Genomic DNA, 115,343 nt, shown 5'->3' on the forward strand with positions numbered 1-115,343 from the left:
TTTGATATTCTGCTTGAGTAATATAACCCAGTTGTAACATACGACCCAAAATCCAGTTACGTCGTTCGAGTGCACGTTCCGGATTAACCACTGGGTTGTATTTAGATGGTGCTTTTGGCAAACCAGCGATCATTGCCATTTGGGCAACGCTCAGTTCATTAATACTTTTGTTGTAATAAATCTTGGCTGCTGCCGCGATACCATACGCATTTTTGCCTAAGAAGATTTTATTCACATAGAGACTGAGAATTTCTTCTTTAGATAAATTCTGCTCAATTTTTCGAGCCAAAAAGATCTCGGTTATTTTACGTTTTAGGGTTCTTTCTGGACTCAAATAATAGTTCTTTGCAACTTGCATGGTGATCGTTGAACCACCAGTTTGCACATCTGAACCTGTCACACTTTCACTTAAAGCACGACCTAAGCCTTTAAAACTGATCCCGCTATGTTCAAAGAAAGAAGAGTCTTCTGCTGCTAAAAATGCATGGATAAAAGCAGGAGGAATTTGTTTGTATTCAACTGGAATAGAAAGCTTACCACCGTACTCGGCAATCAGTTGATTGTCTGAAGTATAGACCTGAAGCGGTTTTAAAAGCGGAGCTTTCTTTAGTGAACTCATTTCTGGAAGCGATGGGGCGATATAGAGATACATGCCATAAAAGCCCATCGGAAGTGAGACTAAGATAATAATAATGATCAAAAAAATTGGACGCACGAAGCCCAAACTGGATAGCTTTTTCATGATAAGTAAGCTTTAATAAGATCGAATACAAACTAATTGTGGTCAGTATAGCCTTTAGACATGCGGATTGTTAGATGAGATATTGTATCCGTGTAAAAAATAAAGACCGAGATTATTGGTTTGTAATTTTTTTTGGGGATAAAAAAATAATAGGACAATAGTGTGCTCAGGTTATATCGTAAACCGAATAAGGGGTTAATGGGCGTCGATATTAGTTCGACTTCTGTTAAGTTGTTAGAGCTCTCTGTTAAGAACGGTAAATATTGGGTGGAAAGTTATGCTTTGACGCCTTTACCTGAGAACAGTGTAGTTGAAAAAAATATCTTAAATCCAGAAGCAGTTGCAGAAGCTTTGGAACGGGCGATGAATTTAGCAAATCCCCAAACCAGTAATGCTGCAATTGCTGTTCCGACATCGACGGTCATTCATAAGACCATCGAAATGGATGCAGATATGAACGATGATGAACGTGAAGTTCAGATTCGATTAGATGCGGAGCAATATATACCGTTCCCTTTGGATGAGGTGAGCCTTGATTTTGAGGTTTTACCAGATCGACTGCCAAATCCAAATCGTGTGAATGTACTTTTAGTCGCAACGCGCACAGAAAATGTTGAAACACGCGTAGAAGTACTGGAACTGGTAGATTTAACGCCTAAACTTGCTGATGTCGAGAGTTATGCTGTCGAGCGTGCTTTTAGTGTGTTTGCTGATAGCTTACCCATGGGTGCAAATACTATTGGTATTTTAGACATTGGCCATACCATGACCACATTATCGGTTATGCAAAATGGCAAAATCGTTTATACCCGTGAACAAGTCTTCGGTGGTAAACAGCTTACTCTCGAAATTCAAAGCCGTTATGGTTTGTCATTAGAAGAGGCGGGACGGGCTAAGAAAGAACGTTCTTTACCAGATGATTATGACATCGAAATCTTAGAGCCATTTTTAGATGCTGTAATGCAGCAAGCGGCTAGATCGCTACAATTTTTCTTTTCTTCATCTCAATTCAACGAAATTGACCATATTTTGCTAGCAGGCGGGAATGCCAATATTCCAGGGCTAGCTAAATTGTTGCAACAAAAACTTGGTTACCGAGTCACTATTGCCAACCCGTTTTTACAAATGGGTTTTTCTCCTCAAGTCGACATTCAAAAAATTGAAAACGATGCCTCATCACTAATGGTGGCATGTGGCTTGGCTTTAAGGAGTTTTGATTAATGGCAACAATTAATTTACTTCCTTGGCGTGATGGGCTTAGGGAGCAGCGTAAAAAACAATTTATTATTTTATGTTTTGGGGTCGTTGTTTTGGGGATAACCACTGTATTTTCCGGGTGGTTTTATTTGAATCAAAAATTAGATGATCAAGAACAAGCGAATCAGCTCATCATCAGTACAAACCAAAATCTAGATCAACAACTTAAAACCTTAAATGGTTTGCAAGAACAGCGTGATGCCATTATTGAGCGTATGAAACTCATTCAGGGTTTGCAAAGTCAGCGTCCAGTCGTCGTGCGTTTGGTAGATGAATTGGTGCGCGTGACTCCGGCAGCCATGTATTTGACTAAATTCAGTCGAACTGGAGATAAATTTACCATTGAAGGTAAAGCAGAAAGTCCAAATACAGTTGCAGAGTTATTACGTAATCTTGAAGCATCCCCATGGTATCGCAATGCTTTTATGAACTCTTTCTTGGCGACTGAAGAGAAAAAAGATAAGGCTGTGAGTTCTTTGCTTCCCCGAGTGGAAGATAGCTACGGCAGTTTTGTCGTTACTGTTGATTTAGGGGAAATGGGAGTGATAGCAACAGATGATACTGCCAACGCATCTGTAAGTACGGATAAGGAGGTAGCAAAATGAGTCTTGATGAACTTCATGAGCTGTCTTTAGAACAAGCTCCATCTAAGAAAAAAAAGATTACCTTAGAAAAATTTCTTCAGCAATTTAACACACTCGATATGAACAGTTATGGTAGCTGGCCATTATCTGTGAAAATTACCTGCTGGATTTTTATTTTCTTTGCTGTATTGGCCTTGGGATACTTTGTTGCTATTCAGCCAAAGCTCCAAGCAATTGATAATGCTCAGGCACAAGAAAGTAATTTATTAAATGAGTTTCGAGAAAAAGATTCAAAATTACGTAACTTGCAGCAATATCAGCTTCAACTTCAAGAGATGCAAGCGAACTTTAATCAGCAGTTAGAACAATTGCCAAAGGAGACCGAAATTCCAAGTTTAGTTGAAGATATTAACTTAACAGGGGTGAATTCTGGTCTGAAGTTTAAAAATATCCGTTTAGAAGATGAAGTGAAGCAGGAAATTTTTATTGAACAGCCAATTACGATTGAGGCAACAGGCGATTATCACGCTTTTGGTGCTTTTGTCAGCAGTATTGCCGCATTACCGCGTATTGTAACCATGCACGATTTTGTCGTTGAAGCTGCTCCTGTTAAAGATAGTAAATCAGATATTCCTGTGCTTAATTACGCTATTAAAGCAAAAACTTATCGCTATATGGGCGCAAGTGAAAGCCAAAATAATAATGATCCACAAGGGATAGGTGGTGAGAACCAAGCCAACACCTCCGATAGCCATAATGTAAATATTCCTTCTATCAAGAAGTCAAAGCGAAAGTAGGAGGATAATTAATGAAACTAAAGAAAATTTTACTTTCTCTGGGGATGGGCTTGGTTTTAGTTGGATGCGACTCAAGAATCGACGCCGTAAATCAGCAAATGGCTGATATACGTAATCAGCCACCGCAAGCTATAGAACCTGCACCTGTTTTTACACCTGTGCCCCAGTTTAATTATGCAGCCCATCAGTTAAAGAGTCCTTTTTTACCAAGCTCACTTGCGGCTGAACTCAAAATTATGGCTGGAAAACAGGTATATCCGAATTTCTCCCGCGCACCTCAGCCCCTCGAAAGCTATGCATTAGAATCCTTAAATATGAAAGGAAGTATGCGTAACAACCGCGGGCAAGTCATGGCGCTTATCCAAACACCTGACCACCAGATTGAGCGTGTACAGGTGGGGAACTATATCGGAATGAATCAAGGCCGGATTACCCATATTGGTCCGACTCAGATTGATCTGGTGGAAATTGTTCCTGACGGACGAGAAGGCTATGTGGAGAGACCAAGAACCTTAGTGTTAATTGGACCTGCACCCTAAAATTTAGGGAATAACAAAGAAAAAGTATTTTTAAAGATTATTTAATTGGGGATGGTTAGACAATGAATCACGTATTCAGTCAGTTTTCTATGGGGGCTGTAGCGGTTGCAATTATGCAGGTTGCATCTGCACAGGTCAGCATGACCAACATAGCACCGACGCAAATAGCGGGTCAGGGTACGGAAATTCGAGTGATGTTTAATGGTTTGCCGCCGCAACCACAAGCATATCAACTTGAAAATCCTTCACGCTTAATTTTAGATTTTAATAAAGCACAGCAGAATCTTACACAGACAAAAGTAGCGATTGGAACTAATGAGGCGAGCTCGGTCGATGTAAGCTCTGATGATCAGCGTTCACGTTTAACAGTAAATTTAAATGAGGCAGGTGCTTTTACTACTCGTATTGAAGGCAATACTTTTATTTTAAAAATTAATTCAGCTCAAGCTGTAGCGAAGCCCGTACCAACAAGTGTTGTGCAACCCCAAGGTGTTTCAAATATTGGTTTCCAGCGCGGTAGTCAAGGTGAAGGCCTTATTGTTATTGACTTGCTGGGAAGTAATACCCCTGTTGATGTTCAACAACAAGGGAGTAAGGTCGTGGTGAGAACGTTAGGCTCTAAAATTCCTACACACTTAGCTAAACGCTTAAATGTAAATGATTTTGCTACGCCTGTTTCGACAATTGAATCTTATAACGAAAAAGGCAATGGCGTTATTACGATTCAATCTACTGGTAGCTATGAATATATGGCTTATCAGGCAGAAAATAAATTGACCATCAGCCTAAAACGTCCGCAGGACAAAAATGTAACCTCTTTATATAAGACACCTAATTACTCTGGTAATAAGCTTTCTCTCGATTTTCAAGATATTGAAGTTCGTCGTGTTTTACAGTTACTGGCTGATTTTACTGGTATTAATATGGTTGCGGCTGACAGCGTTCAAGGTAATATTACTTTGCGTTTAAAAGATGTTCCATGGGATCAAGCACTTGATATTATTTTAAAAACTAAAAATTTAGATAAACGCAGAAATGGAAATGTAATTTGGATTGCTCCAGTTACAGAATTGATTAAGGCCGAAGAAGAAGAGGCAAAAGCTGTTGCACAGAGTGTGAAATTAGCGCCATTGCAAACTGAGTATATTCAACTGAAATATGCACGAGCTCAAGATATTATGAGCTTAGTTACCAAAGGCTCAAACAATAGTAATGGTTTGCAGAGTACTTCTGGTGGGGGTACTTCAACCTCAACCAATTTAAATACTGGTGTTGATAGTTTAGGTAATAATGTAGGAAGTTTGTTGAGTCCACGTGGAACAATTACCCAAGATGACCGTACCAATACCTTAATTATTAATGATACGGCTCAGTCGATTGATCAAATTCGTAAAATGATTGATCTTTTGGATGTACAAGTTAAACAGGTTATGGTTGAGGCACGTATTGTAAGAGCCTCTACTTCTTTTACTAAAGAACTCGGTGTTAAATGGGGCATATTATCGCAAGGGATTACCAATAATAATAATTTGTTAGTGGGCGGTAGTGAAACAACCTTGTGGAATTTACGAGAACCTAAAAAAGATGAAACCACAGGTGGTTATAAATATACGATTGAACGCCCAGACAATTTAAATGTCGATTTAGGGGTAACTAATCCAGCTGGAAGTATTGCCTTTGGTTTGATTAGTATGTCGGATTTTATGCTTGATCTCGAACTTTCTGCACTACAAGCTGATGGCTATGGTGAGGTGATTTCCACCCCTAAAGTGATGACCGCAGATAAACAACCTGCAAAAGTTGCAACAGGTCAACAGGTTCCATATCAAACCACGACGAATTCTGCTGCGGGCGCTACAGCAAGTACATCATTTAAAGATGCGCTTTTAAGTTTGGATGTTACTCCGAGCATTACACCTGATGGCAAAATTCAAATGAAATTGGATATTTCAAAGGATTCTGTGGCTGGCGCGGCTCCTAATGGTGAGTTAATTCTAAATAAGAATCAGATTAATACTAATGTGCTCGTCAATAATGGTGAGACTGTTATTTTAGGAGGAGTATTTGAGCAGACGACTTCTAACTCACAAACCAAGGTTCCTTTCTTTGGAGACATTCCCGTCGTTGGACGTTTATTTAGAAAAGATGTGAAATCTGATGATAAGCAAGAGTTACTGATTTTCGTTACGCCACGAATTGTTAATGACACTTTGGTGAGAAATCATTAATATATTTTTTAATGAAAGCAATTGAAATAGGTGGCGCCTTGCCAAGCAAAGCGTTTGAAACCCTGCCAAATATTTATTTGGTAGGGCCCATGGGGGCAGGAAAAACAACCGTTGGACGTCATTTAGCCGAACTATTAGGGCGTGAATTTTTAGATAGTGATCATGAAATTGAACGCAAAACAGGCGCCACTATTCCCTGGATTTTTGAGAAAGAAGGGGAAATTGGATTTCGTACTCGTGAAACCGTAGTCATAAATGAGTTGACTTCCCGTAAGGCCTTAGTATTAGCGACAGGAGGAGGGGCGATTACTCAAGCACCCAATCGCGAATTTCTAAAGCAACGTGGTATAGTTGTTTATCTGTACACCCCTGTAGAACTACAATTACAACGAACTTATCGCGATAAAAACAGACCGTTATTACAAGTTGAAAATCCTGAACAAAAATTACGAGATTTGTTAAAAATACGTGACCCTTTATATCGTGAAGTTGCTCATTACACGATTGAAACCAATCAGGGCGCTGCTCGTGATCTTGCTCAAAAGATTCTGCAACTTATTTTGTCCAACCCGCTAAAATAGCCAAACTTACTTGTGGTTTTATAAACTCATGCAAACTTTACATGTTGAATTAGGCGAACGCCGTTATCCTATTTTTATTGGCAGTCAACTTGATCCTAAGCAGTTGCTTGAGCCTTATCTTCATGGTCAACAGGTTATGATCGTGAGTAACGAAACGGTTGCTCCTTTATATTTATCTCACTATCAAGAAGCTTTAAAAAGTTTGGGTAAAACTGTAGCGACTTGTATTTTGCCTGATGGTGAAAAATATAAAGATATTCAGCATTTAAATTTGATTTTTGATGCATTACTTGAAGCTGGCTTTAATCGTGATTGTACGGTTTTAGCTTTAGGCGGTGGTGTTATTGGTGATATGGCTGGCTTTGCATCGGCATGTTTCCAGCGCGGTGTTTATTTTGTTCAGGTTCCAACTACGCTCCTTTCACAAGTAGATTCAAGTGTAGGCGGTAAAACTGGTATTAACCACCCACTCGGTAAAAATATGCTAGGTGCATTTCAGCAACCTCAAGTCGTTTTAGCTGATATGGCACAACTCAATACTTTACCTGATCGAGAGTTATCGGCTGGATTATCGGAAGTCATTAAATATGCTTTATTAGGCGACGCTGATTTTCTCGTTTGGTTAGAGCAGAATATGGATGGGTTGATTGGACGGGATGCTGAGCTTTTAGCGGAAGCTGTTTATCGTTCATGTGCTCATAAAGCGCGTATTGTGGCTAATGATGAAAAAGAGCAAGGCGAACGAGCTTTACTCAACTTGGGGCATACTTTCGGCCATGCAATTGAATCTTACTTGGGTTATGGCACTTGGTTACATGGTGAAGCAGTAGCAACAGGTATGGTAATGGCCGCTGATTTATCACAACGCTTAGGTTGGATTTCAAGCGATGATGTAGAGCGTACAAAAAAAATTATTCAACGCGCTAATTTGCCGATATCATGTCCAAAAATTCCATTGGATGAATTCCTTGGATATATGGCTCATGATAAAAAAGTCCTCAATGGTCAATTACGCTTAGTGTTGTTAAAGCAACTTGGTCAAGCAGTAATTACCAAAGACTTTGATGTCGAACTCATGAAACAAGCTATTTTGGCGAATCAACACGGATAATAAATTAAGGTAACACATGACTGTATCACGTACACTTTGGCAGAATGTTCAACAATATATCTGGTTGGTGGGTGGTATCGTCTGCTTGTTTCTGGCCTTTATTTTCTGGGTCATGACCGATAGTAAGAAGCTAGTTGAAGTTGAAAAAGCAGCTGATGCAGATGCACCTGTGCAAATTCAGCCTGAAAAAGTAGCAACAACTGCTAATTTAGGGGCTTTAGCTGATGAAGTTAGGCCTCTTGATTTAACGACTCGTACGGTTGCTTCTGGTCAACATGAGGCAGAGTTCCGCGGTACAAAATTTATTAATGAAAATAAGAAACAATGGACGCTTGAGCTTTTCCGTGCGTCTGATGAAGATATTATTAAAAACTTTTTAAAAAATCGTCCAGAGCGCAATAAATTTATCTACTTCCGTTTAAGTGGAGATAAGCAATCTGAACAATATGTATTGACGTATGGCGTATTTAAACGTTCTGAAGATGCTATTCAACAATTAACTCAACTGAATCTTGATTTGCCTGAGTCAGTTAAACCTCATCCCCAACAATTCTCGACCTATGCACCCTTAGTTAATGATTTGGGAGCGGATGAAATGAAAGGTGGAATGAGCCAAACTTATGAAGTGCGATTACGTCCAGCTGCCTTGCCTAAAATTGATGAGTCATTACTCATAGGGTCTGGCGTAGGCGGAACCGTGAATACACAACCTAAAGTAGCTTCTCCAACAACAAACTCTACAACTCGAACAACAATTATTCGTCGAGATGCTGAGGGAAATGTAGTGGATGTGCATCAGTCTAATTCTGGTGCAGCTGATGCGGCTAAAAAGGCTCAACAAAATCGCACGACTGAAGCTTCTACAAAAAATGCAACAAATGAGGGCACACGAGGCAATTAATCATAAGGTTGAATTGCTCTATTGTGGTGCAAAAAATAAAAAACGTATATATATTTTGATCAACAGTGGTGCATATTTGGTCATTTATTAAAATGATAATCTGAATAAAACCTATCTATTTTTAACAAATATAAACACTTAACCTCTAAAAATTATATTGGCATAGTTTTTGCTTTATTCTTGTGCTTATTAATGTGCTGCAAACTATTTTGGCGCTCTAAAGAGTGAATTCTATGCAGAGTCGTGGGGTCGGACTGCTTTAAAAGAGTGCGAAATAAGTCAAAACATTTTTCTAGCAAAAACCAGTGTACGTAAAAATGGAACAGCGTATATTGGCTTATCAGCCCAAAATTTTTTTTTGCGAAACATTGAGCTAACTATCGTCCGTAGGCAATATCGCAGAAATAAGTTGTTTGTTTGACGCTCGAAAGAGCCTTATTGAAAGAAGGGTACGCTATGCACATGCCATCGCCTAATACTGTAGCTCCCGCTCAAGGTTTATATCAGCCTGATGAGTTTAAGGATAACTGTGGTTTTGGACTGATCGCCCATATGAAGGGTGAATCAAGTCATCATCTTGTGGAAACCGCGATTCACAGTTTAAGTTGCATGACGCACCGTGGTGGTATTGCCGCAGATGGCAAGACGGGAGATGGTTGCGGCTTACTATTGGCGATGCCAAAGCAATTTTTCCGTGATGAAGCAAAAAAACTGAGTGATATTACACTGAGTGAAATTTTTGCTGTGGGTACTGTATTTTTAAATACTGATCCAGCATTAGCGCAACATTCTAAAAATATTTTAACGAAAGAAATCGAGTCAGATGGCTTACGTGTACTGGCTTGGCGTGTTGTCCCTACAAATAACGATGCACTAGGTGAAATTGCACTTCAATCGCTTCCTGCTTTTGAACAGGTCATTGTGAACTGTCCAATGGGTGTGAATGAAGTTGAATTTAACCGTAAATTATTCTTGGCACGTCGTCGTGCAGAACAACAATTACAAAATGATCCGTCATTCTATGTGACTACACTTTGTTCGACAGTAATTAGCTATAAAGGCTTGATGATGCCAGCTGCAATTGCTGAGTTCTATACAGACTTAGCAGATGAGCGTTTAAAATCACATATCGTGGTATTCCACCAACGCTTCTCTACCAATACATTACCGCGTTGGCCTTTGGCTCAGCCATTCCGTTATCTTGCTCATAATGGTGAAATCAACACAATTACAGCAAACCGTAACTGGGCGTTGGCGCGTACTCCTAAATTTGAAAATCCATTATTACCAGGCCTCACAGAGCTTGACCCAATCGTTAACCGTACGGGTTCAGACTCATCAAGCTTAGATAATATGCTTGAGATCTTGGTGGGTGGTGGTATGGATTTATTCCGTGCCTTACGTATGCTCGTGCCACCAGCTTGGCAAAATGTAGAAACTCTAGATGCAGATTTACGTGCTTTCTATGAGTTCAACTCTAAGCATATGGAAGCTTGGGATGGTCCAGCTGGTCTTGTTATTCAAGATGGTCGTCATGCGATTTGTATGCTTGACCGTAATGGCTTACGTCCTGCACGTTGGGTGATTACCAAAAATGATTACATTACCTTGGCATCTGAGATTGGTGTTTGGGGATATGAGCCTGAAGATGTTATTTCTAAAGGTCGCGTAGGCCCTGGCCAAATTTTAGTAGTTGATACCCTAACAGGTAAAGTACTTGATACTAAAGATGTTAGTACGCATTTGAAAAACATGCGTCCGTACCGTGAATGGTTGCGTGACCATGCAATTCGTTTAAAAGCAAATCCAGAACTTGAAGAACAATTAGTTGATAAAGGTTTAACTGGTGATGCTTTAAAAGCAGCTCAAAAAATGTTTATGGTGACATTTGAAGAGCGCGATCAATTGTTGCGTCCAATTGCTGAAAGTGGACAAGAAGCTGTAGGTTCTATGGGTGATGATACGCCAATGGCTGTATTGTCTCGTCAAGTACGCCACGTGACAGATTATTTCCGTCAACAGTTTGCTCAAGTAACAAACCCGCCAATTGACCCACTACGTGAGTCAATTGTAATGTCGCTCGAAACCTGTTTAGGTCGTGAGCAGAATGTATTTGAGCAAGGTCCTGAGCATGCTGATCGTATCATCATCTCTAGCCCTGTATTGTCAAATTCAAAAATGCAGCAAATCCGTAGCATTGAGCGTCCGGGTTACGAAGCAGTTGATATCAACTTAAACTATGCTGAAGAAGAAGGTTTGCAAGCTGCGATTACTCGTATCTGTGAAGAAGCGGCGCAAGCAGTTCGTGACGGCAAAACTTTAATTGTTTTAACAGATAAAAATATCCGCCAAGGTTTATTACCTGCAAACGCAGCACTTGCAACAGGTGCGGTACATCATTACCTCATCAAAACTGGTTTACGTACTGATGCGAACATCATGGTTGAAACTGGTTTTGCACGTGATCCGCACCAATTTGCGGTATTACTTGGTTTTGGTGCAACCGCAGTTTACCCATACCTTGCATATGACGTGATCAATGATTTGATTGCTAAAGGTGAACTTTTAGGTGATCCAATTCATGCGCAAGCAAACTTCCGTAAAGGTATTGAGAAAGGCCTATTAAAAGTTCTTTCAAAAATGGGTATCTCTACCGTTGCGTCTTACCGCGGTGGTCAGCTTTTTGAAGCAGTAGGTTTGTCATCTGAAGTTGTTGATCAATGTTTCTTGGGCGTTCCAAGCCGTATTCAGGGCGCAACATTTGCTGACCTTGAAAAAGATCAGAAAAAATTAGCAGCAACAGCTTGGTCAAATCGTAAGCCAATTGATCAGGGTGGTTTGCTTAAATTCGTATTTGATAAAGAGTACCATGCGTTCAACCCAGATGTGATTAATGCATTACACAAAGCTGTTCGCTCTGGTAAATACGCAGACTTTAAAGAATATGCTGAGCTGGTGAATAACCGTCCAGTAGCGACAATCCGTGACTTATTTAAGTTAAAAACAACGAATTCAATTCCTGTTGAGCAAGTTGAATCAGTTGAAGATATCTTGCCTCGCTTTGACTCGGCAGGCATGTCTTTAGGCGCTCTTTCTCCAGAAGCACATGAAGCAATTGCAATCGCGATGAACACGATCGGTGGCCGTTCAAACTCTGGTGAAGGCGGTGAAGATCCTGTTCGTTACGGAACAATTCGTAACTCGAAAATCAAACAGATCGCATCTGGCCGTTTTGGTGTAACTCCTGCATACCTAACTTCTGCTGAAGTATTGCAAATTAAAGTTGCTCAAGGTGCAAAACCAGGTGAGGGTGGACAGTTACCAGGTGGTAAAGTAAATGGCTTAATCGCGCGTTTACGTTACTCGGTACCAGGTGTAACGCTAATTTCACCTCCGCCACACCACGACATTTACTCAATTGAAGATTTGTCTCAGTTAATTTTTGACTTGAAACAAGTTAACCCGAAAGCAATGGTATCTGTGAAATTGGTATCTGAACCGGGTGTGGGAACAATTGCAGCAGGTGTTGCTAAGGCATATGCGGACTTCATTACCATTTCTGGTTATGACGGTGGTACGGCGGCATCTCCACTTTCTTCAATTCACCATGCGGGTTCTCCATGGGAATTGGGTCTTAGTGAGGCGCATCAAGCACTTCGTGTAAACGACTTGCGCGGAAAAGTACGTGTACAAACTGATGGTGGTTTAAAAACTGGTCTTGATGTGATCAAGGCAGCAATTTTAGGTGCGGAAAGTTTCGGCTTTGGTTCAACACCAATGATCGCTTTAGGTTGTAAATACCTCCGTATCTGTCACTTAAACAACTGTGCAACTGGTGTTGCAACTCAACAAGATCATTTACGTCAAGAACACTACATTGGCGAGCCAGAAATGCTCATCAACTTCTTCCACTTTATTGCGGAAGAAACGCGTGAATGGTTGGCTGCTTTAGGTGTTTCTTCGTTGAAAGACTTAATTGGTCGTGTTGATTTACTTGAAGTATTACCGGGCGAAACTGAAAAGCATGCTCACCTTGATTTAAGTGCGTTATTAACTTCACATCCTTCTGCTGAAGGTAAAGCGCAATACTGTCAAGTAGAAGGTAATGCACCATTTGATAAAGGCGTTTTAGCTGAGAAAATGGTTGCTGAAATACTTCCTGCAATTGAATCAAGTGCAGGTGGTCAGTTCAACTTCAAGGTCGTGAACTGTGACCGTTCGATCGGTGCTCGTGTATCAGGTGAAATTGCTCGTCGCTATGGCAACTTGGGTATGGAAGCACATCCGGTTGTAATGAACTTAACTGGTACGGCTGGTCAGTCTCTTGGGGTTTGGAATGCTGGTGGTTTACATATCCGTCTTGAGGGTGATGCAAACGACTACGTAGGTAAAGGTATGGCTGGTGGTCGTATTTCGATTTTCCCACCACAAGGTTCGCCTTTCCAAACACAAAATACGGCAATTATTGGTAATACCTGTTTGTATGGCGCAACTGGCGGTAAGCTTTTTGCAGCAGGTACAGCGGGTGAGCGTTTTGCAGTTCGTAACTCTGGTGCATTTGCTGTAATCGAAGGTGCCGGTGATCACTGTTGTGAATATATGACAGGTGGTGTTGTGACTGTACTTGGTAAAGTAGGCCATAACTTTGGTGCGGGCATGACTGGTGGTTTTGCTTATGTACTTGACCTTGATAATGACTTCGTAGATTACTACAACCACGAGTTGATTGATTTAAATCGTATTTCAACAGAATCTATGGAAGATCATAAAGAGTTCTTGTTGCGTATTATCGATGAGCACATTAAAGAAACTGGTAGTGCTTGGGCTTATAAAATCCGCAATGAGTTCGATTTCTACAGCCGTAAATTCTGGCTTGTGAAACCAAAAGCTGCTAATTTGCAAACGCTTTTGAAAACAACACAAGCTGACCCACAATAATTCCACGACTGCAAAGACATAGGCAGGTGCGGGCAACAAGGAAATCCGCGCCTACCCACGGAGAGAGACATGGCAGAACGCCTAAATAATGACTTTCAATTTCTGGATGTACCTCGTCAAGATCCAGAGAAAAAAGATATTACTGTCCGCAAAGCAGAATTTGTGGAAATTTATAAACCTTTTACATCGGAAACTGTCACTAATCAGACACACCGTTGTTTAGGCTGTGGTAACCCTTATTGTGAATGGAAATGTCCTGTACATAACTACATTCCAAACTGGTTAAAACTCATCGCTGAAGGCCAAATTTTCCAAGCTGCTGAGCTTTGTCATCAAACGAATACGCTACCTGAAGTATGTGGTCGTGTATGCCCACAAGACCGTTTATGCGAAGGTGCTTGTACCTTAAATGATGGTTTTGGCGCAGTGACGATCGGTAATGCTGAAAAATATATCAACGATACAGCCTTTGCTTTGGGCTGGCGTCCAGATATGTCAGGCGTAAAATGGACTGACAAAAAAGTTGCAATTATTGGTGCTGGTCCTGCTGGTTTAGGCTGTGCAGATATTCTAGCTCGCGGCGGTGTTAAACCAGTTGTATTCGATAAGCGTCCTGAAATTGGTGGCTTACTTACATTCGGTATTCCAGAATTTAAAATGGAAAAAGATGTAATGAAACGCCGTCGTGAAATTTTCACAGGTATGGGCATCGAATTCCGTTTAAATACGGAAATTGGTAAAGACATCACGATTGATGAATTACTTGCTGAATATGATGCTGTATTCATGGGTATGGGTACTTACACCTACATGAAGGGTGGTTTCCCAGGTGAAGATCTTGATGGTGTTTATGATGCACTTGATTTCTTGATCTCCAACGTGAACCGTTGCCAAGGTTGGGAAAAAGATCCAAGTGAATACATCAGCTTGGATGGTAAAAAAGTTATTGTTCTAGGTGGTGGTGATACCGCTATGGACTGTAACCGTACGTCTTTACGTCAAGGTGCTCACGATGTAACTTGTGCATACCGCCGTGATGAAAGCAATATGCCAGGCTCTGCACGTGAAGTAAAAAATGCCTATGAAGAGGGTGTAAAATTCCTATTCAATCGTCAACCGATCGAGATTGTTGGTGAAAATGGTAAAGTGACCGGCGTAAAAGTGGTAACGACACAAATGGGTGAACCAGATAGTCGCGGTCGTCGTAGCCCTGAGCCAATCCCTGGTTCTGAAGAAGTATTACCAGCTGATGCGGTTTTACTTGCTTTCGGTTTCCGTCCAAGTCCAGCGGACTGGTTTGGTAATGCGAATATTAATCTTGATGGTTCAGGCCGTGTTGTGGCAGCTGAAAAACAAGAGTTTAAATTCCAGACATCAAACCCGAAAATCTTTGCGGGTGGTGATATGGTGCGTGGTTCAGACTTGGTTGTTACTGCAATCTGGGAAGGCCGCCAAGCTGCTGAAGGCATTTTGGACTACCTTGGTGTTTAATAAGGCCATTTGTTAAAAGACTAAAAAAAGCCTACTTAAAAGTAGGCTTTTTTTATTATCTACCATTAATCAGTTTGATGTTTTTGGCAAATACAATAAGCTTTTTCGCCCTTTTTAGCTTTTTAGGCTCGCGACATACTTGAAACTTCCTTTTTCAATACAATAGGTGTTGAATATGAACATCGCAGGTATGACGGCAGAAAAATCATATTTAAATCGTCGAAAAGCGTTGGGTATTACAGTACGTCGTCTTGAGTTTAATCCGAAAGCGATTAAACGGCACTATTTTGCAAAATCGCCCCTCATGTCTCATTTTTTAACTGCACTCTCGTCAACGTTTCCGGTAGGAGAGCAATTTTTCGTAAATAGCGTACGTAATGTTCGCGATAAAGTTTCAGACTCTCAACTACAAGCACAAATTGCGGCTTTTATTGGACAAGAGGCCATGCATTCCAAAGCACATGGCGAGTTTAATGAAGCTTGGCGACGTGATGATTATAATCTGGACAGTTTTCAAAATTGGCTAAATCAGCGCGATAAATATTTAAGAACAATTTCACCTAAGCTGCAATTGGCATTGACCTGTGCGTTTGAGCATTTCACTGCTTTACTTGGGGGATATATATTGCAGCATCCAGAGCTATTAAGAACGCTAGATGAAGATGCGCTAAAACTTTGGGTATGGCATGCGATTGAAGAAATTGAACACCGTTCGGTTGCATTTGATGTCTATCAACATGTATATGGTGATGATCGTATCCGACGTTTATTGATGCGTAGTGTCACTACAGGATTTGCGAGTCTCGCTTTTTATGGGACAACGCGTTTATTTTGGCAAGATAAATGGAACAGCTTACCTAAAATTGGAGGTAATCTATTTGGATTGTATTTGTTAATGAAGATGCTTGTTCAGTTAATGCCAGAATACTTTGCATATTACAAAAAAGACTTTCATCCGAATCAAAAAGATTATGGCAGGATGGTTAATTACTGGAAAAGCTCTTTAGCAGAAGAATATCAAATGGCAAGTTTTGAACAAGAAAAAGATCAGCGATTGAGCTAGTAAATAACCGGATCTAAAATCCGGTTTTTTAAAATCAATAAAATAAAAGCAACACAATAATGCCAAAATCATCATACAATCAGGCAAAGAGGTTAAAAATATAAAGAAAAACTTGAGGATAATGTGACGATGAAAACATTGAAACAATTTGCGATTGCAACAACACTTGCCAGTACCTTGCTGTTTTCGGGATGTGGCTATAACACTCTACAAGTAAAAGATGAGGCTGTAACAGCAGCTTGGTCTGAAGTACAAAACCAATATCAACGTCGTTCAGATTTGGTACCAAACCTGGTCAATGTAGTAAAAGGCTATGCTAAACATGAAGAGCAAGTACTCACCGAAGTAACCCAAGCGCGTTCTAATGTTGCGGGTTTAAAAGTTGATAAAGAAGTTTTAGAAGACCCAGCTTTACTTGAAAAATATCAACAGGCTCAAAGTCAATTAACAGGGGCATTATCTCGACTCATTGCCGTTTCGGAAAATTACCCAGATTTGAAAGCTAATACCCAATTCCAAGAATTACAAGTTCAACTTGAGGGTACAGAAAACCGCATTGCAGTTGCACGTAATCGTTATATTACAACGGTACAAGACTATAACTCATATGTGCGTCAATTCCCGCAGGCAGTAACTGCAAAAGTAATTGGTATGCATCCAAAAGCCAATTTCTCTGCAGAAGCATCTGCTCAACAGGCTCCAAAAGTTTCTTTTGATTAATTTTATAAATCAAAGGAGTGCCGTATGAGAAATACTCTATTGCTTCAATCAAAGCAAATTAAGGTCTTTATTTCGACCTTAATTTTGCTCTGTTGTGGTGTTCTTTTTCAGAATACGGCATGGAGTGAAAGTAATATTGCAACTGCTACGGATGAGACTGATACAGTAGTTGCTGGCAAAATTATACAAAAGCAACAAGCTCAAGCTTCTTCAACTAAATTAGAGGGGCAAGCTGCTTCAAGTGCTGCCCCGCAAGTCCAAGTTGCTAACGATATGGCTGATGGTGAATCAATACGTGGTTTGCCAACTTTAAATCAGCCAGTAATTGATCAAGCTAATATTTTAAGTGAGACTGAGAAGCAACAGCTCGATCAAAAAATTCTAAGTTTATATCAACAAGGCAAAGCACAGATTGGTATTGTGATTGTTCCTACTACTGGCCAAGAAGATATCTTTGATTATGCATTACGCATTGGTGAAAAGTGGCAATTGGGATCATCTAAACGTGACAATGGATTACTCATTGCAGTTGCTGTAAATGATCGCCGTATGCAAATTTTAACCGGCTATGGTTTAGAAGGTGTATTGCCTGACATTGTGGCAAGTCGGATTATTCGAAACCAAATTACACCTTATTTTAAACAAGCCCAATATGCGCAAGGTTTAAATGCAGGACTGGATGAAATTGGTAGAATTTTAAATCTTGACCCAGAAGTAGCTCAGCAAGCTGCTCAAGATTTGAAAGAGCGCCAACATCAAGCTGCTGAAGAACAACAAGCCAAACAGACAACGCTGACAATGGCTTTATTTATTCTGGTTGCTGGAATTGTGGGGTCATTTATTGTCGGTCGTCCACTTAGTGCCTCTACAGCAGGTGTTGCTGCTGCGGTAGCAGGTTTCGTAAATGGGGCAGGGCTAGTGACCAGCTTATTACTTGGTTTTGGTATTTTCTTTTTACTCATTACTTCAATTGCCCAACTTATTTTACAGGCCATTTTAAGTGGTTCTGGTGGGGGCGGTCACGGAGGTGGCTTCGGTGGAGGTGGTGGAGGCTATGGCGGCGGCGGAGGTCGTTTTGGCGGTGGAGGTGCTTCAGGCTCATGGTAACAACATCAGAAACAACACAAATTATTACTCAACCAAAAATTGAGGAATCAGTAGAACCTAGCCTAAAACGTTGGTTCAAGCACTTTTGTTACTTGCCAGCCAGCAGCCGTTTTTTTTCAAAACAAGATAAGCAAGCTATTGCCGATGCTGTGCAGCAAGCAGAACATGGGCATATTGGGGAAATACAGGTTGTAATTGAAGGTCATATTCCATGCTCACAAGCCTACAGACAAAATACTCGATTAAGAGCACAGCAGTTATTTGCAGAACTAGGCGTTTGGGATACCGCCTTAAATAGTGGCGTATTGTTATACCTAAATTTATGTGAGCGAACAGTAGAAATTATATTTGACCGTGGTATTAGAAATGCGACCAATGATCAGGTCTGGCAGCAGATTTGTGAAGTAATAGTACAAAAGCTGAAGCAAAAGCAATACCAACAAGCTGTGGTAATGGGCGTACAACAAATTGGAGAGGTGATGTCACGGTTTTATGACGAAAACATGCCTGATCAATCCAATGAATTAGGAAATGCTCCGATTATTCTGAATTAAACTGCCTTGTAACCTTCTTATATTAGCTAATTTTCTTAATTTTACTTTCAAAGGTGACTGACAAAAAGTGTCACCTTTTTTTCTATTTTTAATGAGATTTTTATCACAATAAAGAATTAAAAAATTGAAATAAGTGATGAGCTGTTTTTTATTAGTGAGCTATTGCTAATAAAGTTTGAATGACAATTTTTGTCAATTACTTACAGCGATTATAAGTCTAATACTAATTAAATCTAATGTAACTACTTGTTTTTAAATATTAATAAAAGTTGGCATGGTTGCTGCAATATATTTGATAGCTGAAAAGCTTATATAAAAACATACATACAATCTTTGGGGAAAAGGCTATGAATGCACAAAAAGGTTTTACATTAATTGAACTCATGATCGTGGTTGCCATCATTGGTATTTTGGCTGCAATTGCGATTCCTGCTTATCAAAACTACATTGCTAAGTCACAAGTTAATGCTGGATATTCTGAAATTAGTGCGGTGAAAACGGGCTATGAAGATGCAGTAAATGAGGGTAAAATTCCAGCAGCATTAGGTGATGTTGGCTTTACTGCAGCAAATTCAAATGCATGCAGTAGTTACGGTGTTACTGCATTTACAGCAACAAATGGTGCCGTAACGGATGCAATTACTTGTACTCTTCAAGGTAATCCTAAGATTTCTGGTAAAATTTTATCTTTAAGTCGTACTGCAGATGGTGGTTGGAGTTGTTCAACTGATATTCCTACAACAGATGATAAATTTATCCCTAAAGGTTGTACGGGTGGTGGTACTCCAGCAGCGGGCACTATTACTACATTATAATTAGTAAAGATAATACTATAAAAAATGCACCTTATTTAAGGTGCATTTTTTATCTCAATTTAAATTTATCTTCTTTAATAAATATAGAATTGGGACAATAGATATAGAATTAAGACGAACTTGTCTAAATATTGTCAAAGTAATCTTTTCTTATTTGCATGTATAATTCTCTCAAATTTTGATCTTCAACCTATCGTTATGCAAGTATTCTTCCTATTCCTCGCTGCAATCCTGTTGGGCTTTGCATGGTTGTCGCCATTTCATTATAGCCCTTGGGTGATGTTTTCAAGTGAAGTGAGTACATTCGGGGCTGGGTTATGCGTACTAGCCGTCCTAATTCAACAAAACATTAAAATTCCTAGAGCACAACTCTTATTGTTGCCATTTACCTTAATTCCGCTAGTACAGTGGGGCTTTGGTCTTGTTTTTGATTTGAGTACGGCCTTACTAAGTTCATTTTACTTGCTAGGTTTTTGGTTTATGGTCTTGGCAGGTTACAACCTATCTTTAGATCAGCAAAAGAGAGATCAAATTTTTTCTGGCTTTAGTTTATTAACAATTATTGTATCAATTGCGACCTGTTTTATTTCAATCTGCCAGTGGTTAAATATAGAGTCACATTTTGTCCATATGCTTCACCTGATTGGTAATCGTCCTTACGGAAATTTTGGTCAGCCCAACAATATGGCAACATTCCTAATTATTGGGTTATTAGGATGTTTATACTTATATGAAAAGAATAAGGTGACAGTTTGGGTACTCCTACCTTCAGCACTCATTATTCTGTTTACGATCGCCTTAAGCCAGTCACGCACTTCATGGATCGTTTTTCCATTCTTATTCATCTACTGGGTAGTTAAACAATTTAAAAAACAAAAAAGATTTGGTTTTATTCAAGGTTTCTTGTGGTGTATTGGTTTTTTCATAATGGCTGGCATAGTTCTGCCGTTTGCTACTAGTTTAATTGAAGCATGGGCAAGTACTGATGTAACTCAGGCAAGTAGTTTGGTTGAAAGAGCAAGTTCAGGGTATTTGCGTTTTAATATCTGGTCACAAATGTTGCTTGCTGTACAGCAGCACCCTTGGTTGGGTTATGGTTGGAATCAAACCAGTGTGGCACAAATGACGGTTTATCATGCTTTCCCAACTGGAGAGTGGACGACTAGTGCTCATAATGTGCTGCTCGATTTAATTATCTGGAATGGTATTCCATTGGGTACTGTAATCATTACCTATTTTGCTTGCTGGTTTATTTGGTTAAACCAACAAGCTAAAAATACCATCTCAATTATTGCGATTATGATGGTATGTACAGTACTTATTCATGCCATGCTAGAGTTTCCACAGCGCTACGCTTATTTCTTGCTTACCTGTGGATTCCTACTGGGTATTGTACAAGCTCAGACTCCTGTGCTTAAAGGAATTGTCCTCAGTAAACATCTTCTTCGTTTGTCATGTGTTGTGAGTTTGCTGCTTATTATTGCGATTTTACGTGATTACAATGTCTACGTTCTAAATAGTAATTTGCTTTTTAATAATAAGCGTCCAAACGCTGAATTTATGGGAAGCGGTAAAATTTTTGTTTTAACGCAGTTTGAGCAGCGTTTAAAGTGGATTGAACTTAATCCCCAAAATGCTTTATCTGAAGCTGATTTGGTTGAATGGGCAAATTTTGTAAAGAATAAGCCTACCCCATATAACTTACGTAAATACGCAAAATTGCTTGCTTATAATGGAAAAGTAGAGCAGGCACAGCAGCAGATATTTATTTTACAGCATCTCTATAGACAGAAAATAACGCTATCGGAATTACTAAAAGAAAAGTAATAAAAAAATCCCCTTAAGTATAAGGGGATTTTTTTATGAGAAATTACATTTGGCTCTGGATATAGTTTTCAATACCTACGCTGCCAATAAGATCAATTTGAGTATCTAGCCAATCCCAATATTCTTCTTCTTTTTCTAAAATTTCCTGAACAAGGTCACGAGTGACATAGTCTTGTTCTGTTTCAGCTAAAGCAACCGCTTTTTGAATTGCTTCTATATTTTCTTTTACTTTACGGATATCACACTGGAGAACTTCTTCTGTGTGTTGACCAATATAAAGTTTACCTAAATGTTGAAGGTTAGGTAGACCTTCTAAAAATAAAATACGTTCAATAATTTTATCAGCATGTTTCATTTGACGAATTGATTCTTTATATTCAGCAGAACCAAGCTGCTCAATTCCCCAGTCATTAAACATGCGTGAATGCAAAAAGTATTGATTAATTGCAGTTAAATGATGATACAGCACTTGATTGAGCTGATTAATGACATCACGATTGCCTTTCATTGTAGCTACTCCAAAACAATTTCTGCCTCAAACTTAATCAAGGCAATCTATAAATCCATTTTAGTGAACAATCATGGAGATGGCGAGTAATTTATGGAACAGCAAATGAAAATCGCAATCAAAAACAACACAATATTAGAAAGAAGGTTTTTATGCCAAAAAAAACCGCTTGAATGAGGAACTATGAACGTTCCGCAAAAAGCGGTGGAGGAGTCAATAAATTTTGTTAAATATTCATTTTTATTATGCAGCTACAGAAATACGAGCAGCGATTTCTGCTAATTCTTCGCTAATGATAGCGCGAGCTTCTGGTGCACAGCGTCCACAGCATGTACCAAGATCAAGCAAGTCGCGAATTTCACGATAGCTTTCAGCGCCATTTTCGATAGCGTCTTTAATATCCTGATCAGTAATGCCACGACACAAGCAAACGTACATGGGAGTGATCCCCAAATATAAATGCGATAATTGATATTATTGATAATTATTATCGTTTGTCAATGAAATTCATTTAAAATCTCATTTATACTTATGGGGATTTTGAATAAAAAAAGACCACCTAAGCGGAAATCTAAAAATAATTTAGATTTTTATGCCAAGGTGGCTCATATTTTAAAAATTAAATAGTGAAATTTAGATATTTTAATTTTTATATCTTATTGATTAATAATTACAATTCCGTCCATTTCCACTAATGCACCTTTTGGCAAGCTTGCTACTCCAAGCGCTGCACGTGCAGGGTAGGGTTGAGCAAAATATTCACCCATAATTTGGTTGACGAGTTGGAAATTTGATAGATCAGTTAAAAAAATATTGAGCTTAGCAATATCTGCAAGTGATCCACCAGCAGCTTCACAAACTGCTTTTAAATTATCAAATACACGGCGAATTTGAGCTTCAATACCTTCTACAAGTTCCATACTGTATGGGTCTAAACCAATTTGCCCTGAAAGATATAGCGTATTGTCTACTAAAATAGCTTGAGAATAGGTGCCGATAGCAGCAGGGGCATTTTCAGTATGAATGACTTGGCGGGACATTTGGTTCTCCTTGATTAAATCTATTTCCATCATAATCGATGATAGCTTTGGACAAAAGTACCATCGATTTAATTGATTAAGTGAATTTGGAAAGTTTGATTTTGTTAAGGAAACATAAATCTAGTCAATCATCTCTAGAGAAACTTAGCTTACTTTTGAAATTTCCATTTGTGGCGTAGGAGCATCTAAACGTTCAATACGTGGGAAACCATAGTGCATGCGTAAATCACGGATGACTTTTGCAATGTGCTTACGGTTATTCACTACAATATTCACAAAAGTTCTCTGCTCATTTGAGTGAACCATCTCTACACCAGCGTTGTTTTTACGACATTGATAAATCAGGTCTGATACCTGTTCATCATTCATCGCCATATAAATAGCAAGGTAGGCTGTAAAACGGACATCATCTACATCATCTGCTTTCCATTGAAGCGGCATAATATTTTCAGGGTGTAGATGTTGTTCATGTAGTAAGTTATGACAGCGAATCCGATGCACAATTAATCCACGACGTGTTAAGTGTCCTTGAATTGGATCGCCTAAAATTGGATTGCAGCAGTGTGCATATTTAACGTCGACACCTTCAGTGCTTTGAATAAGTCGATCTGAGTTTTCCACTTGTGGGTGTTTGTCATGGGCAAACAGGTGATTTGCTACAAGTTGAGGTAATAAATCGCCTACTGCAATTTGTTCAAACAATGTATTTTTATTATCGATATGACGCCATTGCAACAGATCTAGCCAATCAGCGTCAGAAAGATCATTGATTGAACGATTAAAGAGTTTCAGTGCACGAGAAAGGGCTTGTGCACCAACTAGACGTTGTTCTTCGATATCTTGATCTTTAAGCACATGTTGTAATGCACGACGAGCTTTCTGCGTATTAATAAAACTTAGCCAGTCGGGGTTTGGTGTTGCCAAAACATCCGTAATAATCTCGATAACCTGACCGCTAACTAATGGGGTAGAAAGTGGTTTAATCTCACCATCGACTTTTGCGCCAACGGCATGGTTACCTAAAAATAAACTTGCTGAATAAGCAAAATCAACTACGGTAGCGCCTTGTGGCAGCTCATGCAGTTGACCATGTGGCGTATATACCCAGATTTTTTCTTGGTGTAGGTAATCGAGTAAATCATTGAAAGTTGTTTTAGCACATTCGCCATCAATCAATGTATTTAAGTTCTGCATTGAGGCTTGAATGGCAGAACGGCAAGTTTGCGGCGCATTTTCGCCTAACACGACCCCAAAACGAGCAGCTTTACGCATCAGCTCGGTTTGAATGGTAAGAGAGAGCGTCGTTTTTTCGCCTTTAAGCTTAATCAGTAAAGATTGGTTCCCGCCAGGTAATGGGCGACGAATATGGTCTTGATACTGGATAACCTGAAAGTTTTCTCTTAATGCTTCGACTAAGCGGTCACAGTCGGCAATAGACTGTAAAACGATTTCAAAAGCATGACTATGGGTAAGCTCTTGGAGATCCATCTCGTTTTTAACGAAATGGCGTAATAATTCGATATTGTTATTTTTCTTTTTAATACGGCCTTGAATATGATAATTATGCAGAAGTTCAGCGAGGTTTTGTTCCCAAATACTTTGATATTTACAACGTTCTGGCTTTGTTTGAAGCAGTGCATTTTGAACGTTATCAAACATATCTAGATCAAGGTTTTGATAACAGAGATTCTCTAGATTATCGCCCATTTCATTCATGCCGACTAATCTTGCCATCGGTACAAATATATCAAAAGTTTCTTGAGCAATACGGGCACGTTTATCTGGACGTAGAGCACCTAGAGTTGTCATATTATGATAGCGATCTGCTAATTTAATAATGATGACACGTGGATCTTGTAAGGTTGCTTGCAAGATTTTTCGGAATGAAGCTGCCTTGTTATATTCTTTATCGCTTGATTGGCTAAGTTTGGTTACACCATCGACTAGCTCGGCAACGGTTAGACCAAATTTCTCAATAATATCTTCTTTTGTATATTGAGTATCTTCAATAACATCATGCAAAAGTGCTGCCATTAAAGTTTCAGCATCTAAACGCATGTTTGCAAGAATGCAGCTTACCGCAATCGGATGCAAAATATAGGGTTCGCCACTTTTACGTGTAATGCCAGTGTGCGCTAGATCGGCAAAATCGCAGGCAGCAAGCACTTTTTCGACTTCGCTTACCGATAAGTAAGGGTCGATAATTAATTTGAGCTGTTGCTTGGCTTGGCTGACCTCTTCGCCTGGCATAAATCACCCTTTTTCCTATTGCTGAAAAACTAAATCTATCTGCTTCTTAATGAAAAGCATATTGCGGAACTTGTCAATTTTTTCATTTGAAAAAGTGTATTTTTTTTTCAATGAAAATAATTGCTTTTCCCAATATGTTTGAATATGGCGCAAAGCCAAATAAAAAACCATCGCAAAAAAACGATGGTTTTTTTATGAAACAGAGTGAATTAGAAAGAAAAACCTTCTAAATTCAAGCTGTTTGTAGAAAGGGCAAGATCAAGACTAGAAGTTTGGTAATCTTGCTCACGTTGTTTAAGAATTTCTTTCGTAACGTGCCCTGCCGCGATTTCGCGCAAAGAAACTACAGTCGGTTTGTCGTTATCCCATTCTACAGTTGGCTCCATGCCTTGACGTGCCAATTGACGAGCACGTTTACTTGCAACGAGCACAAGCTCAAAACGGTTGTCTACATGATCTAAACAATCTTCAACGGTGACGCGTGCCATAAAAGTTCTCGTTTTGGAATGGTGAATTTGAACAGACTAAATAGTATAAAAGGCTTTCGATCTAGACTCAAGTTATTCCTGTTTTGGTTGAGGAGTAATCAAGTCTTGGATTAATATTTGATGACGTTTTGCTTGCTGAGATAGCACTAAACGGTTCGCTGTAATCACAGCTTCAAGCTCATGTAAGGCTTTATTAAAATCATCATTTATAATGATGTAATCAAAGTTCGTGTAGTGCTGCATATCTTCTACTGCACAGCTTAAACGATGCTCAATGACTTCAACTGAGTCAGTGCCGCGATTAGATAAACGCTGACGCAGATCAAATTGAGTTGGAGGCAAAATAAATATTTGCTTTGATTCAGGGAAAAGCTTGCGGACTTGTTCTGCACCTTGCCAATCAATTTCAAGTAAGACATCGTGTCCTTGAGCTAACTGTTGTTTTACCGTAGCTTGAGAAGTGCCATAGTAGTTACCAAATACTTCGGCGTATTCGATAAAGCCATCATGGTTGACTTGGTCTAGAAATTCATCTTTTGTAGTGAAGTGATAGTGAACACCATCTAACTCACCGGGACGTTGACCTCGGGTTGTATGCGAGACTGAAACATGTAAATTGCTCACACGGTCAAGCAGGGCTTTTACCAAAGATGTTTTGCCCGTTCCTGATGCAGCAGAAACGACAAACAATAGACCCGACATGATATTTTTCCTGATATGATAAAATATCTTCGCTATTGTAGTGTACCGTGCGTTTAAACTGAATAGTTTTAATTGCAAATATTCAAGAGAAATTCCCCTGTTTTATTAATTTTGAGGCTGTTATGGAAATTGTGTTAGCTAATCCGCGTGGTTTTTGTGCCGGTGTTGATCGAGCCATAGCAATCGTCAATCGGGCTTTGGAATGTTTCAACCCTCCCATTTATGTACGTCATGAAGTTGTACACAATAAATTTGTGGTTGATGACTTACGTCAGAGAGGGGCAGTTTTTGTTGATGAACTAGATCAGGTTCCAGATGACTCAATTGTAATTTTTAGTGCGCACGGTGTTTCAAAAGCAGTTCAACAGGAAGCTGAACGCCGAGGTTTAAAAGTTTTCGATGCAACTTGTCCTTTAGTGACTAAAGTTCATATTGAAGTGACTAAATATGCGCGTGAAGGTACTGAAGCTATTTTAATTGGTCATGAAGGGCACCCGGAAGTCGAAGGCACAATGGGGCAATATGACAAATTAAAAGGCGGTGATATTTATCTGGTTGAAGATGAAGCTGATGTTGCTGCGCTCACCGTACGACATCCAGAAAAATTAGCATTTGTTACGCAAACGACCTTATCTATTGATGACACAGCTAAGGTTATTGATGCTTTGCGTGCTAAATTTCCACATATTCAGGGTCCACGTAAAGATGACATTTGCTACGCTACTCAAAACAGACAAGATGCTGTACGTGATTTAGCTGAGAAGTGTGATGTGGTATTAGTTGTAGGTTCACCTAACTCATCAAATTCAAATCGATTACGTGAGCTTGCAGAACGTATGGGTAAAGCTGCTTACCTTGTAGATAATGCTGATCAGTTAGAGCAGTCATGGTTCAATGAGACTTGCAAGATCGGTGTGACCGCTGGTGCTTCTGCGCCAGAAATCTTGATTAAACAAGTCATTCAACGTTTACAAGATTGGGGTGCTCAAGCACCGAAAGAGTTAGAGGGGCGTGAAGAGAATATTACTTTTAGCCTTCCTAAAGAATTACGCATTCATGTGACTCAAGCGTAAAGTGTGACTTATTTAACATACTGATTTTAAAATAGTTAAACAGATAATTGTTGATATGACAGTTATCTGTTTTTTTATACCCTTTATCTGCTTTGTATTTGTTTTGTAAGCATGAGGCGTAAAATTTAATTAATAAATAAAAAATTTTTAAGTTTATTTGGGGGTCTGGGGATGAGGGGAATTATTCCGCAAGACGGGTTCACCTTGGTTGAACTTATGGTGACGATTGCGGTCATGGCTATGATCGCGATGATGGCCGCGCCATCTATGTCGAATTTATTAGAAAGCAAACGACTAGATGAAAATCAACGAGACCTAATCAATACTTTGTCAGAATCAAAGAGCCAAGCAATACTTGGTCGACAAGATGTATCCATTAATCTGAATTCAACAGCTTCAAATACACCGACTTCTTTTAATTGGAAAGCTGCTTCCAATAGCACTCTTGAGCTTAAAAATATCGCTGCTAATGGTACACAGAGCTCATCAACAGCGACGACTTTAACTTTTAATGCAAATGGAGTGGTAACTAATATTACTCAAGATACGCTTTTATCTATTTGTAATTCAAAAATAAATAAAAAGAAAATTCTTATTTTAACGAAGCTTGGCACATTAATTTTTAAAGCTGAGGAGACATGTTAATGCGGGGCTCTAAGCAAAAAACTCAAGCTGGGGTTGGTTTATTAGAAGTATTGGTCGCCTTAATTTTACTTGCGATAGGAATTTTAGGATATGTCGCTTTGCAAATTCGGGCTATGGATGCTTCTTCAGAAGCATTAAGTAAATCTCAAGCCATGATGATTATGAGAGGGTTAGCAGAAAATATTCGCGTAAATAATTCTCAAGCTAGTCAATATCCTGCATTTGTTCGTAGTTATAGCAATTATTCATCTACTACCGCAGCTCCGACTTCCTGTTTCAATTCAGCTTGTACACCTTCTCAACTTGCCCAATTTGATGCATATCAAGCAGCAAGAAATGCTGATCAACTTGGCATGAAAATCACAATGACAAATTGTCCTGGAGTTACAACCACAATGGCCCAGCAGAGGCAGTGTTTGTTTGTTTTTTGGGGGAAAACCTCTCCGGTAATTACAACAAATGGGGGAAGTACTAGCGCGGATGTGTCGAGCTGTATGAGTACAGATGGTGTATATGCCAATAATTCAAATTGTTTGATGATGGAGGCATATTAATGGCTCACTCATTTGTATCGTGGAAACAACGAGGCTTTACATTAATTGAGCTTATGGTTGCATTGGCTTTAGGCCTAATTTTAGTAGCTGCAGCAACTCAATTATTTATTGGTGGACTTTTATCCAGCCGTCTACAAAAAGCAAATGCCGAAATACAAGATAGCGGTATTTTTGGTTTGGAATATATTGCCCGTGATATACGCCTTCTAAATTATGGAAATGTAACCAACCCAATATTAACTGATATGACGCCTTGGGGCGGCGTTGTGCTAACTGGTTCAACAGCAACTAATAATAACACTGTTAATTTTGTCCCTAATGTCGGAGCAAATACTTATATTGCTGACACATTATTGAGCCGTGGTGCAGGTGATACGGTAAGTACAGTGAGCAATCACTGGAAAGGTCTTACAAATATACAGAATAGTTCAAATGCAGCTGTGCAAAGTGATCAATTGACGATTCAATTTATTGCGCCTACGAATATGACTAATTGTGAAGGTGTGAATGTTCTTGCAGGAGATTTAATAGTAGAGCGTTATTTTTTACGACTGGATAGCAATGGTACCTCCCAGCAAGATTATGCACTTGCATGTGATGCAAATACTCCCTCTAATGTCGCCACAGCTCAACCGACCACGATTGCCGGGTTGGGCGACGCTGGTCAAATTGTATTGCCGCGTATTGATCATTTTCATGTGCTGTTTGGTGCAAAAAATGCGGCTGGCAATTTTGCTTATTATACCATTCCCCAATATCGGACTGCTGCACAGGCTGCCCGAGATGCCACATCATCTGTGATGCCGCCACGAATTCTTTCAATACAAATATCTGTATTAGCGCGCTCTACTAATAATGCTCAAAACAAAGCAATAGATCCGGCGCAGTCTTTTTTTATGTTAGATCAGACCGTGCATGCTTCTGATAATACAACTCGATTCTTACGCCGTACTTATAACGTAACAATTGCTCTACGCAATGCGATGGGGGAAAGTCTGTGACCCATTTAACTCATAAAGGTAGATCTAAAGAAAAAGGGGCAACCCTTATTGTTGTGCTTATTATTTTATTGCTTGTAATTTCTGTAGGTGTTTTAGCCATAAGAGTGGCTATTGTTTCTTTAAAAGTTGCTACCAATAGCCAAGTTAGCCAATTAAATTTTCAGTCATCTGACACGCCTTTAGAACTCATTGTGCAGATGAATCCTACCACTCTAACTAATATTACTAATGTGATTGGGGCGGCGCTCAAAGAGCATGAAAGTAATCCGGGTGCGGAATACAACTTTTGTTATAAGCCTGTTTCTACAGCAACAAATTTTGCTCAGACCAGAGGCGCAAGTTTACTTCGAGCAGGAAGCGCTAATAATGCAGTCGTTGAAGATGGCGGCGTAGCGGGTTTCTGTGATTTAACAAGTGACTATGGAAGTAATCGCCAAGCAGTGGTTACTCAAGTTGCTGTAAGTATTCCAACAGATGCTGCTAGTGATATTCCAGGTTCAAATTTACCGCGAGGAACAAATACTTCGGAAGGTACACAACTTCCTAAAAGCATGCTATCTACGCAACGTATTCGAGTGATTACAACAGCTTTTTTACCAGCCTATGCATCTACCTCTATCGAAACTTTACAAAGAGATTGCTTAAGCACGAGTTCGGCAAAAATTAGCGACAATTTTGATACCGCTTTAACAGCTAAACAAACATTGGCTGAGTGTTTAGCAAATCATAACGTGCCTTTTAGTACTCAAGTTCAAGAATTTAACTATACCAATAAGCTCACTCAAATTACGGCACCGGGTTCATAATGGGGAATATCGTGAAACTAAAATTGAAGAATTTTAAGCCAAATAATTTATGGTATGCCATCTGTTCGAGTTCGGTTGCTTTTACATGGTTGATGACAAGCTCTGTGGTGCAGGCAAGTGATTTACAAATTTATGCTTCACCTACAGCGGGTAAAAAAACCATTGTGATGATGTTGGATACATCAGGAAGTATGACCAACAATAGTTACGGTGAAAACCGTTTGGCCCTGCTTAAAAATGGTATGAATGCTTTTTTAGCCAGCAATAATCCTGTTTTAAATGATACTCGTGTGGGCTTGGGGAATTTCTCTGCCAATGGTGATAGCCGAAGTGGACAAATTTTGGTGGCTGCTGCTCCTTTAGGAGATGCAAGTACTTTAAATACGGTAGGTTCTCAGCGTTATAAATTAAAACAGGCCGTTGCAAATTTAACAGCTGGTGGGTCAACGCCCTCAGCACATGCTTATGCAGAAGCTGCTGCTTATTTAATGGGTACAACGACCTATTCAGAGGTGAATTATGCTATTCGAAAAGATAGCTATATAAAGCGTGTGCGAAAATCTGATAATAGAACGGAATATTCATATTGTACCAGTTATCGCGATTCACAAATTGATACGGCAAATCTATGGCAACCATGCCGCTCTAGTAACTATTGGAGTAACTGGTCAACCTCTAATCCGGGTGTGGATACGGCAACTGCTTATGATACTTCATCGGATTGGACCTATTCTTATACTTATTACTACACTACTTTTAACTATGCGATAGCAAATGCAGATAGTGGCATTCCAAAATCAAAAACAAATGATACGACGAGCAATCCAAATATTGTTGTAGATAGAAATGCTTCTAACTTAAATGCCATTTACCAATCTCCTTTGCCTGCGGTGGCCAATCGTCAAAGCTGTGATGGGCAGGGTATTTACTTTTTATCAGATGGTGAGCCGAACAATACAACAAATACACGTTCGGCAAGTGTCATGTCGACTGCTTTAGGTAGTACTTTTGGAGCTGATTTTAATTGTTCTGGAGGTTTATCGAACACTACAGCAGACTCTGGTTGGGTCTGTATGGGGGAGTTTGCAAAACGACTATTTGATAAAACAAAGAATCCTGCCAGAGTTTCTATTCAAACAGCATTTGTGGGTTTTGGTAGTGACTTTTCTAGTTTAAGTTCTTCTGATGTAAAAAATGCCTGTCGTTTGAGTTCGAGAACCCAATCTGATCGTAAAAGTGATGATAATTGTTCGCCGAATCAGACCACAAATGCGGTCGCTGCACCTGGTTATGGAAATGGAGGTTTTTACCCTACCCAAAGTGCGCAAGGTGTAACAGATAGCGTTATCGCATTTATTAATAACTTAGATAAAGTTCCTTTAGAACCCTTAACTACAGGTGCTATCTCAGTTCCTTATGATGCACTGAATCCTAAAAATTTACAGGAATATGGTTACTTACGTGCTTTTGAGCCAAATCCGGCTAACACCTACTTAACATGGCGAGGAAATTTAAAGAAATACCATGTTGTTTTATCGGGAACAAATGCTGGTGCTTTTGAAGCTAATACTGGTGGGTTGGTTTACAACGCAACTGGGGCTTTTAGAACGGGTACAAAAGATTATTGGAATAGCTCTACTTATAATGATGGAGGTAAAGTCTTTTTTGGTGGGGCTTATTCGAAGGTGCCTTTACCAATTGCTGGACAAAATGAAACACGTGATGAAGAAGGAAATATCACAAAATATTATTACGCAGTACAAACTAAAATCCGCAACTTATTTACTGATGTTTCCGCTGTTGCAGCGGATGGTAGCTTAACGAAGCTATCAACTTCTGGAACTAATTTGCTAAAAATTCCAGCTGCTCCACCAGAAGGAACTAATTCTTTTGATAGTGTGGCTAATACAGCAAGTTATGTTTTAGGAAAATTTAATGCATCAACTGGACAAGATATTTTAAAAGCTTTCCCGATTAGCTTGAAGTTAAAAATATTAAATTATCTAGGTTATTCAACTGATATTAGCGCTACGTCTTTACCTTCGTCATTAGTTACATCGAATGAACCATATTTATCGATGGGCGGTAGTATTCATTCTTTACCGGTACAGCTTACCTATAATGGAACATTAGATGAAAATGGGAATTTAACATCTGCGCGTGAACAATCTATTCTCTATGGAACGATGGAAGGTGGTCTGCATATTGTGGATGCTTCAACTGGTATAGAACAAATGGCTTTCGTTCCTGCCGATATTTTAAATGATCCAGTCGCTTCAAAAGCTTTAGTTGTTGGTCAAAGTGATGCTACAGCACCTGCACACGGTATGGATGGAGCTTGGGTATCTGACCCTGCATATAGTATTACTACAACAGGAAGTGGTAGCTCAGCAGTATCAAAAGTGACTGCAAAGCAAATGAATATTTATGGTGGCATGCGAATGGGGGGCAGCAGTTATTATGGCTTAAATGTCTTAAATCCTGCTTCACCTAAGCTCCTCTTTAGAGTAGGTGCAGACCAAACTGATTATAGTCGTATGGGGCAGAGTTGGTCTAAACCTGTACTTGCGAATATACGTTATAACGGGGTGATTAAACGGGTCATGATTGTTGGTGGTGGCTACGACCAATGTTATGAAAACCCGAATATTACCTTGAGCAACTCTTGCTTTACGAATGGAAAAGCAAAAGGAAACGCTGTCTATATTATTGATGCTAAAACTGGGGAACGCTTATGGTGGACTAGTGATACAGGCTCTAGTGTAGATAACTCTAATATGAAGCATAGTATTGTGAGTCGTATTAGTACCTTAGATCGAGATGCTGATGGTTTAGTAGACCATTTATATTTTGGCGATTTAGGTGGACAAGTTTTCCGTATCGATCTTAATAATAACCAGACCAAAACAAATTCGACTTATAGCAGTTTCGGGGTTCGAGTTGTTCGATTAGCCAATTTGGCAACGAATGATGCTACTTATGATAGCTCGAACGACTATACAGCTGGGAATGCGCCGCGTTTTTATGAACCGCCAACAGTGACAATTCACGATTATGGAATCCGCACTTTTATTACTGTAGGTATTGCTTCAGGTGACCGTAGTACACCTTTAGATGTTTATCCGCTTACAGGCCGTGAGGGGATGTCACCAAGCACAGCATTAAGCGGAAGACCTGTAAACAACATCTATGGAATTATCGACAAAGATTTTATTAAAAAGAATTTAATGTCTTTAACGGATAGCCAGCTTGAAACGAAAGATATTACTCGATCAACGCTTCGAAAAAATCCACAAATTTTACGATCTGGAGAAACACGAGTAGCACAGATTTTCTTTCCGAATACGGGGACGGGACAAAATGGTTGGTATCGCTCACTTTCTAGTATGAGCGATGGTACCGAAAAAGCTAATAATAGTTTCCGTATTAAAGGAGGTCTCAAAGCTTTTGAAGAGCCTATGGCAATTACAGGGACTTTAATTGTGCCTGTTTATGACCCACAGGGAACAGGTATTGTAGCGGCAGACCCATGTTTACCACGTGTAGTTGGTGAAACTGACCAGCAGACGTTCTGTTTACCATTTGGCGCGTGCCTTAATTCTGATGGGTCAATCGATCAAAATAAAGAGAATGGAAGTGGATTTAAAACACAAACTGGTACTAATTGCCCAGTAGGAGCCTCTGAATGTAATAAAAACGTTATTGGCTCAGGTATCCGTGGCATAGCATTCGTTCCAAAAAGAGACGAGCCTCCAGTGACTAATAGTTGTGGGAAATTACAACTGTCTGGAAACGAGAGTGGAACGGGCGAGTGGCAGTGTACAAGTCACTTAGTTCCTGCGCGTTGGTATGAGCGTTATCGCTAAGGGATGACTGATGAATAAATATTATATTCTGCGGTTTAATCAGGGAGTTACCTTCATTGAGCTCATGGTTGTCATCGTGATTGTCGCTATTTTTGCTTCGATTGCTATCCCTTCATATCAAAGTTATAGCCGTAGAGCGACGGCTTCTGCTGCTAAAGGTGAAATTCTAAAATTGGCAGAACAGTTGGAACGGCATAAATCCAAGAACTTTACCTATAGAGGATTTACTACGACATCTGTAACCTTACCACGAGGCGGTTATACGATTGAAATTAGTGATGATACGACGGCAGGAAATTTATTGACGAATGGTGCAGCGAATGGGCAGACATGGGTCATTAAAGCGACAACTACAGATTCAAGAAACTTTAATTTTATTGCTAAAAATTCAGGTTTGCGTTGCCAAAGTTTAACAGCTACCGCTGTTGATAATGATTGTGGTGGAACAGTCACTTGCAATGTATGTGAAACAAATAGTGAGAATTGGCAATGAAGAATGGTTTTACCTTAATAGAGCTCATGATTGTAGTCGCAATAATTGCAATTTTAGCAGCTATAGCTACACCTTCGTATTTGCAGTATTTACGCAAAGGACATCGTACAGCTGTTCAATCTGAAATGATGAATATTGCCCAAACATTAGAAGCAGAAAAAGTAGTTCACAATCGTTATCCATCGAATGCGACGATTACATCGATTTATGGTTCTAGTGTAAGTCCTCAACAAGGCCAAGCCTTATATAACTTGGCTTTTGCTAGTATAACTGATTCAAGTTGGGTGTTAACGGCTACGCCTATTGCTACTAGTTCACAAGCTGGTGATGGGATCATTTGTCTTAATGATCAAGGGCAAAAATTTTGGGCAAAAGGTGCAACTGTTTGTGCGTTATCTGCTGCATCAAATTGGCTAGAGTAATTTTAAATTCAAAACTGCGGATAACTCAAAAAATAATCTTTCTTTCAGGGCGAAAATCACGTAGAATGTCGCCCTCTATGAAAGGGGTTTGAAGTGTTGCCGATGGTCGGTGCAGGGATAATCCGTAAGAATTATAAGGCTTTTATCATGGTTGTTATTCGTTTAGCACGTGGCGGCGCAAAAAAACGTCCATTCTATCAAATCGTTGTGACTGACAGCCGCAATGCACGTGATGGTCGTTTCATCGAGCGTATCGGTTTCTTTAACCCGACTGCACAAGGTCAAGCAGAAAAACTTCGTTTAGATGCAGACCGTTTTGCTCACTGGGTTTCTCAAGGTGCTCAACCTTCTGAACGTGTTGCTTCTTTAGCTGCTCAAGCTAAAAAAGCTACTGCATAATTTTTGTAGTAGGTAGCCCATGACATCAACACAGAATGTTCCCGAAGATCGTATTCAGATTGGACAGTTACGTTCAGCTTATGGATTGAATGGGTGGCTCTGGGTGTATTCAAATACAGAACCCATGAGCAACATGTTTGACTACCTGCCTTGGTACATTGAGACCAAGGCTGGTTGGCAAACAATAGATGTAAAACGTTGGAAACCCCATGGCAAAGGCCTAGTTGTCGCGTTGAAAGGTGTGAGTGATCGCACTGGAGCGGAAAGCTTGGTTGGCGCTAATATCTGGATTGCTAAGTCTCAACTGCCAAAAGCAGATGTAGATGAGTACTACTGGTCGGATTTGAAGGGCTTAACAGTGTTAGGTCTTGATGAGGAAGAACAGGAAGTAAACTTAGGAAAAATTCATGAGTTGTTTGAAACTGGAGCCAATGATGTGATGGTGGTACATGCTACCCCAGACAGCATTGATTCAGAAGAGCGCATGATTCCTTGGCACAAAGATGTAGTACAACGTGTTGATCTTGAAGCTGGTCGTATTTACGTCAATTGGGGCGTAGATTATTAATCCTTTTAGGATTAATACAGCAGGAAAATAGAGGAGTCTGTAATGTTTTTTGCAGTCATTACGCTTTTTCCTGAAATGTTTGAAGCGATTACAGCCTACGGCATCAGCGGACGTGCGGCAAAACGAGATATTGTACAAGTCACTTGTATTAATCCTCGTGATTTTGCTGAGGGAAACTACAGAAGAGTGGATGAACGTCCATTTGGTGGTGGCCCCGGTATGGTGATGATGGCTGAGCCTTTGGCGAAAGCAATTGCACATGCTAAACAGCTTGCCTCACAAGCAGGACATGTTCATGTCCCTGTGGTGTATATGTCCCCACAAGGCAAAACCTTAAATGAAAAGGCAGTACAGCAGTTTGTCGATTATGACGGCTTAATCGTACTGTGTGGACGTTATGAGGGAGTAGATGAACGTTTGATCCAGCATTATGTTGATCAAGAATGGTCAATTGGTGATTATGTTTTATCTGGTGGTGAACTGCCCGCTATGGTGTTACTTGACAGTATTATTCGCCGTTTGCCGAATGTAATGTCAGATGAACAATCAGCAGTACAAGATTCTTTTGTTGATGGTCTTTTAGATTGTCCACAATATACAAAGCCTGACCATTTTGAAGGGCTGGATGTGCCAGAGGTATTAAAATCTGGACATCATGGCAATATTGAAAAATGGCGTTTTTTGCAGCGATATCAACGAACTCTAGAGCGCCGACCGGAGTTGGCTGAAAAGGTTGAGTTGACTAAGCAGCAAAAGAAATGGCTAAAAGATATGCAAGAGAATGGCGGTAATTCTTAATCGTTATTCTCAAGAACGAAAGTTCTGCAATCAGACGAGAAGCAATGCTTCGAGTTAAAACATAATTCTATTTAATGAATAGTTTTATGTATATTTAAAGGCTCTTTATAGACATATTGTCGTAAAGGGAAAGATAAACGGGTTGATATGCGCTTTAGCCTCTATCCCCAGCGGAACCTCAGACCTCTTCTGACTCCGCACATATTGGAGATTCCCACAATGAGTGGTAAACATCCTTTAGTTCAAGCTGTTGAAAATGCACAGTTAAAATCTGATATCCCTGCTTTTGCTCCTGGTGACACTGTCATCGTTCAAGTAAAAGTAAAAGAGGGTGATCGTGAACGTCTTCAAGCATTTGAAGGTGTTGTAATCGCTAAGAAAAACCGTGGTTTGAACTCTGCGTTCACAGTACGTAAAATTTCTAGCGGTGTTGGTGTTGAGCGTGTATTCCAAACTCACTCACCAGTTGTTGCTAAAATCGAAGTGAAACGTCGTGGTGACGTTCGTCGTGCTAAACTTTACTACCTTCGTGACTTGTCTGGTAAAGCTGCACGTATTCGTGAAAAATTACCAGCTCGTAAAGCGTAAGCTTATAGCGAGTAAAAAAATGCGCCTTTTGGCGCATTTTTTGTTTAAAAACTATAATCCTTGAAGCTTTAAACGGTTTGCGTGTTGACGGTAAACCGAGACAGGATCGGAAGCAAAAATAGAACGTACCCCAAGTACTTGGTTCACTTCATCTAAATGATTCCAGTTGTAATCATCACGAATTGTTTTACCAAATTTGGCACTGCATCGGGAAACAAGTCCATCATTATCACCAAATGGATCGACTACTAAACCACTGCCAGTAAGCGCAATATCAAATGGGTCTAATGGGTTGGTGAGAGCTTTATTTCCTGAGAAAGAATACATATAGATACCTTTCTCTTGATATGCTCCTTCACCACAAGAAGTGCTCGGTATACCCATTGGGAACTGAGCATTAAATTTTGCAGAACCTTGCGTAGATAAGCTATGAGCTCCGGCTAAAGAATCGTGCGGATAGCTTGTCGGATCTAGGCCTCCTGCCCAAGTAATGGCTGCTGAAAACCAGTTTACTAACGTTGTCAGTCCAGATAGAGGAGTACCCTCAACGTTCAGGATGACATCTGCCATTGGTGAGCCCTTATGAGGTGCACCAATTGTGGTGAGTGAGGCAACTTTTTCTGGCATGATACCGGCCACATAGCGAATTGTCGGGCCCCCATGGCTATGACCGATTAAGTTGACTTTAGGTTTACCGGTAATGGCAATAATTTCTTCTACTTGTTGGGCAAGTTGTTCTCCACGCACTTCTGTTGAGTTAAAAGGGGACACTCTGGTTGCCCAGACATTTCCTCCATTACGTGCCAGATCAGGAAGAATTTGGTACCAGTAATCGAGACCAAGAGTATCTGTTCCAACTCGGTTAAAACCTGCCATACCATGGTTAAAAACCAATGGATATTTGGTTTGTGCGTAAGATGAATAAACGAACGAGTTTTTAACTTGTTCAGCATTTGTGGCATGGGCCGCCGAAATACTCAGTCCTGAGAGCATTGCAGCGCAAAAAAACATTAACTTCCTTTTCATTTTTTACTCACTATTTTTATTTTGTATGAAAAGCAGCTTCTTACTGCTAGTGAATGTTTAGCCTATTCCTAAAAGAAAAGGCTTAATAATTAAATGGCAGTTCACCTCCCTGATCATGGACCGTCTCAAAAGTTCGAAGTCTTAATTGTTCTTGTGATGAGTTAAATTGTTGTTGGCGTAATTGTTGTATGGCTTGATTTTTAGCACTATCACTCATATTACTTTTAATAATTTCATCTCGTCCACTCAAGTAACTTGTGACTCTCTGCTGCCAAGCACTACGCTGTGTATCTAAAGTTTCTAGCCTTTGAGTTGCTTCAGCTCCGACGAGTGCTGTACGCATTTGTCTAAGTTCTTCTGCAGAACCATGACGAGCTCTAATTTGTTTGGTCAGTGTATGTAAATCATCAAGTTTAGAGAGTTCTTGCAGGTTCTGTTGCCAGTCTTCTGGTAGTTGTTCAAAGCGTTCTTTGAGTTTTTGTGCCTTTTCAATTTCGCTTAAAGACGAGTCCTCAAGTATTTGCATACGATCAAGCGTATAGTTCTGATAGATATCTTCGGTTGAGAAAAGTCCTTCAATTTCTGTGACGGAAAAGAAACGTTTTCTTAAATCTTGAATTGAATTAAAAATCTTTTGAAAATAATTTTTATCTTGTTGTTTTGATGGAGGTGTTTGGATTTGAGCCAGTTGTTCGCGATATTTTAAGTAACGGCCCCATAAATCTATAATCTGTGAGCGAGCGGGCTCAGAATATTGTCCTTGAATAAATTTCCCAAAGTGATTTTTGATTTGCTCTAAATCATTTTCTCCATATTGGGTAATAAAATACTCAAAGCAGTCGCGTGTTTGACTATTCACGACCAAATGCTGGGAACTATCAATTTTTAACTGACAGTTCACTTCGGTATCTTGCTGACTTTTACTATGGTAAGCATCTGCATTTAACGTTGAATTTAAAGAGGTTTGTGGCGTAGACGCTAAGCTTTTAGCTTCATCCTGATTTAGTTGAGTTGATGTATTTTTTGAATCAGGACTTAACCAATATACACATGCAATGAGGCTCAAAATAAAAAATCCGAGCACGCACCACAATACCTTCTTCTGCATTCCTTGCATAAAGATATCTTCCTTAAGTTTTAATTTGTTGTTTTTTTACTCGATCATTAATGTGCCACAAAATAAGTGAAAAGGCACCTAAATATTGTGAAAATATCTTGCCGAATTTGCTAACATGTCGGCACTTTTTTCTAGCTTTGTGTTCCAGTAAAAATGACGACAAAAAATCAAAAAATTTCTCGTCGCCATATCAGTGGTGTATTTCTATTAAATAAACCATTAGGCTTAAGTTCAAATGCGGCTTTGCAAAAAGTGCGTTGGTTATATCGCGCCCAAAAAGCAGGTCATACTGGAGCTTTAGACCCATTGGCAACAGGTTTGCTCCCGATTTGTTTGGGAGAAGCGACCAAGTTTTCACATTATTTGCTGGACTCCACAAAGCGCTATCAAACCACTGTTCGATTAGGGCAGACCACAACAACAGGTGATGTGGAAGGGGATATTTTACAAGAACGTTCTGTCCCTGTTCTTAACCAAGAGTTTATTGAACAAACCTTAGAGAAATTTAGAGGTGATATTCAACAAGTTCCGCCCATGTATTCGGCTTTGAAAAAAGAAGGCAAACCCTTATATGAGCTTGCCCGAAAAGGTATTGAGATTGAGCGTGAAGCTCGCCCAGTTACAATTTATGCTTTAGAGCTCTTAGAATTTACCGAAAATACGATTACTCTGGATGTAACCTGCTCTAAAGGGACATATATCCGTGTACTCGGTGAAGATATTGGTGAGGCTCTTGGCTGTGGTGGGCATTTAACGATGCTAAACCGGACTCAAACAGGACATTTTGAGCTTATTCCGAGTTATACCATTGAATATCTGGAAAGCTTAACAGAAGAGCAAAGAGAAGCTTTGCTACTTCCAGTTTATGCTCCAGTTGACCATTTCCTAAAAATTCAAGTTCCAGAAGGACGTGAAAAATATTTTTGCAACGGTTTAGAAAGCAATATTGAGCATTCTGCAGAAGCAGAAGTTTTGGTGTTTTCGGGTGAGCGCTGTTTAGGCTTAGCTGAGATTACCGATAAAAAACGGTTGGTACCTAAGCGTATCTTAAATTTGTAGTAGATGTAGAGTATAGAGCATGGGCATGGAATGGGATGTTATCCTTAGTTTGATCTTTTTTGCGTTTACTGCGGGAGCAATTGATGCTGCTGTAGGCGGCGGCGGACTCATCCAGATTCCCGGTATCATGAGTACTTTTCCGAACATGCAGACTGCAACGGTTATTGGTACAAATAAATTATCTTCAATCTTTGGTACTGCATCTGCAGCTTATACTTTTGCAAAAAGAGTAAAGTTGCAATGGAAGCTTTTAGCCGTTATTGCCATTTGTGCATTGATTAGTTCTTTTGCTGGTGCGGCTTGTTTGTCACTTATTCCCCAATCGGTATTACGTCCTTTTGTGTTTGTAATGTTGATTGTAATAGCCATCTATACCTTAATTAAAAAGAACTTTGGTCAAGTTCATACAGAGCAAAAAATTACCAACAAAATGTTAATTTTGGCTGCTATTGGTAGTTTGGCGATTGGTTTTTATGACGGAATTTTTGGGCCGGGTACCGGTAGCTTTTTTATCTTTTTCTTTATCCGTTTTTTACAAGTTGATTTTTTACATGCCTCAGCTTTGTCAAAAATTGGTAATTTTATGACGAACTTGGCTGCATTGAGTTTCTTCATTCCAACTGGTCACGCTATTTTGCATATTGGTTTGATGATGGCGGTAGCTAATGTGCTTGGTTCTATTGTTGGGGTGCGTACTGCGCTTAAATACGGTAGTGGTTTTGTCCGTATTATCTTTTTAATTTTAGTCAGTATTCTAATTTGCCGTTTGGGCTATCAAATGTTTGTTACAGGCTAAATAAGATAAAAAAGTATGAGCTGATCTTAAAGAGAAGTTCATACTTTTTATGTATCCTTCCTCATTGAAAATATAAAAATCATTACAGAAACTTACTAGAAAGAAAACTGTGTAAAAAATAGTCTCATTTTAAGCTACTTAAATAATATAAATTTCAACGTATGATAAACCTTGAAATAAAAAAGATTTTTTAGCTAAAAATGAGGAAGAGAATGAATATTTTCGAAGCATTAAGAGAAAGCCATGAAAATCAACGAAACCTTTCTGAGCAATTAATCCAGACACATGGTTTAACCGAAGAACGAAAAGAATTATTTGATGCATTAAAAAATGAACTTTATGCCCATTCAGTTGCCGAAGACCGTTATCTCTATATTCCTTTAATGTTTGATGATGTGGGTTTAGATATTACGCGACATGCTTTATCCGAACATCATGAAATGGATGAGTTGGTTGAACAGCTTGAAAAAACCGATATGAGTAGCCCTAGCTGGTTAGCAACCGCCAAACAGTTGAGTGAAAAAGTCCATCACCATTTAAAAGAAGAAGAGCATAAGTTTTTCCAGCAAGCTGGAAAAATTCTGAAAGATAGTGAAAAAGAAACGCTGGGTAATAAATATTTAAAGGAATATAAAAAGTATAAAAAGCAGCAGTAGAGCAAACCTACGCAGCTTTTCTAGTACTTCTTAAAGTAACCCCAATCGAGGCCAGCATTACACAAGCCAAAGCCACCCATTGCAGCGTGCTGATTTCTTCGTGAAGTAATAAGAAACCCGTTAATGCTGCCAATGCTGGTGCTAAACTTGTTAGAGTACCGTAAGTTAATTTATTGAGTTGTTTGAGAGCCATTAAGTCGAGCGCATAGGGAATAGCAGTCGCTAAAACCGCAATAAGTAATGCTTTACCCCAGTACTGGGTCTCAAGTAATGCAGGAGCATTATGCCAGATCCCAATTGGTAGTAATGCAAGTGCAGATACGCCAATTCCAATTGTTAATGCATGCATCCCTATATTTTGAGTCACAACTTTATGGCCGAAATAAATATAGAAGGCCCAGCAAAGCCCTGCTCCTAGGGCGCAAGCTGCACCTACATACGAGAAATTGTGTTGAACTGGGTTTTGCCAAGGTACCATAAGTGCGATGCCTAACATGGCAAGCGCTACCCAAATGTAGTCACTCTTTTGTTTAATAGAAAGAAGCGCAAGGCCTAATGGACCAATAAACTCTAAGCCAACAGCAATACCTTGGGGTAATTTTCCGAGCGAAGTATAAAATAGGATATTCATTAACCCTAAAGATGCGCAGTACATCAACAAATCACGCCATTTTAAGTAGGGTAAGCGAGACCAGATTTTCCATGAACGAAACATGACGGCAACAATAACTGCTGCAAAACAGAGTCTTAAAATTGTGACAGTGAGCGGGTCTAATGTAGCAATAAGCTGCTTGGCAAATGAAGCGCTGATTTGATAAGAAACCATCGACAAAATCATATACAGCACAGCAATAATTGGAAGATTTTGCATGGAAAAACCTTAGCGCTTCATTTGATATTTAAAAAATAATAGGAGTCAATTATAACGAATACTGAGTTTTAACTGGCAAAGATCATTAAATTAACTTGCCGCTTTTTCACGTTCTTGGCGAGCTTTTTGGGTGGTTATGGTACAACCAACAGAAGCGGTAATAATGGTTGCAAGGGCTAGCCATTGGTTCCATAACAGATATTCGCCTAAAAAGATAAAACCAGATAGCGCTGCAACTGCGGGTTCTAGGCTCATCAATGTTCCAAAGCTTAAAGGCGTCAAATTGCGCAGCGCCAACATTTCTAATGAGAACGGAAGTGCACTGGCTAAAATGGCTAAACCGATAAAATAAAAAAGATAGGGAAGTTCTATCACTTGCCCAATTGAACCTGAGAACAGAGTAATGGGTAATAAGATACATGCACCCACACTCATTCCTAAACATACTGTGTGGTTACCTGAAATACCTGAAGGTTTTTGCCCAGCAATAATATAAAGCGCCCAACAAGCGCCTGCGCTAACAGCAAATAAGACCCCAATCCAATCTAGACTATGGGCCTGATTGAAAGGGAAAAGTAAAATCAGCCCAATAATTGCGAAGCTCACCCAAACAAAATCATATTTTTGGCGTGCGTGGTATAACGCCACACTTAAAGGACCAATAAACTCAAAAGCAACCGCAATTCCAATCGGTAAGCGTTCGATCGATAGATAAAACAGTGCGTTCATTCCTGCAAGCGCAAATCCATAAGCCAAGATAGCTTTCCAGCGAACCTGACTAAAATTAATTCGCCAAATTTGGAAAATAATGGCAAGAATAATTGCACCTAGGCATAAGCGCATTGCAGAGACAGTGAGCACAGGAAAGTCCTGAAACAGAATTTTTGCTAAAGATGCACTGCTTTGTACGCTTAACATAGCGAGAATGAGAAAGCCCAAAGCATGCAGCTGAGATTTCTGGTTCGAACTGGACATTTTATTATTTGATCGATTGGTATACTTTTCACATGATAATGTAAATGCCCATAAAAAAGCCACAGACATTGCTGTGGCTTTTAAATTTACAGTTCGTATTAGAACAATACGCGCACGCGAATTGTACCTTCAACTTCATGCAACATATCTAAAGCTTCGTGAGAAGCAGAAGCGTCAACGTCCATGACGAGGTAACCGATGTCGCCTTTAGTCATAAGTGACTGACCAGAAATGTTGATGCCTTGTTCAGCAAACAAGTTGTTGATTTTAGACAATACGCCCGGTACGTTTTTGTGGATGTGCAATAAACGGTGTTGGCCAGCTGTCAATGGTAATGCGATTTCTGGGAAGTTAACCGCAGAAAGTGTCATACCTTTATCAGAGTAAGCAACAAATTTCTCTGCAACTTCTAAACCGATGTTTGCTTGCGCTTCCATGGTTGAACCACCAACGTGAGGAGTTAAAATCACGTTGTCTAAGCCGCGAAGTGGAGACTGGAATTCTTCACCGTTTGCTTTTGGCTCTTTCGGGAATACGTCAACCGCTGCACCAGCAATATGACCAGATTTGATTGCATCAGCTAAATCTTCAATCACTACACATGTACCACGTGCAGCATTTAAGAAAATTGAGCCTTCTTTCATTTTCGCAAATTGTTCTTTAGTGAAGAAGTTGCGTGTAGATGGAACATCTGGCACATGTAAAGTCACAACATCTGCAGTTGCTAAAAGCTCATCTAAAGAACCAACTTGGCGAGCATTACCCATCGGTAATTTAGTTACTGCATCATAATAAATGACATGCATACCCATGCTTTCAGCAAGAACTGAAAGTTGAGAACCGATGGAACCGTAACCCACAATACCTAAAGTTTTGCCACGAGTTTCAAAAGAACCGACAGCAGACTTGTCCCAACCACCACGATGACAAGCCGCCGATTTTTCAGGAACACGGCGAAGAAGAAGAATCGTTTGGGCAAGTACAAGCTCTGCAACCGAACGCGTATTTGAATACGGTGCGTTAAATACAGGAATACCACGTGCCATTGCTGCTTTAAGATCAACTTGGTTTGTTCCGATACAGAAACAACCTACTGCGATCAATTTATTTGCAGCTTCGAAAACTTCTTCAGTCAATTGGGTACGCGAACGAATACCAATAAAGTGAGCATCTTTAATTGCTTCTTTAAGCGCTTCGCCTTCAAGAGCAGTTTTACGATAGTCAATATTGGTGTAACCCGCAGCGTTTAAAGTATCGACTGCGTTTTGGTGAACGCCTTCTAACAAAAGGAAACGGATTTTATCTTTAGGTAGTGAAAGATGTTGGCTCATTACGGCTCCGCTACAAAGGCCAAATTTGGTGGCGGTATAATAACATACTGGGCAGCGCTATAGATATTTCGTTTATACCATCGCCTTATGGCAATTTTATCTATGTCTAATCACTTCTGTTTATGGCTTGTCGAGCATTTAAAAATATGCTTTGGTTGTTATTTAAATGCGATTTTTCTCTGAAAGCCCCATAGAAAGTATTTATTTACGTTAAACATGTTTTGTAGTGACAGTATCTCTATTCTGAACTTTATCGCTTGCGCGGATACATGTAGAATATAGGAGTTCCTTGAACATTATGGCTTTGCTCAAGTGAGAACCTTGAGAAATATGAGGTCATAGTCCCACCACAGTTTACTTCTTGCTAGGTCTGCAAACGATGAATGCTCCAGTCGCTTTAACACCTGAGTTACTCACCCAATTAACAGCAATCGTCGGTGAAAACCGTATTAAAACCGATGCTGATAGTCTCGAAAACTGGGGTAAAGATCATACCAAGCATTTTAATCCGAACCCATCGGTCATCGTTTTTCCATCAACGACTGAACAAGTTCAGGCAGTTGTAAAGCTTGCGAACCAATTTAATATCGCGATTACACCGTCAGGTGGTCGTACTGGTCTCTCTGCTGGTGCGGTAGCAACCAATGGGGAAATTGTCATTAGCATGGACAAAATGAACCAAATTCTTGAGTTCTTTCCGGCAGATCGTATGGTTCGAGTGCAAGCTGGCGTTGTGACTGAGCAATTGCAGAATTATGCAGAAGAACAAGGCATGTATTATCCAGTGGACTTTGCGTCAGCAGGTTCTAGCCAGATTGGCGGTAATATCGGTACTAATGCCGGTGGTATTAAAGTTATTAAATATGGCATGACACGTAACTGGGTGCTTGGCTTAACCGTAGTGACTGGTAAAGGCGATATTCTACGTTTAAACAAAGGCATGGTTAAAAATGCAACTGGTTATGCATTACAGCATTTGTTTATTGGTGGGGAAGGTACATTAGGTTTAGTGACTGAAGCAGAAATTAAACTTGAGCGTCAACCACAAAACTTACAAGTTTTAGTTTTAGGTGTTCCTGACTTTGATGCAGTAATGCCTGTACTACATGCGTTCCAAAAAGATATCGATTTAACGGCATTTGAGTTCTTTGGTGAACTTGCAATGCAAAAAGTTTTAAATAATGGTCATGTACAACGTCCATTCGAAACTGAATGCCCGTTCTATGTATTGCTTGAGTTTGAAGCACCATACGAGCCGATTATCGATAAAGCAATGGAGATTTTCGAGCATTGCATGGAGCAAGGTTGGGTACTTGATGGTGTAATGAGCCAGAGCCTTGACCAAGTAGAAAGTTTATGGCGTTTACGTGAAGATATTTCTGAATCAATTGCGCCGTTTATTCCATACAAAAATGATATTTCAGTGTTAATTACTCACGTGCCAGCATTTATTCGTGAGATTGATGCAATTGTTCAAGAAAACTATCCAGACTTTGAAATTTGCTGGTTTGGTCATATCGGTGACGGTAACTTGCACTTAAATATTTTAAAACCTGAAAACTTAACCAAAGATGAGTTCTTTGCGAAGTGTCAGGTGGTGAATAAATATGTGTTTGATACCGTGAAAAAATACGATGGTTCAATCTCTGCTGAACATGGTGTAGGCATGACGAAAAAGCCGTATTTGGAATACTCGCGTTCGCCTGAAGAAATTGAATATATGAAGGCATTGAAAAAAGTATTTGACCCAAATGGTTTGATGAATCCAGGTAAATTATTTGATCTTTAAGTTAGATCTATTTTGTAGAGCTACATAGTTTCTACAGAGTAACCGACAAAGCCATAGCATCATAAAGCTATGGCTTTTGTTTTTTGGTGATAAAAATGCAACGTTTATTTTTAATTTCAGCGCTTTGTGCGGGACTTTTTACTGGCTGTGCGACCACCAGTAAATTAATTCCTTTTGTGGCTTCTGAAACCCCAATGCAACAAGTACTTAAAGCTCAACCAGAGATCGTAAAAGAGCATAACAATACCTCAGTTCAGCAAGTATTTAACCGTGTAGAATCTCCAACAGTTTCCCGTATTACCGTGATTCAAACTGGTTTAATGGATGATTCTGTTTCTGCAATCCGAACAGAATATTCATTTAAATTGATTGATGAAAAGTGGCAATTACAAAATAAACAAAAGAGCTATCAATGCGCGAGAGGGAAAGGCTCTAGAGGCTTTCAAACGCAGCTTTGTTCTTAAAAATAAAAAAGACGATAAATATATCGTCTTTTTTTATGGTCTAAATAAATTATACGCCGCTTTCTAAAATTTTAATTTTGACATCAACAACATCATCTTTAACTGCTGCGTGATGTGCTTGCATATGCGGAGTAGCTAAATGTGCTTCAAGGTGAGCCACACTTTCCCATTTTTCCAACATGACAATTGTGTCAGGTTCTTGAGTCTGGAAGCTCGCATTTGACTTGTGATCAACTAAAGGTTCATAACCATGGCAACCATCTTCTGCTAAAACAGTGGGAATGATTTTTTGAAAGGCATCCAATACATTCTGGCGATGTTGTCCGCCCGATTGAGTACGAATTTCCGCAATAATGGTTAGCATGGATTTCTCCTTATTAGGCTGCTGCAAATACAGTATTTAAGTGTGCTTTATATTCTTCAATATAACTATCAACGTCAGGCATTTTAATCACGTCGTTTACAATAAAGGTAGGTAATGTAGTCATGCCTAAGAATTGATTGGCCTTATGAAATGGTAAATAAACGCCGTCTACCCCTATGCCATGGAAGAACTGATCTGCATCGTCAAATGCTTCCATCGGTGCATTCCAGGTGAGTGATAGCATATATTTTTTGTCATGGATTAAACCACCTGAACCATATTTTTTTGAGGCATCAGCACGGCTACGACCATCACTTGCATAAAGGGAACCATGGCCTGTGGTAAACACATCATCAATATATTTTTTGACTGTCCAAGGTGCACCCATCCACCAGCCTGGCATTTGATAGATAACGACATCTGCCCACAAGTATTTTTCAACTTCACTTTCAGCATCATAATTGCTGTCTGCACGGGTGACTTGAACTTCGTGTCCGAGTTCCGTGAGATGTGTAGTTGCGAGGGTGGTTAATGTGTCATTTAATTCACCGTTTGAATGGGCAAATTGTTTAGCGCCATTAATCACTAAAATCTTACTCATGGAGGTTGCTCTCATTAAATTCCTGTATTTGAGACATACTCTATGGGATTTACTGTTGTAGAAAAATGCATGAATTGGAAAAATATTATTGATTAAAAATCAATAATTACTAAGTTTTTTCTTTTTAAAAACTTCCTATCACTTTAATATTAATCATTTTATGGATGTTTACAAAGTTCAAAGGAAAAAACAGCTTATTCGTTTTAGCATTAATTTTGAGTAAATAGAGGGGGAAGGATAATGAAAAAAAATTGTTTGTTGATTATTTTCAGCTTAAGCATATTAACGGCTTGTGCTCCGCCTCAAAATTCTTCGACTCAACTTGCTGATAGTCCGATACAGGCTGTATTACTTGATCAACCAGATCTTTTAAATGATGCAAGCAATTTAGATATTTCACAGCAAATGAATGCTGCAGATGATCCTTCCAATGCGCAAGTTACTATTTTACAAACAGAGCCTAGTCCAGATGCTATCTCGAAAACACGTACTGAATATTTATTAAAGCGAGATCAGCAAGTTTGGAAAATTGTGAATAAAAAGCAAAGCTATCAATGTACAAAAGGGGAGGAAACCACAGACTTTCAAGTTAATCCTTGTCCTTAATGTTTAATTTTTTATCGAATATGTGGATAACTTTGATTTTGTACACAACAGAAATTTTTAGTTTTTTAGGGCAAAAACTGAAATTTGAATTTGTTGAAATTGCATGATTGCTGATCAATTTAAAAAATGCTATTGTTGCGCTCGGCAATTGTGCCGATTGGTAAAAATTACCGAATCTCACGTCATACATTTTTTCTCGTTTTAGACACCTTGTGAATACGGTGTTTCACATTCTAAACATGCACTCTCACGGCATATAACAACTTAACTAAAGATTGATTGACCATACATGTCATCGTCATGACTACATCTTATTTTTTAGATAGTCATAGAGACATATGGCCGCTATTTTGAAGTGTACAACTCATGAAAAATATTCAAACGACAACGTTGAACCGTACAACGTTGATGTTTCCTTTAGCCTTAGTGCTATTTGAATTTGCGGTTTATATCGGTAATGACTTGATTCAGCCAGCCATGTTGGCAATTACTGAAGATTTTGGGGTGAGTGCAACTTGGGCACCCTCTTCAATGTCATTTTATTTATTAGGCGGCGCTACAGTTGCATGGTTGCTTGGGCCTTTGTCGGACCGGCTCGGACGTAAAAAAGTACTATTAGCAGGAGTTTTATTCTTTGCTCTATGCTGTTTTTTAATTTTACTGACGACGCAAATCGAGCAATTTCTAGCTTTAAGATTTTTGCAGGGAATTGGCTTAACCGTAATTTCAGCCGTTGGTTATGCGGCCATTCAAGAGAGTTTTGCTGAGCGTGATGCGATTAAAGTCATGGCACTCATGGCGAATATCTCATTACTTGCACCCTTGCTCGGACCTGTACTTGGAGCTTTTTTAATTGATTATGTGTCTTGGCATTGGGGCTTTGTCGCCATTGCTGTATTGGCATTACTCAGTTGGATCGGTTTGAAAAAACAGATGCCAAGCCAGCAAGCGAGTGTAACTAAGCAACCCTTTAGTTATCTTTTTGATGACTTTAAGAAGGTGTTTACCAACCGTCGTTTTTTGGGTCTAAGCCTTGCATTGCCCTTAGTGGGGATGCCTTTAATGCTATGGATTGCTTTATCACCCATCATTTTAGTTGATGAGTTGAAGCTTACTAGTGTGCAATATGGTTTAGCTCAATTCCCCGTATTTTTTGGCTTGATTGTTGGCAACATCGTCTTAATTAAAATTATTGACCGTTTGGCTTTAGGTAGAACGGTCATGATGGGTTTGCCCATTATGCTGTTGGGTACACTCATTTTAATCTTAGGCGTGGTATGGCAAACCTATCTCATACCTTGTTTGCTTACAGGTATGACTCTGATTTGTTTTGGTGAAGGGATTAGTTTCTCAGTCTTATATCGTTTTGCACTCATGTCATCTGAAGTATCAAAAGGAACGGTTGCTGCAGCAGTTTCGATGTTGCTGATGATGAGTTTCTTTGCAATGATTGAGCTAGTACGTTACCTCTATACACAATTTCATTTATGGGCTTTTGCATTATCTGCATTTACCTTTATTGCTCTTTGGTTTAGCCAACCGCGAATTGCTTTAAAGCAGGAAATGCAAGAAAGAAAGCTCGAAGGAAATGATTAAATTAAAAATACCGGAATCAATATTCCGGTATTTTTTTGTTTTAGGTCATTTCTTGTTCTAAAAGCTTGCCTTTAAGCGTTAATAGTTCAGGCAAGGTTTCTAACAATAAAGTGATTTGTTTCAAGACTAATATATATTTTTCGGAAAGGTGTTCATGTGCAGTTATGCTTTGAATTTCTTGTAAGGTTTGTTCAATAAGCTTCGGGTTGGGAAGTGACTGCTCAAGAACACTCTGGCTTATAATTTGCTGGCAGCGTAACAATAATTGCAAAATCTGCTCATCATCAATTTTTTGACGCTGACTTCCTAACGCTGCTACGTAACTCAGTTGGCTGTGGCTATAAACCAGATAACGAAAAGCATAATGGATGAGTTGAGGGTTAGGGTTCGGTTCGGCACTTAAACTCGAGATCATATTTGATAGCTCGATTTGAGCATTATGCGCAGCACGACGAATTCGGCGGTACTCTATATCCTGATTTTTTCCATATTGATATTGTTCAACAATCACATTGAAATAATCTAAGGTGGCTTTGCTACTTTTCTTAATATTGTTTGGAATATTACGGAAGTTCCAGTCGGGCCAAATAAAGTTTACGGCAAGCCATGCAATCAAACAGCCTAATAAGGTATCGATTAGGCGAGGTAAAATAATGCTGTAACCTGCACCTTTTAAGTTGAAAATGAGCAATACCATTAAGGTTGCCATCAGTGTTGCTAGGGCATATTTCTTCTGGCGTAAGTAGAAAAAGCTAACTCCACAAATAATGGTAAGAATGAGCTGGCCTTCAATACTGGGAACAAAATATAAAATTGGTATACCTAATAAAACACCGAGTAGGGTGCCAATAGTTCTTAGTTTAAGACGGCTTTTAGTCGCAAAATAAGTAATCTGACAGACAAATAAGCTAGTGAGCAAAATCCAATAACCATGTTGCGCAAAGGGTAATAACGAAATCGCGTAACCTGCTGCGAAAACAACAGCAATTCGTATGGCATGTCTAAATAGGGCTGACTGCGGCGTAAGTTGCTGCCGAAGTTTTAAGATAAGATCTGAAAATCCTTGGATATCATCATCAAGTAAATTTAAGTGTTCTTGTCTGGTGTGTGTACTATTTTCAGGGACGGGTTGTGCATATTGTAGTTGTTCAAACTGTTCATGCATTCCTTTTAAGTTATCAAAAATAAGTTTTAAATTTTTAACTTCAAAATTTTGCGGATGTTGTTGTATCCAGTCTTTTAAAGAACTTTCCAAATGTCCCAATACGGTCTGACTTTCTTGCGAAGGCTGAAATGGCTGATTATATAAAATACATTGAGCTAATTTTTGGCATGCTTGTGCTTGTAGTCGCAGGTTTTTTTGGAAACGGAAAATAAGATCACTGCGGCTAAAATTCTGTTGAATATGTTCGTAATGTAAATAATTTGAAGTCGCTTGTTCGTGAATATCACGGGCGAAAAAATACAGGTTTAGCCAATAGATACTTCTATTACTCACCCTCGAAGCTTTCAATCGAGTAAGTAGGGAACTGCGGATTTGATTCAGGCTTTGGGCAACTTGCGTATTTTGTAAGGATAGTTCATATAAAAGCTGTTCTACATTCTCTTTATTGTCAGGATCAAACAAACGTGCTTTAGCTTGCAGTAGTGCAGAAATTTCTTGAAAGATTTGTGAGAGTTTGTCTTGTAAGGGAAGGGTAGGTTTAATAATAAAAAATAAAATAGAAGTTAAACCGTACCAGAGAGCACCATAAACAAAATAGGTGGGTTGTTGATACCAATGCACATATTCGCCTACCCCGAACATGCTATAAATGGAGAGCAAAATTGTGCCAAACGAAATTGTGGCATAACGTTGTCCTAAGGCCCCTAGTAAAATAAAAAAAGCACTTGAGATTGAGAGATATAAAATAAAGAAAACTTTGTAGGGAGCTAAAAAGCCAAGGATACTGCTGACTGTAAAAAAGAGCAGGCAGACATAGGCCAAGTTACGTAATCGAATACTTAAACGATCATCAAAGTCTGTTAAAGCTGCTGCAATTGCGCCTAAAGTGACTGGAACAATTAGCTCGTTATGTCCTAACCAAAGTAAACCTAAAGTTGTGCCTGTGAGTACAATCAAAATTTGCAGGCAATAAATTAAAATAGAGTTTGTCTTAAAACTATTAAATAATTGGGTCAGATAATTCACGGCTTTTGTTCTAACTTAGAGAATACGTGAGAAAGCAGTACGGAACTTTAAATCTTTATTACTTCAAAAATATTATTCTTTTTATCTACAAAAGTCAGTCAATTTTTAAGATTTTATTAGGCTGAAACCAAGTTGTAATGATTAAAAAATTAGCAAAATTGTGGATATCTTTTTAGATACCCACAATTTAAAAAAGACATCAATTATTTAATCACACCACACGCAATTCGTGCTCCGCCACCGCCAAGAGGTTGAGGTGAGTCTGAGTAATTGTCGCCACCCGCGTGGATCATAATAGCTCGACCTTGAATGTCAGCAAGTTTTAATCGAGGTGCGATCACAGCTGTTGTTGCAACACCTGTATTATCAACTACTAAAACAGGTAGATCACCGAGATGGCCTGTGGTTGGTGTACCATGGTGAGGTGCTTGGTTCGGGTTATAGTGACTACCCGCAGCTAAAGCCGCACCAGGTTTTCCATCTTTTACAGCAGGTGCACAAGAACCATTTTCATGAATATGGAAACCACGAGTACCGCTTGGTAAGTCAGCAAGGGCTGGGGTAATAATTAAACCTTTATCGCTATCTTGGAAGCTAACCGTACCAATTTTTTTACCAATACCGTTAGCGGTTACTTCATTTACATCAACCACTTTTTTTGTATGCATTGTGGTTAATGCTTGAGCTGTGTCAGAAACAGTTTTTGTGACCGAACTACAGCCAACCGTAAAAAGAGCCGTAAGCGCGCAGACCGCACCAATTTTATTAAACATCTGCATAATTGGATGTCCTTATAAATATGTATGATTGTTTGATTCAAACAAACGCAGGTTTAACCTACAAGTTAATTTAAATAGTTAATTTGTATCTAGAAACATTTTTAAATTAAATAGCGATGTCACTCTTTATCAGTTGAAGATTCATGATCAGAATCATAAATCATAGTGGTTTTTGGCATAGGTTCTGGTTCAATCGTTTCATGTAACCATTCACGCCAAATTGCTAGCAAAATAGCCAAAATGACAGGGCCAATAAATAGACCTACCAATCCAAAACTCGCAATACCACCTAATACACCGAACATAATTAATAAGAATGGAATTTTGGTAGCACCAGAAATCACCAGTGGACGAATAACATTATCTGAACTGCTGACAATGACTACACCCCAAACAACCACGCCGATTGCTTCCATGGTTTGACCTTGAGAGAACAACCATAAGCCAACGCCTAAATAAGAAATTGGCGTACCAAATGGAATTAGAGCCAATAAGAAAGTAGCAATAGTGAGTACCATAGGGTTTGGTACACCTGCTACAAAGTAACTTAAACCAGCTAAAACAGCTTGAGCAATTGCAGTTAAACCCACGCCATACACGACTGCACGAGTTGTCTCAGAAATCGTATCAAGATAATGATGAATACGAGGGCCAATCACCATTTCTAAAGCTTTACTCACCTGAGATAAAATCAGTTGTCCATCACGATAGAAGAAAAATAGGCTAAATACCGCAAAGCCGAGTTTGACAACATTTTTACTAATTTCACCGAGCAACACACGACCATAACTTAAATGGCTTTGTACCCAAGCTGCGATATTTTGAATCGTGCTATTAGGATCATTATTTAATTCATTGAGTGTGCGAGAGATTTCTTTTCCTATAAAAGGAAGATTCCGAATAAAATCAGGAACACTTAAATGGCCTGAAAAAACCTGACGTTGTAAGTCAAAATATAAATTGCGACCTTCATGCTGCAAAATAAAAATAGCGCATGTAAAAGGAACGCCCACAACCAAAATGACCAGACTGATCATGAGTGTTGCATTTAAAGTATTACGGCTTTCTCCAAAAAAACGTTGAATTCTTAAATAAATAGGCCAAGTCATATAAGCAATGATGGCAGCCCAAAGTACAGGAACAATAAAGTATTTTAGGATATTAAATCCTAAAAAAATTAAAATAAAAAACAGCCCAAACAATAAAACGCGCTGTAAATTAGGAGCGTATGGATGCACGAACAATATTTCTCTAATTTTCTACATAGAATAAAGTCATATTAACTGAAAAATAACCTGAGGCAAATTTTAAGGCCTTAATGTAAAGAACCTTATACATTCAGTTTCCGTGCTTAAATTTCTTTAAAACCACTCAGCTTTATCTTCAATTAATTTATTTAGAACTGGTTGCCATTGATTTTGGATACTAATAAAGTTTTTTTGTGGCTTGTCGAAAATGCTTAAACCCTGCATTGCCAAGCTGCCATACGCACTGCGTTCCGCAATCCAGGCAACAGGTTCTTGTTCAATTTTTTCAAAAAACTGTTGAATATCTTTTGAACTGGCACTGTTAGGTTTTACTCGATTTGCAAGCAGTAAAATCTGTACTTTGCCTTTACGAATACGTTTGATGTCTTGTAAATGCTTTAAAAAACGACGCGTGCTGTCTATATCAAAAAAGGAAGGCTGAAGTGGAGTAATAATGGCATGAGCTTCACTAATAAGTTGTTCAGCATGCTCACCTGAAAGTGCACCAGGCGCATCAATAATTAAATAATCCAGATTTTTGGGTGCATCACCAATTGATTTTTCATGACGCCAGTCAAGGCTTTGAATTTTTGCTACCGTATTGGGGCGCTGTTTTAACCACTGTAAAGCCGATTTTTGATTATCTGAATCTGCTAATGCTACTTTATATCCTTTTTGTGCCAATGCTGTTGCCAACGTAATGGCCGTCATGGTTTTTCCGCATCCGCCCTTTTGATTTGCAATAAGTATCGTTTTCATAAATCCAGTTATTTTCAGCAGCACATTTGTTTATGTTTTATACCTTAGCATCTTTTTGTGTGAAGGAGATGACCGCATTTGACAAAAGTTTAAGCTGTTTCGTTATTTTAGATATGATTAGATCTGTAATCTTAATTCGCACTTTTTAAGGAAAGTTTATGTCTGTATGGCTTGCCATGCTTATTGGTGCTGGAATTGGCATCATTATCACTACTCTTATTTTATCAAACACTCGCAATGGACGAATTAAGGCTGAATATGAGCAATATATTGCTGAACTTGAACTAGAGCATCAACAAGCTCTCACACAAGCACAAAAGAGAAGTGTAAATACAAGCCGTGCAGTGTTGAAAGGAAAAATGGCAGAACAATTTGCCCCGGTTTTACCTGAATTTCAATATTTACCCAGCGATGCAAAATTCATGGGCGATCCCGTGGACTACATTATTTTTGATGGATATACCGATTTTCGAGATGGTGATGGGACAGCAGAAGACATTAATATTATTCTACTCGATGTAAAAAGCGGTGGGGCTAGGCTCACGAAGGGGCAACAGGCAATTGCACAAGCGGTCCAACAAGGTAGAGTTCGTTTTGAAACTTTGAGAATAGATTTTGAAGATTAATAAGCTGTTTAATTCAGCACAAAAAAAGACGAAATTGATCTGTATTGTTACTAAATTTCGGTATTTTTTTCATCGCTTAAAGCTATTATAAATTGAAGATCTATTCACTTTGATCTAGCAATATTTGAGGTGTAACGCGATGAAAAAACAACGTTTGGTGATGGGCTTTTTAGCTGCTATTGGCATGAGTTCAGCATTTGCATCGACCTCAAGTGAATATAATATTGCCAATGGTTTGAGTCCCATAGAAAAAGATCAATCTATTTCTGTATTACAACCTTTTCAAGGAAATTTCAGAATATTGGGCTCAAAAGTTTATCAAAATGATGAACAAGCTAAGTTTTCTCCTATCGACTATGCAGTAAGTTGGGGATTGTTTGCACAGCCTGAAATTGCACGTCATATTTCAGTGAAACAATATGACCGTTATTTAAACTGGAAAATTCCTAAATTACCTGTTCCAGCAGAGCAGGCCATGCAAATGGTGTCTAACATGCACATCATTCCTGCGAACCCGAAAATTGCAGAGCAGATTAAACACGTTAAACGTGGTGATCTGGTCTATCTTAAAGGTGACCTTGTCGAAATTAAGGATAAAAATTTAGTCTGGAAATCATCGCTTACGCCAACCGACACAGGCGATGGAGCATGCGAATTATTCCGCGTTCAGGCAATTCATTGGGTTGAAAAACAAAATATATAATTTGAAAAAAGCCTTCATATTCATGAAGGCTTTTTATAAGAAATTTAATATTTATTTCTGCTGCGATGCTTTCCAATATTTCAATTGATTTTGCGCTTGTAAATAGTCAGCAAGATCGTTGATCTGTTCATCTTTATTGGCTTGCTTATCACTCAAATGTTTTTCTTGGTTTTCCCAATATTGATAAAATAAACCCTGAATGTAACGGCCTTGCTCAGTTTTTAAATCTAAATCTTTTAACATGGTCAGAGAAGAGCGGACATTATCAAGAGTACGTTGTTGCTCAAATTCTGTAGTCAGAGTTCCAGCTTCATGCATTTTTGCTAATTCGCTTTCCATCTCGTCACTCATTTCTGTAAAGCGACGGTCATAATCTTCTAATAGCGCAATATCGTGTGCGTCATCAGCAGTGGCAGGGAATGTCTTAACAGGTCTTTCATTTAGTTTTTCTAAAACCTGATCGGTAGACGAGGTGGCAGAAGGTTGCTCCGTCTTAGCAGGCTCATCCGCTTTTTTACAGGCAGTAAGAAATAGGCCAGAGCAAAGCAAAGATATTAATATGATTTGAGGTGTTTTCTTCTTCATAACTTTCAACCAAACCTATTCACTAATTATTTAACGGCTAACGTACTTTTCTGAAAGTGATATGCATACGTAACATATGGAAAATCAATCTGATCTTGAGGACCTAATCCCGTAAAATCATAAACAATTTTTTCAAACTGTGCTTTGAGTTGTAACTGATCTTTTTCAGTCATTGCAGCAATAAAACTCGTAGAGAGTAAACGTTTACTTACGACTTGTTCGACAGGACCATGTTGTGACTGTGTAAAAGTTTGTAGACTATCAAATACGAATAAATCTTGTTGTTCAAACACACGTTTCCACTTTTCACTATGGTAACGCGGCGTGTCTCCTTCAAGTGGGAGTAAAAAATCAGCTAAGGCTTTTACCCAGTCCGTACGTTCGTCACGTTGATTCCAAACGAGTCCTAAATGTCCTTGCGGTTTTAAGACCCTATACATTTCTGTTAAGGTATCAAGGTTATCAAACCAGTGAAAAGATTGCGCACAAATAATGGCATCAATTATATGGTCTGCTACAGGAATTGAATTGCTAAAAGCCTGTAATGTTTTGATATCAGGATAAACTTGTTGGAGCTGCTGTAACATCTCGCCAATTGGCTCAACTGCAATAACATCTGCATGTGTTTGTTTTAAGTAGGGTAAGAATTTGCCAGTACCCGATCCAAGATCAATAACAGTAGAGTTTTCCTGTATTTGTAGGCAATTTTGCAGCCAACTTACTATTTCTGCGGGATAATTGGGTCTAACTTGCTGATATAGTTCAGCAGCTGAACTGAAGCCTTTTTGAGCGGCAGGATGTAAGGATTGTGTCATATTTTGCGCTTTTTAATCTGACTGGCATCTATAAAATAAGATACTCCGCAATCATAAATTGGCAAAACACCTATTTTGTTTCATTTTTGACGTTGTATGTGGGAGTAAATTTTCTTTCGGTGTGAGCATGGATAAGCAAATTATTTTTGAAGACGAACACATTAGAGCCATTTTTTTACCAGGCGATTCTAATACATTGGTTCTCTCTTTTGGCGATTTGATTACCCGAGCGAGTGGCTTATCTATCAATGCTGAAAAGTCCCTAATTAAATACCAATATAATGTTATTGGGGTAATGCCAAAACAAAAATCATGGTTTCCTCAAGCGAGCATGATTGAGCTGGCAAAAGCGATTTCGCCTATTTTAGAAGACTTTAAAAATATTGTGGGTTATGGCGGTTCAATGGGCGGCTATGCAGCAATTAAATATTCTAATTTATTGAATATGAACCGTGTGATTGCATTTGTGCCTCAATATTCAATTGATCCTGAGCAGGTTGAAGATCGACGCTATGCTGAGTTTTTTGATGCTGTGGCAAATAAAGACATGCAAATCCAGTCGCAAGATGTGGATGCAGCGCGTGAATACGTAATTGTTTATGATCCATATTTCTCGGTTGACCGTGAACATTATTTAAAAATAAAAGAGTTGTTACCAAACTTACATACGATTCATTTGCCATTTACTGGTCATGAAGCATTGTCTGTATTGGCAAGTTCAAGCTTATTGCATGATTTTATTGAACATGAATTTGATGAAATCTATTTTTATCAGCAGGTTCGTAAGGTCAAAAAGCAAAGTAAATTTTACTTCCGTAATGTACTTGCGCATGTTCTTACCCATCATGACGAAATGTTGTTAAAAATATTGCGTCAGAACGATTTTCAGCTCGATGAACGTTATTTTGATAACCCACTTAAACAGGCTATTACACGTAGCCTGATAAAGAGTAAGCAAGCAACGGAGCTAGACTTTCAAAAGTTGGGTATTAAAATACAGCGAATTCAGGAAGCTGCAAATTATAAAGAAGGTTTGCAGACCAGCTTTGGTTCAGTTCTGGTATACAACCTCATTAATTCAAAGTTTGAAAACTATGCGGTAGATACTCTGCTGGTGAATAAATCTTATTTGGTTCCAATTGTGGCTGAACACACAGGTGTAGTGCATATTGAATTAAATAATGAAATTTATTTGTTAGCTATGAATGATCGTAAGATCATTAAATTGTTCAAGAGTGAAGAGCCTTTAACGTCGGATATGAGCCCATTTGTAGTCAAAAAATATTCTGACTCTTTTTCAATTAGCTATAAGCAACTAAATTTGTCTTGTGATGAACAAGGGTTGTGTGAATATACAGAAGGTTCAATCCAGCCTACAGAACAATTGACTCCGATTAGCTATTAAAAAGTTATAGCGCTTAAATAAAGCTCAAACCTGAAAGTTTGAGCTTTATTTTTTGCTTAAAAAAAATTTTTTTATAAACTTATTTGTATATTATTTTAAAGCTCATTATTTAAATAAATAGTGGGTTTATTATGTACATATTCTCTGTATTAAAAGCAGCCATGACCAGCCATGTATATAAATATTATATTTGAAAATAAATGGGTTTTTAATATATATAAAATTTGGAAATAATATAAGGTTAATTAAAATACAGTTATAACTATAAAAAATCTTAAATAATTGTTTTTAAAGATTATTTGTTTTTAATGCAAGGGGCTTGGATAAAATAAGTCCACTCCTTAAAGATAATTGCATATTTATTTTTTTCTCCTAAAATGATTTTTTACTAAATTGTCGTTACAGTTTTTTATATGCAATCATTAAATTATCGGAATAATGATGCATCGCAACATGGAAGTTCTGCACCTTTGAAACGAGCAATGAGTACTCGACATTTGGTGATGATCTCCCTTGGCGGTGCCATAGGTACAGGTCTTTTTTTAGGGTCTGGTGATGTAATTTCCCAAGCAGGCCCAATTGGCGCAATTATTTCTTATTTTTTGGGCGGTTTAATTGCCTATACCGTGATGTTATGTCTTGGTGAGCTGGCGGTCCATGTGCCCGAATCGGGTTCTTTTGGGGAATACGCTCGTCGTTATATCGGTCCGGGTACGGGCTATATGATTACTTGGCTCTATTGGTTAACTTGGACTGCAACTTTAGGAACTGAGTTTACCGCTGCGGCTTTACTGGTTCAGGAGTGGTTTCCTTCTACCTCAGTATGGGCTTGGACTCTTTTTTTTGGTGCCTTAGTTTTTTTCCTTAATATTAGTTCAACTCGATTATTTGCCGAGTCTGAATTTTGGTTAGCACTCGTCAAAGTTATCACCATCATCTGTTTCATTGGGCTTGGGTTACTGGCAATTTTTGGTTTTATTCCTTATCACGGACATGAAACGGCGCCATTGTTTAGCAACTTGACGGCTCACGGTTGGTTTCCAAATGGTCTCTTCCCAATTTTTGCCACCATGCTTATTGTTAACTTTGCTTTTTCCGGTACAGAATTAATTGGAGTAGCGGCTGGGGAGGCGGAAAATCCAGCACAGACAGTTCCTAAAGCAATTAATGCAGCAATTTGGCGATTACTGATTTTCTTTGTGGGTACGATTGTAGTAATTAGTTCATTACTACCGTATCAACTCGCAGGACTTAGCGCGAATGAAGTAAGTAATAGCCCCTTTGTGACAGTATTTAATTATATTGGGATTCCCTACGCAGAAGACATTATTCGCTTTGTAATTATTACGGCTTTACTATCTGCTGCAAATTCTGGTTTGTTTGCTGCTTCACGTATGATGTGGTCACTGTCAGCAAAAAATCAATTACCAAAAATATTTTCTAAATTAACTCCCTCAGGAACACCTATTGTTGCCATTACTGTAACTATGTTTGGTGCAATTCCTGGATTACTTTCAGAACAATTTGCACCAGAAACAATTTTTAAGAATTTATTGGGTGTTGCAGCTTTTACAATGGTTGTGGTTTGGATTGCGATTTGTGTTTCACAATTTAACTTCCGTAGACAATGGTATAAGTCAGGTAAAACAGCAAAAGATTTACGTTTCGCCGCACCTCTTTTCCCTCTTACTCCAATTGTAGGTGGGCTGTTCTGTATCGTTACCTGTATAAGTATGGTGTTTGATCCATCCATGCAAGTTGGTTTTATCTGTTGCATTATTTTTATTCTTCTATGTTATCTAAGTTATTTCGTTTTTTATCGAAACAAAGATGAAGTGCGGAGCTAAGCTTATATGCACACAGAAATGTAGTTTTAGGGCCCCTATATGGGGCCTTTTTTATGGCTGAGAAGAAACTTTGAAAGTAAAATTTATATATTTTTTTTAAAAATGTTTTTTTAATTTTAATCATAGAAACAAATATTGTTTTATGAAATTACCATTTATCGGATTCTTATTAATATTTATTTATTATAACTCATTGATTAAGTCTATGTTTCATCTGATTATTTAATAATGAGAAATTTAGGGTTTTATAGATTATGAATTGGAAATGGACTTAATATAGATTTAATGTAGAGAATACATAATTTTTTGATGAGTTTTTATAGATGTCTGATTTTTAAGTTGTTGTTATTTATAATTTAAATTCGGGTCATTTTTTTTATTTATGGATATTTGTTTTCTATAAAAAAAAATTATCAAAGTTAAGGTTTTTTTAATATTTGTTGTTTTTTTATTATAAGGAGCAGTGTGAATTGATTATTTTTTCTCTGCTTATTTATTTTAAAATGTTCTAAATGAGTGTGCTCTATGCTATATTTATTAGAGGATTTTATAGCTATGTTTCGGCTTAATTTTAAGCAGTATCTGTAGAGATAATTAATCTGTAGCATTATTGAACAATGTTTATTTCTAAAAAGACTAATGGAGGGATCTATCGATTAGTCAAAATAATTTTTATGGACACATGGTTTTTCGATAAATCATCGTTCTTTTTAACTCCCAAACGGTTATGTCATTTCTTTTGTACTTATATTTCAGCCGACTGGATTAAGTGGGTTGTGGTTAAACTTTGCTTTTATAAAGATAGCTTTATAAACAGTAAGTTAAACGAAAGAAAGCTTGTAAAAGATATCGATATATAAAAGTAGATCATACTTTTAGTATCAACAAATGGAATTTAAAAAATCTGATGCTTTAGAAGGGCAAAAGATTTAGTAAATAAACTAAAGCATTGTTATTTCAAGGCTTTGGTTGCTGAATAATAAAGACTGCAGATTTATCAATTCTGAGTCTATGAAGGTATATAGGAAAAAAGATGTCAGATCTTTCATACGTAAACGAACACAGCGATGCATGGCAAACTTACTTGGCACAAATTGACCGTGTTGCTCCGTACTTAGACCACTTAGCTGAGTTTATCGACACTTTAAAACGTCCAAAACGTGCACTTATTGTAGACGTGCCAATTGTAATGGATGACGGTTCTATTCAGCACTTTGAAGGCTACCGTGTACAACACAACTTGTCTCGTGGTCCTGGTAAAGGTGGTGTTCGTTACCATCCGAATGTTGATTTGAACGAAGTTATGGCGTTGTCTGCATGGATGACAATTAAAACTGCTGTTTTGAACTTGCCATTTGGCGGTGCAAAAGGTGGTATTCGTGTTGATCCACGTAAATTGTCTAATCGTGAATTAGAGCGTTTAACTCGTCGTTATACGACTGAAATTGGTCACATTATTGGGCCTCAAAAAGATATCCCTGCTCCAGACGTTGGTACAAATGCCAATATCATGGGTTGGATGATGGACACTTATTCTACAAGCCAAGGTTACACAGTAACAGGTGTTGTAACTGGTAAACCAGTTCACTTAGGTGGTTCTTTAGGTCGTGTAAAAGCGACTGGTCGTGGCGTATTTGTTACAGGTCGTGAAGTAGCTGCAAAAATCAATTTACCAATCGAAGGTGCGAAAATCGCTATTCAAGGTTTTGGTAACGTAGGTAGTGAAGCAGCTTTCTTATTTGTTGAATCAAAAGCGAAAGTTACACACGTTCAAGACCATACTGGCACAATTTTCAATGCTGATGGTATTGATCTTGAAGCATTACGTGATCACGTAAATGCAAACCAAGGTGTTGGTGGCTTTGCTGGTGCTCAATCAATTGCTGACGAAGATTTCTGGACAGCTGAGGTTGACATTATTGTTCCTGCTGCATTGGAAGGCCAAATCACTGTTGAACGTGCTCAAAAACTTAAAGCTAAGTTGATTTTAGAAGGTGCAAACGGCCCGACTTATCCTAAAGCTGAAGACATTTTAGTTGAGCGTGGCATTGTTGTCGTTCCTGACGTTGTATGTAACGCCGGCGGTGTAACTGTAAGTTACTTCGAATGGGTTCAAGACATGGCGAGCTACTTCTGGACTGAAGAAGAAATCAATGAGCGTTTAGACAAATTGATGGTTCAAGCTATGGACGACGTTTGGAATACAGCAAACAGCAACGCTTGTACTTTACGTACAGCAGCTTACATCTTGGCATGTGAGCGTATCTTAAAAGCTCGTAAAGAGCGCGGTATTTTCCCAGGCTAATCTGCGGAAATTACTTTAGAAAAAGTGGTTTGAGCAAATATAAAGGATGTTATAGGGTTTATTTGCTCACTCCCTTTTTCTCAATGATTCAAATTTAAGTGTTATCGAATATATTAAATAAATACTGAGGTAAGCATGGAACAGCCAATTTCTGTAACTCGAAGCAACTTTAACGACTGGATGGTTCCAGTTTTTGCACCGGCAAATTTCATTCCGGTACGTGGTGAAGGTTCACGTATTTGGGATCAAGAAAATAAAGAATATATCGATTTTGCAGGCGGGATTGCAGTAAACGCATTAGGTCATGCGCATCCAGTGGCAGTAAATGCTTTAACAGAACAAGCAACAAAAATTTGGCACGTTGGTAACGGTTATACCAATGAACCTGTTCTACGCCTTGCAAAACAACTCACCGAAAACACTTTTGCAGATAAAGTATTCTTCTGTAACTCAGGTGCAGAAGCGAACGAGGCTGCATTAAAATTGGCTCGTAAAGTTGGTTTAGACAGTGGTGTAGCTGGCAAAAGTGGCATCGTTGCATTTAACAATGCGTTCCACGGCCGTACTTTATTTACTGTTTCAGCAGGTGGGCAGCCAAAATATTCACAAGATTTTGCACCACTTCCAAATGGTATCAACCATGTTGCCTTTAATGATTTAGAAGCTGCAAAAGCAGTGATCAATGAGCAAACATGTGCTGTTATTGTTGAGCCAATCCAAGGTGAAGGCGGCGTTATTCCTGCTGACATTGAATTTTTAAAAGGTTTACGCGCGCTGTGTGATGAGTTCGGTGCTTTACTGATTTTTGATGAAGTACAAACGGGTGTTGGCCGTACCGGTGCACTCTATGCCTACATGAACTCTGGTGTTATTCCAGATGTGTTAACCACTGCAAAAGCATTGGGCGGCGGTTTCCCAGTCGGTGCAATGTTAACAACTGATAAGTTTGCCCCACATTTTTCAGTAGGTACACATGGCACGACTTATGGTGGTAACCCGCTAGCAAGTGCGGTTGCAGGTGCAGTATTTGAATTTATTAATACGCCTGAAGTACTTGAAGGTGTAAAGCACCGCCATCAATATTTCCTTGACGCATTAAATAAATTAAATGCTGAGCATCAGATTTTTGAAGAAATTCGTGGCCAAGGTTTACTGATTGGTTGTGAATTAAAAGCTGAATATGCAGGGAAAGCTAAAGATATTACGACTTGGGCGGGTGAAGAAGGTTTACTTGCTTTAATTGCAGGCCCGAATGTAGTTCGTTTTACACCGTCTCTGATTATTCCTGAACAAGATATTGATGAAGGGATTGCTCGTTTAAAAAGAGCATTGGCAAAGTTGGCTAAATAAGAAAAAGGAAAGCTAGCCATGATGATCGTCCGTCATGCCGAGTTTCGAGACCTTGAAGATATTTATAAATTAGCGGGTAAGTCGGGTGTAGGCCTGACTTCCTTGCCACAAAATATGGATACACTTTCGGCTCGAATTTCACGTACTCGCAATACTTTAAATGGCAATGTCCATAAAAGTGAACAAGGCTATCTGTTTGTTCTTGAAGATACAGAAGCACAACGTGTTATTGGATTAAGTGCAATTGAAGTCGCTGTAGGGCTCATTGAACCTTGGTACAACTTTCATGTTGGTACTCAGGTGCACGCTTCAAAAGCATTAAATGTTTATAAGTCACTACCTACTTTATTTTTAAGTAATGACAGAACAGGTAGTAGCGAACTCTGTACATTATTTTTAGATCCAGAGCGTCGTGAAAATCAAAACGGTAAATTCTTATCGAAAATCCGTTTTATGTTTATTGCTGCCTTTAAACAATATTTCGAGAAAAAATTAATTGCTGAAATGCGTGGTTTCTCAGACGAAAATGGATGTTCTCCATTTTGGGACGCGATTGGTCACCATTTCTTTAATATGGATTTCTCAACAGCAGACTATTTGAGTGGAATCGGGCAAAAAGTATTTATTGCAGAGCTTATGCCACGTTTTCCGGTCTATGTAGATCTCTTGCCAAAAGATGCGCAAGAGGTGATTGGAAAAATGCATCCACAAACATTGCCTGCTTATCATGTGCTTGAGTCGGAAGGCTTACGTTATCAAGGATATGTCGATATTTTTGATGCGGGTCCAACGATTGAAGCCAATATTGATGAGTTGCGTGCAGTAAAAGAAAGTCAATTATTAAACGTCAAAATTACAAGTGAAGCTACGGTCGGTAAGACCCAATATCTCATTGCTAATGATAATTATCATGACTATAAGGCAATGTTGTTGAAGCTTGATCTTGTTGATAACACTATAAATTTAACGCATGAACAAGCTGAAAAACTCGGTGTACAAGAAGGTCACGTTGTTCGTGTGTTATCACTAAATCCAATGGAAGTATCCTGATGTCAAACTCTTTATTTATTAATGGTGTATGGTTACAAGGCAACGGCACAACATTTGAAAAGACAAATCCAGTTGATAACCAAACTGTATGGTCAGGTGCTGAAGCAACTGCTGCTGATGTAGAGCAAGCGTGTCAGGCAGCGCGTACTGCATTTCCAGCATGGGCACGTTTACCACTTGCAGAGCGTGTAGCAATTGTTGAAAAATTTGCGGCTTTGCTTGAAGAAAATAAAAAGCATTTAGCAGAAGTCATTAGCCAAGAAACCAGCAAGCCATTTTGGGAAACCTTAACTGAAGTTCAGTCAATGATTGGTAAAGTTGCGATTTCAATTCGTGCTTATCATCAGCGTACAGGTGAAAGCTCAACTGAAATGGCCGATGGTGTAGCCTCTTTACGTCACCGTCCGCATGGTGTGCTTGCAGTTTTCGGGCCATATAACTTCCCGGGCCATTTACCAAATGGGCATATTGTTCCTGCCTTGCTTGCTGGTAACACAGTTGTATTTAAACCAAGTGAATTAACGCCTTGGACTGCTGAAGAAACTGTAAAACTTTGGCAGCAAGCTGGCCTGCCAAATGGTGTGATGAACTTAGTTCAAGGTGGTCGTACCACGGGCGAAGCATTAGCTGCTTCACATGAAATTGATGGTTTATTGTTTACCGGTAGTGCAAACACTGGTTATCACTTGCATAAGCAAATGGCAGGTGCACCCGAAAAAATTCTTGCGCTTGAAATGGGCGGCAATAATGCATTGATTATTGATGAAATTGTTGATGTCGATGCAGTAGTGAATCTTGCTATTCAATCTGCTTTTGTTTCGGCAGGTCAGCGTTGTACATGTGCACGTCGCATCTTGGTGAAAAATGGTGCTGAAGGTGATGCATTTATTCAACGTTTTGTTGAAGTTGCTAAAAACCTAAAAGTTGGTCGTTGGAATGATGAACAACAACCATTTATGGGCGGCGTTATCTCGTCGGTTGCTGCAACAAACATGATGAATGCTCAACAAAAGTTACTTGAACTTGGTGCAAAAAGTTTATTACCAATGACGCGTCCACAACAAGACAGCTCATTACTCACTCCGGGTATTGTTGATGTTACAGGTGTGAAAGATATTCCGGATGAAGAATATTTTGGTCCGCTTACGACAATTCAACGTTATGACAACTTTGAAGAAGCATTAAAAATTGCTAACGCAACTCGTTTTGGCTTGTCGGTTGGTTTGGTTTCTCCAAAGCGTGAACTGTTTGATGACTTACTCATTGAAGCGCGTGCAGGTATTGTGAATTGGAATAAGCCATTAACTGGTGCTTCAAGTGCTGCACCATTTGGTGGTGTAGGGGCTTCAGGTAATCACCGCGCGAGTGCTTTTTACGCTGCTGACTATTGTGCTTGGCCGATGGCATCACTTGAAAGTGACAGCTTAACCTTGCCAGAAAAATTATCTCCAGGGATTGTGTTGCCTTAAACACTAGGGAAAGAAAAAAATGAAAGGATATGAAGTAAATTTCGATGGTTTAGTGGGGCCAACGCATCACTATGCGGGTTTGTCTTTTGGTAATGAAGCATCGACGAAAAACCGTAATAATACCTCGAATCCAAAATTAGCAGCTAAACAAGGTCTGCTAAAGATGAAAGCCTTAGCTGACATGGGAATGAAACAAGGTGTGCTTGTCCCGCATGAGCGCCCACATGTTCCAATGTTACGTCGTTTAGGTTTTACGGGAGATGACATTAGTGTTATTGCTCAAGCAATGCGTCATTCACCAGAACTATTATCATCTTTAAGCTCAGCTTCACCGATGTGGACTGCAAATGCAGCAACTGTTTCACCTTCGGCAGATAGCCAAGACGAACGCGTGCATTTTACCGCAGCAAATCTGAACAATAAGTTTCACCGTTCAATTGAAGCCGAAACTACAAGCCAAGTTTTACAAGCGATCTTTAAAAATGAACGTCACTTTGTTCATCATGAAGCTTTGCCACAAGTGGCTTTATTTGGTGATGAAGGAGCAGCAAATCACAATCGTTTAGGTGGTGATTATGCTAAGCGCGGTGTTCAAGTTTTTGTTTATGGCCAGCAACATTTAAATAATGGCTTACCGGGACCAAAACGCTATCCAGCTCGTCAGACACGTGAGGCAAGCGAAGCAATTGCACGTTTGCACCGTTTGGATGATGCACATACAGTTTTTGTTCAGCAAAATCCGGATGTAATTGATCAGGGTGTATTCCATAACGATGTGATCGCGGTAAGTAACCAACAGGTTTTATTCCATCATCAACATGCATTCTTAAATCAAGATCAGGCTTTTGCTGAAATTCGTCAAAAAATGGCAAGCATCGGTGAAGATTTTATCTCGATCGAAGTTCCTGAAAACCGTGTTACGGTTGACGATGCTGTAGCGACCTATTTATTTAATAGCCAGATTTTGACTCGTCCAGATGGTGGAATGACTATTGTTGTACCCGAAGAGTCTCGTCAAAATGCAGCAGTGTGGGGCTATTTGAACGATATGATTCAAATGGGTACACCCATTGATGCTATTCAGGTATATGACTTACGTGAAAGTATGCGTAATGGTGGTGGTCCGGCTTGCTTACGTTTACGTGTAGCTTTAAACGAAACTGAGTTAAATGCTGTAAATCCAAAAGTACTAATGAATGATCAATTGTTTGGCACACTCAATCAATGGGTAGATAAACATTATCGTGATCGTTTAGCACAAGAAGATTTAGCTGATCCGCATTTGTTAATGGAAAGCCGTATGGCGCTCGACGAACTGACCAAAATTTTAGGTTTGGGTTCGGTTTATCCTTTCCAAAAATAGTGAGGAGGTGGCATGCAGGATTTTCTAGCATTAACCTTACAAGGTGAGCAGCCTAAAACCCGCGAAGGAAAACAAGATAATTTTTCTTGGCGTTGGTTGGGTGAAGGACTTCTTGAATGTACGCCAAACGCACAGTACGACAAAGCCGTCGTACTGTCAGCTGGAGTACATGGTAATGAAACAGCACCAATTGAATTGTTATCTCATCTTTGCACAGATTTATTTGCAGGACGTTTAAACCTTGCTGTGAGGTTGCTGTTTGTATTGGGTAACCCCTATGCAATGCGTCAAGGCAAACGCTATGTGCATGATGATGTAAATCGAATGTTTTGTGGTGGATATAAAAATCTACCCGTGACTGAAGAATCAAAGCGTGCTGAGGTTTTAGAGCAAGTTGTCACGACTTTCTTTCAGGAAAGCTCAAGTGAGGCTAAACGCTATCACTATGATTTACACACTGCAATTCGTGCTTCTTTATTGCCTACTTTTGCTTTATTTCCATATCAAGCGCATGCTTATGATGCAGGTTTGAAAGCGAGCCTTGAAGCAGCTGATTTAGATGCTTTGGTTTATCACAATGCGGTCGGTAAAACATTTACACATTTTACCAGTGAAAATTTTAAAGCTGCGAGTGCAACTTTAGAGTTAGGCAAGGCCTTGCCATTTGGACAAAATGACCTGAGTCAGTTTGCTGCAATTGACGAAGTCATTCGTAATGTAGTTTCTGAACAAGCATTACCACCACGCAATAAAACAAAAATTCGGGTCTTTAATGTATCGGATTCTTTAATTAAAAAAGATGAAGATTTTCAGATGAATTTATCGGCTGAGGCCCCAAATTTTTCAACTTTTACCAAGGGTGAAATCATTGCGACTCAGCCTTCTGGTAATTATGTGGTTGAGCAAGATCAGGTCTGGATTTTATTTCCAAATCCAAATGTGAAGCTTGGTTTACGTGCGGGTTTAGTTTTAACTGAAATAAACTGAATCATTGATTTTAGAGAAATAAAAAAGGGCAATTAATTGCCCTTTTTTTATTTGTAAGAAATTAGTTAGTACCGAAAAGGCCTTTAATCCAAGATTTCTTTTCAGCTTTTTGAGTAGAAGTTTCAGCACCAGCATTTACATTTGCGTTTGCATTAATTCCAACAGGAGCAACGTTTACGCCAACATTTACACCAGTTTGAGCATTAACAGCATGTGCTGGTTGAGCTGCATTTAACTGTGCTTGAGCATCAGCTTTAGTGTCAGCTACAAATTCTTTTTGGTCAGCTTGGTTTTGAGCTACACGAGTTTTTACTGCATCTACGTGCGCTTGGGCATTAGCTTGTTTTTCAGCAGTAAATTCTTTTTGGTCAGCTTGTTTTTCTGCAACTTTAGTTTTTACCGCATCAACACGTGCTTTAGTATCAGCTTTAGCTTCAACTGCTAGATTTTTAGTACCGTTTACAGCTTTAGTTGCTACATCTTTAGTACCTGTTACTGCCTCGGTAGCAAAATGCTTAGTACCATTTGCAGCTTTAGTCGCTACATTTTTAGTACCTGTTGCAGCTTCGGTAGCAAAGTTTTTAGTACCTGTCGCAGCTTCAGTAGCTAAGTGTTTTGTCCCATTTGCAGCTTTAGAAGAAAGTTCAGTCACTTTTCCTGTTGTTTTTTTAGTTGCTTTAACCGTAGTGTCAGCAGCGACATGACCTGCATGCTTTGCTGTGCTGCCTACAGTGTGTGCAGTATTTTTGACTGTATTGGCTACGCCACTAACAAGACCACCCGGTTGTACATTTACTTGAGCAGAAGCACCTGCATTAACGCCCGCACTTTGTGCAAAAATAGAGGCAGAAGCAAGAACACTTGCAGTAACGATAGCTGTTTTCATCATTTTCATTGCGATATCCTTCAAAGAATATACCCTTTAGTGAGGTATTTCATAAACGCAATCGCATCATAGCTAAGGAAATAGGAGCTTGGGAACTCACTTCATCAAAACGTTACAACAGTGTTACATTGAGTAAACAGACTAGGGATAAATTGTGAAGATTAATAAAAATTAATAATAAAGTGAAAAAGAACATTTATTTTTTAGTTATTCTAATTAAGCTGGTCCTATTTCCCTCTTACAGCTTTTTAACTCCCATCTCCTAAATTTTTTATCATTATTCATAAGCTATTTGCCTATATCTCTAGATGTGATGTAGTTCTCATTATTTATTAGAGGAAACGGCATACTAATTGCTTATTATGAGAATAGGGTGCTTTTTAGCACTTTTTTGAACCATATTCTGCCAGAAATATAAATGTACAGGGCAGAACTGTATTTTTGCTTATTCGGGAAAAGGTAATTTAGCTTTTCTCATGTTTATATATTCCATGAAGTGTAAATTTCACATGAAATATATCTAAAGAAATAGCACTTTATTTCGAATAATCAAAAATAAAAATAGATGTCTATAAACAAAAAAACAGAGATCTTAAAGATGAAAATTATTGCTTCCCTTCTTGTATTAGTCGGCTTAATCGCCTTTGTTTTCTACTTTAAACCCACAAGCGGTGCAGCTGATGTGTTCAATTCTGCTTTACATGAGTCGAATTCACCACAGCCAAATACATCGTCTTTTCTTTCAAAACTTAAGGAGCCTACCCAACCTAAAAATCTATCTCAACATTCAACTCATTCTCAATCGGTATCAGTTAATACCGTTCCTTTATATGACACGAAAAGTGATCTTTCTATTCAACCGATTGATCCAGAAAAAGATCCAGCAAATGAAATAAAAGCGAAATAAGCAAATTGTTAGTTGAAAAACTACGGAGAAAAATAATGCAAAGTAAAACGTTATTTCTATTAGGTCTATGTACGATTTTAAGTACAACAGCATCCGCTCTTCCTTTAGAGTCTAAAGGTGCTAAGCAGCGATTAAATCAAGCAGCAAAACAAAAAGTATTTCAGGGCAAAATCGATTTGGATGCCTTAGTCAATAATGATTCGAATGATTTAATTGTTGAATACGATATTCCTTCGACGAGTGTACTTTCTGGTCTAGAACGGCGAAGTTATATTGCTACAAATAAAAAGAATATTCAGGCAAGGTTTAACCGTGCTGGTGGTGTTCAAGTACTTCGGGACTACAATAATTTACCTTTAGCTTTTTATCGGATTAGTAATCGGGAGGCTTTAGTCACTTTATTGAATGATCCGAATGTTAAAGCGGTTTATCCGAACCGTATTAACCGTACTGCGACTAATGAAAGTTTACCTTTGATTAATCAACCACAGGCAAACACCAATGGCTTCACCGGTGAGGGTTCTAGTGTGGCAGTGATTGATACAGGGGTGAATTATCTACATTCAGATTTTGGGTGTACGGCAGTGAACACACCATCCAATACTTGTCGAGTTGTTTATTCATTTGATAGTGCACCAGATGATGGCACTTTAGATGATGATGGGCATGGGAGTAATGTTTCAGGTATTGTATCTAAGGTTGCCACCAAGACCAAAATTATAGGCATTGATGTTTTTAGAAAGGTTAGATCCCAAGGTAAATGGGTAAGCACAGCTTATGATAGTGATATTCTCGCGGGGATTAACTGGGCTGTAAATAATGCACAAACCTACAATATTAAAGCAGTTAATTTAAGCCTTGGTGTACCGGGTGTTAAATATACCTCGGAGTGTAGCGATAGCAGTTATGGAACGGCATTTGCCAATGCACGAGCTGTTGGTGTGGTTCCGGTTGTAGCTTCAGGTAATGATGCATTTTCAGATGGAATTTCATCTCCTGCCTGTGTTGCTGGTGCCGTAAGAGTGGGGGCTGTTTATGATAGTAATATTGGTGGTGTGTCATGGGGGAATCCGGTGAAATGTTCTGACCCGACAACAGCAGCAGACAAAGTGGCGTGCTTTAGTAATGGCGGTAGCCTTGTGACTTTGTTGGCACCGGGAGCAATGATTACGGCAGGTGGTTACACCATGGGTGGTACATCTCAAGCGACACCGCATGTAGCAGGAGCGATTGCTTTATTACGAGCGAATAGTGTGAGTCCAGCAGAAAGTATTGATCAAACCATTAGCCGTTTAAAAACGACAGGTAAGCCAATTACTGACTCAAGAACGGGCTTGGTTTTCCCGCGTATTGATTTACTGGCAGCAACAAATGGTTTAACCATTAATTAAATCGCTTATTTATAAATTTAAATTAAGTCCAAGAAATTTTTAAATAGCTATAACCCGTTGCGAAGGGCAGCTTTTGCAACGGGCTTTTTTTGAAAAAGTTAATGACACTTTGCTAAATTTGCAGGATTAAAGTTGCTTTGGAGCTTTTTGAAATTATTCTGAATTTCTGGATCTTGAATGTTAAAAGTGGTTGAGCTTTTGGTTGTAGAGTTTGTTGCCTGATTTAATATACCTGATTCATCAGGGTATTGTTGAGTGAACGATGTAGCTGAAATTAGGCCTTTATCATTAAATACCCAGTGTTCAGTCACATGTCCACCACCTAAATATCCCGTAAACTCAATCATGCAAGCTTGCTTATCTTGTTTAATAAGTTTAGCTACATTACCTGTCGTTGAGGGATAGGCTTCAATATTCGTATCTTGCTCTAAAACTTGTGCCTGAGAATAAGGAGAGATAGGTGCTGAAGTTGCACATGCAGTTAATGCCAAGCAGCATAGGGTGGAAAAGAGAAGTTTGTGACTATTCATAAGGCAGATTCCTAGCTTTTTATAGTGGATGATCATTAGTTCTAGATGAATATATGTATTTATAAAAGCGCGAATTTATCGCGCTGTCCAAGCAAATTAGTTAGTTGTTGTGCTTGATTTGCTTAACTCGCCTTGCTCTATCGGAATATTTTCACCGTTTCGACTACTGGTAATATTTTGCTTCGCCTGATCTATTTTTGTTTCGGTAAAAGCTTTTGCGGTATCTGCTTTTTGCTGAACGACCTCTGCTTTTTCAGCCGTAAACTCTTTGGTGTTTTTCCACTTTTCACTAATTTTATTTGAAGTTTTTTCAGAAGCTCCTTGAATAGAGTCTCCTAAATTTTGTATGCCTTTTCCTGTTTTATACAGTAATACACGACCTAAGCTTGGGTTGTCACCATAAGGTTGTGTTTTAGGTGTTGTTTCAACAACTTGTTGTGGCTGTGTTGTTTCTGCAAATAAGGTTGATGAAGCCAATATAGAACTTGCAACGCATAATACTTGTAAGATTTTCATATGGATCAATCTCCCCAACCAGAATCAAAAGATGAAGAGGTGATCTTACTGTTAAAAATAAAGCTTGTACTGCAATGAGATAAAACCCATACGATTTGATTACGATAAATCATCATTTAATAGCAGTAAAACAATGAGACTAATGGCTCACAAACAAAATTCAGACTTAATTAATTCTATAAACATATCTCGAGCTTTATGGTTACTCACATTTTTGTGCCAGAAAAAGTGATTTTGCATAAAGGAAAGATATTCAAACTTATAACTTTGAATATGGGCTAAATTTTTATATTGCTCATAAATGCTCTTGGGCACCAAAGCCACCCCTGAGCCTGCACTAACACAACCAATAATGGTGGCATAACTGGTAATGCTAGTGATGGGAAGAGAAATATTCTTAAGTTTAAGCCATTCTTCGAGAGCTGCGCGGTAAGGGCAGCCTTCAGTCCACATAAAGATTTCTTTGCCAATTAGGTCTTCTTGGCAATTAATTTCACCCAAAGAGTGAGATGCAATTAAGACCATGTCTTCTTGGTAAATGCTGAGTTTATTAAGCATTGGAAAATCAATATTACCCGCCACAATCGCACCATCAAGTTTATGCTGAGAAATATCGAGTAATAGCTGTTTCCATGTGCCAGTAATAATTTGAATGGAAACTTCTGGAAAACGTTGATGGTATTTCGCTAGCAAATTAGGCAGGCGAGTTGTAGCAGAAGATTCAATAGCGCCAATTTTTAATGGGCCAGAAGGAGGAGCATCTGGATGAATGCTTCGTTTTGCTTCATCACACAGCGCTAAAATTTTATGGCAATAATTAAGAAAGATTTCTCCAGATGGGGTCAGTTTTAAACTTTTCCCTTCTCGGTAAAACAACGGTGCACCCAGTTCTTCTTCGAGTTGTTTAATCCGTGTTGTGATGTTGGATGGTACGCAATGCAGTTGCATTGATGCCTTAGCCATTGTTCCGCATTCAACCACAGTTTGGAACATTTTTAACTGAGCGATATCCATGTTTTATCATTCACTTTTAATGAATATTTAGCTCAATATAAGTTAATTTTATTCAACTATCCATGCGCATATGATGAAAGTGTTCCATTCCACTAGTGCAGATTTAACATGGCAATTTCTCTTGCTGCCGAAACCCAGCCTCCAGCTTTTAAGCTCTATTTATGCATTGCTGTGACCGTTTTTTGTTGGGGCTATTCACCTATTGGTGTACATAGTGCCTTGCATTCATATACACCGCAGCATATTGCCTTGCTCCGTTTTTTGATTGCATCGTTTTTTTTACTACTTTTGGTCATGAAAAAAGGCATTCAGCCTTTAAATTGGAAGGATGTTCCTGCTCTTGCTGTATTAGGATTTTTCTCTGTAACGCTACATCATTTGCTCATAAATACAGGGCAGCAATATGTGACTGCGGTTGCATCCAGCATCTTAAGCCAATCTATTCCTTTATTTACTTTTATTATTTCAGTTTTAGTTTTTAAAGAAAAAATCAGTTTTAAACAGTGGTTATGTATTTTATTGGGACTTGGCGGCGCCGTGTTAGTGGTCAGTGGAGATCATGGTTTTGGTGTACCGAGTCCTTATAGTTTGTTGATTGTTTTAGCCGCAATTGCGTGGGGTCTGTACTTTAATTTATATAAAAAATTTGCCTTAAATTATGATGCATTGAGCATGATGTGCTACATCATCTGGTTCGGGACTATTCCTTTACTATTTTATAGTGCTCATTTGCCTAGTGAAATTTTACATGCTACTTGGCAAGCCAATATGTCGGTTGTCCTATTGGGTATTTTTCCAAGTGCGATGGCTTATGTACTGTGGGGATATGTACTTAAAAATATGCCGTTAACGATTGCATCGAATTTTTTATATTGCTCACCGATTGTCGCAATGAGCTTGGCAGTTGTTTTCTTAAATGAAAAACCATCAATGATGGTGTTACTAGGTGGGGTAATTATTGTGGGAAGTTTGGTGTGGATGAATTGGGGGAATAGGCGTACTATCGAATAAGCTATAGATCATTAAACTATCTGTAGACTAATGTGTCTTGCGTTATTTGCTTTAAGAGAATGAGATGATTGTTGTTACCTTGACCTATAAAAAACCATTAGCCGAAGTTGATGCTGTACTCAAAGAGCATATTGCATTTTTAGATCATTACTATGAGCAAAAGAAGTTTCTGGCATCAGGGCGTCGAGAAAATAGAGTAGGTGGGGTGATTTTAGTTTTAAGCTCTTCGATTCAAGAAGCTGAAGAAATCATGAAAAATGATCCCTTTTATATTCATGATGTGGCTGATTATGATTTTATGTGGTTTGAGCCATCGAAAAGTTTAGAAGAAATTAAAGCATTTGTTTAATTCAAATAATAAAGGGATCTATAAAAGATCCCTTTATTATTTTATATGTAATCTTCATTCGAGTAGATATCCGTCTGTTCCAGAACAATATCTAAAGCTCTATGGAGCATTTTATGTATTTTTATTGAAGTAGCTCTTTTAGCTTCTCCTATTGTGATATTTGGTTGATCTATATAGGACCATATAAAGGTTTCTAAACTGCTAATTTTAATTCCAATAGTACCAGTTTTATATAATGCTACGAGGAGCTGAGAAATTATCTCACTTTCCTTTATTGTAGATTTTGGCTCCATAATTTTTTTGCAGATTTCAATACAACTATCTGTTTCATTATATTCATATAAAGTGAGTATGACCTCTTGTAAAGATTCTCCCGCTAAAGTTGAACGTGAAATATTAGCTGTTTTGCCTCTAAGTATTTCAATTATATCTAAGAAAGATGGATAAATCTGAGACCATTCTTCAGAAAGTGAATTTAAGCGTTTACTTGAATATATGGCTTCAGCGGCGAGGAGGGCGCGCCATGAAATTTTATTATCGGAAGATTTTTGGAAACAAGTATTTACGAATTGCAGTATATCCCTTGGTCTGCGTAAAGTACGTTCGATTAGAAAGTCAAAGGCTAATTGGCCACCCTTCTTTCGAGGGGACGGAAATAAATCATCAAATGTAATATTCCCATTTGTGTATTGGAATTTAAATACTTGATTAATTCTTTTTTCAACTAGATTCCTCAAGTCGAAAGGTTGCCATAATATATCCAATATATATGACTCATATTTTTCTTCTTGAAATCCTGAGTCTCGAGTTTTATCAAAAACTAATTGTAGTAAATCTTTTCTTAAAGCTATAACAATTTTTATTTGTGCTAGTTTTCTGAATGACTTAATTTCCTCAATAAGTGCTCGGATGAACCTACATCTAGTTGATGTGTTTGCCCAGTCTTCATCAAGCTGATCAATTATTAAGTAAAATTTCTTTTGTGGGTCATTAAAGGCTGATTCATTTAAAGTATCTAATATATGATTTAAATTGGCTAGTTGAGAACCATCTATAACTTGATTGGCTTTTCTTTTTATATCTGTAATCTGTTCTTCAGAATATCTAGAAAGACCTTCGGCTCCAGCCTTGATAATTTGGCTATTCGCTCCTAAAGAGGCCTTTGTCTCACTTTCTAATTTGCTAGTGATTTGTTTAAGCTGTTCATCTGTTTCTAACCAAAATTTATCTCCCCATTGCTGAAAGTATTCATATGCTTTTTTTTCATTATTATCTTTAAACCAATCTAAAAAATTCCTAAAAATTGAACTTTGAGATGAGAAACTATTATTGAAATCATATCTTAATTTTAATAACTCAAGAATAATAATATGTCTCCATAACATTCTATAAAATAGATCTAATTTTATATCTAAATTTTCAAAAAAATTAATAATATCAGAGTGTTCTAAGAATTTTATGGAGATATCGTGAGGGTCTAAGCGCTTACATTTAGAAACTGACTTTTCTAATTTGTATAGTAAGGCACTTTTCCCTGAACCTGTTCTCCCTAGAATGATCGATTTAGGATTTTTAACATCGATTAATTGTTCAAGATAGCCATTATCTATAAAACAAGAATCTAGTAGTTTGCTATCAGCTTCTGCATCAAGCTCACCTATTCTTAAATCTTTTGCAAATGTAATATTTTTTGTCATTTTAGCTATTTAGTAATAAACCCCACTAAATATATAGCGGGGTTTATTTTAAAGATCAAGTATTATAAATACTTAACTATGCAATACACTTACATCAGCAAACTGGTTATGCAACTGAGCTAATAAATAAAAAATAGTTAACTTTTAATAGTAATCTATATCTTTTACTTTTTCCAACGTATTGCTAATTGTATTAAGTTAATTAATGCAGTGGGCTGTTCTTTTTGGATATCTTCAATATACTTCTCAAAATAGATAAAAGTATTAATAAGTTGACTTCTCATCATCTGTTTTAGAAGAAATTCATCAAATTCATTATTTCTTATACCAATAGAAATATATTCATAAAAGTTAAGTACATATCTAAGATCTAATTTCTCTTGAGTATTCAAATTATCAAATTCAGTAAGACAGTCTTTGTTATTTTGAGTTTTCTTTAATCTTTCAACCGCTTTTGTAATGCTATCGAATTTTTCAGTATAGCTATCTGATAATCTAGAATTCATTAATGCTTGAATCGAATGACTTTTTATAGTGGATATAAATTGGAACCTACCAGCATATAGCCATCCAGTCACAGCAAAAATTACTCCTAAAAAAGTTATAAATTTATCATCAAATAAAAGAGAACTTTTTGCAATTTTTAAACCAAGAAACTTGATTTCAAAAAAGAAGGAATTCCATGTAAAAAAAAGGAGAATTGTTATTAAGGTAAAAGCTATCATTTGATCTAAATGGTAATAACTTTTTGGGCGTACAAAAAAGGTTCTATCTTGAAATAAGTAAAAAGCAAGCCAAACCAGAAAATAAGGTATAACAAGTAAAATAGAATGTAGTATTAAAAATTTCATATTATATATATTTAAAAACCCCACTAAACTTATAGCGGGGTTTATTTAAAATATCAAGAATTATAAGTGCTTAGCCTTGCAACACACTCACATCAGCCACAGCAGTAAACAAGTTACGTAACTGAGCCAATAAACGTAAACGGTTTGCTTTCAGGTCAGCGTCATCTGCCATAACCATTACACCATCAAAGAATGCATCAATCGGCGCACGAAGTGCTGCAAGCTTAGAAAGGGCAGCAGTGTAGTCTTTTGCTGCAAGTAATGGTTCAACCACAGGTGTCACTGCTTGAAGCTCAGCAAATAATGCTTTTTCAGCATCTTCAACCAAGTTCGCTTCAACTACAGAGCCTTCTGGTGCAGCTTCTTTTGCAAGAATGTTAGCAACACGTTTGTTTGCAGCCGCAAGTGCAGCCGCTTCAGGTAATGTGCGGAAGTGGTTTACTGCATTTACGCGCTTGTCAAAATCAAGTGGAGACTTTGGTGCAAGTGCTTGAACAGCCTGAAGTACGTCAACAGCAACACCTTGGTCTTCATACTTAGCGCGGTAACGACCTTCCAAGAATGCAACAGCATCAGCGCGAGTTTTGTCATGATCTTTAACAATGTCGCCATAACCTTGAAGTGCAAGATTCACTAACTCTTCAATCGTTACATCTAATTCATTTTCAATGATTAAGCGTAAGATACCAATTGCTGAACGGCGAAGAGCAAACGGGTCTTTAGAACCTGTAGGCGCTTGTCCAATACCGAAAATACCAACTAGGGTATCTAAACGGTCAGCAAGGGCAATCGTTGTACCTGTTTTGGTTTTTGGTAAAACATCACCAGCAAATTTTGGTAAATATTGCTCACCTAAAGCTTCTGAAACTTCAGTATTCTCGCCTTCAATACGCGCATAGTAAGTACCCGCAATACCTTGAAGTTCTGGGAATTCACCCACAAGTTCAGAGGTTAAGTCGCATTTAGCAAGTAATGCAGCTTTTTCAGCATCGGCTGGGTTTGCACCAGTGATTGGAGACAATGCAACTGCAAGTTTTGCAATACGTGTTGATTTGTCCCAAAGCGTACCGAGTTGTGCTTGGAATACCATGTTTGCTAGTTTTTCTTTACGAGATGCAAGCGGTTGCTTTTGATCTTGCAAGAAGAAGAACTCAGCATCTGACAAACGAGGGCGAACAACTTTTTCGTTACCTTCAATAATTTGAGTCGGATCTTTAGACTCAATGTTTGAAACAGTAATGAAGTAAGGCTGTAATTTACCTTCCGCGTTGATCAAACAGAAATACTTCTGGTTGTCTTGCATTGTTGTAATAAGAGCTTCTTGAGGAACAGCAAGGAAGCGCTCTTCAAAGTTTGCACGTAAAGCCACAGGCCATTCAACGAGGCTTGTTACTTCGTCAAGTAAGTCAGCTGGAACAATTGCAGTTGCGTTCACTTCATCAGCTAACTTTTTCACTTGTTCTTGAATGGTTGCTTGACGCTTTTCAAAGTTAGCAACGACGTAAGCTTTTTCTAAAGCGGCTAAGTAGTCATTTGCATGCGCTAACGTCACAGCTTCAGGTGCATGGAAGCGGTGACCATAAGTCACATTGCCAGCTTTATGATCTTGAATAGTCGAATCAATAATTTGGTCATCTTTGAGTAAAAGAACCCATTTAACTGGACGTACAAACTCGGTGCGGCTTGCAGCAGAACGCATACGCTTAGCAATTGGTAAATTGTCTAATGCTGTTTGTAAAATCTGTGGAAGTAAAGCGTCAAGGCTTTGACCTTTTACCTCTTTTAAATAGCAAACTTTTTCAACTTTACCTGCTTGGAAAGTAGAAAGCTGATCAACTGTAATCCCTTGACCACGCATAAAGCCTTCAAGTGCTTTAGTCGGTTTACCTTCTGCATCATAAGCCGCTTGAACAGCAGGGCCGTCAAAACGCTTTTGTGTGTCCGCTTGAGCAGCATCGATATCTACAATTTTAAGTGCTAAACGACGTGGTGCTGCATAAGCTTCAATAGATGCAAAATTTAAACCTGCATCTTTTAAACCTTTTTCAGTTTCTGCCTGTAAAGCATCACGTAAAGTTTTTAAGCTTTTTGGTGGAAGCTCTTCACAGCCAAGTTCGAATAAAACAGTATGTTTGCTCATTAGTTTTTCTCCGCCTTTGCTGCTTCACTTTCAGCTTGTGCTTTTAACTGTGCCAATACTTCATCACGTAAATGTGGTTCTGCCATTGGGAAGCCAAGTTCTGCACGCGCTTGTACATAACTTTGTGCAATAGCACGCGCTAAAGTACGTACACGTAAAATGTAGCGTTGACGCTCAGTCACAGAAATTGCGCCACGTGCATCAAGCAAGTTAAAGGTATGAGACGCTTTAACCACTTGCTCATAAGCAGGAAGAGAAAGTTTTGCTTCAATTAAACGGTTTGCTTCTGATTCGTAAAAATCAAAGAGTTCAAATAGTTTTTCAACTGGAGCGTATTCAAAGTTGTAAGTCGATTGCTCAACTTCATTTTGATGGAATACGTCGCCGTAAGTTACCGTACCGAATTGGCCTTTTGTCCACACAAGGTCATAAACCGAGTCAACACCTTGAAGGTACATGGCAAGACGTTCTAAACCGTAAGTGATTTCACCTGTTACTGGGTAACATTCAACACCACCGACTTGCTGGAAGTAAGTGAACTGAGTTACTTCCATACCGTTAAGCCAAACTTCCCAACCTAAGCCCCACGCACCTAGCGTCGGAGATTCCCAGTTGTCTTCTACGAAACGAATGTCGTGAGTAAGCGTATCAATCCCGATTGCTTTTAAAGAATCAAGATAAAGCTGTTGGATGTTGTCTGGGTTTGGCTTAAGTACCACTTGGAATTGGTAGTAATGTTGCAAACGGTTCGGGTTTTCACCATAGCGGCCATCTTTTGGACGACGTGAAGGTTGAACGTATGCAGCATTCCAAGTTTCAGGCCCTAAAGCGCGTAAGAATGTTGCGGTGTGGAATGTTCCAGCGCCCATTTCCATGTCGTACGGTTGTAGTACGACGCAGCCTTGTTCGGCCCAATAGTTTTGTAGGGCAAGAATTAAACCCTGAAATGTATCAATATGCGATATAGCACGACTCATGGTGCATCCACTGGAATCAAACAAAAATTGTGGTTAAGTATAAGGATTTTGGTGGTGAGTGGCAAAGGCTAGTTGGGGAATTACGTCCCGTTTTTTAAATGCTGTTTGAGATCTGCTCTGAGTAGTAATATCCAATAGATGACAGCATAGATCAACGAAAATGGACCTAATACATAGAAGAATTCAATCACAAAGAATTCAAACTGTTCTAGTGGTGCGAATATCAACATAAGTAAGGTTGGAATGACGTACGTAAGAAACAGCGCGCTTAGAATGACGGTAAAAAAATTAATACGATGATACCTATGTAATTTAAGTTGAACAAAAATGACAGGAAAAAATACGAAGATGTAGTAGATAATGAGTAAGAATCCAATAAATAATCCGAATTGAAAGATGAAGTTAAAATCAGGCAGTTCAAATCTAATAATGTTGGGGTAAAACATAAAAATAAGAAAAAAGACATAAATAGTGATGGAAGCATAGAGAGGTGTAGTCAATGACAAACATCTCCAAATTTGATCTTCATTTACATTTAAATTACGAATGAGAAGTTTAAAAAAAGAAAAAATGGGATTCAGCATTGGTGTTGTACCCATACAAAAAAGCGAACCTCTTTTTATATCACAGCTTATCTGCTCAATTGCGATATTCCGTTTTATTTTTCGGGGATTGTCACGTCATCTCATGACGCTGAGCGTACTTCACTGGATTAAATTTAAGAATGCAAAATGATATTTTTTAAACGATGCCATAAATGAGTCGTTTGATATGTCTGATCGCATTCGAGAAAAACTACAGATTCTTGCTGATGCTGCTAAATATGATGTGTCTTGTTCATCAAGTGGCAGTGACCGTAAAAATAAAGATAAAGGTCTAGGGGATGCCAGTCATTCGGGTATTTGCCATAGCTATACCGAAGATGGCCGCTGTGTATCTCTCTTAAAAATTCTATTTAGTAATGTGTGTATTTTTGATTGCGCCTATTGCGTTTCACGTCGTTCTAACGACGTCCAGCGTGCGGCATTTACGGTGCAAGAGGTCGTAGACTTAACCATTAATTTTTATCGCCGTAATTATATTGAAGGCTTGTTTTTAAGCTCAGGCATTTTTAAATCGGCCGATCATACGATGGAACGCATGCTTCAAGTGGTGAAGAAGTTACGTCTTGAAGAAAATTTTAATGGCTATATTCATTTAAAAACTATTCCAGGGGCATCGCCTGAACTGATTCATGAAGCAGGTTTATATGCTGACCGGATGAGTATTAATTTAGAGATGCCAACCGAGGTAGGGCTAAAAACTTTTGCACCAGAAAAATCACATGAGGAAGTGCAAAAAGATTTAGGTTTGGTCCGTGACCGACTCATTCAGCTTAAAGATGAACGCCAAATCATTAAGCATGTACCGAAATATGTACCCGCAGGGCAAACTACTCAAATGGTAGTGGGAGCACATCAAGAGTCAGACCAAGATGTCTTGTTTATGGCAGACAAGCACTATAAAGAATTTAAACTTAAACGCGTCTATTTCTCGGGTTATATCCCAATTAATACTGAAAATAATTACTTGCCAGCAGTGGGTTCTGCACCGCCATTATTGCGGGAAAACCGACTTTACCAAAGTGATTGGCTGATGCGTTTTTACGGTTTTGAAGTCAATGAAATCGTCAATGAAAAATTCCCAAACTTAGACCTTGATGTTGACCCGAAATTAAGCTGGGCTTTGAGGCATCCCGAACAGTTTCCAGTAGATTTAAACCGTGCCGATTATCAGATGATTTTGCGTGTACCAGGCATTGGTGTGAAATCGGCGAAGAAAATTGTGCAAGCTCGCCGTTTTGGAAAAATCCATATCGATTTACTTAAGAAACTAGGCGTGGCTTACCAACGTGCAAAATTCTTTATTCGCTGTGAAGACAGTCCAAAATTCCAAAAAGAGTTATCTTCAAGTTTTATTCGGCAGCAGATTTTAACGCAGGGTTCCTCGAAATATGTGCAGCAACTCTCGCCACAATTAAGCCTTGGGTTTTAGTCATGTTTAATGATGAAGTAGCTTACTATTTTGATGGTTCAATGGTTGGGCTGCTGAGCTGTGTGTTTCGTGCATTTCAATTTAAAGAATTGCAGGTCAGACTTTGTTTGAATGATGCGGCTCAACATGGCTTATTTGCTGATAAAATTGAGGTTTCAAATAACGAGCAACATGCCGAGCGTGTTTGGTCTGCCCTGCAAAAAAAGCTTTCATCTTCTTCATTAAAACAATTCTATTTTGCCTCTTTATCTGAATCTTTAGATGCCTATCAACATTTATTTAATTACTGTATTTATGTGTTTACTAGTCATTTTTCTGTAGAAAAAGATTATTCAAATCCTAGTGTTTTAGCGATTGCACAGTGGACGAAAAAGGTCGGACGAGAGAAGCATCGAATGGAAGCTTTTATTCGTTTTAAGAAAACTAAAGATGAGCTTTTTTTAAGTTTGGTACGTCCCGATTTTAATGTTTTGCCGCTTATTCAGCCCCATTTTAAACGGCGTTACCAAGATCAGCGTTGGCTGATTTATGATGAGAAACGTAAGTTCGGGCTATACTATGATTTACAAGAAATACATGAAGTTTCACTCGAGGCTTCTGAAGTTGACCGTAATTTAAAAAATGGAATGAGTCAAAGCTTTCAGCTTGAGCTTGATGAGCAGGAAGTTTTATATGACCAGCTTTGGAAAGATTATTTTAAGAGCGTGAATATTACTGAACGCCAAAATATAAAGCTCCATGTGCAATATTTACCTAAACGCTACTGGCGTTATTTAAATGAAAAATTGATGGAATATTAAAGTTTTAAAATCATAAAAAATAATTCAGCAGGTTTTCTTATTATTCAAAGATATAATTTAAATGCATTTTATGTGGCTTTGGGCGTATACTTTTGCCCGTTATAAATGACGGCATATCCCTAAAGGTGTACTGTGAGTGTTATACAGCGACAATGGTTACAGATTTTAAAACCAAATTTTAAGGTTTTACCTTTAAAAGAACGGTTACTTTGCGGTATTGGAGCGTTGTGTGGTTTAGCAATTTCTTCGCTAATTAGCTGGTATGTTCTAGGGGGGATTAATGCATGGTACATCGCTCCAATGGGTGCCTCATCTGTTCTATTGTTTGCTGTACCGACCAGTCCCTTGGCTCAACCATGGAATGTGATTGTCGGTAATACCTTAGCTGGAATTATTGGCGTTGCTTGTGCACAGTGGATTCCTGACTTAACCACAGCTTTTAGTGTCGCGGTAGGTTTTGCCATTTTTTTAATGATGACCACCGATTCTTTACATCCACCGAGTGGAGCGGTTGCGATTACAGCCGTACTGGGTGGAGCTGCGATTCATAAGTTAGGCTTTTATTTTATTTTTTATCCAGTTTTGCTCAATTCATTGCTTCTATTAGGTTTTGCTGTATTTTTTAACCGATTAATTGGGCGACACTATCCAGTTACTGCACATTTGAATGAACGTAGCAATGACCCAACGCCTACTCAAAAGGTATCGATTCAACCAAAAGATATTGAGTACGCATTAGAGCATCACACTGAACTTTTAGATATTAGCCAATACGACTTAGAAAAAATCATTTTAGAAGCGCAAGAGCATGCCAATGAGCGCATGGTCAATCAATATGTCTGTCAAGATATTATGAGTCGCGATGTGATTAAACTACATGAAGATGATGATATTCATCAGGCATTAGATAAGTTTAAACAAGTGAACCTAATGAGCCTGCCAGTAGTCAATGCAGAGAACCATTTGGTAGGAACTTTAGCGTTATATGAAGTTGTAGAATGGTTTAAGGGGGCAGCAGATCCAAGAAACTCTTGGCAGCACTACGTAAAACAAATTATGAGTCGTCGAGTGGTCACGGTGCTACCAACTCAACCTATTCAAGATTTAGTGCCGTACTTTGTTGAAAAGTCGTTTAACTATATTCCTGTGGTTGAAGATCGCAAACTTATAGGAATGATTAGCCGCGCAGATATGATTGCTGCGTTACAGCAACAGTTAAATCGAAAGCTATAATTTTTAGAATAAAAAAAGCTACGGTTGATTAGGGGATGCAACCGTAGCGACCAAAGTTATAAATTAACGTACTTGTTCTTCATTTACTGTTCGGACGGATTGTCGATAGCCTTCAATATGTTCTGGCTGTTTTTTCGGAATGACTAACCATAAAACCAGATAAACTAAAATTCCTGGAAAGGCAGCACTCATAACTGAAATCAAAACAAAAATGATGCGTAGTAAAGTTACGTTCCAACCAAAACGTTCAGCAATACCACCCATTACACCGGCGATCATGCTGTGTCGGTTCGAGCGATATAAACCAGAACTGGCCATCTAATTCTCCTTAAAGATAAAAAATTACAAGAAGCTATTGCTCTTGCTTAATAGAAATATGGTGACGAAATTAAGGGTTTAAAGTCGTTTAAAAAGTAAAATAGTTAAAATATGTAAAGGATTGAAATGAAGGAAACCAACATCTACTAAAATGCACCTTTTCAGGGCTTAAAGGTTTAAAGCAGCAATCAGCTAGTGCCTGAATTGAGTATAAACGTAGCTGTTGCTGTTATCTGTGAATAATGTATATGTCTTTGAAGTGGTCTAGGTTTTCAGTTAAGCATTTGGTTGTAGTGGCTGCAATGTGCATGACGCTAAGTGCTTGCGATATAAACCATACCAACTCAAAAGATCACTCTACTGCAAGCTCTAATTCTAATCATGAAGAAAATTTAATAAAAAGTAGCGCATCTATAAAAACATTAGATTATGTTGCTGGTCGAACTTTCTTACCTGAAGATACCTCAGATCAAACCCAAAAATTAAACGCAGCTTCATTGCAATATGTCGGGCGATATCACACTCGTATTTCATGTGAAGATGCTTTTGCTGATTGTGAATCGGGTGAAGCGGAGTACATTTTAAATTTATTACCAAATGGGTCGGCTTATTGGAATGTTGTCCATTTTGGTCGTGTAGGAAGTAAAGATGGGGCTAAAAGTGCCGCTGTAAATCAGTTGTGTCCTACTCTAAATTGGAAAGTAGATGAAAAAGAGCATGAGTTAACGATTCAATGTCCCTTATCTAAAGTTAATTTTTATTTTAATCTGGATGCAAATAAAAGATTGGTCACGAATTTAGAAAAATTACTTTATAGTGACTATGGAAAAAATCGTGAATTTTTAGAGCAAAATTATTTTGTTCCAAATCGGGCGTATGTTTTGACTAAAGAATAGATAACCGTTTGATATAAAAAGAGCGCAATATAAATTGCGCTCTTTTTCATTTTACTAATTAAAAATCATTAGTAGTCAAAGCTAAAGTGTTCAACTGGTAATGAGGTTAATGTACGAGATGTAGTCACCATCGATTCTGCATGGCCTTGAGCACGTGGCAATAAACGGTCGAAGTAGAAATCAGCAACTTTGATTTTTGCTTTATAGAATTCAGCAGTTTCTTGGCCATTACCCGCTTCTAATTTCTCAGAAGCCACCACAGCTTGTTGAGCCCAGAAATAAGCCATCATGACGTAGCCTGAGAACATCAAGAAATCTACAGAAGCAGAAGATACGATGTCGCGGTCTTTACGTGCAGCAAGCATGATACGAACGGTTAAAGTGTTCCACTGAGCACAAAGCTTAGTTAAGTCCCAAGCAAAACGGCGTAAATACTTATTACGTGCATGTGCAGCACAGAATTTTAAGATTTCAGCAGTGTATTCACGAACCACTTTACCTTTTGAACTTAACAACACTTTACGACCGATCAAGTCGAGTGCTTGAACGCCAGTTGTTCCTTCATACAAAGTCGCAATACGTGCATCACGCGCGATTTGCTCCATACCCCATTCTTTAATGTAGCCATGGCCGCCGTAAACTTGCATACCGTGGTTAGCAGCTTCTAAACCAAGTTCAGTTAAGAAACCTTTTAAAATCGGCGTATAGAAACCAAGTTTATCATCATAGTCTTCGTAAGCAGCTTGGTCACCACGTGCTAAAGCATCTGTCATTTTGTCAGCGATTTGAGCAGCATAGTAAATCATTGAGCGACCGCCTTCAGCGATTGCTTTTTGAGTTAACAGCATACGACGTACGTCTGCATGGTGAATGATTGCATCAGCAACTTTATCTGGATCTTTTTTACCAGAAAGCGCACGCATTGACATACGATCTTTGGCATATGGTAATGCACCTTGGAAAGATAACTCAGCGTGTGCAATACCTTGAACAGCAGTACCAATACGTGCTGTATTCATGAAGGTAAACATTGCATGTAGGCCCTTGTTAACTTCACCGATTAAATAACCAGTGGCATTATCAAAGTTGAGTACCGCAGTTGCAGACGCACGGATCCCCATTTTATGTTCGATTGAACCACAAGTAACTGTGTTACGTTCACCAACACCATTATCAGCTGTAGGGATGAATTTTGGTACGATGAATAATGATATACCGCGAGTACCAGCCGGTGCATCTGGAAGGCGTGCAAGTACGATATGAATGATATTTTCAGTTAGGTCATGTTCACCGGCAGAAATGAAGATTTTCGTACCAGTAATTTTATAAGTACCATCTGCTTGAGGTTCAGCTTTAGTTTTTACCTGACCTAAGTCTGTACCACATTGAGGTTCGGTTAAGCACATTGTGCCGCTCCAAGTTCCTTCAACCAGCTTAGGCATATAGGTTTGTTTTTGCTCATCAGTACCGAATTGCAAAATAGTGTTCATACAACCAGAACTTAAACCTGGATACATGGTAAATGACCAGTTTGCAGTACCCATCATCTCTGATTTAATCAGATTTAAAGACATTGGAAGGCCTTGACCACCAAATTCTTCTGGATAAGAAAGACCTTGCCAACCGCCCATTACAAATTGGTCATAAGCTTCTTTAAAGCTTTTAGGAGTAGTTACTTCGCCGTTGTCAAAATGGCAACCTTCCTCATCACCAGATTGGTTAAGTGGCGACAATACGTTTTCACAATAATCTGCCGCACCTTCAAGAATCATATCAACTGTATCTGGATCTGCATTTTCACCATTTGATAAAGTTTTATAGTGAGCAGGGTAATCTAATACTTCATTCATTAAGAAGCGGATATCGTGTAGCGGAGCTTTATATGCTGGCATGGCTTTAATCCTAATTTTGAATCATTGTGGGATTATCTGAATCGATGATTTGATTATTCACTCACATGATAAAAATACAATGATAATGACATCCGAAAGAAATGTCAGAAAAGCGAATTTTGTCGAAAATAAATACACCTGAAATTATATTTTCTGCTACATTCAGGACTTATACTTTTATGTGAAAAAACAACTATTTTTTTATTTTTAGCAAGATTCGCTAAAAAGATAAAGCAATAAGGTTTTAAAAAAGGTTATGCATTTAAAATATCTCAGTTTATGTTTATTTAGTTTGGGTTTGACCGCTTGTGCGCAGCATAACCTACGTCCATCAGTAGCATCTACTCAGTTAGATCAAAAAGTCATTCAGGGTATGAATGCAATGTATGAATACCCAAGCTATGACTATCGCGGGCATTTTAAAATTAATGTTGATTCAAATCAGTCAAAGAAAATAAATAATGATGAAAAAACAGTACAGTTAGATGCTGTAGTGCAAAAAAAAGTAGATCAATATTTACGTGAACAAAAAATTAATTTGAATAAAAAACAGAAGCAGGCGCTTTATGCCGCAATTGCAAATGAGCAAGCGGATTTAGGTGTATCTGGTGAATCACGCTCAGAAAAAATAAACGCCGTATTAATTAATTTATTAAATGATCTTCAATTTAGCTACGATGGTTCAGTTCATTATCGTCAAAAAATGGGGTCTTTAAATCTCACGGCAAGATATGAAAAACCGACGCTTTTGGTACAGGCAAAATTGCCAATGGTACTGGATCTGAAGGATTATAAATTTTACGTCAATTATTTCGGATTAATGCCTTATCTGGTCAATAAAGATAATCAAAATAACTTGGCGTATGTCGATTTTTCAAAATATAAAAACCTGTTTACAAACGTGGATATGAAGAAATTCGTTGAATATGCGAAAGCTTCTGGTGCGGTATCATATCGTTTGGCCGAACCACAAAATTTACAGCGTTTATCGGTTAGTGACGCTGAGCGTAAAGCGGGTATTGTAGAGAAAATTCGTTTAAAAGATACGGTTGAAGCTTTGTTGCTGCAATCGGAACTCTATGGGCAGGTCAATGAAAAATATCTGCAAAAAAATGTTTTCGGTTTTGATGAAGAAAAGATTGCCGAAACTATAGCAACTGATTTAGCTGCTTCGGAAGCGAAGAGTAAAGAGGGTAATGCTGAGGGGCAAAAAGTTTCTTCTGAAGATGCAGCCGCAGTTAGCCAGCAACTTTATTCACTTATTAATGCTCATTTTGGCAATACATTGGCTTCTGAGGAAGATAGTGAAGATCAAGCCAATGCAGCTCAAGATGTTGCAGCAGCCGAGGAAGCTTCTGATTCAGCTCAAGCCGAAGATGTTGCTGTAGCAGATGCTGAAGAAGTCACACAAGATGAAGAAGTAGCTTCACTTACACAAGACCAGTGTGTTGAATTACAGTCTCTAAAAAAACCAGTTGCCTTAGGCGATATCAATTACTGTCAAATTTACGGTATTGATGTGCTTGACCAGAGCGCTGTAAATACTGAAAAAACTCAGGTTAAAGCGCATCGAGCTGCTCTAAAACAAACTTTCGCTGCTTATGATCAAAACCAGTTTGTTGACGATGAAGCATTTAAAGCACTATGGATCAAACATAAGGCAGAAATTGAACAAGCTTTACCAAAACAAAAAAATCCAATTACGGTTGATGTAGGGTTGGATGAAAAAGGCCGTTTAGTCAACGCAGATTATGATATTGCCTATACACCATCTGAATTTAATCATCGCTTTAATATTAAAGCAGATATGCAAATTTTAAATTATGGTAAAGCGACCTCAATTAATCAGCAGCAACTTAAACAAGCGAAATCAGTTGCAGAAGCAAGCAAAGGTTCTTTATTTGAAAACTTCATAAAAGGGTTTAGTGAAAAACTTGGACAGAGTGATGTTTCTGAACATCCAGTTGGCCCACATAGCGATGTACAAGATTTAGATTCAAGTCTAGCACTGTTGGCTAACCAAACTTATGATGCAACGCATGCTTATGACAAAACGTATAAGGCTGTTTTTATTGCAAAATTGACTGCTGGAAAACCGTCATATATTAATTATTACTCAGTTCAACAGTTACAAGAAATTGCCGAGGTTTATGCTTACTGGTTCTCTGAAGAAGAAACTTATAATCCTCAAGGTAAAGCTTTAGAACGTATCGAGACATTACAGAAAAAGCATCATCTTGAGCAAGAAGATCAATTTGATAATGACTTAGGTCGAGCTGTGGACCATATTGTAATCACAACAATACAAGGTGAAGCTGGGCGTGAAGCATGGCAAAAGCTACAGAAACAATATAAGCAACCAGAGCAGCTTTTCTCAAAACAGTATCAATTAGAATTTGAACAACAAAATGGTGCTTCTGCTGAAGAAAAACAATTGTTGTCACAAACGGCAGATATTTTAGGTAAGGTCTATGTCGCTGCACGTAAACAGCAACTTACGGAAAAAACAATTCAGAATTTAAAACCTGAACATAACGAATTTATTGATTATGAGATTTTCCGAAAAGTTTATAAGCAGATGGTTACAGCGAAAAAATAAAAGATGAGCCTAAAAAGAACCTACTGATGTAGGTTCTTTTTTTTGATTTATAGAAAATCTTTTAATTCTGGTTTTACGCCGTTCCAGATATAAAAGGCTTCAATAGCTTGACCGACTAGCATGCCAAAACCTTCTGCATAAGGTACGTTGCGTTGTTTAGCTTGATCAAGAAAGCTAGATGGCTTGCCATAAGCCATTTCATAGGCATATTTGAAGTCTAAATTTTCCGGTAGTTGTAAAGCATCACCAGACAAACTTGCAGAAGTTGCATTAATGACAATATCAAATTTCCCTTCTAACTCATTTAGAGAAATTGCTTGTAATTGAGCTTGCGGGACTGCTGTTTTTAAGTCGTCTACAAGTTGTTCAGCGCGAGCAAGCGTCCGGTTTGCAATCACAATCTTTTTAGCGCCAGCCTGCACAAGCGGGTAAATAACCCCACGAGTTGCACCACCAGCCCCTAAAATTAAAATAGTAGTATTTTCTAGCTTCCAATCTAAAGCTTGAATTGCGGCAACTAAGCCTTGGCCATCTGTATTGTCACCATGCAATTTGCCATTTTCCATCCATAGTGTATTTACGGCTTTGGCAATTTGAGCACGTTCAGTCAGCACATCACACAAAGCAAAAGCCTGTTCTTTAAATGGTACGGTAACATTCATGCCACTTCCGCCATTTTCAAAGAAACTACGCATACTCGATTCAAAACCATCAAGAGGTGCAAGACGTTTTTGGTAGTCTAGGTCAACACCAGTTTTTTGAGCGAAAGCATGATGCAATTCAGGAGAGCGTGATTGTTCGATTGGGTTGCCAATTACTGCAAACTGTTTGGTCATTCTTATATCCAAAATTTTAAAATGGCATGAGGCAGATAAAGTCTGTACTGAATTTTCAGTAGGCCTCACTATAAGCCAAATTAGAATAAGAAAAAATATTTGAATGAGGTTCAGAAAATTGAAAATAAAAAAGGAGATTCTCTAGGGTGGAAGCCAAAGAATCTCCAAAAAGCAAAAAATTAAGCGACTTTTTCTTTTAGATTTAACCAGTCACGTGGTTTTAGGTAATAGTCAGTTAAACGTTTCTCTGGTGAATCTTCATCCCATTCTGGACGATACGACCAACCTGCAAGGTTAGGAAGGCTGACTAAAATAGATTCGATACGTCCACCTGTTTGTAAGCCAAATAATGTTCCGCGGTCGTAGACTAAGTTATATTCGACATATCTACCACGACGGTAGAGCTGGAACTCTCTTTGAGCTTCGGTGTAAGGCTGTTCACGGTGTTTTTCAAAAATTGGTAGAATGGCATTTAAATAACCATTGCCTACAGCTTGGATATATTTAAAGCAGGTTTCGAAATCCCAGCAATTTAAATCATCAAAGAATAAACCACCGACACCGCGCTGTTCATCACGATGTTTTAAATAGAAGTAGTCATCACACCATTTTTTATGTTCAGTGTAGACATTGTCTCCAAAAGGTTGACATAGATCGTATGCGGCTTGATGCCAATCGATAACATCTTGTTCATCTGGATAGAACGGTGTTAAGTCAAAACCACCACCAAACCACCAAATCGGATCTTGACCTTCACGTTCCGCAACGAATAAACGTACATTGGCATGAGAAGTTGGAATATTGGGGTTTTTAGGATGAATCACCAATGACACACCAAGCGCTTGAGCTTTAGCACCAGCAATTTGAGGGTGTCTTTCTGTAGCAGAAGCGGGCAGTTTACTAATATTGATGTGAGAAAACATCACACCACCTTTTTCAATCACGGTGCCATTTTGCAAAACTCGTGAACGGCCACCACCACCTTCTGGACGTTCCCAATCATCAATAATAAATTCACTCGTACCGCCCCCAGCTTTTTCTTGTTGTTCTAAACCAGCACATATACGGGCTTGTAAATCGAGGAGAAATTCGCGGACACGTTGAATATCTGTTGAAGTCGGATGCTGCATAGTGACCCTCAAAGATGATTGAGATAGGAGATAGATACATCAAAACACAAAACCATAAAAAAAGTAAGGGATTTTTAAGAAATGTCTTAAAAATCCCTTTTAATTATTTTTAAATTTCTAATTTTTTAGAAATCATCTTTTTGATAAAGATGATCCATCCGTTCACGTTTAGTTTTTAAATATTGTTCATTAAAGGGGTTACGTCCAACGGTTAATGGAACACGACCAACCACATTAATACCTTGGTCCTTGAGTGCCTGAATTTTCAAAGGATTGTTAGTAATTAACTTAACTTCTTTTACTTTTAAGTGATCGAGCATAATGCTGCACATGTCGTAACGGCGTGCATCGGCGGGTAAATTTAAAAGTAAATTTGCATCTACCGTGTCATGCCCTTGATCTTGCAAGGCATAGGCACGAATTTTATTTGTGAGCCCAATACCACGGCCTTCTTGGCGTAAATATAAAATAACGCCTTGACCTGCTTCGTTGATGAGCTTTTGAGTTGCCTGTAATTGAGGGCCGCAGTCACATTTTAATGACGCAAAAGCATCACCTGTTAAGCATTCTGAATGAACACGTACTAAAACAGGGCCTGTGGGTGGATTTTCTAACCCTTTAGAAAGTGCCACATGTTCTTCCCCTGATACCGGATCTTGAAACACAGAAATATTGAATTCACCAAAAGCGGTCGGGAGTTTTGATGTTGCAATGAACTCTATAGGCACAGATTAACTCATCTTTTAACCGAAAACGGTTTAAAGTATAGCGTAATGCTGGGAGATTGGTCGAATTGTCATAATCATTTTGAGCACTAAGGTTTTCTTTTTTGTATAAAGAAGACGATAATAGTTGATAAATAGTCAGATTATTCAGGATAATCTGCCAACCATACCCATACTGTATGAGAGACTGCTTTGCATGACCTCGTTCGCAAATGTGGCTGATTGAAGGTGACTTCATTCGATTGTATGATCGACCCATTTTGACCCAGCTTAGGATTTGCCAGGCTTATAAAGGCTTTGCCACATATGTTGTATACCGAAATTCCAACTCAACGCCCTGTTACGCCATTGTTAGATGCAATTGATCATCCTCAACAATTACGTCAGCTCGAGCATAGCCAATTGGTTCAAGTGGCTGATGAGTTGCGTCAATATATTTTATATGCAGCAGGCCAGAGTGGTGGCCATTTCGGTGCTAACCTCGGCGTGGTTGAGCTGACGGTTGCGCTGCATTATTGCTTTAATACTCCAAATGACCGATTAGTTTGGGATGTAGGACATCAGGCGTATCCGCACAAAGTCCTGACTGGTCGTCGTGAGCAAATGACAACCATCCGTGCTAAAAACGGTTTAGCAGCATTTCCAGCTAGAGAAGAATCAGTTTTTGATACCTTTGGTGTAGGGCATTCATCCACTGCGATTTCAGCAGGTTTAGGAATGTCTTTAGCGCGTCGCTATCAAAACGACCCATGTGATGTGGTATGTATTGTTGGTGATGGTGCAATGACGGCAGGTATGGCATTTGAAGCCATGAACGATGCTGTCGCACATGACGCTGATTTAATTGTTGTACTTAATGACAATGACATGTCGATTTCTTGTAGCACAGGTGGCTTTGCTAAGCATTTAGCTGCAATTTGGGAAAAAGGCCATTTAGTCAATGTCGATGAACATGGTGAGGCGTATGTACAGCCACATCCGAAATGGACGTACAACTCTCGTTTACATCAATCGGCAACAGATGCGGCCGATAATTTATTTAAAGCTATTGGTTTCGATTACTTCGGTCCTTTCGATGGGCATGATGTAAATCAACTTGTTCAAGTATTTAATGCATTAAAAAAACGTAAAGGTCCACGCTTAGTCCACGTTTATACTAAAAAAGGTAAGGGCTTTACCCCGGCAGAAGCTGACCCAATTACCTACCATGCAATTAGTAAAGTTAATGCGACTTCAGCGGGTAAAACACCGCCAAAATATTCAGATGTATTTGGTCAATGGTTGTGTGACGAAGCTGCACAAGATGAACGTTTATTAGCGATTACTCCAGCTATGTGCGAAGGCTCAGGCATGGTTAAGTTTGCTAAAGAATTTCCAAAGCGCTTCTTCGATGTTGCAATTGCTGAACAGCATGCAGTAACACTTGCAGCAGGGATGGCGTGTGAAGGGTTAAAACCGGTTGTTGCAATCTATTCAACATTCTTACAGCGTGGTTATGACCAACTTATTCATGATGTTGCATTACAAAATCTTGATGTAACTTTCGGTATTGACCGTGCTGGTTTGGTGGGTGAAGATGGTCCAACTCATGCAGGTGCATATGATTATGCATACATGCGTACAGTCCCAAACATGGTCATCATGGCACCAAAAGATGAAAATGAATGTCGTCAAATGCTACATACTGCCTATGCCTATAATGGTCCAGCGGCAGTACGTTACCCACGTGGTGCAGGGGTAGGGGTTGAAATTCAGCAAGAGTTAACTGCTATTGAATTAGGTAAAGCCGAAATCGTTGCTGAAATTAAACCTGCTTGTGATGAGCAGATTACGATTTTGGCATTTGGTAGCCGTGTTATGGTTGCCATAGAAGCTGCTGAGCAATTTGCACAAAAACACGATGTCGGTGTGCGCGTTGTAAATATGCGTTTTGTGAAACCACTTGATGAAAAAATTATTCGTGAGTTGGCTGAACACACACATTTATTTGTCACTGTTGAAGAACATGCAATTATGGGTGGTGCGGGCAGTGCGGTAAATGAGTTCATGGCACAAGAACAAATTGTGAAGCCTATTATTAATTTAGGTCTGCCAGATTTGTTCTTACAACAGGCGTCACACGGTCAAATGCTACAAGATTGTGGGTTAGATGCTAAAGGTATTTTGAGCTCGATTGAGCGAGCTTGGCTTAAGCTAAATCAGGTGGTTTAAGCCTTTAATAAAATTTTTGAAACATTTTTTCCCCTAAAGCGCATTCATTTGCTAAAATGTATGCGCTTTTATGCATTATTCTTTGTCAAAATCTTCAAATTTGTATTGTAGTGGGTGTTCAATGGAACCTATGGTGGTTATGGCTGCGCGTGCGGCTCAAACAGTTGGTCAAGAGCTTTTAAAAGCGCATCAAAATCGTCATAAACTCGATTTGCAAGTTGAAGAGAAAGGCATTGATGGCCCGGTAACACGTGTAGATCGTTATTTGGAACAATTGACGATTGATACATTACGTAAAAGTTATAAAAACCATAGCTTCTTAGGTGAAGAGTTCGGTTTGCAAGAAGGCAAAGGCCACGATGCAGACTGGTGCTGGGTAATCGACCCACTTGATGGCACGCAAAACTTTATTAATGGTTTCCCTCATTTCTGTATTTCTATTGCAGTTCAGCATAAAGGCGTTACTCAGCACGGCGTAATCTACGACCCAGTACGTGACGAATTATTCTCTGCAAGTCGCGGTCGCGGCGCGGTGATGAACCAACGCCGTATTCGTGTAAATGTAAAAGATACTTTAGAAAATACATTCTTGGCAGTAGGCCATCCTTACCGTGCTAAACGTGCTGGTGAGATCGTATCTTATGCAGAACAACACTTTGCTTCATTATTAGCTGTTACTCAAGCAGGCGCACAAATTCGTCGTGGTGGTTCAGCTGCCCTAGATTTAGCATATGTTGCTGCTGGTCGTTTTGATGGTTTCTTTGAGCTTGGTTTAAAACCATGGGATATCGCTGCTGGTGAGCTTATTATTAAAGAAGCAGGCGGTGTAGTGGTTGATGCACGCGGTGGTAATGAATCTCTTGAAAATGGTCAAGTGCTTGCAAGTTCACTCAAAATGCTAAAACCTTTAATGCAAACTGTAGTTCCAGCTTGGGCTCAAGCTGCAAAATAATTTAATTATTTATAAATAAAACCCTCTTTTATCAGAGGGTTTTATTTTTTTAAGCCATAGGTAAATATTACGGAGTTCAATAAATATGAAGAAAGTTGATTAAAACACATGACTTTTAATTTCTTTCTGCTATAATCCGCCCACGCACTTAAATTTCCGTTCATTACCTGAACATTCTGTTCTATTCATTGTAAGCGCACGCTGTCCATAGAGAGGACCATTTCTTGCGCCCCGATCGCTCAGCGATTCTTCAGGTTCGGCCGTAATCAAGCGTGCGTTTAGTCCACATCGTCGTTACTCGGATTGCTGCTGAAAAAACGTTTCAGCTAACTTTGCTTTGCCGCTTTGTGCCGATGTCTATTTTGTATTTATTAAAAATGGAGCACCCACTAGGGTGAAACTCTCTATGAGCAAAACTTTTGCCGAATTTTCTTTGCATGAAACCTTACAACAAGCGCTTGAAGGTTTAGGTTTTACTACCCCGACTCCTGTGCAAGAACAATCTATTCCTGCAGCTTTAGAAGGAAAAGACCTTCTAGTATCTAGCCAGACTGGTTCTGGTAAAACTGCGGCATTTTTATTACCGACATTACATAATTTAGCTGGTCAAGAAACTTTTGTTCCGTTCAAAGAACGCATGAAAGCTGTGACCCAACCTAACATTTTAGTTTTATGCCCAACACGTGAATTGGCTCAACAAGTTAGCCAAGATGCGATTGCTTTTGTACGTCACATGAAAGGTGTTCGTATTGCTGCAATCATGGGTGGTATGCCTTTTGGTAAACAAATCCAACAGCTTAAAGGTGCGCAAGTTATCGTTGCGACTCCTGGTCGTTTATTAGACTTAGTTAACCGTCGTCAATTAAAGTTAGATAAAGTTGAAGCTTTAATCGTTGACGAAGCTGACCGTATGTTAGACCTCGGCTTCTCAGAAGATTTAGAAGCGATCAGTGATTTAGCTGGTAACCGTCGTCAAACATTAATGTTCTCTGCAACTTTCGCTGACCGTATTATTCGTCTTGCTGAGCGCATGATGAATGAGCCTGAGCGTATTGCAATTGAAACAGGTCACAGCACAAACACTGACATCACCCAAACTTTACACTGGACAGACGGTTTCGAACATAAGAAGAAACTTCTGACTCACTGGTTGGCTGATGAAACTCTTGATCAAGCGGTTGTATTCGCGAGTACTCAAGAAGATACAGATATGTTGGCTGAAGAACTTGCAGAAGCAGGTCACTCTGTAGTTGCACTTCACGGTGCAATGCCACAAACAGTTCGTAACCGTCGTTTACGTAGTATTCGTGAAGGTCGTGCAAAAATCTTGGTAGCAACAGACGTTGCTGCACGTGGTCTTGACGTACCGACAATTTCTCACGTAATTAACTTCGGTTTACCAATGAAACACGAAGACTATGTACACCGTATTGGTCGTACAGGTCGTGCTGGTCGTACAGGTCAAGCAATTACTTTAGCGACTTATCGTGAACGCGGTAAAATCCGTGCGCTTGAAGACTATTTAGATGCACGTTTAAGTGTTTCTGAAATTGAAGGCTTAGAGCCATCTCCACCTCCTGCTCGTTCAGGTCGTGATGGCGGTGGTCGTGGTCGTGGCGGCAACGGTGGTCGTGATGGTCGTCGTGGTGGCGGTTTTGGCGGTGGTCGTCGCTTTGAAGGCGAAAGCAACTTCAAACGCCGTGAAGGTGGTCGTGATGACCGTTCACGTCGTAGCTTCGATGACAAACCACGTGGTGAACGCCCATTCGGTGGTGAAGATCGTCCACGTCGCGAGTTCAATTCAGATCGCCCACGTCGTGAAGGTGGTTTTGAAGATCGTCCACGTCGTGAGTTCAACTCAGATCGTCCGCGTCGTGAAGGTGGTTTCAACGATAAACCGCGTTTTGACTCAAATGATGACAACCGTGGTAACCGTGTAGATTACAAACCGCGTCGTGAAAATGGTTTTGGTGATCGTCCAAAACGTAGTTTCGGTGGTGAAGATCGTCCACGTCGTAGCTTTGATGATAAACCTCGTGGCGAACGTCCATCATTTGGTGGCGAAGATCGTCCACGTCGTGAGTTCAACTCAGATCGTCCACGTCGCGAAGGTGGCTTCAACGATAAACCACGTCGTAGCTTTGATGATAAACCACGTGGTGAGCGTCCAGCGTTTGGTGGCGAAGATCGTCCAAAACGTAGCTTCGGTGGTGAAGATCGTCCACGTCGTAGTTTTGATGATAAACCGCGTCGTAAATTCGACCGTTAATCAAGAATTTATTTAAAGAAAGGCCAGTATTTATACTGGCCTTTCTTATTTTTCAGTTTTGTTATAAAATAACAAAGTGTGAATTAGTTCAATTTTTTATTAAATAATGAGTCAAATTAAACGAAAAGAAACAATAATGGCGCAGTTGAAGAACTTATTGGTTCAGCACGGTTTGCCTTATCTTTTTATTGCACTCGTTTTGTGTAATGGGGTTTATTTTGCCTATGCTTTTATAACTGGGACTTCTATTGAGCAGTTTCAAATTTCTGAATTAACTTCTTTTTACGAACATACCTCTTCTATTTCGATCAAATAAGTTAGCTTTGCTTGTGTCAAAATAACAACAAGTTTGCTAATTTTCAGTGTTATAGTATGCGTGCATAAAAGTGCAGGAACGATTGCCATTATGAATAATAAAACTCCTCTCTCGGCTCAACCACTTATTGAAGTGAAAAATTTGAGTTTTAATCGAGGGGAACGCGTCATTTATGACAATATTAGTTTAAATATACGTCGAGGCCAGATTACGGCCATTATGGGACCTTCTGGTACAGGTAAAACAACATTATTACGTCTGATCGGTGGACAGTTAGTTCCTGATCAGGGCGAAGTTTTGCTCGACGGTAAAGATATTGCCAAAATGTCTCGTCAGGAACTTTTTTCAGCCCGCGCACGTATGGGAATGTTATTCCAGAGCGGTGCTTTATTTACGGATATGTCCGTCTATGAAAATGTGGCATTTCCAATTCGAGCCCACACCAAGCTTCCTGAAAATCTAATTGCTGAACTGGTTGCATTAAAACTTGAATCGGTAGGTTTGCGTGGTTCTGAACAGTTAATGCCAACAGAACTTTCAGGTGGTATGAATCGTCGTGTCGCTTTAGCACGCGCAATCGCGCTTGACCCTGATTTAATCATGTACGATGAACCTTTTGCGGGGCAAGATCCGATTGTAAAAGGTGTGTTGACACGTTTAATTCGTTCATTGCGAGAAGCTTTAGATTTAACCACAATTATTGTTTCGCATGACGTTCCTGAAATCCTTTCTATTGCTGATTACATTTACGTTGTAGCAGAAGGGAAAATTCAAGGGGAAGGAACGCCAGAAGAGTTACAGGCATATGCTTCTCCATTTGTGCGCCAATTCTTAACAGGTTCGGCAGAAGGACCAGTTGAATACCAATTTAGTCATCAAGCCTATTTAGATAACGAGGTTCGTCCATGAATACGATTGCCTGGTTAGGTAGACTCGTTATTGAGCGGATTCGAGGGATTGGTGTTGCGGCACTAATGCTCTTACAAATTATTTTTTCTTTTCCTTCATCTGGTGGTTTTGGGCGATTTATTTACCAAATGCATCGGGTAGGGGTGATGTCTTTGTTAATTATTACTGTGTCTGGCCTATTCATTGGTTTGGTACTTGGTTTGCAAGGATATTCAATTTTAGTGAACGTCGGCAGTGAATCAATGCTAGGTACTATGGTGTCTTTAACATTGCTGCGTGAATTGGCACCAGTAGTTGCTGCTTTATTATTTGCTGGTCGAGCAGGTTCTGCATTAACAGCAGAAATTGGTTCAATGAAGCAAAGTGAACAACTTGCCAGCATGGAAATGATTGGGGTTGACCCATTAAAACAAATCGTATCACCACGTCTTTGGGCGGGAGTGGTCAGTTTACCCATGCTAACTGTCATTTTTGCTGCGATTGGTATTGTGGGTGGCAAAATGGTAGGTGTCGATTTTCTTGGCGTCGATGAAGGCTCATTCTGGAGCGGAATGCAAAACAACGTGCAATTTGGGCATGATGTCGTAAATGGCATTATCAAAAGTATTGTGTTTGCTTTGTTATGTACATGGATTGCGGTATATCAAGGATATGCGTGTGATCCGACTCCAGAAGGAATCGCAACTGCAATGACGAGAACAGTTGTATATTCTTCATTATGTGTTTTAGGTTTTGATTTCGTGTTGACTGCGGTCATGTTCGGAGGGATTTAATGAAATCACGTAGTAGTGAGCTGGCCGTAGGTATCTTTGTTATTATCTTCGGTATTGCCCTGTTCTTTTTAGCCATGAAAGTTAGTGGCCTTGTGGGTACCAACTTAAATGATAGTTATACCATGAAGGCTCAGTTTGATAACGTCAATGGTTTAAAGCCTCGTGCTAAAGTAACGATGAGCGGTGTCACAATTGGTCGTGTTGATTCAATTACTCTTGATCCAGTTACGCGTTTAGCTACCGTAACATTTGATTTAGATGGGAAGTTGACAAGTTTTAATGCTGAACAGCTAAAAGAAGTTCAAAAAAATGCTTTAGATGAACTCCGTTATAGTTCTGACTACACGCAAGCTTCTCCAGAGCAACAAAAAGCAATGGAACAGCAACTGACCAGTAACATGAACTCCATCACAAGTATTGATGAAGATGCTTATATAATGGTAGCAACGAATGGTTTGTTGGGTGAGAAATATTTGAAAGTCGTTCCGGGTGGTGGCTTAAACTATCTTAAACGTGGCGATGTGATTTCAAATACTCAAGGAACCATGGATTTAGAAGATTTAATTAGTAAATTTATTACTGGCGGTGGTGCAGGTAAAGTTGCCGCTGGTTCAGCCTCAACAGATGCAGGTACTCCTGCAAGCACTAATAATGATAGTGCACAAACATCATTTGTTGAGTAAAAGATTATTTGAAGGAGTAGTTCCAGGTGAATACGTTGTTTAAACAAACCCTGACAGCAAGTCTTTTGTCTACGATGATTGCAGGTACAGCATTTGCTGCGCCTTCAGAAGCACCACCTGATTTTATTAAGCGTGTTGCTGATGGCTTGATCGCTCGTTTAAAAGCAGATCATGCAAAATTACAAAGCAATCCTGCGTTGGTAAAAACGATTGTACGTCAGAATTTAGACCCGTATGTAGATTCACAAGCGTTCACTCGTATTGTGATGGGTACTTATGCGACGAATCAGTATAGTACAGCTGCACAACGTGCTCAGTTTGAAACGAATTTCCGTAATACATTAATTGAAAATTACGGCAGTGCATTTGCTAAATATACGAATCAAAGCTATACCATGCGTCCTTACAAGGCAACTGCGGGTAAAAACCCTGTAGTGACATTGGACTTTAATCACAATGGTGAAAAAATTCCTGTCTCTTTCCAGTTAGCTGACAAAGGTACTCAGTGGAAAATCCGTAATATCAATGTTTCTGGTATTGATTTAGGATTACAGTTCCGTAATCAGTTTGCTGCAACAGTGAAACGCAATGGCGGTGATTTAAATAAAGCAATTGCAACGTTCCAACCTGATGCAGACGCAGCTGTTAATCAAAACAAACAGAAATAAGTAGGTGACGAGTGGTTCAGTATCTCAACCAACAATTGGTTGTTTCGGGAAAAATTGATTTTGAAAATGCGGAACAACAGTATCAAGCAGGTTTGGCTATCATAAAGAAGCAGCAAAGCTTCCCTCTAGTGGTAGACTTAACTGAGCTTGAGCATGGTAGTACCTTGGCATTGGCTGTTTTAGTTCAATGGTTACGAGAAACTCCAAAAAATACTGGTTTGCATTTTAAAAATGTACCCGAGAAAATGCTGAAGATCATTCAAGCTTGCCATTTGCAGGAAGATCTGCATCTGATCTGATGTTTAAGATATAAAAAAGCACCTATATTTAGGTGCTTTTTTATGCTTGAAATTAGCATTTTATTACAAAGCTTAAATCCATTTTTTCCAGCGGAAGTAAATAATTGGACCAATAAAGAAACCCATGATAATGAGTAATACAACGAAGAAGCTAGTCGTGCCATGCGCAAAAGGTAATACATCTGTGTTCATGCCATAAATACTGGCAATGAGCATAGGTGGAGCTAACATGCTTGGCAAGATCGAGAATCGACGAATCGTGTCATTCTGTTCGGTATTAATGAATCCGGAAGTCGTATCAAGTAAGAATCGTACTTTTTGGAATAAGAAGGCATCATGTTCTACCAGTGAGCGCACATCCTCACTTAGTTCTCGAATGTCGGCATCATAGATGTGACTGCCTAATGCTCGCGGACGCGATAAGAATGTGAGCACACGTCGTAAATCAATGAGACAGAGCTGAGCTTTTCCTAGCATATCTTCTTGTTGAGCAAGGCGTGTAATCATGTCATCAAGATCTAGAATTTTTTCACGTTGGTGGTTATTTAGAACCTCTGTGGAGTATTTTTCTAAATCTTTGTGGATATCTTCTAAGATATCCGCAAGCTCATCGAGTTTTGCTTCAAGAAGGCCCAATAAAATCCATGTAGGATCTTTATAGTCCATGTCATAGTCATTTCGACGAGCACGTGCACGAAAGGCGCGAAAAGCAACTAACTTTTCCCCGCGCATCGTGAACAGGCGGTCCTTATGTAAAATGAAAGCGACCGTTTGCACCATTGCTAAAATGTGTGATGAGTCTTCTGCGTCACCATCTACCTGATAATTTTTATTTTTCGTTAAAAAATAAGTACTGATATGCAAAATACCGTCATCATCACGGTAAAATCGGGCAGAGGATGAAATATCTTCAAGCGACTTTAGTGTTGGTAAGTTTTGGTCATAGGCATCTAATACCCATTGTTGCTCTTCTTGTGAGGGTGCAATAAGATCAAGCCAGACTAATTCGGGATGTAGATCAAATCCACCATTGATGGTGGCATCTTCCAGACTTCCGCGTTCTGTGGCATAAAAGGCTTCAAGCATGTGTCTTTTTTCCTCACGCAGTCTGATGGAAATGGATGGGTGTATTTTAGACAAGGATTTGCCGAAAAACACTTGCCAATACGCTATTTTGCAAAAAAAAACTCTATCGATAGTTTAGTTTGTCAGCATGACAGTTCAATAAAACGGTTTTTTTACACTATGAAATCAATTTGTATTTTCTGTGGTTCATCTCTTGGTTCAAACCCAATTTTCCAACAAATTGCCCAAGCTACAGGCGAGGCTATTGCAAAACAAGGTAAGACCTTGGTTTATGGTGGTGGTCGCTCAGGTCTAATGGGTGTCGTTGCCGATAGTGCCTTACAAGCAGGTGGACAAGTCATTGGCGTGATCCCTCGTGCTTTAGTCGATCGTGAGTTAGCTCATCCGGGCTTAACCAGATTATATGTGGTCGAAAATATGCATGAGCGTAAAACTAAAATGGCGGATCTTTCAGATGGCTTTATTGCTTTGCCGGGTGGCGCAGGTACATTGGAAGAAATCTTTGAACAATGGACTTGGGCGCAATTAGGGATTCATCAAAAGCCATGTGCTTTCTTAAATGTAGCGGGTTTTTATGAAGATTTACTTAAAATGATCCAAGGAACAGTAGATAATGGATTTAGCCAAGCACGGTTCGTTGATAAATTGATCGCATCAGACAACATTGAAGATATTCTTCAACAGTTTGAGCAATATCAGGCTCCTGCTCCAAAATGGACAAATGCAGATGTTCAACCATAAACGAGGTTAAATAGGTGAAAACAATCACGGTCGCTGCCGCAGTGATCTTAAATGAGCAAAATCAGTTATTGCTCGTAAGAAAGCAAAATACTCAAGCTTTTATGCAAGTAGGTGGCAAGCTGGAACCCAATGAGGCACCAGAGATCACCATGCAGCGAGAAATTTTAGAGGAAGTAGGTAGCTCTTGTGTGATTGAGCAATTTATTGGCCATTTCGAAACTGCAGCTGCCAATGAGCCAGATCATATTTTAGTAAGCCATTTATATCTAGTTCAGCTCGATCAAGCACCTAAAATTGCAGCTGAAATTGCAGAAATGAAGTGGATAGATTTAAATGATTCGGAAACTCAACTTGCACCATTAACCAAAGAAATTGTCATTCCTTGGTGTGAAGAGTATTTATCTATAGTGCAATAGCCTAATTCTTTAGTGTTGCCGCTAGGCAAGCCATGTGAATAGATGTACAGCCTAATTGTTTAAGGGCTTGACTGAGCGCATGAATAGAGCTTCCTGTGGTTATTACGTCATCAATAATGAGAACACGGCGATAACGTCGTTTCTCTTTATGATGAGGTACAAATTGTTGTTCTATATTTTCAAAACGTTCTAGTCGAGAAAGACCTTTTTGAGAATGTTCGTTTAAACGTTGAATTGGTTGCCAAACAGGTATTTTTAAGTGTTTGCTTAAAATATTGGCAAGTAATAATGACTGATTAAAACCACGTTCAATTAAACGTTGATTGGAAATAGGCATGGGTACAATAGCTTGTACTTTAGGAAATTTTAATTGTTTTAAAATTTCCCCTAATAAGATTTGATAATGTAATTTTTGTTCATATTTAAACTGCTGAATAATTCGGTTAACTGGATAAGCATAGTCACAGGCCACAAGCACAGATTGATTATTACGTTGAATCGTTTGTTTAAGCCAAGGCAGCTGTTCCCAACAGTCTTTACAAAGTGAATATTTTTCTCGCACCCCTAACTCGCACAATGAGCAAGGTGAAAATAGTTGAATAAGATGTTGGACGTTTAAAAAACTAAACATAGGCGTAGCGAGGTGCCTCAGGAAGCCAGCGCTTTAATAGAGCATCTGCCTGTTCTGGATAATCTTTTAAAACTTGCTGTGCTACATAGTGAGCTTGACTCAGTAAGTGATCATCTCGCTCTAACCGAGCAACTCTAAATCCCATATCGCCAGTTTGTTTAGTCCCTAGTAATTCACCCGGTCCGCGTAACTCTAGATCTTTTTCTGCAATCACAAAGCCATCATTACTTTCTCTTAAAATAGAAAGTCTCTCTTGCCCATTTTGTGAAAGAGGCGTTTTATATAGAAGTACACAAAAGCTGGCTTGAGCGCCTCGACCTACACGACCACGTAATTGATGTAACTGAGAAAGGCCCAAACGCTCAGCATTTTCAATCACCATAATAGAGGAGTTAGGAACATCGACTCCAACTTCAATAACTGTTGTTGCGATAAGAAGTTGTAATTCATTATTTTTAAATGCTTGCATAACAGCTTGCTTTTCGTCAGCTTTCATTTTGCCATGCACCAAGCCAATGTTGAGTTCAGGAAAGCGTTCTTTCATTTCCTGATAGGTGGCTTCTGCTGCTTGAGCATCTAAAGTCTCAGACTGCTCAACTAGTGTGCATACCCAATACGCCTGTTTTCCATCTCTGCAATTTGAAGCAATACGTTGCAGTACTTCTTCTCGACGATCAAGAGGAATGGTAACCGTTTGAATTGGAGTACGGCCCGGAGGTAACTCATCAATAATTGACGTGTCCAAATCACCATATGCACTCATTGCTAGAGTTCTTGGAATGGGAGTGGCCGTCATGACGAGTTGATGTGGGGTGAACTGCTCAGCACCTTTATTACGTAGAGCTAAACGCTGATCTACACCAAAGCGATGTTGTTCATCAATAATTACGAGTCCTAATTTAGCAAAACCAACATTGTCTTGAAATAAGGCATGAGTACCCACAATAAGTTCTGCGTGACCTTCTTTAATTTGTTGTTCTGCTTGAGCGCGGGCTTTACCTTTTTGTTTACCAGACAACCAGGCAACTGTAATGCCTAATGGTTCAAACCAACGTTTAAAATTCAAATAATGCTGTTCTGCCAGAATTTCAGTAGGAGCCATTAATGCAACCTGCCAATCGGCTTCTAAAGCATGGCACGCGGCCACAGCAGCAACTAAGGTCTTTCCAGCACCTACGTCACCTTGCACTAGGCGTAGCATAGGTTGGTGCTGTTTTAAGTCATTTAAAATTTCTTTAGATACACGTTTTTGTGCATTGGTCATTTGAAAAGGTAAAGCTTCTAATAGCTTTTTAGCTAATATTTTGCTGCTTGAAAAAGCAGGTGATGCAATTTGACGAATATAAGCACGGCGATTAAGTAAACTAATTTGATGTGCAACCAGTTCTTCAAAAATAAGCCGTTGCTGCGCAGGATGAGATCCTTGGGCCAATTGGAGCATATTGGCATCAACCGGAGGCTCATGAATGTAATACAAAGCCTCTTTCAGCGCATAGCCATTGGTATATTGTTTTGGAAGTAACTCTGGTAGGGCATCACTGTGATGCTTTAAAGCTTGTTTAACGTATTCGCGTAATTTAGGCTGAGTCAGCCCATCCGTACTTGGATAAATTGCTGTCAGCTGAGTTTTTGGTAGAGGTGTATGTTCATGAATGAGCTGAATTTCAGGATGATACATCTCAAGGCCGCGAGCACCTACACGAACTTCACCAAAAATACGTAAGCGATGACCAGGTTTTATTTTGTCAGTCAGGTTTTTATAAATATGATAAAAGCGTAAGGTGACTTTACCAAATTCATCTTGCACCAAAGCTGCCATGGATTTTCTTTTTCCCGGAGGGAAGTCAATTGATTTGACTTCACCTTCTAGCAAATAGCTCCGTCCAACCACAAGTTGATTCATTGGAATAATCGTACTTCGGTCTTCATAATCACGTGGCAGATGAAACAGTAAATCATCTGTGGTAAAAATATTTAGTTTTTCGAGCAGGGCTGCTGAAGCCGATCCAACGCCTTGTAACTGATGGACTGAAGTCATGTCCCCTCAACGAGTTTTCTATGCATATATTATTTATCGGTTATGGTAAAACATCTCAGCGTGTTGCTAAACAACTATTTGAGAAAGAACATCAAATTACCACAATCAGCCGTAGTGTAAAAACGGATAGTTACGCAACACATCTTGTCCAAGATATTTTTTCGCTTGATTTGAGTCAAATTGAACCTGTAGATATCGTGTATATTTTACTTTCTCCAAACGAGAGTACGGTTGAGGGCTACCAGCATACTTATGTAGATAGTATTGAACCGATTCGAGAAGCATTAAAAATACATCCGGTAAAAAAAATAATCGTTGTTTCGTCGACGCGAGTTTATGGTGAAAATGCGGGGGAGATCATTGATGATTTTAGTGAAATTCATCCAAGTGATGAACAAGGCCATATATTACGTAATATGGAGCTACTCTGGCAGAAACATTATCCAGCCCAATCTGTAATTATTCGCCCTACTGGTATTTATGGAACTTCTGTTGCCCGTTTAAAGAAAATGGCTGAAAATAATCAAAATTATCCAAACATACATTATAGCAATCGAATACATATTGATGATTTAGCAAGATTTTTAGCTTTTATGGCTGACTACGAAACTCATCAAGCGAGCTATATTGTGACGAATAACCAGCCATTACCATTACATGAAGTTATAGTCTGGTTTCAAAAACAATTAGGATTGCCAGAGTTAACTTTGGAATCAAGCCAAATTTCAGGTAAAAGAATTTATGCGAAATATTTGCCAGCAACGGGTTTTCAGTTAGAGCATCCAATTTGCTTTAATGACTATTTATTATGTTTAAATGTTCATGGTACTAAATAAAATTTTGATTAAACTTTAAATAAGAACAGAAATACCTGATGAGGCAGTCAAATTGCCGATAAAGATAAAAAGGTTGAAAGTGAAAAAAATTTGTTTAGCTCTGATTTTGAGCGTATTAGCTGTTGCGAGTTGGGCTGAGGATCAGGTGTGGTGTGCATATGATCCTATTGGGTCCCAAGGGGATATTACTCGCCGTTTAAATGACATTCGGCTATATGCCCAGCAATATCAAGTCAAATTTAAAGTAGTTACCTATCAAAAAGAACAGCAGGCGATACAAGCTTTTGATGATGGGAAATGTTCTGGTCTAGCTGCATCCAATTTCAATACTTATCGTTATAACCAGTTTATGGGGAGTACCGCGGGTATAGGACTAATTCCTAATAATCGTACAGCCAAAAGCTTCTTGCAGCTTTTAAATCACCCTACAATTGAGAAAAGACTGGTTTCTAAGGACTATGAAGCTGTAGGAATGATTCCTATTGGAACTGCTTACATGGTTTTAAAAAATAAGAAACTTTCTAGAGTCGCTCAATTAAGAAATCAACGTATTGGTGTGTTACCCAATAATCCACCGCAACAAGCATTGGTACGAAGTGTAGGTGCTCGGCCAGTTTATGTTGATTTATCTAACGCGATTGTGCAGTTTAAGCAAAATAAAATCGATATTGTTCCTGCTCCTGTGTATGGCTTATTGCCATATAACTTACAAAAAGAATTTGGACAAGATACTCAAGTTATCAATTTTCCTTTGGCATATTTTGGGGTCAATTTAATTATTAAACCGCAAGCTTATCCTGCTAATTTTGGCCGAAAAATTCGGGGATGGTTTGTTCAGAATAGCCAATTGCTGACTAACCGTGCGACACAATGGGAAAATCATTTACCTGCTTATTATTGGGTGGATGTCTCTTTTTATGAAAAACAAAGTTATGATGTAATGGTTGCCAAAATACGTAATCAGTACGTCCTTTCAGGTTACTACGATGCTTATTTTGTTCAACTTATGAAGCGTCTGCGGTGCATGGATGATCCACGTTATTTTGAATGCCCAATTCGTTAATAAAATAAAAGGCAACCGAAGTTGCCTTTTATTTTGTTTGGAGACTTTAAGCTTTTTTACGTTTTAAGCGACGTTTAGCTTGTTGAGATGCCATTGCTTCAAGAGCATCTTTTAACTCTTCGTCGGTAAAGGTGGTGATGTGCTGTAACATTTGCAAGGTTACTTCATCAAGCACCAACTGTGCACCAGCAGCCATTTGACGGAAGTTATCATCAAACTCAATTTGGCCTTGATCGTTAGTACGAATGTAATTTTGCTGTGTAAGTACTTTTAAGAAGCTTTGGAATAAAGCTTTATCGAAGAACTCTGGCGAATTAAATTCATAGAGGACAGACAAACGTTGTCCGAGTAGATGACTTAACTCTTCAACTTGTTTCGCAGAAATATTCCCCGAACCGCGTTGAGTAATGAGCGCAAGCGTCATGTAGTAACGCTCAAGACTTTGCTTAACAGGAGTAGCTAAAACAACAAGCTGATTATGTTCTTCTGTATTTGGTGCAGAGCTAATCAGGTTACCTTCATCGTCTTGTTGGATAAGGTTTGATTGAACTAACGCATCAGCATATTGCTCAATTTGTGCCTTAAGCTCGCTACTCTTCCATTTAAGGAATAACTCAGCTTTCAAGAATGGATAGAGCGTATAGATGACATTGGTTAAATCTGAACGACTGATCTTTCCATTATGTTCAACAAGTGAAGCCACCAATGATGGTAAAACAAAGGCGTGCAAAATGTTATTGCGGAAGTAAGTCAAAAGAACGGCTTGATTATCTTCAATCGCAATAATATCGCCAAGCGCATGCTGAACTCGTTTGATAAGTTTAAGCTTTAAACCATACGCAATAATTTCTTTACCAGAAAGTGGCGTTACTTCCATACGTTGGTCATATGGGAAGTTTGATGCCAAGTTACGATAAGCTTCAAGTTGCTTAATACAGATTTCTTCATCAAGCGTATGCTTTGGCGTTGCAAGCAAAATAATAGAAAGTAAAGAGACAGGGTTAATGACCACCGCTCGGTTAATATTTTCTAAAATTGCGTGTGCAGAGCTATTTACCGCATCTGAAACAGCTTGAGGGATTGGGTCGTCATTTTTCTCGATGTAAACGTTTTCTGCATTATGTTGCTTAAGCAGATCATCAAGGAAAACAGGTTCACCAAAGTTTACGTGGACTTTACCAAAGATACGTTCAATTTTTCGTAAGGTTTTCACAATACCAAAAATAGATTCGGCTTCTTTTGGCTTACCTTGCATTTCACCTACGTAAGTAGAGCCTTCCATGAGTCGTTCATAACCAATATAAGTTGGTAAGAAAACGATTGGTTTAGCACGGCCACGTAAATGGCTGTGAACTGTCATGGCAAGCATACCGGTTTTAGGCGGTAATAGGCGTCCTGTACGTGAACGTCCACCTTCAATAAAGTATTCAAGTGGGGTATTACGTGACAAGATGCTATATAAGTATTCTTTAAATACAGTGGTGTATAGACCATTACCGCGGAAAGAACGGCGAATAAAGAATGCACCGCCTCCACGTAAAAGCTGCCCAACAAATGGTAAGTTTAAGTTATCACCCGCAGCAATATACGGAACCATCAATCCACGTTTATAGATCACATATGACAATAATAAATAATCAATGTGACTGCGGTGGCAAGGTGTGTAGACAACTTCATAGTCTTTTGCCAGCTCACGAACTGTACTAAAGTTATGTACTTCTACGCCGTCATAAAGCTGAGTCCATAAGCGCGTTAAGGCAAGGTCAGCAAAGCGCACTGCTGAATGTGAATAATCCGATACGATTTCATTCACATAACCAATCGCACGGCGTTCCGCTTCAAGCATGCTCACTTTTCCGCGAATACTTTCACGGCGGATTGCCTCTTGAACATCACGAGATTTTACGACTGACTGCATGACATTACGGCGATCCGATAAATCGGGACCTAGCACCACTTCACGCTGACGGTCTAAATAATCATTTAACGTACTTACAATATAAGTTGCTGGTGAAAGATTTGGATAATGCTGCTGGGCATATTCAACCAATTCACGTAGCGATTGCGGTTCATGAAACTCTAAATAAGATTGACGACCATGCAAACCAATATTAACCAACTGCTTAACTGTGCTTGGCGTTGCCCATGTGTCGGAAAATAATAATTTAAACCAAGAATCTTCTTTATCTGGCGAACGGCCCCATAAAACTGTAACCGGAACAAGTTCTATATCAAGTTCAGGATTTTCTTGTAAAACTTCAATCAATTTTATTAAGCGTGGTGGAAAAGCATGAGGAGGCGGATTCAGTAAATTATTTTCATCATTGTGCTGTAAAAATAAAACTGATGCTTTTTCCTGATGAGCGCCAACAACTAATGGATCTAACGCAGGTTTTAAATTTAAACGACGCGTTTCCCCATCAACCACTAAAGCATTGCTTCTAGAATGGTTTTGCAAGACATAGCAAACCACTTTTTGGCGCTCAGTCTTTGCTTCTGTTTCTGTTGTTTCTGATACTGGTTCAGTAGGAACTTCCCCAAGAACATGTGGTGTTACCACGAGGTCAAGTAGTTTACTCGAAAGCCGACGATACATTTGACCAAACCCACTCTTGGACATAAGAACTCCTACTTCTTAAAGACAAATCCCAGCACCAAATGCAGAGGGTAATTATTTTGCGGCATTTATTAAAAAAAACAATATGCTACTTTCTTATAAATTATAATGCTTTTGGCATATTTTATCGTTAAAAATCGTATTTTTAGCTGTTATATGAGCAATGTTCGTCAGAAGTTGACTGATTGTTCCATGTTCAAATAGTTTTTTATGGCACAATAGATTCTACACATCTGTACTTTAATACGATTTTTTACCTGAAATATGAAGGTATCTCTCATGAATGCGTTAACCCAAGAACTTGTCGATCTTCTTACTTTAGAAAAGCTAGAAGAAAATATTTACCGTGGCATAAGCCGTAATCTTGTCGGCAAACGTGTCTTTGGTGGACAGGTTTTGGGTCAGGCTTTACGTGCGGCATCTTATACAACTGATCGTCCCGCGCATTCTTTACATGCATATTTTTTATATGGTGGCGATATTAATGCCCCAATTATCTATGAAGTAGACCGTTTACGTGATGGGAAGAGTTTTGTAAGTCGTCAGGTTCGTGCAGTTCAGCATGGGCGAGTTATATTTTCGGCGATGGTTTCTTTTGCTAATCCAGAAGAAGGGCTGAATTATCAACATCAAGAACCAGACTACCCTGCACCAGAGACTCTTAAATCTGAAAATGAACTCAAAGAAGGTATTCTAAACTTTGTACCGGAAAATGTTCGCGCTAGCTTCATGCGTGAGCGCCACGTAGAGATTCGCCCAATTGATCCGGTAAATCCGTTTCAACCGCAACCTGAAGCTCCTTATAATGCGCACTATATCCGCACGCATGACCGTATTCCAAAACAATTAGATGATATCGCTCTGCATCAAGCGATTGTTGCGTTTTATTCAGACTTTACCTTAATGACAACGGCTTTAAGACCGCATGGGCTCAGTTATATTTCTCCAAGTTTGCAGTGTGCAAGTATTGATCATGCAATTTATTTCCATCGTCCGCTGCGCGCTGATGAATGGATGCTTTACGATATGGAAGCAACAGTCAGCGCAGCTTCTCGCGGTTTAAACTTTGGCCGTATGTGGCAAAATGGCCAACTTGTTTGCAGTACCGTGCAAGAGGGTTTAATTCGTTTGCGGGAAATTGAAACGCAATAAACTCATTTATAAAGCCATCTCATCAGATGGCTTTTTTATTTTTAATTGAAACGATGTGACAAAAAATTGCTCGTATGAAAAGCAAGCTCATGTCATATTTGCAAAAGGATTGCCAACTGAAAAAAATAATGCTGATATGAACTTAAACACACAAATTCTTATTGCTGCCATTTTAGGCTTAGCCTTTGGTTTCTTATTAACGTTGTATCCCGATACTGCGTTTGTAAAACATAGTTTATATGGGCTAGGCATATTAAGTAGTGTCTTTATTGGGCTGCTTAAAATGTTGTTGGTACCTTTGATTTTTAGCTCGATTGTTGTGGGTGTCTCTAATTTGCAGGCAGGTGGCCAGCTAGGTCCAGTCTGGAAAATTACCTTTTTATGTTGTTTGACCACAACAACATTGGCTTTAATTTTAGGTATAAGTTGTGCTCATCTATTTGAAGTAGGGCGCGGTATAGATATTTCTATTTTCCAAACGTCTATGCAAAATTATCAGGCGCCCGATAGTTTAAACCCTGCAAGTTTTTTCACCAACTTTATTCAAAATACATTAATCAACCCATTTAAAGCATTTAGCGACGGTAATGTTTTAGCTGTTGTGGTGTTTGCACTATTTGTTGGTGTTGCGCTAGTCCATGGTGGTGAGCGTTTCAAAAGTATTCGCGTATTGAGTCATCAATTTTTTGAAATGATGATGATGTTAGTTGGCTGGGTGATGAAGCTGGCACCTTTAGGTATTTTTGCTCTATTGGCAAAGTTA

The 115,343-nt window shown here is 38.9% G+C and carries 107 protein-coding genes and 1 pseudogene (2 of these 108 only partly in view); 70 read left to right on the forward strand and 38 right to left on the reverse strand.

The window, feature by feature from the left end:
- Positions 1-742, reverse strand: the beginning of a protein-coding gene (gene ponA, locus F931_RS19565; protein ID WP_016142878.1) for a penicillin-binding protein PBP1a. It extends 1,820 nt beyond the left edge of the window; the window shows 742 of its 2,562 coding nt (coding positions 1-742); the start codon lies at positions 740-742; the stop codon falls past the left edge of the window.
- A 162-nt stretch (positions 743-904) separates the two neighbouring features.
- Here ponA and pilM point away from each other — a divergent pair, with 162 nt between their 5' ends.
- From pilM to F931_RS19645, 16 genes are all read left to right on the forward strand, one after another.
- The gene (gene pilM, locus F931_RS19570; protein ID WP_016142879.1) at positions 905-1,963 is read left to right on the forward strand and encodes a pilus assembly protein PilM; all 1,059 of its coding nucleotides are present in this window, start codon (positions 905-907) and stop codon (positions 1,961-1,963) included.
- Positions 1,963-2,604, forward strand: a complete 642-nt coding sequence (gene pilN, locus F931_RS19575; protein ID WP_016142880.1) for a PilN domain-containing protein — start codon at positions 1,963-1,965, stop codon at positions 2,602-2,604. Before pilM ends, pilN begins: the two co-directional genes overlap by 1 nt.
- Entirely contained in the window at positions 2,601-3,380 is a 780-nt protein-coding gene (locus F931_RS19580; protein WP_016142881.1) for a type IV pilus inner membrane component PilO, read from the forward strand. Before pilN ends, F931_RS19580 begins: the two co-directional genes overlap by 4 nt.
- Positions 3,381-3,391: 11 nt before the next feature.
- Positions 3,392-3,919 carry a pilus assembly protein PilP gene (pilP, locus tag F931_RS19585; protein WP_016142882.1) on the forward strand — a complete coding sequence of 176 codons (528 nt, stop codon included), beginning with the start codon at positions 3,392-3,394 and terminating at the stop codon, positions 3,917-3,919.
- 62 nt (positions 3,920-3,981) lie between these two features.
- Entirely contained in the window at positions 3,982-6,147 is a 2,166-nt protein-coding gene (gene pilQ, locus F931_RS19590; protein ID WP_016142883.1) for a type IV pilus secretin PilQ, read from the forward strand.
- An 11-nt stretch (positions 6,148-6,158) separates the two neighbouring features.
- Complete coding sequence (gene aroK / locus F931_RS19595; protein ID WP_016142884.1) at positions 6,159-6,728, forward strand: shikimate kinase AroK; 570 nt, start codon at positions 6,159-6,161, stop codon at positions 6,726-6,728.
- Positions 6,729-6,756: 28 nt separating this feature from the next.
- Complete coding sequence (gene aroB, locus F931_RS19600) at positions 6,757-7,839, forward strand: 3-dehydroquinate synthase (RefSeq protein ID WP_016142885.1); 1,083 nt, start codon at positions 6,757-6,759, stop codon at positions 7,837-7,839.
- A gap of 16 nt (positions 7,840-7,855) precedes the next feature.
- Positions 7,856-8,740: a hypothetical protein gene (locus tag F931_RS19605; protein WP_016142886.1), complete on the forward strand. Its 885-nt coding sequence runs from the start codon at positions 7,856-7,858 to the stop codon at positions 8,738-8,740.
- A 462-nt stretch (positions 8,741-9,202) separates the two neighbouring features.
- Positions 9,203-13,678, forward strand: coding sequence for a glutamate synthase large subunit (gltB, locus tag F931_RS19610; RefSeq protein WP_171067928.1), 4,476 nt, complete (start codon positions 9,203-9,205; stop codon positions 13,676-13,678).
- Positions 13,679-13,747: 69 nt separating this feature from the next.
- Positions 13,748-15,169, forward strand: coding sequence for an FAD-dependent oxidoreductase (gene gltD / locus F931_RS19615; RefSeq protein WP_016142888.1), 1,422 nt, complete (start codon positions 13,748-13,750; stop codon positions 15,167-15,169).
- Between the two features lie 175 nt (positions 15,170-15,344).
- Positions 15,345-16,232, forward strand: a complete 888-nt coding sequence (locus F931_RS19620) for a metal-dependent hydrolase (RefSeq protein ID WP_016142889.1) — start codon at positions 15,345-15,347, stop codon at positions 16,230-16,232.
- Positions 16,233-16,361: 129 nt separating this feature from the next.
- Positions 16,362-16,952, forward strand: coding sequence for a LemA family protein (locus tag F931_RS19625; protein WP_002117090.1), 591 nt, complete (start codon positions 16,362-16,364; stop codon positions 16,950-16,952).
- Positions 16,953-16,976: 24 nt separating this feature from the next.
- Positions 16,977-18,059 (forward strand): TPM domain-containing protein, encoded by a 1,083-nt coding sequence (locus tag F931_RS19630; protein WP_016142890.1) that lies wholly within the window; start codon positions 16,977-16,979, stop codon positions 18,057-18,059.
- Entirely contained in the window at positions 18,053-18,613 is a 561-nt protein-coding gene (locus F931_RS19635; protein ID WP_016142891.1) for a TPM domain-containing protein, read from the forward strand. Before F931_RS19630 ends, F931_RS19635 begins: the two co-directional genes overlap by 7 nt.
- A 347-nt stretch (positions 18,614-18,960) precedes the next feature.
- Positions 18,961-19,428: a pilin gene (locus F931_RS19640; RefSeq protein ID WP_016142892.1), complete on the forward strand. Its 468-nt coding sequence runs from the start codon at positions 18,961-18,963 to the stop codon at positions 19,426-19,428.
- Between the two features lie 198 nt (positions 19,429-19,626).
- Positions 19,627-21,255 carry a PglL family O-oligosaccharyltransferase gene (locus tag F931_RS19645; protein WP_016142893.1) on the forward strand — a complete coding sequence of 543 codons (1,629 nt, stop codon included), beginning with the start codon at positions 19,627-19,629 and terminating at the stop codon, positions 21,253-21,255.
- A 43-nt stretch (positions 21,256-21,298) separates the two neighbouring features.
- Here F931_RS19645 and bfr read toward each other — a convergent pair whose 3' ends face one another.
- Together bfr and bfd are read right to left on the reverse strand one after the other, a co-directional pair.
- Positions 21,299-21,763, reverse strand: a complete 465-nt coding sequence (gene bfr, locus F931_RS19650) for a heteropolymeric bacterioferritin subunit Bfr (protein ID WP_000678123.1) — start codon at positions 21,761-21,763, stop codon at positions 21,299-21,301.
- 243 nt (positions 21,764-22,006) lie between these two features.
- The gene (gene bfd / locus F931_RS19655) at positions 22,007-22,201 is read right to left on the reverse strand and encodes a bacterioferritin-associated ferredoxin (RefSeq protein WP_000289091.1); all 195 of its coding nucleotides are present in this window, start codon (positions 22,199-22,201) and stop codon (positions 22,007-22,009) included.
- 102 nt (positions 22,202-22,303) lie between these two features.
- On the opposite strand from bfd, the pseudogene F931_RS22690 reads away from it, so the two are divergent.
- Positions 22,304-22,387, forward strand: a pseudogene (locus F931_RS22690) (hypothetical protein); the annotation flags it as partial.
- Positions 22,388-22,419: 32 nt separating this feature from the next.
- Here F931_RS22690 and F931_RS19660 read toward each other — a convergent pair.
- The 5 genes from F931_RS19660 to gmk all read right to left on the reverse strand — a co-directional run bounded on the left by F931_RS19660 (position 22,420) and on the right by gmk (position 26,243).
- Positions 22,420-22,803, reverse strand: a complete 384-nt coding sequence (locus F931_RS19660; RefSeq protein ID WP_002116996.1) for a RidA family protein — start codon at positions 22,801-22,803, stop codon at positions 22,420-22,422.
- Between the two features lie 144 nt (positions 22,804-22,947).
- A complete protein-coding gene (gene spoT / locus F931_RS19665; RefSeq protein WP_016142894.1) occupies positions 22,948-25,053 on the reverse strand; it encodes a RelA/SpoT family protein in 2,106 nt (701 codons plus the stop codon).
- A gap of 15 nt (positions 25,054-25,068) precedes the next feature.
- Positions 25,069-25,224, reverse strand: a complete 156-nt coding sequence (locus F931_RS22435) for a hypothetical protein (RefSeq protein ID WP_014207816.1) — start codon at positions 25,222-25,224, stop codon at positions 25,069-25,071.
- Positions 25,225-25,262: 38 nt separating this feature from the next.
- Positions 25,263-25,541 (reverse strand): DNA-directed RNA polymerase subunit omega, encoded by a 279-nt coding sequence (gene rpoZ, locus F931_RS19670; RefSeq protein ID WP_002116990.1) that lies wholly within the window; start codon positions 25,539-25,541, stop codon positions 25,263-25,265.
- Positions 25,542-25,613: 72 nt separating this feature from the next.
- Positions 25,614-26,243 carry a guanylate kinase gene (gmk, locus tag F931_RS19675; protein ID WP_016142895.1) on the reverse strand — a complete coding sequence of 210 codons (630 nt, stop codon included), beginning with the start codon at positions 26,241-26,243 and terminating at the stop codon, positions 25,614-25,616.
- Positions 26,244-26,365: 122 nt separating this feature from the next.
- Between gmk and ispH the strand changes: the two genes are divergently transcribed.
- The 12 genes from ispH (at position 26,366) to rplS (ending at position 37,456) form a co-directional block, all read left to right on the forward strand.
- Positions 26,366-27,316: a 4-hydroxy-3-methylbut-2-enyl diphosphate reductase gene (ispH, locus tag F931_RS19680; RefSeq protein ID WP_016142896.1), complete on the forward strand. Its 951-nt coding sequence runs from the start codon at positions 26,366-26,368 to the stop codon at positions 27,314-27,316.
- Between the two features lie 171 nt (positions 27,317-27,487).
- Positions 27,488-27,961, forward strand: coding sequence for a pilus assembly FimT family protein (locus F931_RS19685; protein WP_016142897.1), 474 nt, complete (start codon positions 27,488-27,490; stop codon positions 27,959-27,961).
- Complete coding sequence (gene pilV, locus F931_RS19690; RefSeq protein WP_080649549.1) at positions 27,955-28,515, forward strand: type IV pilus modification protein PilV; 561 nt, start codon at positions 27,955-27,957, stop codon at positions 28,513-28,515. Before F931_RS19685 ends, pilV begins: the two co-directional genes overlap by 7 nt.
- Complete coding sequence (comB, locus tag F931_RS19695) at positions 28,515-29,516, forward strand: PilW family protein (protein ID WP_016142899.1); 1,002 nt, start codon at positions 28,515-28,517, stop codon at positions 29,514-29,516. Before pilV ends, comB begins: the two co-directional genes overlap by 1 nt.
- Positions 29,513-30,322: a PilX N-terminal domain-containing pilus assembly protein gene (pilX, locus tag F931_RS19700; protein ID WP_016142900.1), complete on the forward strand. Its 810-nt coding sequence runs from the start codon at positions 29,513-29,515 to the stop codon at positions 30,320-30,322. The genes comB and pilX overlap by 4 nt, the downstream gene beginning before the upstream one ends.
- Before the next feature lie 11 nt (positions 30,323-30,333).
- A complete protein-coding gene (comC, locus tag F931_RS19705) occupies positions 30,334-34,188 on the forward strand; it encodes a PilC/PilY family type IV pilus protein (protein WP_025470436.1) in 3,855 nt (1,284 codons plus the stop codon).
- A 10-nt stretch (positions 34,189-34,198) separates the two neighbouring features.
- A complete protein-coding gene (gene comE / locus F931_RS19710; protein ID WP_016142902.1) occupies positions 34,199-34,681 on the forward strand; it encodes a type IV pilin protein in 483 nt (160 codons plus the stop codon).
- Positions 34,678-35,103, forward strand: coding sequence for a type IV pilin protein (gene pilE / locus F931_RS19715; protein WP_016142903.1), 426 nt, complete (start codon positions 34,678-34,680; stop codon positions 35,101-35,103). Before comE ends, pilE begins: the two co-directional genes overlap by 4 nt.
- Before the next feature lie 147 nt (positions 35,104-35,250).
- Entirely contained in the window at positions 35,251-35,502 is a 252-nt protein-coding gene (gene rpsP, locus F931_RS19720; protein ID WP_000260334.1) for a 30S ribosomal protein S16, read from the forward strand.
- Between the two features lie 19 nt (positions 35,503-35,521).
- Positions 35,522-36,070: a ribosome maturation factor RimM gene (gene rimM / locus F931_RS19725; protein WP_002116736.1), complete on the forward strand. Its 549-nt coding sequence runs from the start codon at positions 35,522-35,524 to the stop codon at positions 36,068-36,070.
- A gap of 42 nt (positions 36,071-36,112) precedes the next feature.
- Complete coding sequence (gene trmD / locus F931_RS19730; protein WP_016142904.1) at positions 36,113-36,868, forward strand: tRNA (guanosine(37)-N1)-methyltransferase TrmD; 756 nt, start codon at positions 36,113-36,115, stop codon at positions 36,866-36,868.
- A 219-nt stretch (positions 36,869-37,087) separates the two neighbouring features.
- Positions 37,088-37,456 carry a 50S ribosomal protein L19 gene (gene rplS, locus F931_RS19735; protein WP_002116654.1) on the forward strand — a complete coding sequence of 123 codons (369 nt, stop codon included), beginning with the start codon at positions 37,088-37,090 and terminating at the stop codon, positions 37,454-37,456.
- A 51-nt stretch (positions 37,457-37,507) separates the two neighbouring features.
- Here rplS and lip read toward each other — a convergent pair whose 3' ends face one another.
- Both lip and F931_RS19745 read right to left on the reverse strand, forming a co-directional pair.
- A complete protein-coding gene (lip, locus tag F931_RS19740; protein ID WP_080649767.1) occupies positions 37,508-38,449 on the reverse strand; it encodes a lipase family alpha/beta hydrolase in 942 nt (313 codons plus the stop codon).
- 115 nt (positions 38,450-38,564) lie between these two features.
- Complete coding sequence (locus tag F931_RS19745; protein ID WP_016142906.1) at positions 38,565-39,599, reverse strand: lipase secretion chaperone; 1,035 nt, start codon at positions 39,597-39,599, stop codon at positions 38,565-38,567.
- Positions 39,600-39,752: 153 nt separating this feature from the next.
- On the opposite strand from F931_RS19745, the gene truB reads away from it, so the two are divergent.
- The 3 genes from truB to F931_RS19760 all read left to right on the forward strand — a co-directional run bounded on the left by truB (position 39,753) and on the right by F931_RS19760 (position 42,110).
- Positions 39,753-40,658 carry a tRNA pseudouridine(55) synthase TruB gene (gene truB, locus F931_RS19750; protein ID WP_016142907.1) on the forward strand — a complete coding sequence of 302 codons (906 nt, stop codon included), beginning with the start codon at positions 39,753-39,755 and terminating at the stop codon, positions 40,656-40,658.
- Between the two features lie 19 nt (positions 40,659-40,677).
- Positions 40,678-41,454, forward strand: a complete 777-nt coding sequence (locus F931_RS19755; RefSeq protein ID WP_004789764.1) for a sulfite exporter TauE/SafE family protein — start codon at positions 40,678-40,680, stop codon at positions 41,452-41,454.
- 212 nt (positions 41,455-41,666) lie between these two features.
- The gene (locus tag F931_RS19760; protein WP_001019905.1) at positions 41,667-42,110 is read left to right on the forward strand and encodes a hemerythrin domain-containing protein; all 444 of its coding nucleotides are present in this window, start codon (positions 41,667-41,669) and stop codon (positions 42,108-42,110) included.
- A gap of 7 nt (positions 42,111-42,117) precedes the next feature.
- Here the strand turns inward: F931_RS19760 and F931_RS19765 are convergent, their stop codons facing one another.
- The 3 genes from F931_RS19765 to serA all read right to left on the reverse strand — a co-directional run bounded on the left by F931_RS19765 (position 42,118) and on the right by serA (position 45,287).
- Positions 42,118-42,981, reverse strand: a complete 864-nt coding sequence (locus F931_RS19765) for an EamA family transporter (protein ID WP_016142908.1) — start codon at positions 42,979-42,981, stop codon at positions 42,118-42,120.
- A gap of 90 nt (positions 42,982-43,071) precedes the next feature.
- Complete coding sequence (locus F931_RS19770; RefSeq protein ID WP_025470438.1) at positions 43,072-43,956, reverse strand: EamA family transporter; 885 nt, start codon at positions 43,954-43,956, stop codon at positions 43,072-43,074.
- A gap of 98 nt (positions 43,957-44,054) precedes the next feature.
- On the reverse strand, positions 44,055-45,287 hold the full coding sequence (gene serA / locus F931_RS19775; RefSeq protein ID WP_016142910.1) for a phosphoglycerate dehydrogenase: 1,233 nt from the start codon (positions 45,285-45,287) through the stop codon (positions 44,055-44,057).
- A gap of 379 nt (positions 45,288-45,666) precedes the next feature.
- Here serA and F931_RS19780 point away from each other — a divergent pair, with 379 nt between their 5' ends.
- Entirely contained in the window at positions 45,667-47,076 is a 1,410-nt protein-coding gene (locus F931_RS19780; protein ID WP_016142911.1) for an FAD-binding oxidoreductase, read from the forward strand.
- A 95-nt stretch (positions 47,077-47,171) separates the two neighbouring features.
- Positions 47,172-47,540, forward strand: a complete 369-nt coding sequence (locus F931_RS19785; RefSeq protein ID WP_016142912.1) for a hypothetical protein — start codon at positions 47,172-47,174, stop codon at positions 47,538-47,540.
- Between the two features lie 49 nt (positions 47,541-47,589).
- Here the strand turns inward: F931_RS19785 and F931_RS19790 are convergent, their stop codons facing one another.
- Both F931_RS19790 and mdaB read right to left on the reverse strand, forming a co-directional pair.
- Entirely contained in the window at positions 47,590-47,904 is a 315-nt protein-coding gene (locus F931_RS19790) for a putative quinol monooxygenase (protein WP_016142913.1), read from the reverse strand.
- A 13-nt stretch (positions 47,905-47,917) separates the two neighbouring features.
- Complete coding sequence (gene mdaB, locus F931_RS19795) at positions 47,918-48,505, reverse strand: NAD(P)H-dependent oxidoreductase (RefSeq protein ID WP_025470439.1); 588 nt, start codon at positions 48,503-48,505, stop codon at positions 47,918-47,920.
- A 237-nt stretch (positions 48,506-48,742) separates the two neighbouring features.
- On the opposite strand from mdaB, the gene F931_RS19800 reads away from it, so the two are divergent.
- The gene (locus tag F931_RS19800; RefSeq protein ID WP_080649550.1) at positions 48,743-49,111 is read left to right on the forward strand and encodes a hypothetical protein; all 369 of its coding nucleotides are present in this window, start codon (positions 48,743-48,745) and stop codon (positions 49,109-49,111) included.
- 366 nt (positions 49,112-49,477) lie between these two features.
- The gene (cmr, locus tag F931_RS19805) at positions 49,478-50,707 is read left to right on the forward strand and encodes a chloramphenicol efflux MFS transporter CraA (RefSeq protein WP_016142916.1); all 1,230 of its coding nucleotides are present in this window, start codon (positions 49,478-49,480) and stop codon (positions 50,705-50,707) included.
- A 40-nt stretch (positions 50,708-50,747) separates the two neighbouring features.
- On the opposite strand, the gene yccS is transcribed toward cmr, so the two are convergent.
- From yccS to parA, 4 genes are all read right to left on the reverse strand, one after another.
- Positions 50,748-52,898: a YccS family putative transporter gene (gene yccS / locus F931_RS19810; RefSeq protein ID WP_016142917.1), complete on the reverse strand. Its 2,151-nt coding sequence runs from the start codon at positions 52,896-52,898 to the stop codon at positions 50,748-50,750.
- 203 nt (positions 52,899-53,101) lie between these two features.
- Positions 53,102-53,671 carry a superoxide dismutase family protein gene (gene sodC, locus F931_RS19815; RefSeq protein ID WP_079284299.1) on the reverse strand — a complete coding sequence of 190 codons (570 nt, stop codon included), beginning with the start codon at positions 53,669-53,671 and terminating at the stop codon, positions 53,102-53,104.
- 125 nt (positions 53,672-53,796) lie between these two features.
- Positions 53,797-54,915 carry an AI-2E family transporter gene (locus F931_RS19820; protein WP_016142919.1) on the reverse strand — a complete coding sequence of 373 codons (1,119 nt, stop codon included), beginning with the start codon at positions 54,913-54,915 and terminating at the stop codon, positions 53,797-53,799.
- 123 nt (positions 54,916-55,038) lie between these two features.
- Complete coding sequence (gene parA, locus F931_RS19825; RefSeq protein ID WP_025470440.1) at positions 55,039-55,683, reverse strand: ParA family protein; 645 nt, start codon at positions 55,681-55,683, stop codon at positions 55,039-55,041.
- Between the two features lie 158 nt (positions 55,684-55,841).
- Here parA and F931_RS19830 point away from each other — a divergent pair, with 158 nt between their 5' ends.
- A complete protein-coding gene (locus tag F931_RS19830) occupies positions 55,842-56,309 on the forward strand; it encodes a Holliday junction resolvase-like protein (RefSeq protein ID WP_016142921.1) in 468 nt (155 codons plus the stop codon).
- 139 nt (positions 56,310-56,448) lie between these two features.
- On the forward strand, positions 56,449-57,012 hold the full coding sequence (locus tag F931_RS19835) for a hypothetical protein (RefSeq protein WP_016142922.1): 564 nt from the start codon (positions 56,449-56,451) through the stop codon (positions 57,010-57,012).
- 51 nt (positions 57,013-57,063) lie between these two features.
- On the opposite strand, the gene F931_RS19840 is transcribed toward F931_RS19835, so the two are convergent.
- Together F931_RS19840 and F931_RS19845 are read right to left on the reverse strand one after the other, a co-directional pair.
- Positions 57,064-57,597 (reverse strand): hypothetical protein, encoded by a 534-nt coding sequence (locus tag F931_RS19840; RefSeq protein WP_016142923.1) that lies wholly within the window; start codon positions 57,595-57,597, stop codon positions 57,064-57,066.
- 26 nt (positions 57,598-57,623) lie between these two features.
- On the reverse strand, positions 57,624-58,412 hold the full coding sequence (locus F931_RS19845; RefSeq protein ID WP_016142924.1) for a class I SAM-dependent methyltransferase: 789 nt from the start codon (positions 58,410-58,412) through the stop codon (positions 57,624-57,626).
- Between the two features lie 127 nt (positions 58,413-58,539).
- On the opposite strand from F931_RS19845, the gene F931_RS19850 reads away from it, so the two are divergent.
- The 8 genes from F931_RS19850 to astE all read left to right on the forward strand — a co-directional run bounded on the left by F931_RS19850 (position 58,540) and on the right by astE (position 70,188).
- Positions 58,540-59,817: a hypothetical protein gene (locus tag F931_RS19850; RefSeq protein WP_016142925.1), complete on the forward strand. Its 1,278-nt coding sequence runs from the start codon at positions 58,540-58,542 to the stop codon at positions 59,815-59,817.
- Positions 59,818-60,230: 413 nt separating this feature from the next.
- Positions 60,231-61,664 carry an amino acid permease gene (locus tag F931_RS19855; RefSeq protein ID WP_016142926.1) on the forward strand — a complete coding sequence of 478 codons (1,434 nt, stop codon included), beginning with the start codon at positions 60,231-60,233 and terminating at the stop codon, positions 61,662-61,664.
- A 1,033-nt stretch (positions 61,665-62,697) separates the two neighbouring features.
- Positions 62,698-63,969, forward strand: coding sequence for a Glu/Leu/Phe/Val family dehydrogenase (locus tag F931_RS19860; RefSeq protein WP_016142927.1), 1,272 nt, complete (start codon positions 62,698-62,700; stop codon positions 63,967-63,969).
- Positions 63,970-64,104: 135 nt separating this feature from the next.
- On the forward strand, positions 64,105-65,319 hold the full coding sequence (gene astC, locus F931_RS19865) for an aspartate aminotransferase family protein (protein WP_016142928.1): 1,215 nt from the start codon (positions 64,105-64,107) through the stop codon (positions 65,317-65,319).
- Between the two features lie 18 nt (positions 65,320-65,337).
- On the forward strand, positions 65,338-66,369 hold the full coding sequence (gene astA / locus F931_RS19870; RefSeq protein ID WP_016142929.1) for an arginine N-succinyltransferase: 1,032 nt from the start codon (positions 65,338-65,340) through the stop codon (positions 66,367-66,369).
- Complete coding sequence (astD, locus tag F931_RS19875; protein ID WP_016142930.1) at positions 66,369-67,838, forward strand: succinylglutamate-semialdehyde dehydrogenase; 1,470 nt, start codon at positions 66,369-66,371, stop codon at positions 67,836-67,838. The genes astA and astD overlap by 1 nt, the downstream gene beginning before the upstream one ends.
- A gap of 19 nt (positions 67,839-67,857) precedes the next feature.
- Positions 67,858-69,201: an N-succinylarginine dihydrolase gene (gene astB / locus F931_RS19880; RefSeq protein WP_016142931.1), complete on the forward strand. Its 1,344-nt coding sequence runs from the start codon at positions 67,858-67,860 to the stop codon at positions 69,199-69,201.
- A gap of 12 nt (positions 69,202-69,213) precedes the next feature.
- Positions 69,214-70,188: a succinylglutamate desuccinylase gene (gene astE, locus F931_RS19885; protein WP_016142932.1), complete on the forward strand. Its 975-nt coding sequence runs from the start codon at positions 69,214-69,216 to the stop codon at positions 70,186-70,188.
- A 61-nt stretch (positions 70,189-70,249) separates the two neighbouring features.
- Here the strand turns inward: astE and F931_RS19890 are convergent, their stop codons facing one another.
- Entirely contained in the window at positions 70,250-71,083 is an 834-nt protein-coding gene (locus F931_RS19890; protein WP_016142933.1) for a hypothetical protein, read from the reverse strand.
- A 589-nt stretch (positions 71,084-71,672) separates the two neighbouring features.
- Between F931_RS19890 and F931_RS19895 the strand changes: the two genes are divergently transcribed.
- Positions 71,673-71,981 carry a hypothetical protein gene (locus F931_RS19895; RefSeq protein ID WP_016142934.1) on the forward strand — a complete coding sequence of 103 codons (309 nt, stop codon included), beginning with the start codon at positions 71,673-71,675 and terminating at the stop codon, positions 71,979-71,981.
- Positions 71,982-72,016: 35 nt separating this feature from the next.
- The gene (locus F931_RS19900) at positions 72,017-73,372 is read left to right on the forward strand and encodes a S8 family peptidase (RefSeq protein ID WP_016142935.1); all 1,356 of its coding nucleotides are present in this window, start codon (positions 72,017-72,019) and stop codon (positions 73,370-73,372) included.
- Between the two features lie 98 nt (positions 73,373-73,470).
- Here F931_RS19900 and F931_RS19905 read toward each other — a convergent pair whose 3' ends face one another.
- From F931_RS19905 to ilvY, 3 genes are all read right to left on the reverse strand, one after another.
- Positions 73,471-73,902, reverse strand: coding sequence for a hypothetical protein (locus tag F931_RS19905; RefSeq protein ID WP_016142936.1), 432 nt, complete (start codon positions 73,900-73,902; stop codon positions 73,471-73,473).
- Positions 73,903-73,998: 96 nt separating this feature from the next.
- The gene (locus F931_RS19910; RefSeq protein ID WP_016142937.1) at positions 73,999-74,418 is read right to left on the reverse strand and encodes a hypothetical protein; all 420 of its coding nucleotides are present in this window, start codon (positions 74,416-74,418) and stop codon (positions 73,999-74,001) included.
- 147 nt (positions 74,419-74,565) lie between these two features.
- Entirely contained in the window at positions 74,566-75,432 is an 867-nt protein-coding gene (gene ilvY / locus F931_RS19915) for a LysR family transcriptional regulator (RefSeq protein ID WP_016142938.1), read from the reverse strand.
- 108 nt (positions 75,433-75,540) lie between these two features.
- Here ilvY and ydfC point away from each other — a divergent pair, with 108 nt between their 5' ends.
- Both ydfC and F931_RS19925 read left to right on the forward strand, forming a co-directional pair.
- Positions 75,541-76,443, forward strand: coding sequence for a DMT family transporter (gene ydfC / locus F931_RS19920; protein WP_016142939.1), 903 nt, complete (start codon positions 75,541-75,543; stop codon positions 76,441-76,443).
- A 64-nt stretch (positions 76,444-76,507) separates the two neighbouring features.
- A complete protein-coding gene (locus tag F931_RS19925; RefSeq protein ID WP_016142940.1) occupies positions 76,508-76,792 on the forward strand; it encodes a YciI family protein in 285 nt (94 codons plus the stop codon).
- 41 nt (positions 76,793-76,833) lie between these two features.
- Here F931_RS19925 and F931_RS19930 read toward each other — a convergent pair whose 3' ends face one another.
- The 4 genes from F931_RS19930 to glyQ all read right to left on the reverse strand — a co-directional run bounded on the left by F931_RS19930 (position 76,834) and on the right by glyQ (position 82,457).
- Positions 76,834-78,489: a P-loop ATPase, Sll1717 family gene (locus tag F931_RS19930; RefSeq protein WP_016142941.1), complete on the reverse strand. Its 1,656-nt coding sequence runs from the start codon at positions 78,487-78,489 to the stop codon at positions 76,834-76,836.
- A gap of 164 nt (positions 78,490-78,653) precedes the next feature.
- Entirely contained in the window at positions 78,654-79,340 is a 687-nt protein-coding gene (locus F931_RS19935) for a DUF4760 domain-containing protein (RefSeq protein WP_016142942.1), read from the reverse strand.
- Between the two features lie 70 nt (positions 79,341-79,410).
- Positions 79,411-81,480 (reverse strand): glycine--tRNA ligase subunit beta, encoded by a 2,070-nt coding sequence (glyS, locus tag F931_RS19940; protein WP_016142943.1) that lies wholly within the window; start codon positions 81,478-81,480, stop codon positions 79,411-79,413.
- Entirely contained in the window at positions 81,480-82,457 is a 978-nt protein-coding gene (glyQ, locus tag F931_RS19945; protein ID WP_002044989.1) for a glycine--tRNA ligase subunit alpha, read from the reverse strand. Before glyQ ends, glyS begins: the two co-directional genes overlap by 1 nt.
- Before the next feature lie 771 nt (positions 82,458-83,228).
- Here glyQ and F931_RS19955 point away from each other — a divergent pair.
- The 3 genes from F931_RS19955 to F931_RS19965 all read left to right on the forward strand — a co-directional run bounded on the left by F931_RS19955 (position 83,229) and on the right by F931_RS19965 (position 86,524).
- Positions 83,229-84,491: a putative DNA modification/repair radical SAM protein gene (locus tag F931_RS19955; protein WP_016142945.1), complete on the forward strand. Its 1,263-nt coding sequence runs from the start codon at positions 83,229-83,231 to the stop codon at positions 84,489-84,491.
- 2 nt (positions 84,492-84,493) lie between these two features.
- Positions 84,494-85,291, forward strand: a complete 798-nt coding sequence (locus F931_RS19960; protein ID WP_016142946.1) for a TIGR03915 family putative DNA repair protein — start codon at positions 84,494-84,496, stop codon at positions 85,289-85,291.
- Between the two features lie 132 nt (positions 85,292-85,423).
- Positions 85,424-86,524, forward strand: coding sequence for an HPP family protein (locus tag F931_RS19965; protein ID WP_016142947.1), 1,101 nt, complete (start codon positions 85,424-85,426; stop codon positions 86,522-86,524).
- A 63-nt stretch (positions 86,525-86,587) separates the two neighbouring features.
- Here F931_RS19965 and F931_RS19970 read toward each other — a convergent pair whose 3' ends face one another.
- A complete protein-coding gene (locus tag F931_RS19970) occupies positions 86,588-86,842 on the reverse strand; it encodes a PspC domain-containing protein (protein WP_016142948.1) in 255 nt (84 codons plus the stop codon).
- 248 nt (positions 86,843-87,090) lie between these two features.
- Between F931_RS19970 and F931_RS19975 the strand changes: the two genes are divergently transcribed.
- Positions 87,091-87,738 (forward strand): hypothetical protein, encoded by a 648-nt coding sequence (locus F931_RS19975; RefSeq protein ID WP_025470441.1) that lies wholly within the window; start codon positions 87,091-87,093, stop codon positions 87,736-87,738.
- Positions 87,739-87,806: 68 nt separating this feature from the next.
- Here F931_RS19975 and mmgC read toward each other — a convergent pair whose 3' ends face one another.
- Positions 87,807-89,630, reverse strand: a complete 1,824-nt coding sequence (gene mmgC, locus F931_RS19980; RefSeq protein ID WP_016142950.1) for an acyl-CoA dehydrogenase C-terminal domain-containing protein — start codon at positions 89,628-89,630, stop codon at positions 87,807-87,809.
- Positions 89,631-89,886: 256 nt separating this feature from the next.
- Here mmgC and F931_RS19985 point away from each other — a divergent pair, with 256 nt between their 5' ends.
- Positions 89,887-92,229, forward strand: a complete 2,343-nt coding sequence (locus F931_RS19985; RefSeq protein ID WP_016142951.1) for a hypothetical protein — start codon at positions 89,887-89,889, stop codon at positions 92,227-92,229.
- A 47-nt stretch (positions 92,230-92,276) separates the two neighbouring features.
- Here F931_RS19985 and aroE read toward each other — a convergent pair whose 3' ends face one another.
- The 3 genes from aroE to ribA all read right to left on the reverse strand — a co-directional run bounded on the left by aroE (position 92,277) and on the right by ribA (position 94,923).
- A complete protein-coding gene (gene aroE / locus F931_RS19990; protein WP_016142952.1) occupies positions 92,277-93,065 on the reverse strand; it encodes a shikimate dehydrogenase in 789 nt (262 codons plus the stop codon).
- Between the two features lie 179 nt (positions 93,066-93,244).
- The gene (gene hemF / locus F931_RS19995; protein WP_016142953.1) at positions 93,245-94,195 is read right to left on the reverse strand and encodes an oxygen-dependent coproporphyrinogen oxidase; all 951 of its coding nucleotides are present in this window, start codon (positions 94,193-94,195) and stop codon (positions 93,245-93,247) included.
- 125 nt (positions 94,196-94,320) lie between these two features.
- Positions 94,321-94,923: a GTP cyclohydrolase II gene (gene ribA, locus F931_RS20000; RefSeq protein ID WP_002116908.1), complete on the reverse strand. Its 603-nt coding sequence runs from the start codon at positions 94,921-94,923 to the stop codon at positions 94,321-94,323.
- Between the two features lie 303 nt (positions 94,924-95,226).
- Here ribA and dxs point away from each other — a divergent pair, with 303 nt between their 5' ends.
- From dxs to F931_RS20045, 9 genes are all read left to right on the forward strand, one after another.
- Positions 95,227-97,131, forward strand: coding sequence for a 1-deoxy-D-xylulose-5-phosphate synthase (gene dxs, locus F931_RS20005; protein WP_016142954.1), 1,905 nt, complete (start codon positions 95,227-95,229; stop codon positions 97,129-97,131).
- A gap of 121 nt (positions 97,132-97,252) precedes the next feature.
- Complete coding sequence (gene suhB, locus F931_RS20010; RefSeq protein WP_005078362.1) at positions 97,253-98,083, forward strand: inositol monophosphatase family protein; 831 nt, start codon at positions 97,253-97,255, stop codon at positions 98,081-98,083.
- Between the two features lie 406 nt (positions 98,084-98,489).
- The gene (gene deaD / locus F931_RS20015) at positions 98,490-100,352 is read left to right on the forward strand and encodes a DEAD/DEAH box helicase (RefSeq protein ID WP_016142955.1); all 1,863 of its coding nucleotides are present in this window, start codon (positions 98,490-98,492) and stop codon (positions 100,350-100,352) included.
- Positions 100,353-100,458: 106 nt separating this feature from the next.
- Entirely contained in the window at positions 100,459-100,668 is a 210-nt protein-coding gene (locus tag F931_RS20020; RefSeq protein WP_016142956.1) for a hypothetical protein, read from the forward strand.
- A gap of 90 nt (positions 100,669-100,758) precedes the next feature.
- A complete protein-coding gene (locus F931_RS20025) occupies positions 100,759-101,577 on the forward strand; it encodes an ABC transporter ATP-binding protein (protein WP_016142957.1) in 819 nt (272 codons plus the stop codon).
- Complete coding sequence (mlaE, locus tag F931_RS20030) at positions 101,574-102,350, forward strand: lipid asymmetry maintenance ABC transporter permease subunit MlaE (RefSeq protein WP_016142958.1); 777 nt, start codon at positions 101,574-101,576, stop codon at positions 102,348-102,350. Before F931_RS20025 ends, mlaE begins: the two co-directional genes overlap by 4 nt.
- The gene (locus F931_RS20035) at positions 102,350-103,033 is read left to right on the forward strand and encodes an outer membrane lipid asymmetry maintenance protein MlaD (RefSeq protein WP_014207762.1); all 684 of its coding nucleotides are present in this window, start codon (positions 102,350-102,352) and stop codon (positions 103,031-103,033) included. The genes mlaE and F931_RS20035 overlap by 1 nt, the downstream gene beginning before the upstream one ends.
- Positions 103,034-103,059: 26 nt before the next feature.
- A complete protein-coding gene (locus tag F931_RS20040) occupies positions 103,060-103,701 on the forward strand; it encodes an MlaC/ttg2D family ABC transporter substrate-binding protein (RefSeq protein ID WP_016142959.1) in 642 nt (213 codons plus the stop codon).
- A gap of 11 nt (positions 103,702-103,712) precedes the next feature.
- Positions 103,713-104,000 carry an STAS domain-containing protein gene (locus F931_RS20045; protein ID WP_016142960.1) on the forward strand — a complete coding sequence of 96 codons (288 nt, stop codon included), beginning with the start codon at positions 103,713-103,715 and terminating at the stop codon, positions 103,998-104,000.
- Positions 104,001-104,072: 72 nt separating this feature from the next.
- On the opposite strand, the gene F931_RS20050 is transcribed toward F931_RS20045, so the two are convergent.
- Positions 104,073-105,086 (reverse strand): magnesium and cobalt transport protein CorA, encoded by a 1,014-nt coding sequence (locus F931_RS20050; RefSeq protein WP_016142961.1) that lies wholly within the window; start codon positions 105,084-105,086, stop codon positions 104,073-104,075.
- Between the two features lie 159 nt (positions 105,087-105,245).
- Between F931_RS20050 and F931_RS0104015 the strand changes: the two genes are divergently transcribed.
- Positions 105,246-105,827: an LOG family protein gene (locus F931_RS0104015; RefSeq protein ID WP_025470442.1), complete on the forward strand. Its 582-nt coding sequence runs from the start codon at positions 105,246-105,248 to the stop codon at positions 105,825-105,827.
- A gap of 14 nt (positions 105,828-105,841) precedes the next feature.
- Positions 105,842-106,243, forward strand: a complete 402-nt coding sequence (gene mutT / locus F931_RS20055) for an NUDIX hydrolase (RefSeq protein WP_016142963.1) — start codon at positions 105,842-105,844, stop codon at positions 106,241-106,243.
- A gap of 1 nt (position 106,244) precedes the next feature.
- Here mutT and comF read toward each other — a convergent pair whose 3' ends face one another.
- Both comF and recG read right to left on the reverse strand, forming a co-directional pair.
- Positions 106,245-106,874, reverse strand: coding sequence for a ComF family protein (comF, locus tag F931_RS20060; RefSeq protein ID WP_025470443.1), 630 nt, complete (start codon positions 106,872-106,874; stop codon positions 106,245-106,247).
- On the reverse strand, positions 106,867-108,912 hold the full coding sequence (recG, locus tag F931_RS20065) for an ATP-dependent DNA helicase RecG (RefSeq protein ID WP_005067253.1): 2,046 nt from the start codon (positions 108,910-108,912) through the stop codon (positions 106,867-106,869). Before recG ends, comF begins: the two co-directional genes overlap by 8 nt.
- Before the next feature lie 20 nt (positions 108,913-108,932).
- Between recG and F931_RS20070 the strand changes: the two genes are divergently transcribed.
- Together F931_RS20070 and F931_RS20075 are read left to right on the forward strand one after the other, a co-directional pair.
- Positions 108,933-109,748, forward strand: a complete 816-nt coding sequence (locus F931_RS20070; RefSeq protein ID WP_016142965.1) for a Rossmann-fold NAD(P)-binding domain-containing protein — start codon at positions 108,933-108,935, stop codon at positions 109,746-109,748.
- A 79-nt stretch (positions 109,749-109,827) separates the two neighbouring features.
- Entirely contained in the window at positions 109,828-110,811 is a 984-nt protein-coding gene (locus F931_RS20075) for a putative solute-binding protein (RefSeq protein ID WP_016142966.1), read from the forward strand.
- A 46-nt stretch (positions 110,812-110,857) separates the two neighbouring features.
- On the opposite strand, the gene plsB is transcribed toward F931_RS20075, so the two are convergent.
- Entirely contained in the window at positions 110,858-113,431 is a 2,574-nt protein-coding gene (gene plsB, locus F931_RS20080) for a glycerol-3-phosphate 1-O-acyltransferase PlsB (RefSeq protein ID WP_016142967.1), read from the reverse strand.
- A 276-nt stretch (positions 113,432-113,707) separates the two neighbouring features.
- Here plsB and tesB point away from each other — a divergent pair, with 276 nt between their 5' ends.
- A complete protein-coding gene (gene tesB / locus F931_RS20085) occupies positions 113,708-114,580 on the forward strand; it encodes an acyl-CoA thioesterase (protein ID WP_016142968.1) in 873 nt (290 codons plus the stop codon).
- Between the two features lie 109 nt (positions 114,581-114,689).
- Positions 114,690-115,343, forward strand: partial view of a dicarboxylate/amino acid:cation symporter gene (locus tag F931_RS20090; protein WP_031945567.1) — the 5' portion only. Its footprint extends 612 nt past the window's final position; the window shows 654 of its 1,266 coding nt (coding positions 1-654); it begins with the start codon at positions 114,690-114,692; its stop codon lies off the right edge, out of view.

This window comes from Acinetobacter pittii ANC 4050 (assembly GCF_000399685.1).
Classification (GTDB): Bacteria; Pseudomonadota; Gammaproteobacteria; order Pseudomonadales; family Moraxellaceae; genus Acinetobacter; species Acinetobacter pittii_E.

Excerpts from the sequence above, each read along its gene's own strand:
- F931_RS19770 (WP_025470438.1), bottom strand. The coding sequence starts at position 43,956 with ATGTCCAGTTCGAACCAGAAATCTCAGCTGCATGCTTTGGGCTTTCTC.
- F931_RS19855 (WP_016142926.1), top strand. The coding sequence starts at position 60,231 with ATGCAATCATTAAATTATCGGAATAATGATGCATCGCAACATGGAAGT.
- dxs (WP_016142954.1), top strand. The coding sequence starts at position 95,227 with ATGTTGTATACCGAAATTCCAACTCAACGCCCTGTTACGCCATTGTTA.
- F931_RS19895 (WP_016142934.1), top strand. The coding sequence starts at position 71,673 with ATGAAAATTATTGCTTCCCTTCTTGTATTAGTCGGCTTAATCGCCTTT.
- F931_RS19840 (WP_016142923.1), bottom strand. The coding sequence starts at position 57,597 with ATGAAGAAGAAAACACCTCAAATCATATTAATATCTTTGCTTTGCTCT.
- F931_RS19790 (WP_016142913.1), bottom strand. The coding sequence starts at position 47,904 with ATGCTAACCATTATTGCGGAAATTCGTACTCAATCGGGCGGACAACAT.
- F931_RS19640 (WP_016142892.1), top strand. The coding sequence starts at position 18,961 with ATGAATGCACAAAAAGGTTTTACATTAATTGAACTCATGATCGTGGTT.
- hemF (WP_016142953.1), bottom strand. The coding sequence starts at position 94,195 with ATGCAGCATCCGACTTCAACAGATATTCAACGTGTCCGCGAATTTCTC.
- mlaE (WP_016142958.1), top strand. The coding sequence starts at position 101,574 with ATGAATACGATTGCCTGGTTAGGTAGACTCGTTATTGAGCGGATTCGA.
- F931_RS19765 (WP_016142908.1), bottom strand. The coding sequence starts at position 42,981 with ATGCAAAATCTTCCAATTATTGCTGTGCTGTATATGATTTTGTCGATG.
- F931_RS19785 (WP_016142912.1), top strand. The coding sequence starts at position 47,172 with ATGCAACGTTTATTTTTAATTTCAGCGCTTTGTGCGGGACTTTTTACT.
- F931_RS19910 (WP_016142937.1), bottom strand. The coding sequence starts at position 74,418 with ATGAAAATCTTACAAGTATTATGCGTTGCAAGTTCTATATTGGCTTCA.
- rimM (WP_002116736.1), top strand. The coding sequence starts at position 35,522 with ATGACATCAACACAGAATGTTCCCGAAGATCGTATTCAGATTGGACAG.
- F931_RS19685 (WP_016142897.1), top strand. The coding sequence starts at position 27,488 with ATGAGGGGAATTATTCCGCAAGACGGGTTCACCTTGGTTGAACTTATG.
- F931_RS19925 (WP_016142940.1), top strand. The coding sequence starts at position 76,508 with ATGATTGTTGTTACCTTGACCTATAAAAAACCATTAGCCGAAGTTGAT.
- rpoZ (WP_002116990.1), bottom strand. The coding sequence starts at position 25,541 with ATGGCACGCGTCACCGTTGAAGATTGTTTAGATCATGTAGACAACCGT.
- F931_RS20020 (WP_016142956.1), top strand. The coding sequence starts at position 100,459 with ATGAGTCAAATTAAACGAAAAGAAACAATAATGGCGCAGTTGAAGAAC.
- F931_RS19835 (WP_016142922.1), top strand. The coding sequence starts at position 56,449 with ATGAAAAAACAACGTTTGGTGATGGGCTTTTTAGCTGCTATTGGCATG.
- F931_RS19830 (WP_016142921.1), top strand. The coding sequence starts at position 55,842 with ATGTCTGTATGGCTTGCCATGCTTATTGGTGCTGGAATTGGCATCATT.
- comB (WP_016142899.1), top strand. The coding sequence starts at position 28,515 with ATGGCTCACTCATTTGTATCGTGGAAACAACGAGGCTTTACATTAATT.
- F931_RS19620 (WP_016142889.1), top strand. The coding sequence starts at position 15,345 with ATGAACATCGCAGGTATGACGGCAGAAAAATCATATTTAAATCGTCGA.
- F931_RS19625 (WP_002117090.1), top strand. The coding sequence starts at position 16,362 with ATGAAAACATTGAAACAATTTGCGATTGCAACAACACTTGCCAGTACC.
- astD (WP_016142930.1), top strand. The coding sequence starts at position 66,369 with ATGTCAAACTCTTTATTTATTAATGGTGTATGGTTACAAGGCAACGGC.
- F931_RS19960 (WP_016142946.1), top strand. The coding sequence starts at position 84,494 with ATGTTTAATGATGAAGTAGCTTACTATTTTGATGGTTCAATGGTTGGG.
- pilE (WP_016142903.1), top strand. The coding sequence starts at position 34,678 with ATGAAGAATGGTTTTACCTTAATAGAGCTCATGATTGTAGTCGCAATA.
- pilP (WP_016142882.1), top strand. The coding sequence starts at position 3,392 with ATGAAACTAAAGAAAATTTTACTTTCTCTGGGGATGGGCTTGGTTTTA.
- F931_RS22435 (WP_014207816.1), bottom strand. The coding sequence starts at position 25,224 with ATGGTTTTTTATTTGGCTTTGCGCCATATTCAAACATATTGGGAAAAG.
- F931_RS19845 (WP_016142924.1), bottom strand. The coding sequence starts at position 58,412 with ATGACACAATCCTTACATCCTGCCGCTCAAAAAGGCTTCAGTTCAGCT.
- F931_RS19660 (WP_002116996.1), bottom strand. The coding sequence starts at position 22,803 with ATGTCCCGCCAAGTCATTCATACTGAAAATGCCCCTGCTGCTATCGGC.
- truB (WP_016142907.1), top strand. The coding sequence starts at position 39,753 with ATGACGACAAAAAATCAAAAAATTTCTCGTCGCCATATCAGTGGTGTA.
- rplS (WP_002116654.1), top strand. The coding sequence starts at position 37,088 with ATGAGTGGTAAACATCCTTTAGTTCAAGCTGTTGAAAATGCACAGTTA.
- spoT (WP_016142894.1), bottom strand. The coding sequence starts at position 25,053 with ATGCCAGGCGAAGAGGTCAGCCAAGCCAAGCAACAGCTCAAATTAATT.
- gmk (WP_016142895.1), bottom strand. The coding sequence starts at position 26,243 with ATGTCGGGTCTATTGTTTGTCGTTTCTGCTGCATCAGGAACGGGCAAA.
- plsB (WP_016142967.1), bottom strand. The coding sequence starts at position 113,431 with ATGTCCAAGAGTGGGTTTGGTCAAATGTATCGTCGGCTTTCGAGTAAA.
- serA (WP_016142910.1), bottom strand. The coding sequence starts at position 45,287 with ATGAGCCAACATCTTTCACTACCTAAAGATAAAATCCGTTTCCTTTTG.
- cmr (WP_016142916.1), top strand. The coding sequence starts at position 49,478 with ATGAAAAATATTCAAACGACAACGTTGAACCGTACAACGTTGATGTTT.
- F931_RS19850 (WP_016142925.1), top strand. The coding sequence starts at position 58,540 with ATGGATAAGCAAATTATTTTTGAAGACGAACACATTAGAGCCATTTTT.
- F931_RS19955 (WP_016142945.1), top strand. The coding sequence starts at position 83,229 with ATGTCTGATCGCATTCGAGAAAAACTACAGATTCTTGCTGATGCTGCT.
- gltD (WP_016142888.1), top strand. The coding sequence starts at position 13,748 with ATGGCAGAACGCCTAAATAATGACTTTCAATTTCTGGATGTACCTCGT.
- mmgC (WP_016142950.1), bottom strand. The coding sequence starts at position 89,630 with ATGCCAGCATATAAAGCTCCGCTACACGATATCCGCTTCTTAATGAAT.
- F931_RS20035 (WP_014207762.1), top strand. The coding sequence starts at position 102,350 with ATGAAATCACGTAGTAGTGAGCTGGCCGTAGGTATCTTTGTTATTATC.
- F931_RS19635 (WP_016142891.1), top strand. The coding sequence starts at position 18,053 with ATGGTAACAACATCAGAAACAACACAAATTATTACTCAACCAAAAATT.
- F931_RS19645 (WP_016142893.1), top strand. The coding sequence starts at position 19,627 with ATGCAAGTATTCTTCCTATTCCTCGCTGCAATCCTGTTGGGCTTTGCA.
- pilQ (WP_016142883.1), top strand. The coding sequence starts at position 3,982 with ATGAATCACGTATTCAGTCAGTTTTCTATGGGGGCTGTAGCGGTTGCA.
- astE (WP_016142932.1), top strand. The coding sequence starts at position 69,214 with ATGCAGGATTTTCTAGCATTAACCTTACAAGGTGAGCAGCCTAAAACC.
- bfd (WP_000289091.1), bottom strand. The coding sequence starts at position 22,201 with ATGTACGTTTGCTTGTGTCGTGGCATTACTGATCAGGATATTAAAGAC.
- gltB (WP_171067928.1), top strand. The coding sequence starts at position 9,203 with ATGCCATCGCCTAATACTGTAGCTCCCGCTCAAGGTTTATATCAGCCT.
- comE (WP_016142902.1), top strand. The coding sequence starts at position 34,199 with ATGAATAAATATTATATTCTGCGGTTTAATCAGGGAGTTACCTTCATT.
- F931_RS19970 (WP_016142948.1), bottom strand. The coding sequence starts at position 86,842 with ATGGCCAGTTCTGGTTTATATCGCTCGAACCGACACAGCATGATCGCC.
- trmD (WP_016142904.1), top strand. The coding sequence starts at position 36,113 with ATGTTTTTTGCAGTCATTACGCTTTTTCCTGAAATGTTTGAAGCGATT.
- F931_RS19780 (WP_016142911.1), top strand. The coding sequence starts at position 45,667 with ATGAATGCTCCAGTCGCTTTAACACCTGAGTTACTCACCCAATTAACA.
- F931_RS19580 (WP_016142881.1), top strand. The coding sequence starts at position 2,601 with ATGAGTCTTGATGAACTTCATGAGCTGTCTTTAGAACAAGCTCCATCT.
- pilN (WP_016142880.1), top strand. The coding sequence starts at position 1,963 with ATGGCAACAATTAATTTACTTCCTTGGCGTGATGGGCTTAGGGAGCAG.
- F931_RS19905 (WP_016142936.1), bottom strand. The coding sequence starts at position 73,902 with ATGAATAGTCACAAACTTCTCTTTTCCACCCTATGCTGCTTGGCATTA.
- tesB (WP_016142968.1), top strand. The coding sequence starts at position 113,708 with ATGAATGCGTTAACCCAAGAACTTGTCGATCTTCTTACTTTAGAAAAG.
- F931_RS19985 (WP_016142951.1), top strand. The coding sequence starts at position 89,887 with ATGCATTTAAAATATCTCAGTTTATGTTTATTTAGTTTGGGTTTGACC.
- recG (WP_005067253.1), bottom strand. The coding sequence starts at position 108,912 with ATGACTTCAGTCCATCAGTTACAAGGCGTTGGATCGGCTTCAGCAGCC.
- F931_RS19900 (WP_016142935.1), top strand. The coding sequence starts at position 72,017 with ATGCAAAGTAAAACGTTATTTCTATTAGGTCTATGTACGATTTTAAGT.
- astB (WP_016142931.1), top strand. The coding sequence starts at position 67,858 with ATGAAAGGATATGAAGTAAATTTCGATGGTTTAGTGGGGCCAACGCAT.
- parA (WP_025470440.1), bottom strand. The coding sequence starts at position 55,683 with ATGAAAACGATACTTATTGCAAATCAAAAGGGCGGATGCGGAAAAACC.
- F931_RS20025 (WP_016142957.1), top strand. The coding sequence starts at position 100,759 with ATGAATAATAAAACTCCTCTCTCGGCTCAACCACTTATTGAAGTGAAA.
- astC (WP_016142928.1), top strand. The coding sequence starts at position 64,105 with ATGGAACAGCCAATTTCTGTAACTCGAAGCAACTTTAACGACTGGATG.
- aroK (WP_016142884.1), top strand. The coding sequence starts at position 6,159 with ATGAAAGCAATTGAAATAGGTGGCGCCTTGCCAAGCAAAGCGTTTGAA.
- F931_RS20050 (WP_016142961.1), bottom strand. The coding sequence starts at position 105,086 with ATGCTTGAAGCCTTTTATGCCACAGAACGCGGAAGTCTGGAAGATGCC.
- F931_RS19760 (WP_001019905.1), top strand. The coding sequence starts at position 41,667 with ATGAATATTTTCGAAGCATTAAGAGAAAGCCATGAAAATCAACGAAAC.
- F931_RS19745 (WP_016142906.1), bottom strand. The coding sequence starts at position 39,599 with ATGCAAGGAATGCAGAAGAAGGTATTGTGGTGCGTGCTCGGATTTTTT.
- F931_RS19630 (WP_016142890.1), top strand. The coding sequence starts at position 16,977 with ATGAGAAATACTCTATTGCTTCAATCAAAGCAAATTAAGGTCTTTATT.
- lip (WP_080649767.1), bottom strand. The coding sequence starts at position 38,449 with ATGCTCTCAGGACTGAGTATTTCGGCGGCCCATGCCACAAATGCTGAA.
- bfr (WP_000678123.1), bottom strand. The coding sequence starts at position 21,763 with ATGAAAGGCAATCGTGATGTCATTAATCAGCTCAATCAAGTGCTGTAT.
- F931_RS19755 (WP_004789764.1), top strand. The coding sequence starts at position 40,678 with ATGGGCATGGAATGGGATGTTATCCTTAGTTTGATCTTTTTTGCGTTT.
- F931_RS19860 (WP_016142927.1), top strand. The coding sequence starts at position 62,698 with ATGTCAGATCTTTCATACGTAAACGAACACAGCGATGCATGGCAAACT.
- mdaB (WP_025470439.1), bottom strand. The coding sequence starts at position 48,505 with ATGAGTAAGATTTTAGTGATTAATGGCGCTAAACAATTTGCCCATTCA.
- F931_RS19935 (WP_016142942.1), bottom strand. The coding sequence starts at position 79,340 with ATGAAATTTTTAATACTACATTCTATTTTACTTGTTATACCTTATTTT.
- rpsP (WP_000260334.1), top strand. The coding sequence starts at position 35,251 with ATGGTTGTTATTCGTTTAGCACGTGGCGGCGCAAAAAAACGTCCATTC.
- deaD (WP_016142955.1), top strand. The coding sequence starts at position 98,490 with ATGAGCAAAACTTTTGCCGAATTTTCTTTGCATGAAACCTTACAACAA.
- pilV (WP_080649549.1), top strand. The coding sequence starts at position 27,955 with ATGTTAATGCGGGGCTCTAAGCAAAAAACTCAAGCTGGGGTTGGTTTA.
- ydfC (WP_016142939.1), top strand. The coding sequence starts at position 75,541 with ATGGCAATTTCTCTTGCTGCCGAAACCCAGCCTCCAGCTTTTAAGCTC.
- F931_RS20070 (WP_016142965.1), top strand. The coding sequence starts at position 108,933 with ATGCATATATTATTTATCGGTTATGGTAAAACATCTCAGCGTGTTGCT.
- F931_RS19890 (WP_016142933.1), bottom strand. The coding sequence starts at position 71,083 with ATGAAAATGATGAAAACAGCTATCGTTACTGCAAGTGTTCTTGCTTCT.
- aroE (WP_016142952.1), bottom strand. The coding sequence starts at position 93,065 with ATGACCAAACAGTTTGCAGTAATTGGCAACCCAATCGAACAATCACGC.
- suhB (WP_005078362.1), top strand. The coding sequence starts at position 97,253 with ATGGAACCTATGGTGGTTATGGCTGCGCGTGCGGCTCAAACAGTTGGT.
- glyQ (WP_002044989.1), bottom strand. The coding sequence starts at position 82,457 with ATGAGTCGTGCTATATCGCATATTGATACATTTCAGGGTTTAATTCTT.
- F931_RS19605 (WP_016142886.1), top strand. The coding sequence starts at position 7,856 with ATGACTGTATCACGTACACTTTGGCAGAATGTTCAACAATATATCTGG.
- ispH (WP_016142896.1), top strand. The coding sequence starts at position 26,366 with ATGGAAATTGTGTTAGCTAATCCGCGTGGTTTTTGTGCCGGTGTTGAT.
- astA (WP_016142929.1), top strand. The coding sequence starts at position 65,338 with ATGATGATCGTCCGTCATGCCGAGTTTCGAGACCTTGAAGATATTTAT.
- aroB (WP_016142885.1), top strand. The coding sequence starts at position 6,757 with ATGCAAACTTTACATGTTGAATTAGGCGAACGCCGTTATCCTATTTTT.
- comF (WP_025470443.1), bottom strand. The coding sequence starts at position 106,874 with ATGTTTAGTTTTTTAAACGTCCAACATCTTATTCAACTATTTTCACCT.
- F931_RS0104015 (WP_025470442.1), top strand. The coding sequence starts at position 105,246 with ATGAAATCAATTTGTATTTTCTGTGGTTCATCTCTTGGTTCAAACCCA.
- sodC (WP_079284299.1), bottom strand. The coding sequence starts at position 53,671 with ATGTTTAATAAAATTGGTGCGGTCTGCGCGCTTACGGCTCTTTTTACG.
- F931_RS19975 (WP_025470441.1), top strand. The coding sequence starts at position 87,091 with ATGTCTTTGAAGTGGTCTAGGTTTTCAGTTAAGCATTTGGTTGTAGTG.
- F931_RS19930 (WP_016142941.1), bottom strand. The coding sequence starts at position 78,489 with ATGACAAAAAATATTACATTTGCAAAAGATTTAAGAATAGGTGAGCTT.
- ilvY (WP_016142938.1), bottom strand. The coding sequence starts at position 75,432 with ATGGATATCGCTCAGTTAAAAATGTTCCAAACTGTGGTTGAATGCGGA.
- glyS (WP_016142943.1), bottom strand. The coding sequence starts at position 81,480 with ATGAGCAAACATACTGTTTTATTCGAACTTGGCTGTGAAGAGCTTCCA.